109 protein-coding genes, 1 tRNA gene and 4 pseudogenes (2 of these 114 only partly in view) are annotated in these 110933 nt (G+C 65.2%); 70 read left to right on the plus strand and 44 right to left on the minus strand.

Annotated features, from left to right (window positions below; all coding sequences use genetic code 11):
- On the minus strand, window positions 1-282 hold the beginning of the coding sequence (locus pbN1_RS15950) for an IS4 family transposase (RefSeq protein WP_169203534.1). Its footprint begins 1044 nt before the window's first position; the window shows 282 of its 1326 coding nt (coding positions 1-282); the start codon lies at window positions 280-282; the stop codon falls past the left edge of the window.
- Window positions 283-365: 83 nt separating this feature from the next.
- Between pbN1_RS15950 and pbN1_RS15955 the strand changes: the two genes are divergently transcribed.
- Complete coding sequence (locus pbN1_RS15955) at window positions 366-1211, plus strand: hypothetical protein (protein WP_169203533.1); 846 nt, start codon at window positions 366-368, stop codon at window positions 1209-1211.
- A 135-nt stretch (window positions 1212-1346) separates the two neighbouring features.
- On the opposite strand, the gene pbN1_RS15960 is transcribed toward pbN1_RS15955, so the two are convergent.
- From pbN1_RS15960 to pbN1_RS16015, 12 genes are all read right to left on the minus strand, one after another.
- Window positions 1347-1775 carry a hypothetical protein gene (locus pbN1_RS15960; protein ID WP_169203532.1) on the minus strand — a complete coding sequence of 143 codons (429 nt, stop codon included), beginning with the start codon at window positions 1773-1775 and terminating at the stop codon, window positions 1347-1349.
- The gene (locus tag pbN1_RS15965) at window positions 1772-3121 is read right to left on the minus strand and encodes a recombinase family protein (RefSeq protein ID WP_169203531.1); all 1350 of its coding nucleotides are present in this window, start codon (window positions 3119-3121) and stop codon (window positions 1772-1774) included. The genes pbN1_RS15960 and pbN1_RS15965 overlap by 4 nt, the downstream gene beginning before the upstream one ends.
- Window positions 3118-3573: a DUF2924 domain-containing protein gene (locus pbN1_RS15970; RefSeq protein WP_169203530.1), complete on the minus strand. Its 456-nt coding sequence runs from the start codon at window positions 3571-3573 to the stop codon at window positions 3118-3120. The genes pbN1_RS15965 and pbN1_RS15970 overlap by 4 nt, the downstream gene beginning before the upstream one ends.
- Window positions 3574-3665: 92 nt before the next feature.
- Window positions 3666-4040, minus strand: coding sequence for a hypothetical protein (locus pbN1_RS15975; RefSeq protein WP_169203529.1), 375 nt, complete (start codon window positions 4038-4040; stop codon window positions 3666-3668).
- Between the two features lie 18 nt (window positions 4041-4058).
- Window positions 4059-4442: a hypothetical protein gene (locus pbN1_RS15980; protein ID WP_169203528.1), complete on the minus strand. Its 384-nt coding sequence runs from the start codon at window positions 4440-4442 to the stop codon at window positions 4059-4061.
- 164 nt (window positions 4443-4606) lie between these two features.
- A complete protein-coding gene (locus tag pbN1_RS15985; RefSeq protein ID WP_169203527.1) occupies window positions 4607-5449 on the minus strand; it encodes a coiled-coil domain-containing protein in 843 nt (280 codons plus the stop codon).
- Between the two features lie 16 nt (window positions 5450-5465).
- Window positions 5466-5636, minus strand: a complete 171-nt coding sequence (locus pbN1_RS15990) for a hypothetical protein (protein ID WP_169203526.1) — start codon at window positions 5634-5636, stop codon at window positions 5466-5468.
- Window positions 5629-8628: a hypothetical protein gene (locus pbN1_RS15995; RefSeq protein ID WP_169203525.1), complete on the minus strand. Its 3000-nt coding sequence runs from the start codon at window positions 8626-8628 to the stop codon at window positions 5629-5631. The genes pbN1_RS15990 and pbN1_RS15995 overlap by 8 nt, the downstream gene beginning before the upstream one ends.
- On the minus strand, window positions 8625-8879 hold the full coding sequence (locus pbN1_RS16000; RefSeq protein WP_210147540.1) for a hypothetical protein: 255 nt from the start codon (window positions 8877-8879) through the stop codon (window positions 8625-8627). The genes pbN1_RS15995 and pbN1_RS16000 overlap by 4 nt, the downstream gene beginning before the upstream one ends.
- Entirely contained in the window at window positions 8876-9067 is a 192-nt protein-coding gene (locus tag pbN1_RS16005; protein WP_169203524.1) for a helix-turn-helix transcriptional regulator, read from the minus strand. The genes pbN1_RS16000 and pbN1_RS16005 overlap by 4 nt, the downstream gene beginning before the upstream one ends.
- 694 nt (window positions 9068-9761) lie before the next feature.
- Window positions 9762-10217: a DUF3489 domain-containing protein gene (locus pbN1_RS16010; RefSeq protein WP_169203523.1), complete on the minus strand. Its 456-nt coding sequence runs from the start codon at window positions 10215-10217 to the stop codon at window positions 9762-9764.
- Between the two features lie 167 nt (window positions 10218-10384).
- Window positions 10385-10738, minus strand: a complete 354-nt coding sequence (locus tag pbN1_RS16015) for a hypothetical protein (protein WP_169203522.1) — start codon at window positions 10736-10738, stop codon at window positions 10385-10387.
- 331 nt (window positions 10739-11069) lie between these two features.
- On the opposite strand from pbN1_RS16015, the gene pbN1_RS16020 reads away from it, so the two are divergent.
- The 9 genes from pbN1_RS16020 to def all read left to right on the plus strand — a co-directional run bounded on the left by pbN1_RS16020 (window position 11070) and on the right by def (window position 21032).
- The gene (locus tag pbN1_RS16020; RefSeq protein ID WP_169203539.1) at window positions 11070-12563 is read left to right on the plus strand and encodes a type I restriction-modification system subunit M; all 1494 of its coding nucleotides are present in this window, start codon (window positions 11070-11072) and stop codon (window positions 12561-12563) included.
- Window positions 12551-14086 (plus strand): type I restriction-modification system subunit M, encoded by a 1536-nt coding sequence (locus pbN1_RS16025; protein WP_244856983.1) that lies wholly within the window; start codon window positions 12551-12553, stop codon window positions 14084-14086. The genes pbN1_RS16020 and pbN1_RS16025 overlap by 13 nt, the downstream gene beginning before the upstream one ends.
- Window positions 14079-15218 carry a restriction endonuclease subunit S gene (locus pbN1_RS16030; RefSeq protein WP_169203521.1) on the plus strand — a complete coding sequence of 380 codons (1140 nt, stop codon included), beginning with the start codon at window positions 14079-14081 and terminating at the stop codon, window positions 15216-15218. The genes pbN1_RS16025 and pbN1_RS16030 overlap by 8 nt, the downstream gene beginning before the upstream one ends.
- Window positions 15208-18192 (plus strand): type I restriction endonuclease subunit R, encoded by a 2985-nt coding sequence (locus pbN1_RS16035; RefSeq protein ID WP_169203520.1) that lies wholly within the window; start codon window positions 15208-15210, stop codon window positions 18190-18192. The genes pbN1_RS16030 and pbN1_RS16035 overlap by 11 nt, the downstream gene beginning before the upstream one ends.
- Before the next feature lie 88 nt (window positions 18193-18280).
- Window positions 18281-18673: a hypothetical protein gene (locus tag pbN1_RS16040; RefSeq protein ID WP_169203519.1), complete on the plus strand. Its 393-nt coding sequence runs from the start codon at window positions 18281-18283 to the stop codon at window positions 18671-18673.
- Window positions 18618-19115, plus strand: coding sequence for a helix-turn-helix domain-containing protein (locus tag pbN1_RS16045; RefSeq protein WP_169203518.1), 498 nt, complete (start codon window positions 18618-18620; stop codon window positions 19113-19115). Before pbN1_RS16040 ends, pbN1_RS16045 begins: the two co-directional genes overlap by 56 nt.
- Window positions 19115-19555 carry a DUF6941 family protein gene (locus pbN1_RS16050; RefSeq protein WP_169203517.1) on the plus strand — a complete coding sequence of 147 codons (441 nt, stop codon included), beginning with the start codon at window positions 19115-19117 and terminating at the stop codon, window positions 19553-19555. The genes pbN1_RS16045 and pbN1_RS16050 overlap by 1 nt, the downstream gene beginning before the upstream one ends.
- Before the next feature lie 452 nt (window positions 19556-20007).
- Window positions 20008-20466 (plus strand): D-aminoacyl-tRNA deacylase, encoded by a 459-nt coding sequence (gene dtd, locus pbN1_RS16055; RefSeq protein WP_169203516.1) that lies wholly within the window; start codon window positions 20008-20010, stop codon window positions 20464-20466.
- A gap of 38 nt (window positions 20467-20504) precedes the next feature.
- Entirely contained in the window at window positions 20505-21032 is a 528-nt protein-coding gene (def, locus tag pbN1_RS16060; RefSeq protein ID WP_169203515.1) for a peptide deformylase, read from the plus strand.
- Between the two features lie 219 nt (window positions 21033-21251).
- Here def and pbN1_RS16070 read toward each other — a convergent pair whose 3' ends face one another.
- Window positions 21252-21617, minus strand: a complete 366-nt coding sequence (locus tag pbN1_RS16070; RefSeq protein WP_169203514.1) for a hypothetical protein — start codon at window positions 21615-21617, stop codon at window positions 21252-21254.
- A 196-nt stretch (window positions 21618-21813) separates the two neighbouring features.
- Window positions 21814-22980 (minus strand): mandelate racemase/muconate lactonizing enzyme family protein, encoded by a 1167-nt coding sequence (locus tag pbN1_RS16075; protein ID WP_169203513.1) that lies wholly within the window; start codon window positions 22978-22980, stop codon window positions 21814-21816.
- Window positions 22981-23087: 107 nt separating this feature from the next.
- On the opposite strand from pbN1_RS16075, the gene pbN1_RS16080 reads away from it, so the two are divergent.
- The 5 genes from pbN1_RS16080 (at window position 23088) to istB (ending at window position 27897) form a co-directional block, all read left to right on the plus strand.
- Window positions 23088-23993 carry a LysR family transcriptional regulator gene (locus tag pbN1_RS16080; RefSeq protein ID WP_169203512.1) on the plus strand — a complete coding sequence of 302 codons (906 nt, stop codon included), beginning with the start codon at window positions 23088-23090 and terminating at the stop codon, window positions 23991-23993.
- Window positions 23994-24332: 339 nt separating this feature from the next.
- Window positions 24333-24773: a hypothetical protein gene (locus pbN1_RS16085; RefSeq protein WP_169204273.1), complete on the plus strand. Its 441-nt coding sequence runs from the start codon at window positions 24333-24335 to the stop codon at window positions 24771-24773.
- A 56-nt stretch (window positions 24774-24829) separates the two neighbouring features.
- Window positions 24830-25822 (plus strand): ParB/RepB/Spo0J family partition protein, encoded by a 993-nt coding sequence (locus pbN1_RS16090; RefSeq protein ID WP_169204272.1) that lies wholly within the window; start codon window positions 24830-24832, stop codon window positions 25820-25822.
- Window positions 25728-27116 carry a Mu transposase domain-containing protein gene (locus pbN1_RS16095; protein ID WP_169204271.1) on the plus strand — a complete coding sequence of 463 codons (1389 nt, stop codon included), beginning with the start codon at window positions 25728-25730 and terminating at the stop codon, window positions 27114-27116. The genes pbN1_RS16090 and pbN1_RS16095 overlap by 95 nt, the downstream gene beginning before the upstream one ends.
- Window positions 27103-27897: an IS21-like element helper ATPase IstB gene (gene istB / locus pbN1_RS16100; protein ID WP_169204270.1), complete on the plus strand. Its 795-nt coding sequence runs from the start codon at window positions 27103-27105 to the stop codon at window positions 27895-27897. Before pbN1_RS16095 ends, istB begins: the two co-directional genes overlap by 14 nt.
- Window positions 27898-28600: 703 nt before the next feature.
- Here the strand turns inward: istB and pbN1_RS16105 are convergent.
- Complete coding sequence (locus pbN1_RS16105) at window positions 28601-28720, minus strand: YnfA family protein (protein WP_425305742.1); 120 nt, start codon at window positions 28718-28720, stop codon at window positions 28601-28603.
- A 19-nt stretch (window positions 28721-28739) separates the two neighbouring features.
- Entirely contained in the window at window positions 28740-28871 is a 132-nt protein-coding gene (locus pbN1_RS20975) for a hypothetical protein (protein ID WP_280516157.1), read from the minus strand.
- 191 nt (window positions 28872-29062) lie between these two features.
- On the opposite strand from pbN1_RS20975, the gene pbN1_RS16110 reads away from it, so the two are divergent.
- A complete protein-coding gene (locus pbN1_RS16110) occupies window positions 29063-30211 on the plus strand; it encodes a Fic family protein (RefSeq protein WP_169203414.1) in 1149 nt (382 codons plus the stop codon).
- Window positions 30212-30555: 344 nt separating this feature from the next.
- Here pbN1_RS16110 and pbN1_RS16115 read toward each other — a convergent pair whose 3' ends face one another.
- Window positions 30556-31686 carry a Fic family protein gene (locus pbN1_RS16115; RefSeq protein WP_169203415.1) on the minus strand — a complete coding sequence of 377 codons (1131 nt, stop codon included), beginning with the start codon at window positions 31684-31686 and terminating at the stop codon, window positions 30556-30558.
- Window positions 31687-32022: 336 nt separating this feature from the next.
- Here pbN1_RS16115 and pbN1_RS16120 point away from each other — a divergent pair, with 336 nt between their 5' ends.
- The 13 genes from pbN1_RS16120 to pbN1_RS16180 all read left to right on the plus strand — a co-directional run bounded on the left by pbN1_RS16120 (window position 32023) and on the right by pbN1_RS16180 (window position 41626).
- Window positions 32023-32457: an ArsR/SmtB family transcription factor gene (locus pbN1_RS16120; RefSeq protein ID WP_280516158.1), complete on the plus strand. Its 435-nt coding sequence runs from the start codon at window positions 32023-32025 to the stop codon at window positions 32455-32457.
- On the plus strand, window positions 32454-32945 hold the full coding sequence (locus tag pbN1_RS16125; RefSeq protein WP_169203417.1) for an arsenate reductase ArsC: 492 nt from the start codon (window positions 32454-32456) through the stop codon (window positions 32943-32945). Before pbN1_RS16120 ends, pbN1_RS16125 begins: the two co-directional genes overlap by 4 nt.
- A gap of 14 nt (window positions 32946-32959) precedes the next feature.
- Complete coding sequence (gene arsD / locus pbN1_RS16130; protein WP_169203418.1) at window positions 32960-33313, plus strand: arsenite efflux transporter metallochaperone ArsD; 354 nt, start codon at window positions 32960-32962, stop codon at window positions 33311-33313.
- Between the two features lie 130 nt (window positions 33314-33443).
- Complete coding sequence (gene arsA, locus pbN1_RS16135) at window positions 33444-35213, plus strand: arsenical pump-driving ATPase (RefSeq protein WP_169203442.1); 1770 nt, start codon at window positions 33444-33446, stop codon at window positions 35211-35213.
- Between the two features lie 44 nt (window positions 35214-35257).
- Window positions 35258-36370 carry an ACR3 family arsenite efflux transporter gene (gene arsB, locus pbN1_RS16140; protein ID WP_169203419.1) on the plus strand — a complete coding sequence of 371 codons (1113 nt, stop codon included), beginning with the start codon at window positions 35258-35260 and terminating at the stop codon, window positions 36368-36370.
- Window positions 36371-36388: 18 nt separating this feature from the next.
- Window positions 36389-36928, plus strand: coding sequence for an RNA polymerase sigma factor SigZ (sigZ, locus tag pbN1_RS16145; RefSeq protein WP_169203420.1), 540 nt, complete (start codon window positions 36389-36391; stop codon window positions 36926-36928).
- A gap of 196 nt (window positions 36929-37124) precedes the next feature.
- Window positions 37125-38303: a thiolase family protein gene (locus pbN1_RS16150; RefSeq protein WP_169203421.1), complete on the plus strand. Its 1179-nt coding sequence runs from the start codon at window positions 37125-37127 to the stop codon at window positions 38301-38303.
- Between the two features lie 28 nt (window positions 38304-38331).
- Complete coding sequence (locus pbN1_RS16155) at window positions 38332-38637, plus strand: hypothetical protein (protein ID WP_169203422.1); 306 nt, start codon at window positions 38332-38334, stop codon at window positions 38635-38637.
- A complete protein-coding gene (locus tag pbN1_RS16160) occupies window positions 38634-39908 on the plus strand; it encodes a ferric reductase-like transmembrane domain-containing protein (RefSeq protein ID WP_169203423.1) in 1275 nt (424 codons plus the stop codon). Before pbN1_RS16155 ends, pbN1_RS16160 begins: the two co-directional genes overlap by 4 nt.
- A complete protein-coding gene (locus pbN1_RS16165; protein ID WP_169203424.1) occupies window positions 39905-40273 on the plus strand; it encodes a cytochrome b5 domain-containing protein in 369 nt (122 codons plus the stop codon). The genes pbN1_RS16160 and pbN1_RS16165 overlap by 4 nt, the downstream gene beginning before the upstream one ends.
- 57 nt (window positions 40274-40330) lie before the next feature.
- Complete coding sequence (locus pbN1_RS16170; protein ID WP_169203425.1) at window positions 40331-40750, plus strand: OsmC family protein; 420 nt, start codon at window positions 40331-40333, stop codon at window positions 40748-40750.
- Between the two features lie 168 nt (window positions 40751-40918).
- Window positions 40919-41314 (plus strand): hypothetical protein, encoded by a 396-nt coding sequence (locus pbN1_RS16175; protein WP_169203426.1) that lies wholly within the window; start codon window positions 40919-40921, stop codon window positions 41312-41314.
- A gap of 111 nt (window positions 41315-41425) precedes the next feature.
- Entirely contained in the window at window positions 41426-41626 is a 201-nt protein-coding gene (locus pbN1_RS16180) for a hypothetical protein (protein WP_210147541.1), read from the plus strand.
- A 151-nt stretch (window positions 41627-41777) separates the two neighbouring features.
- Here the strand turns inward: pbN1_RS16180 and pbN1_RS16185 are convergent, their stop codons facing one another.
- On the minus strand, window positions 41778-42824 hold the full coding sequence (locus pbN1_RS16185; RefSeq protein ID WP_169203427.1) for an ATP-binding protein: 1047 nt from the start codon (window positions 42822-42824) through the stop codon (window positions 41778-41780).
- Window positions 42821-43546, minus strand: a complete 726-nt coding sequence (locus pbN1_RS16190; RefSeq protein ID WP_169203428.1) for a response regulator — start codon at window positions 43544-43546, stop codon at window positions 42821-42823. Before pbN1_RS16190 ends, pbN1_RS16185 begins: the two co-directional genes overlap by 4 nt.
- A gap of 166 nt (window positions 43547-43712) precedes the next feature.
- Here pbN1_RS16190 and pbN1_RS16195 point away from each other — a divergent pair, with 166 nt between their 5' ends.
- The 10 genes and pseudogenes from pbN1_RS16195 to pbN1_RS21045 all read left to right on the plus strand — a co-directional run.
- Entirely contained in the window at window positions 43713-44231 is a 519-nt protein-coding gene (locus tag pbN1_RS16195; protein WP_210147542.1) for a hypothetical protein, read from the plus strand.
- 11 nt (window positions 44232-44242) lie between these two features.
- Window positions 44243-44995, plus strand: a complete 753-nt coding sequence (locus tag pbN1_RS16200) for a DUF4395 domain-containing protein (protein WP_169203429.1) — start codon at window positions 44243-44245, stop codon at window positions 44993-44995.
- Between the two features lie 230 nt (window positions 44996-45225).
- A complete protein-coding gene (locus pbN1_RS16205; RefSeq protein ID WP_169203430.1) occupies window positions 45226-45555 on the plus strand; it encodes a hypothetical protein in 330 nt (109 codons plus the stop codon).
- Between the two features lie 50 nt (window positions 45556-45605).
- Window positions 45606-46310 (plus strand): ABC transporter ATP-binding protein, encoded by a 705-nt coding sequence (locus tag pbN1_RS16210; RefSeq protein WP_169203431.1) that lies wholly within the window; start codon window positions 45606-45608, stop codon window positions 46308-46310.
- Window positions 46303-47556: an ABC transporter permease gene (locus pbN1_RS16215; RefSeq protein ID WP_169203432.1), complete on the plus strand. Its 1254-nt coding sequence runs from the start codon at window positions 46303-46305 to the stop codon at window positions 47554-47556. The genes pbN1_RS16210 and pbN1_RS16215 overlap by 8 nt, the downstream gene beginning before the upstream one ends.
- Before the next feature lie 18 nt (window positions 47557-47574).
- Complete coding sequence (locus pbN1_RS16220; protein ID WP_169203433.1) at window positions 47575-48300, plus strand: outer membrane lipoprotein-sorting protein; 726 nt, start codon at window positions 47575-47577, stop codon at window positions 48298-48300.
- Complete coding sequence (locus tag pbN1_RS16225; RefSeq protein ID WP_169203434.1) at window positions 48297-49571, plus strand: hypothetical protein; 1275 nt, start codon at window positions 48297-48299, stop codon at window positions 49569-49571. Before pbN1_RS16220 ends, pbN1_RS16225 begins: the two co-directional genes overlap by 4 nt.
- Window positions 49572-49736: 165 nt before the next feature.
- The gene (locus pbN1_RS16230) at window positions 49737-50795 is read left to right on the plus strand and encodes a permease (protein ID WP_169203435.1); all 1059 of its coding nucleotides are present in this window, start codon (window positions 49737-49739) and stop codon (window positions 50793-50795) included.
- Window positions 50796-50816: 21 nt separating this feature from the next.
- Window positions 50817-51047: a thioredoxin family protein gene (locus pbN1_RS16235; RefSeq protein WP_169203436.1), complete on the plus strand. Its 231-nt coding sequence runs from the start codon at window positions 50817-50819 to the stop codon at window positions 51045-51047.
- Between the two features lie 45 nt (window positions 51048-51092).
- Window positions 51093-51287: pseudogene (locus pbN1_RS21045) on the plus strand (class II glutamine amidotransferase); the annotation flags it as partial.
- Here pbN1_RS21045 and pbN1_RS21050 read toward each other — a convergent pair.
- A complete protein-coding gene (locus pbN1_RS21050) occupies window positions 51288-51644 on the minus strand; it encodes a rhodanese-like domain-containing protein (protein WP_342343983.1) in 357 nt (118 codons plus the stop codon). It abuts the pseudogene before it with no gap.
- On the opposite strand from pbN1_RS21050, the pseudogene pbN1_RS16245 reads away from it, so the two are divergent.
- Window positions 51608-51802: pseudogene (locus pbN1_RS16245) on the plus strand (IS21 family transposase); the annotation flags it as partial. The gene pbN1_RS21050 and the pseudogene pbN1_RS16245 overlap by 37 nt on opposite strands.
- A gap of 19 nt (window positions 51803-51821) precedes the next feature.
- Here the strand turns inward: pbN1_RS16245 and pbN1_RS16250 are convergent.
- On the minus strand, window positions 51822-52394 hold the full coding sequence (locus pbN1_RS16250) for a DUF6398 domain-containing protein (protein ID WP_210147543.1): 573 nt from the start codon (window positions 52392-52394) through the stop codon (window positions 51822-51824).
- A gap of 230 nt (window positions 52395-52624) precedes the next feature.
- On the opposite strand from pbN1_RS16250, the gene pbN1_RS16255 reads away from it, so the two are divergent.
- Together pbN1_RS16255 and pbN1_RS16260 are read left to right on the plus strand one after the other, a co-directional pair.
- Window positions 52625-53251 carry an SAM-dependent methyltransferase gene (locus pbN1_RS16255; RefSeq protein ID WP_169203438.1) on the plus strand — a complete coding sequence of 209 codons (627 nt, stop codon included), beginning with the start codon at window positions 52625-52627 and terminating at the stop codon, window positions 53249-53251.
- Window positions 53252-53822: 571 nt separating this feature from the next.
- Window positions 53823-54683 carry a PA4780 family RIO1-like protein kinase gene (locus pbN1_RS16260; protein WP_169203439.1) on the plus strand — a complete coding sequence of 287 codons (861 nt, stop codon included), beginning with the start codon at window positions 53823-53825 and terminating at the stop codon, window positions 54681-54683.
- A 27-nt stretch (window positions 54684-54710) separates the two neighbouring features.
- On the opposite strand, the gene pbN1_RS16265 is transcribed toward pbN1_RS16260, so the two are convergent.
- Together pbN1_RS16265 and pbN1_RS16270 are read right to left on the minus strand one after the other, a co-directional pair.
- Complete coding sequence (locus pbN1_RS16265; RefSeq protein WP_169203440.1) at window positions 54711-55175, minus strand: ferritin-like domain-containing protein; 465 nt, start codon at window positions 55173-55175, stop codon at window positions 54711-54713.
- Between the two features lie 124 nt (window positions 55176-55299).
- The gene (locus pbN1_RS16270) at window positions 55300-55578 is read right to left on the minus strand and encodes a type II toxin-antitoxin system HicA family toxin (RefSeq protein ID WP_011235893.1); all 279 of its coding nucleotides are present in this window, start codon (window positions 55576-55578) and stop codon (window positions 55300-55302) included.
- A gap of 636 nt (window positions 55579-56214) precedes the next feature.
- On the opposite strand from pbN1_RS16270, the gene pbN1_RS16275 reads away from it, so the two are divergent.
- The 12 genes and pseudogenes from pbN1_RS16275 to pbN1_RS16325 all read left to right on the plus strand — a co-directional run bounded on the left by pbN1_RS16275 (window position 56215) and on the right by pbN1_RS16325 (window position 71767).
- The gene (locus pbN1_RS16275) at window positions 56215-58644 is read left to right on the plus strand and encodes a DUF3141 domain-containing protein (RefSeq protein WP_169203441.1); all 2430 of its coding nucleotides are present in this window, start codon (window positions 56215-56217) and stop codon (window positions 58642-58644) included.
- A 212-nt stretch (window positions 58645-58856) separates the two neighbouring features.
- Window positions 58857-59117 carry a hypothetical protein gene (locus tag pbN1_RS16280; protein ID WP_210147544.1) on the plus strand — a complete coding sequence of 87 codons (261 nt, stop codon included), beginning with the start codon at window positions 58857-58859 and terminating at the stop codon, window positions 59115-59117.
- A 72-nt stretch (window positions 59118-59189) separates the two neighbouring features.
- Window positions 59190-59537, plus strand: coding sequence for a hypothetical protein (locus pbN1_RS16285; RefSeq protein ID WP_244856985.1), 348 nt, complete (start codon window positions 59190-59192; stop codon window positions 59535-59537).
- A 104-nt stretch (window positions 59538-59641) separates the two neighbouring features.
- On the plus strand, window positions 59642-60586 hold the full coding sequence (locus pbN1_RS16290) for an alpha/beta hydrolase (protein WP_210147545.1): 945 nt from the start codon (window positions 59642-59644) through the stop codon (window positions 60584-60586).
- Between the two features lie 315 nt (window positions 60587-60901).
- Complete coding sequence (locus tag pbN1_RS16295; RefSeq protein WP_169201989.1) at window positions 60902-62287, plus strand: TIGR03013 family XrtA/PEP-CTERM system glycosyltransferase; 1386 nt, start codon at window positions 60902-60904, stop codon at window positions 62285-62287.
- Window positions 62288-62378: 91 nt separating this feature from the next.
- Entirely contained in the window at window positions 62379-64484 is a 2106-nt protein-coding gene (gene prsK / locus pbN1_RS16300; protein ID WP_244856986.1) for an XrtA/PEP-CTERM system histidine kinase PrsK, read from the plus strand.
- Window positions 64477-65835, plus strand: a complete 1359-nt coding sequence (prsR, locus tag pbN1_RS16305; RefSeq protein WP_169201988.1) for a PEP-CTERM-box response regulator transcription factor — start codon at window positions 64477-64479, stop codon at window positions 65833-65835. The genes prsK and prsR overlap by 8 nt, the downstream gene beginning before the upstream one ends.
- A gap of 2 nt (window positions 65836-65837) precedes the next feature.
- The gene (gene prsT, locus pbN1_RS16310; RefSeq protein ID WP_169201987.1) at window positions 65838-68624 is read left to right on the plus strand and encodes an XrtA/PEP-CTERM system TPR-repeat protein PrsT; all 2787 of its coding nucleotides are present in this window, start codon (window positions 65838-65840) and stop codon (window positions 68622-68624) included.
- Between the two features lie 53 nt (window positions 68625-68677).
- Window positions 68678-69958 (plus strand): nucleotide sugar dehydrogenase, encoded by a 1281-nt coding sequence (locus tag pbN1_RS16315; RefSeq protein WP_169201986.1) that lies wholly within the window; start codon window positions 68678-68680, stop codon window positions 69956-69958.
- A gap of 55 nt (window positions 69959-70013) precedes the next feature.
- Window positions 70014-70319 (plus strand): annotated as a pseudogene (locus pbN1_RS21055) (lytic transglycosylase); the annotation flags it as partial.
- Window positions 70320-70385: 66 nt separating this feature from the next.
- Complete coding sequence (locus pbN1_RS21060) at window positions 70386-70973, plus strand: lytic transglycosylase domain-containing protein (protein WP_342343984.1); 588 nt, start codon at window positions 70386-70388, stop codon at window positions 70971-70973.
- Window positions 70970-71767, plus strand: coding sequence for a S1 family peptidase (locus pbN1_RS16325; RefSeq protein ID WP_169201984.1), 798 nt, complete (start codon window positions 70970-70972; stop codon window positions 71765-71767). Before pbN1_RS21060 ends, pbN1_RS16325 begins: the two co-directional genes overlap by 4 nt.
- 42 nt (window positions 71768-71809) lie before the next feature.
- Here the strand turns inward: pbN1_RS16325 and pbN1_RS16330 are convergent.
- Both pbN1_RS16330 and pbN1_RS16335 read right to left on the minus strand, forming a co-directional pair.
- Window positions 71810-71884, minus strand: a tRNA-Arg gene (locus tag pbN1_RS16330).
- Window positions 71885-71895: 11 nt separating this feature from the next.
- Window positions 71896-74019, minus strand: coding sequence for a site-specific recombinase (locus pbN1_RS16335; protein WP_169201983.1), 2124 nt, complete (start codon window positions 74017-74019; stop codon window positions 71896-71898).
- A 112-nt stretch (window positions 74020-74131) separates the two neighbouring features.
- Between pbN1_RS16335 and pbN1_RS16340 the strand changes: the two genes are divergently transcribed.
- Entirely contained in the window at window positions 74132-76054 is a 1923-nt protein-coding gene (locus tag pbN1_RS16340) for an ATP-binding cassette domain-containing protein (RefSeq protein ID WP_169201982.1), read from the plus strand.
- Between the two features lie 41 nt (window positions 76055-76095).
- On the opposite strand, the gene pbN1_RS16345 is transcribed toward pbN1_RS16340, so the two are convergent.
- Complete coding sequence (locus tag pbN1_RS16345; RefSeq protein WP_169201981.1) at window positions 76096-76953, minus strand: HDOD domain-containing protein; 858 nt, start codon at window positions 76951-76953, stop codon at window positions 76096-76098.
- 177 nt (window positions 76954-77130) lie between these two features.
- On the opposite strand from pbN1_RS16345, the gene pbN1_RS16350 reads away from it, so the two are divergent.
- From pbN1_RS16350 to pbN1_RS16370, 5 genes are all read left to right on the plus strand, one after another.
- A complete protein-coding gene (locus pbN1_RS16350) occupies window positions 77131-78129 on the plus strand; it encodes an oxidoreductase (RefSeq protein ID WP_169201980.1) in 999 nt (332 codons plus the stop codon).
- Window positions 78130-78181: 52 nt separating this feature from the next.
- Entirely contained in the window at window positions 78182-79387 is a 1206-nt protein-coding gene (locus pbN1_RS16355; protein WP_169201979.1) for a GGDEF domain-containing response regulator, read from the plus strand.
- Window positions 79388-79515: 128 nt separating this feature from the next.
- On the plus strand, window positions 79516-81408 hold the full coding sequence (locus tag pbN1_RS16360; RefSeq protein WP_169201978.1) for a propionate--CoA ligase: 1893 nt from the start codon (window positions 79516-79518) through the stop codon (window positions 81406-81408).
- 248 nt (window positions 81409-81656) lie between these two features.
- Window positions 81657-82544, plus strand: coding sequence for a ThiF family adenylyltransferase (locus pbN1_RS16365; protein ID WP_169201977.1), 888 nt, complete (start codon window positions 81657-81659; stop codon window positions 82542-82544).
- Window positions 82537-83610, plus strand: a complete 1074-nt coding sequence (locus pbN1_RS16370; protein WP_169201976.1) for a nitroreductase family protein — start codon at window positions 82537-82539, stop codon at window positions 83608-83610. Before pbN1_RS16365 ends, pbN1_RS16370 begins: the two co-directional genes overlap by 8 nt.
- Before the next feature lie 172 nt (window positions 83611-83782).
- On the opposite strand, the gene pbN1_RS16375 is transcribed toward pbN1_RS16370, so the two are convergent.
- Window positions 83783-85309: a hypothetical protein gene (locus pbN1_RS16375; RefSeq protein ID WP_169201975.1), complete on the minus strand. Its 1527-nt coding sequence runs from the start codon at window positions 85307-85309 to the stop codon at window positions 83783-83785.
- 81 nt (window positions 85310-85390) lie between these two features.
- Window positions 85391-86356, minus strand: a complete 966-nt coding sequence (pepA, locus tag pbN1_RS16380) for a flocculation-associated PEP-CTERM protein PepA (RefSeq protein ID WP_169201974.1) — start codon at window positions 86354-86356, stop codon at window positions 85391-85393.
- A 464-nt stretch (window positions 86357-86820) separates the two neighbouring features.
- On the opposite strand from pepA, the gene pbN1_RS16385 reads away from it, so the two are divergent.
- Window positions 86821-87951 carry a sulfotransferase family protein gene (locus pbN1_RS16385; RefSeq protein ID WP_169201973.1) on the plus strand — a complete coding sequence of 377 codons (1131 nt, stop codon included), beginning with the start codon at window positions 86821-86823 and terminating at the stop codon, window positions 87949-87951.
- A 44-nt stretch (window positions 87952-87995) separates the two neighbouring features.
- Here pbN1_RS16385 and pbN1_RS16390 read toward each other — a convergent pair whose 3' ends face one another.
- From pbN1_RS16390 to pbN1_RS16400, 3 genes are read right to left on the minus strand one after another with little or no spacing between them, the layout of a single operon-like run.
- Entirely contained in the window at window positions 87996-88658 is a 663-nt protein-coding gene (locus tag pbN1_RS16390) for an acyltransferase (RefSeq protein WP_244856987.1), read from the minus strand.
- A gap of 11 nt (window positions 88659-88669) precedes the next feature.
- Window positions 88670-89884 (minus strand): glycosyltransferase, encoded by a 1215-nt coding sequence (locus tag pbN1_RS16395; RefSeq protein ID WP_169201971.1) that lies wholly within the window; start codon window positions 89882-89884, stop codon window positions 88670-88672.
- A gap of 37 nt (window positions 89885-89921) precedes the next feature.
- The gene (locus tag pbN1_RS16400) at window positions 89922-90164 is read right to left on the minus strand and encodes a hypothetical protein (RefSeq protein ID WP_210147546.1); all 243 of its coding nucleotides are present in this window, start codon (window positions 90162-90164) and stop codon (window positions 89922-89924) included.
- Here pbN1_RS16400 and ada point away from each other — a divergent pair.
- Entirely contained in the window at window positions 90163-91236 is a 1074-nt protein-coding gene (gene ada / locus pbN1_RS16405; RefSeq protein ID WP_169201969.1) for a bifunctional DNA-binding transcriptional regulator/O6-methylguanine-DNA methyltransferase Ada, read from the plus strand. The genes pbN1_RS16400 and ada overlap by 2 nt on opposite strands.
- Window positions 91233-92135, plus strand: a complete 903-nt coding sequence (locus pbN1_RS16410) for a DNA-3-methyladenine glycosylase family protein (protein ID WP_169201968.1) — start codon at window positions 91233-91235, stop codon at window positions 92133-92135. Before ada ends, pbN1_RS16410 begins: the two co-directional genes overlap by 4 nt.
- 298 nt (window positions 92136-92433) lie before the next feature.
- On the opposite strand, the gene moaC is transcribed toward pbN1_RS16410, so the two are convergent.
- A complete protein-coding gene (moaC, locus tag pbN1_RS16415) occupies window positions 92434-92949 on the minus strand; it encodes a cyclic pyranopterin monophosphate synthase MoaC (protein ID WP_169201994.1) in 516 nt (171 codons plus the stop codon).
- Between the two features lie 79 nt (window positions 92950-93028).
- Between moaC and pbN1_RS16420 the strand changes: the two genes are divergently transcribed.
- Together pbN1_RS16420 and pbN1_RS16425 are read left to right on the plus strand one after the other, a co-directional pair.
- On the plus strand, window positions 93029-94468 hold the full coding sequence (locus pbN1_RS16420) for a beta-barrel assembly-enhancing protease (protein WP_169201967.1): 1440 nt from the start codon (window positions 93029-93031) through the stop codon (window positions 94466-94468).
- An 86-nt stretch (window positions 94469-94554) separates the two neighbouring features.
- Complete coding sequence (locus pbN1_RS16425) at window positions 94555-94785, plus strand: sulfurtransferase TusA family protein (protein ID WP_169201966.1); 231 nt, start codon at window positions 94555-94557, stop codon at window positions 94783-94785.
- Between the two features lie 97 nt (window positions 94786-94882).
- On the opposite strand, the gene pbN1_RS16430 is transcribed toward pbN1_RS16425, so the two are convergent.
- The 4 genes from pbN1_RS16430 to pbN1_RS16445 form a co-directional block, all read right to left on the minus strand.
- Window positions 94883-97729, minus strand: coding sequence for a valine--tRNA ligase (locus pbN1_RS16430; protein ID WP_169201965.1), 2847 nt, complete (start codon window positions 97727-97729; stop codon window positions 94883-94885).
- A gap of 90 nt (window positions 97730-97819) precedes the next feature.
- Window positions 97820-98299 carry a hypothetical protein gene (locus pbN1_RS16435; protein ID WP_169201962.1) on the minus strand — a complete coding sequence of 160 codons (480 nt, stop codon included), beginning with the start codon at window positions 98297-98299 and terminating at the stop codon, window positions 97820-97822.
- Window positions 98296-98733, minus strand: a complete 438-nt coding sequence (locus pbN1_RS16440; protein WP_169201961.1) for a DNA polymerase III subunit chi — start codon at window positions 98731-98733, stop codon at window positions 98296-98298. Before pbN1_RS16440 ends, pbN1_RS16435 begins: the two co-directional genes overlap by 4 nt.
- A gap of 17 nt (window positions 98734-98750) precedes the next feature.
- The gene (locus tag pbN1_RS16445; RefSeq protein ID WP_169201960.1) at window positions 98751-100250 is read right to left on the minus strand and encodes a leucyl aminopeptidase; all 1500 of its coding nucleotides are present in this window, start codon (window positions 100248-100250) and stop codon (window positions 98751-98753) included.
- 109 nt (window positions 100251-100359) lie between these two features.
- Between pbN1_RS16445 and lptF the strand changes: the two genes are divergently transcribed.
- On the plus strand, window positions 100360-101439 hold the full coding sequence (gene lptF, locus pbN1_RS16450; RefSeq protein ID WP_169201959.1) for an LPS export ABC transporter permease LptF: 1080 nt from the start codon (window positions 100360-100362) through the stop codon (window positions 101437-101439).
- Window positions 101436-102515, plus strand: coding sequence for an LPS export ABC transporter permease LptG (lptG, locus tag pbN1_RS16455; RefSeq protein ID WP_169201958.1), 1080 nt, complete (start codon window positions 101436-101438; stop codon window positions 102513-102515). Before lptF ends, lptG begins: the two co-directional genes overlap by 4 nt.
- Before the next feature lie 124 nt (window positions 102516-102639).
- On the opposite strand, the gene rplS is transcribed toward lptG, so the two are convergent.
- The 4 genes from rplS to rpsP form a co-directional block, all read right to left on the minus strand.
- Window positions 102640-103026, minus strand: coding sequence for a 50S ribosomal protein L19 (gene rplS, locus pbN1_RS16460; RefSeq protein ID WP_169201957.1), 387 nt, complete (start codon window positions 103024-103026; stop codon window positions 102640-102642).
- An 85-nt stretch (window positions 103027-103111) separates the two neighbouring features.
- A complete protein-coding gene (gene trmD, locus pbN1_RS16465; RefSeq protein ID WP_169201956.1) occupies window positions 103112-103903 on the minus strand; it encodes a tRNA (guanosine(37)-N1)-methyltransferase TrmD in 792 nt (263 codons plus the stop codon).
- A 7-nt stretch (window positions 103904-103910) separates the two neighbouring features.
- Window positions 103911-104417: a ribosome maturation factor RimM gene (gene rimM, locus pbN1_RS16470; protein ID WP_169201955.1), complete on the minus strand. Its 507-nt coding sequence runs from the start codon at window positions 104415-104417 to the stop codon at window positions 103911-103913.
- Window positions 104418-104438: 21 nt separating this feature from the next.
- A complete protein-coding gene (gene rpsP / locus pbN1_RS16475; RefSeq protein ID WP_011239832.1) occupies window positions 104439-104690 on the minus strand; it encodes a 30S ribosomal protein S16 in 252 nt (83 codons plus the stop codon).
- A gap of 190 nt (window positions 104691-104880) precedes the next feature.
- On the opposite strand from rpsP, the gene pbN1_RS16480 reads away from it, so the two are divergent.
- The gene (locus tag pbN1_RS16480; protein WP_169201954.1) at window positions 104881-106404 is read left to right on the plus strand and encodes a hypothetical protein; all 1524 of its coding nucleotides are present in this window, start codon (window positions 104881-104883) and stop codon (window positions 106402-106404) included.
- Here pbN1_RS16480 and pbN1_RS16485 read toward each other — a convergent pair.
- On the minus strand, window positions 106392-107615 hold the full coding sequence (locus pbN1_RS16485; protein ID WP_169201953.1) for a YihY family inner membrane protein: 1224 nt from the start codon (window positions 107613-107615) through the stop codon (window positions 106392-106394). The two genes, pbN1_RS16480 and pbN1_RS16485, sit on opposite strands and share 13 nt — an antisense overlap.
- An 85-nt stretch (window positions 107616-107700) precedes the next feature.
- Between pbN1_RS16485 and pbN1_RS16490 the strand changes: the two are divergent.
- Together pbN1_RS16490 and pbN1_RS16495 are read left to right on the plus strand one after the other, a co-directional pair.
- A pseudogene (locus pbN1_RS16490) lies at window positions 107701-107847 on the plus strand (NAD(P)H:quinone oxidoreductase); the annotation flags it as partial.
- The gene (locus pbN1_RS16495; protein WP_169201952.1) at window positions 107847-108206 is read left to right on the plus strand and encodes a DUF2069 domain-containing protein; all 360 of its coding nucleotides are present in this window, start codon (window positions 107847-107849) and stop codon (window positions 108204-108206) included. The pseudogene pbN1_RS16490 and the gene pbN1_RS16495, both read left to right, overlap by 1 nt.
- A 38-nt stretch (window positions 108207-108244) precedes the next feature.
- Here pbN1_RS16495 and pbN1_RS16500 read toward each other — a convergent pair whose 3' ends face one another.
- The gene (locus pbN1_RS16500; protein ID WP_169201951.1) at window positions 108245-109780 is read right to left on the minus strand and encodes a 2-isopropylmalate synthase; all 1536 of its coding nucleotides are present in this window, start codon (window positions 109778-109780) and stop codon (window positions 108245-108247) included.
- Window positions 109781-110054: 274 nt separating this feature from the next.
- A protein-coding gene (locus tag pbN1_RS16505; RefSeq protein ID WP_169201950.1) for a ferredoxin reductase family protein crosses the window boundary here: on the minus strand, window positions 110055-110933 show its 3' portion. It continues 441 nt past the right edge of the window; only the last 879 of its 1320 coding nucleotides appear in the window; its start codon lies off the right edge, out of view; it ends in the stop codon at window positions 110055-110057.

Raw genomic sequence — 110933 nt, forward strand, 5'->3', positions numbered from 1 at the left:
GTTGAAGTCGAGTTCGGTCGTGTCCTGGATGCACAGCACCACCGCATGGGCCGCCATGCGTTCATCGGTGCGCGCCAAGTGCGGTGCCAGGATGTCGGCCCAGCCGATGTCGTCGTCCGACAGCAGCCGGTACGCGGCCTGCGTCTCCGCCCAGCCGCCACAGGCGGCCGGGATGCTCGCCGTCGGCTGCGCCGCCAGCCGCTCGGCCACCAGCACCGTGCGCCGGTTCAGGCGCTGGTCGCCCAGGTCGATGGTTTCAAATTCGTCGGCAGCCCAGCTCATGGATGGTGTCGTCAGATCGGAAAGGTCAGGAGCTTACGCAATGACGTTCGCGTTGTGTGTAATGGAATGCGTTTAACCGAGCCATGCAGGAAGCGAACATTCACGACTTCCTGTCCAAGCGGGGCCGACCAGACCCGACCGATCCCAACTTGGTACACGTCGACATTACTCAGCAGGACGGCACCATCAAGACAGTGACCGTCAACCGGCAGGACATTGAGGATGCCTACGACCGCGCAGATGCGAAACGCAGCGAACACCGTCTTGCCGCGGCCAAGGAAGTCGGGATGACAGTCGTGAAGACTGGAGCGACGATGGCAGCTCAGCAGGTAGTCGGCCTGATAGTGCTGGAGACCATTGACATTTTTGTTGACGAGATACGCAGCTTTGCCGTCAACGGCAGAATTATCAACGAAGACGGATGGTTACAAAACACAAAGGATGCCACGGCACGTGTGCAACAGCGCCTGTCGGATCGCTTTGAAGAACGGCAGATATGGGTCCGCGCGAAGTCGCTTGGGATCGAAGCTGGAGTGGCCGGCGCCTTGAGCGTAATTCCGCAGATACTTATCTCGCTAATTCTGAAGATGCCATCCTTTGTATTGGCCCTCATCCGCGAATGCACGCTGAGTATCGTTCGCTGTGTGCGCATCTTAGCCAGTGATGATGTCGACAAGATCGAAAGTATCAAGATCATCCTGGCAGGAACAGCGGCAGCCATCGTGGGCGTGTACGTTAGTCGCGTCATTAGCAACGGTATTGCCGGCGTGCCGTTACTAAACCGCTTCAACGCTCCGATCACAGACGTGCTCACCGGCCTATTGGTAACGGCAGTACCGCTGACAGCCATCTACACCTTCGAGCAGAACAAGCACAAACTTAGTTTTATTACGTCCCGGTTCGGCGGCACGTCGGAGCAGACTGCGTAACTAAGGCAAAGCCCACACGTAGAAAAGGCCCAACCCGGCAGTCCACACGGACGCTGCGCGATAAAGCCGCGCAGCGCCGGTGACTTCTACGTTGAGCGACTGCTTTCCTCAAAACTCTACGGCAACTCCGGGCCGTCACACGTCATACCCCTCGAACAACGCCTCCTGCGCCGCCCAGTCCTGCGGCACCGCATGATTCTTCAGCCACAGCAGACTCAGCGTCTTCGGCTGCCGGCCGTCGAGAATCGCCCGCACCATCCGCGGCGAGAGCAGCGTGAGCCGCAGCAGCTCGTTGACGGTGGTGTGGTGCAGCCCCTCGCGCCGCGCGATGTCGGTGCCGCTCTCGACCACCCCTTCGTCGATCAGCCGCTGCCAGTGAAACGCCCGCGACAGCGCGGTGAGGATCGGCGCGTCGTGCTGGGCCTCGGCGGCGGGCGAGTGCGCGGCCGGAATCACATGCTTGCGCCCGCCGCGCCGCTTGATGCGGATCGGCAGTACCGTGCGGATGCGAACCCCCTCGGCACTTTCCTGCAGCGCCTGGCCCGTCTGCTGGATCTTGGTCATGCCGTTGCCTCCTGTTGTTCTTCGACCTGCAGCAGTTCGCAGCCGATCGTGTTTGCGTGCAGCTCACCGACCAGTTCCCGCCAGCCCGGTTCGCGCCAGACGATCTCCAGCGTGTCCTCGGTGACGACCACCCGTTCGATGAGCAACTGCACGATGCGCTGCTGCTCGGCGGCGAAGAGTTGCCGCCAGACACCCGCGAGGTTGCGCAGCGGCAGCACGATGTCCGGTTCCGTGAGCTGCGGGTGGTCGTGGCGCGCCGCATCGCACACCGCCTGCGTCACTTCCGGCGCGAGCAGGGCGGCGTGGACTTGCGCCAAGACCATGTCCTCGATGGGAGCGGCTGGCAGCATCCCAATCGGGTGCTTGCCGGCACCATAGCGCAGGGTTCGGCGCGGCACGTAGTAACGGTAGCGACGCCCGTTGGCCTTGGTCGTGAAGGAGGGCTGCAGGCGCTCGCCGTCGGCGGTGAAGAGTAGCCCCCGCAGCAGCGCCTCATCGACCCGGCGCGCCCAAGTGTCGGTGCGGCGCACATTGATGTTCTCGGCGAAGATCGTCTGCACCGTGTTCCACAGCGCCTCGTCGACGAGCGCGGCGTGCTGACCCGGGTAGCTCTCGCCCTTGTGACTGATTTCGCCGAGGTACAGGCGGTTGCTGAGGATCTTGTGCAGCCCCTGCTTCGAGAAGGGCGTGCCACGGCGCGAGGTGATCTTCTCGGCGGCCAGTGCGCGCACGAGATCGGTGGTCGAGCGGCAGGCGACGAACTGCGCAAAGACGCGCCGCACGAGCTTCGCCTCGCCGGGCTCGATCACGAGTTGCCGTGCCTCGACGCGGTAGCCCAGCGGCACGACGCCCCCCATCCACATGCCCTTGCGCTTGCTGGCGGCGATCTTGTCGCGGATGCGCTCGCCGGTCACCTCCCGCTCGAACTGTGCAAACGAGAGCAGGACGTTCAACATCAAGCGGCCCATCGACGTTGTCGTGTTGAACTGCTGCGTCACCGACACGAAGGACACCTTGTGGCGCTCGAAGACTTCGATCATCCGGGAGAAGTCGGTGAGGCTGCGCGTGAGGCGGTCGATTTTGTAGACGATCACGATGTCGATGCCACCGGCCTCGATGTCGGCCATCAGCCGCCGCAGGCCCGGCCGCTCCATGTTGCCCCCCGAAAAGCCGGGGTCGAGATAGTCATCGGCCACCAGCGACCAGCCTTCCGAGCGCTGGCTTGCGACATACGCCTTGCCGGCCTCGCGCTGGGCGTCGATCGAGTTGAACGACTGATCGAGCCGCTCATCGGTGGATACCCGGCAGTACACCGCACAGCGCTTCTTTGTGACGACCGCACTCATCGCCCACCTCCGGTCTTCTTGAGCCCAAAGAACGCCGGCCCGGACCAATGCGTGCCGGTGATCGCACGGGCCACCGCCGAGAGGCTGCGGTAGGATTTGCCGTCGAGCGCGTACTGGCCATCCGCGGTGACGACCACCCGGTACTCGCGCTGCTCCCACTCGCGCACCAGCACCGCACCGGGCATCAAGCGCACCTGCGGGCCGCGTCCGGTCTTGATCTTCGAGTGCCGCTCGCCGCAGTCGGCCAGATGCGCCTTGACCTCGGCGGGCAGCCCGCCGTAGGCGAGCTCCTGCAGGCGGTACGCCAGGCGCGCTTCGAGGTAGCCGCGATTGACCCGATTGGGCCGGCGGGGGAAGTGCTGATCCCACAAGGTCCACAGCGCGGGCATCGGCAGCTCGGGCAGCGCCGCCACTTGCGCAGCGACGCTCAGACTAGAGGAAGATGCTTTCATCATCGTTCTCGGTGGTGGAGACGTGTCCATGAACGCGCTGTGGCCGGCACAAGGCAAGTCACAACGCGCTCTCGTGGCGGCTCGCGGCGCGATCAGCCTCGATCCGTCCGGTAGGTCACACGCGCGCCGGTCGTGCGCTCATTGACCGCCATGAACGTGATCGCGTCGTCCCACCGACCGCAGGCGATATCGGTGTCGTCGGCATCGACGGGCATGATCCAGCCGGTGATTCCAGGCGGAATCGTCAGCAGGTCCCCGGGACGCGTGATCAACCAGCACGGACCGCTCGCGGCCTGCGCCTCGGTGAGCAGGGCGGGATCGACAGCCGGAAAGTTCTCGTGCGAGAAAATCGGCCGCCACACCAAGGTTGTGCCGCGCTCGAACCAGTGCCGCACGCACTGCTCCATGTCGTTGCCGGTCGGCGCGATCGTCTTCCATTCGCAATCATGCGTGGCTGCGTCTTGCATCCTCGTTTCCTCCTCGGTTCAGCGGCGCCGGCCGAGCCAGCGGGCGATGCGGCTACGTTGCAGTTGCACCGCGTAGCGCAGGTACTCGCGCGTCTCGGCGATCGCCCAGCCGAGTCGCACGAAGCGGTCGTCCTCGCGCTTTTGCCGGCGTCGACGCGGCAGTACCGTCGGCAGCGTCTGCGGCGGGCGCTCGGAGCCGAGCGGGATCGGCGGCACCTCGGTGAAGTGAATGCCGCCGCCGTCCGCCTCAGGCGTGCTCACGACGACGTCAAGCTCGGGGGGCGGCACCGCCTCCAGCACGCGGCGCAGATCGGCGGCGGTGGCGCGGCGCGCGAGCTGCACGAGCGCCGCCTGGCGCGCGAACGGGTTGGTCTGGTCGAACTGTTCTCGCTTCAATTCCATCTGGTCTCTCCAAAGGTCGAGGGGTGCCAGCTTTCCGCGCTGCGCTTCGCGGTTCGCGCCGGCGGGCGTTACGTGGCATGGCGCATGGAGACGCGTGCCGGGAAGAACGGCACGCACAGGGCCGACGGCGATATGCCACGACTGCCGCCGTTGGCCCTGTCCTGTCAGATCGCCGGCACCTCCGCTTCCAGCCGCGCCTGGGTCGCCTCGACGACGTCGCGGGCGATCTCGATCTCGTAGCGATCGGCCGGGTGCGACAGGTGGCACTCGTGCCGGCTTACCGCGGCGCGGGCGACGAGCTCGATGAGGGTGGGCAGCTGCTCGTGGAGCTCGAGTTCGGCGACCGTCGCGCGGGCGTGAAGGAAGCGGGTGCGCGCTTCGCGCAGCGCCTCGGGAATCGCCTGCAGCTCGGTGCCGAGCGACTCGACGCGCGCCTGCAGATCGGTGCGGGTGGTCTGCGCGACCCGCAGCTCCGTGTCCAGCCGCAGTAGCGCCTCGGGCATCACAAACGCGCCGTCGCCTTCGATCATCGACGCGCTCGCCGCCTCGGTCTCGGCGCTGATCTGTGCCGTGAGCTCGGTCACGCGCGCATCGATCTTGCCGATGAGCGCCTGCGCCTTGTCGCGCTCGGCCTGGAGCGAGTGGCGTTGCCGGCCGAGCTCGGTCATCGTCGCTTGGGCGCTCGCGAGCTGCTGCGGTGCCTCGATGCGCTGGCGCAGCCCGCTGTGACGCTGCTGCAAGTTCCACAGCGCGCGCTCCAGTTCATGAACGCGTTGCTCGGCGGTGTTCGCAGCCAGCCGAGCGGCTTTCTCGGCCGGGCTCATCTGCAGGCGCTGTGGGTGGCGCGCTTCGAGCTCACGGCTCGCGTCGCGCTTCACCGCGTGGTCCTCGCGCGCCGCAGCGAGCTCGGCTGCGGTTGCTTCGAGCTGCGCAGTGGCCTCGGCGAGCTCGGCCTGCAGCCCGGCGAAATAGCCGGACGACTTCTTGCGAAACGGATTGAGTTTCATCGGGTGACTCCTTCTCTCAGCGGGTGGGGTACTTGCGCGCGAGCAAGGCCTGCATCGCGCGCATCAGCACGTTGGCGGGGTGGGCGTGAGCGGCGGGCGTGCGCGGGGCAGGCGGCGCCGATGGCTCACGAAGCGTGCGAACCCAGGTGGGCTCGACGTAGGTGCGGACGGTGGTGCGACTACTCACGATGTTCTCCATAGCGAATGCCGTGCTCTACGCCGCGCGGCGTGGCGTTGGGGATGGGTTCGGAAAGCGGGCGAGCGGCGCCGGCGAGCGGATCGCGCGCGAGCGATGCGCTCAGATGTGCCGAGCAGTGAGCGGCGGGCGCCGCGGGCTGGGAAGGGGGGTTTGGTGGAGTTGGGGGGTTTATTCCCCCTTGCTCTATATACTTGGCAACTGCCAAATCGCTCGCGTAAGGAGTGGCAAACCCACCTTCTGCACCAAACCCCCCTTCGGCCTGCTTCACCTGCCACTTCGAGACGCCGTGCGCGCGTCCACCGCGCTCGATGCGAAGCCCCTCGCAGATCCGCCCGGCCATGCGTTCGATCCAGCGTCCCAGGCGTCGCGAGTTGATGCGCCCGTGCTCGCCGGCGATCTCCATCAGCACGTCCTGCAGCCGCCCCCGGTCGCTATCCGCGGGGATGCGGCCGCTGACCACCGGGTCGGTGGCGAGCGTGATCGCCTCAGCCACCGACTTCGGCTTGTCGCCGAAGAGCGCGTGCCAGCACGTCAGCAGGCTGCCGAGCTTGCGCGTCTCCGGGTCTTCCTCGTAGGAGGAGTCGATCGCGTCGCACGGATCGGCGACATCGAGCAGTCCCTGCCGCCCGACCCACAGCACCGTCTGGCGAACGAGATCGGACCAGTCCTCGAAGCTCGCGGTGCGATCGCGTGTGACCGGCGTGCCGGTGCTGAGATAGCCGCATACCAGCACCAGCGCATGACGCACCAGCGCCTGGCGGTGCTCGCGCACGTAGCGTTCCGGATCGAGGGCGAAGGCGCGCCGGTAGGGCTTGTCGCTGTGCGGATCGATGCGACAGGTGAGCAGGCGCCGGTTCAGATCCCCGACCAGCGCGACGTTGTTGCCGGTGGCCAGAAAGAGCCCCGTTGCCGGCACCGAGATTGTCACGGAGGCGCCCAGCACGCGGTCGCCGTACTCGCGTGCGGTCAGGTAGGCGCACAGCGCTGCGCTATCGAGTTGGCCGGCGATGTTGTCGAAGATGAGCGCGGGTTTGCCTTCGCGCAGCGCGGCCAGCAGCCGCTTGCGCAGTTCTTCTTCCTCCAAGGTGGGGGGCATCAGGGAAGCCGGATCGGCGCCGGCCAGAATCGACAGGCAGACCGCCAGCAGCGACTTGCCACTGCCAGCGCTCGGTGCGGTAAAGAGGAACCCGGGCGCGGTCGGCAGCACCGCGCGCAGTGTCGCGGTGAGCAGGGCCGCCAGCATCACGCCGCGGTCGATCGGGCCGACGAACGGAAAGTCCTTGAACGGATACCAGAGCCCGTCGATGGCCGCCCTCAGTTGCTCGACGCTCGGGTGCAACGGGATCGCGGCCTGCTCGGGCTCGTTCAGAATCAGCAGCAGCCCGGTTTGCGGGTCGTGACCGTCGCGATCGAGCACGCGGGCGTCGAGGGTCAGTACCGGCGCGGTCAGCACCGCCCGCAGCTTGGGCAGCCCGTAGCTGCCGCGCATCGCCAGCACGCGCTTGGCCAGATCGAGCGGGCAGTCGACCGCGTACCAACTGTGGGATCGCTGGCTCAGCCGCTCGAAGTTGATCAGCGCGCTCAGGTGCACCGTCAGCCATTCGGCGCTGACCGGATAGACCATGCCGCGCGGGCTCACATGCACGAGCTCGCCGCCGCGGTCGAACACGGTGCCGTCGAGCCGCATCAGATCGAGGACGCTGCGCACCAGCCGGTGCAACTCGCCGCCGATCAGACGCAGCGTGCGCGCCGGCCGGTGCAGCGTGTAGCGCGTGCCGCCGTGCGCGTGGCTATAGATATAGGGGCGGCCGGCATTGCGCAGGTTGATCCACGCGATGCGTGCATCGCGCTGATAGTCGGGCTCCAGCGGATCGGCACAGCGGCGGTTGTGGTAGCGCTCCGGCGCATCGAGCATCGCACCGACGCTGACCCGCTCGCCGTCATCGAGCACCAGCTCGAAGTCGCCCATCAGGCGCTTGTCGCGCACCGCGCGCAGCAGGAGCTTGCGACCGATCTCGGCATCGGCTTCCGGGTGGCGGCTCTGCCAGTTCGTCAGACGCTCCTCGACCCAGCCGGCGTGGGCCAGGTTTACTTCATTCTGAAGGTCGGGCTCCTGTTGAAGGGCGCTCTTCAGCGCCGCGAGTTGGGCACGCTCAGCCGCGCTGAGATCGGCAAGGGTGGCGGCCGTATCGATCGGCTGTGCGTCGCAGTTAAAGATCACCGGAGCGGGCTGGCGCTGCGCCAGGGGCGGTTCGCACTGCGCACCGCCGCAGAAATCCAGCCGCTCGGGCTGCCACACGGCGGCATCGACGACGGTGCGTTCGAGCAAGGCGCCCGAGCGCGAGACGTCGAAGCGGCCGTGACCGGCCAGCCACAGTCGATCGACCAGCGTTTGGCCGGCGCGCGCGATGTCGTGCGCGTCGGCCACGACGATATAGAGGCGCTGGCCGGTGATCGCGCGCAGGACGTCGCCGGTCTCGGTGTTCTCGATGCAGGACGAGGCCGACGGGCGCCACAGGTGCGGGGCGTCGCGCAGCTGCGGCCACGCGGCGTACAGGATGTCGCGCCACGCTTGCGGACACAGAGCCTCGCAACCGGCGGCCGGATCGTAATCGAGCATCATCAGGCCCGGACCGGTAGGCCAGCCAAAGTGCTCACGGGTGCGGGAGACGATCGGCAGCTCGGCCGGGTTCTCGGGGATCGTCGGGTGGGGGAGCTCGCGCTTGGGAACGATGCGAACGGCCGCGAACCGGGCGACGCCGAAGGCCGCGGCGTGGGCGGGCGTGAGTGCGGTCAGGACCGTGGCGAACTCCGCGAGATTCGTCACCGCCACCTGCTGCGCTTGCCCGCTCACCAGCACGCCGCCCGATTCACGCGCGAGCGTGCCGTCCGCGTCGAGGCGAAAGGCCTTCGACAGCCGGCGCGGTCGCTGCGCGTGAAAGACGGTAAAGCGGATCGGCTGTGCGCTCCGGGCGGTCATGCGCACTCCTCATCGGAGAGCCGCGCCTTGAACCAGTCGCCGGTGATGCCGATGCAGTAGTACTCGCGTCCGGGGCCCGGATGGTTGCGGTCGGGCACGATCCACAGGTTCTCGATGGGGTCGAAGGACCAGGTGCCGGCGCCAAAGAGCGCATCCAGGAACTGCGGCATCCCGCCGGTGGCGAGGGCGCGTTGCACTTCGCGCTTGAAATGCCGCGTCCGATGGCGTGCAAGGGAGGCGGCGCGGCTCACGGGCGGGCCTCCCGGCGCGTCGGGGCGGCGAGGCCCTGGGCTTCGCACGCTTCGACTTGGTCGAGCGGATACAGCACACGGCCGACCACGCGCAGGAAGCCCGGTCCGGTACCCCGGCGGCGCCAGCGCTCGAGGGTCTTCTCGCTGATCTGCCAGCGCGCCGCGAGCTGTTGCGGGGTGAGATGCATCGATGTCCTCCGTGGTCTGTTCCATCACCGCTGGCCCTGTCCAGTTGAGGATCAAAGGTCATTCGGTGATGCTCATGGAGTGACATTGTGCCTGATGCGAATTGGTAAAAAGGTACGCTGAATCAGCATGATATCTATCTAGTACGAACTGTTACCCTCCTTGGCTCTTTAACCCTATCTATGCCTCATGAGTACGAAAACATGCCCTTGAGTACTCGCTGTTACTCTCCAGTTCGGACGTTGGGCGCATTCGGCTCGCCGCGACGCGTGATCGGGGTCGCCTTGGTGGCACTGTCGGCGAGAAACGACCGCCACTACCGTCGCCGAGGGCCGGCGTACGGTGTGACGATGGTGATGGTCGTGATGGTTGATCTCCACTGTCTGGGCGGCAAAGAGAGATACACGCCGGTCGCGACGGGTCCTTCCTGGCGAGAAAGCGATACGGGGGGCGCGCGCGCAGCATCTCGCTACCGACCGGGTGCAAATTGAGGTTTGCAGGGGTTTGCGGTTGGCGGCCCCGAGCGCGGAAAACCCGCCGATGACGGGTGCGGTCAGGGAGGTCGTGGCATCACGAGGCGTGACGCCACATTGCGCGGCGTACCTGCGGACGATCGGGGACGGGGAGAAAGGGGCGGAATTGAATTCACACCCCTTGGGACGCAGTCTGCGCTGGAGCGCAGACCCCTGGCATCCGTCAGACGATTCGGTACGCGCGCTCGCCGTCGGCGCCCTTCTCGGAGATGATCGCGAGCCTGAGCTTCTTGCGCAGGGTGCCGGAGAGCGCGCCGCGCACTGTGTGAGCGAGCCAGCCCGTCGATGCGCAGATCTGCGCAGTGGTCGCGCCCTCGGGCCGGCGCAGCATCTCGATGACGACGGCTTGCTTGGTGTGCTGGCGGGTGCGGCGCGCGGCGGTGGGCGCCGGTGCTTGCGCTGCGGGGGCTTCCCGGTCGATCGCCGCGTACCCTGCGGTGGTCATCAGCCAGTCCTCGCCGTCGGCGCGTACCAGTTCGCGGGCGAGCAGCGCTTGCAGCATCTTGTTGCGCGCGCCGCCGCGCACGCCGGTGGGAAACTCGGCCACCTTGCCTCCGTGGAGGTCGGCGGCGCGGGTGAGGAGGAACTGCTGGGCGGCGGTGAGTTTGATCGTGTCCATGTCGTTGCTCCGGGTGATGGATGTTGCAGGCACCATGAACGCGCTACCCGATGGATAAGCCAAGCGCGACGGCATCGCCGGCGTTCAGCGAGAGCAACCTTCGGCAAATTTGCCGAAGGTTCACGGCAGGCACGTGCGGTGCGCGCAGGTCGTCATCGGGGTGCGCGTCAGCCCGCGTCCTGCATGTTGATCTCGCAGTGGATGACGAAGCCGACCAGATACGGCAGGCCCTCGGGGATCTCGTAGTCGCGGGCGGTGGCGCGGTCGATGTGCCAGTCCATCCACTGTCTCGTTGCAGCGTCGATGGCGTCCTTGAGACCTCTTCCCTGGTGCAGATCGTTCAGCACCGTATCGGCAAAGTGCCTGCCGTGCCGACTGTCAAGGAAGGAGCGGGCGCCGTCGGGACTGGTGCTGGTTGCCGCGACGATGGCCTCAATCGCAAGTGGCCAGGCTGCGGCAGCGTGCTCGCCGATAGTGCCGAAAAAGCCCCAGGACTCGTTGCGGGTGGTGGGGATGTTCATGGTGTGCTCCGGGGTGATCGATGACGACACCATGAACGCGCTGTTCGAGCGATTAGGCAAACTGTCAGCGCATACTTCAAGTTCTTTCGCGAGTCAACGCACACGTCTCGGCGCCGCGCTTCCGCCGTGCTTATGATGCATTGGTACAATAGGCACGGCGAATCTGAAGGAGCTTCTCGTCTTTGGAGTCGCTCAGGATGTTGTCCTTTCGGGCTACTGGCCAAAGCAGTTTGCTTGGAACCGGATAGCTCTCCATTGGCCGCATACCGAACGATCCATGCATGTCGACGGGGCTCTGTGGTCGCATGCGAAGAACAACTGGGGTAGGGATTTGAACCAGGCAATTTGTCTCATCGACCTTGAAAGCCACCTCTGGGAGTCGGCGAACATCCTCCGCGGCCCCGTAGACGCCGCGGACTTCAAGACCTACATCTTCCCGCTGCTGTTCTTCAAGCGCATCTGCGACGTATGGGACGAGGAATACCAGGAGATCGTCGATGACATTGGTGACGAGCAACTCGCCTGGTTTCCCGAATCGCACCGTTTCCAGATCCCGGAGGACTGCCACTGGAACGATGTACGGTCCAAGGCGGCGAACGTCGGTGCCGCACTCCAGCACGCCATGCGCGAGATCGAGAAAGCCAACCCGGACACCCTGTACGGCGTGTTCGGCGATGCCCAGTGGTCGAACAAGGAGCGGCTGTCGGATGCCTTGCTCAAGGACCTGATCGAGCACTTCTCCAAGTTGCCGTTCGGCAACAAGAACATCACGTCGGACCTGCTCGGGGATGCCTACGAGTACCTGATCAAGAAGTTCGCCGACGCCACCAACAAGAAAGCCGGCGAGTTCTATACCCCGCGCAGTGTGGTGCGGCTGATGATCGACATGCTCGACCCCAAGGAAGCCGAGACCATCTACGACCCAGCTTGCGGTACCGGCGGCATGCTGCTCGCCGCCGTCCAGCACGTGAAGGAACAGCACGGCGACGTGAAGCGGCTGTGGGGCAAACTGTACGGGCAGGAAAAGAACCTCACCACATCGTCCATCGCCCGCATGAACCTGTTCCTCCACGGCATCGAGGATTTTCAGGTGGTTCGCGGCGACACCCTGCGCAATCCAGCCTTCTTCGAGGGCGACCAGCTGGCCTCCTTCGACTGCGTGATCGCCAATCCGCCGTTCTCGTTAGAAAAATGGGGCGAGGACCTGTGGTTGAACGATCCATTCGGCCGCAACTTTGCCGGGCTGCCGCCCTCGTCGAGCGGGGACTTCGCTTGGGTGCAGCACATGGTCAAGTCGATGGCAGACGTGAGTGGACGGATGGCCGTGGTGCTGCCCCAGGGCGCCCTGTTCCGCAAGGGTGTCGAGGGCAGCATCCGCCAGAAACTGTTGGAGATGGATCTCATCGAGGCAGTGATCGGACTCGCACCCAACCTGTTTTACGGAACCGGACTCGCCGCGTGCATCCTGGTCCTGCGCAAGCGCAAACCGGCCAAGTACACGAAGAAGGTCCTGATCGCCGATGCATCACGCCTGTTCCGCCGCGGCCGCGCACAGAACTATCTGGAGCCGGAGCACGCCGCTGAGATTCTCGGCTGGTATCGGGACTTTGCCGATGTGCAGGACGCGGCCCGGGTGGTCAGCCTCGACGAGATCAAGGCCGAGGACTGGACGCTCAACATTTCGCGCTACGTCCTGCCACCGCTGCAAGAAGACATTCCACCGCTACCTGACGCCATCGCGGCATTCAAGGATGCACTGACGCGTTGCCGTGAGGCCGAAGAGCGGCTCGCGAAGGTCATGACGGAAGGGGGATGGCTGCAATGAGTCATCCAAGCAAACGCATCAGCCAGCAAGAACTGGAAAGCTACCTGTGGGGTGCCGCCGTGCTTCTGCGCGGCCTCATCGACGCGGGCGACTACAAACAGTTCATCTTCCCGCTGCTGTTCTACAAGCGCGTGTCCGATGTCTGGGACGAGGAATATCAGGCGGCGCTGGCCAACTCGGACGGTGACCTCTCCTACGCGCAGTTCGCCGAAAACCACCGCTTCCAGATCCCCGAAGGTGCGCACTGGAATGACGTGCGGCAGACCCCGAAGAATGTCGGCGCTGCCATTCAGAAGGCCATGCGCGCCATCGAGACCGCCAATCCCGATCTGCTAGACGGCATCTTCGGTGATGCTCCCTGGACCAACCGCGAGCGCTTGCCCGACGAAACGCTGAAGAACCTGATCGAGCACTTCTCGACCCAGACGCTGTCGGTGGCCAACGTGCCCGAGGACGAACTCGGCAACGCCTACGAGTACCTGATCAAGAAGTTCGCCGACGACTCCGGCCACACGGCGGCCGAGTTCTACACGAACCGCACCGTCGTCCACCTGATGACGCAGCTTCTGGCGCCGCAGGCCGGCGAGTCGATCTACGACCCCACGTGCGGTACCGGCGGCATGCTGATCTCGGCGTTGGACGAAGTGAAGCGCTCGGGCGGCGAGTACCGCACGCTCAAGCTCTACGGGCAGGAGCGCAACCTCATCACCTCGTCCATCGCCCGCATGAACCTGTTCCTGCACGGCGTGGAGGACTTCGAGATCATCCGCGGCGATACCCTGGCCGACCCCAAGCACATCGAGGGCGACCGCCTGCGCCAGTTCGATGTGATCCTGGCCAACCCGCCGTACTCCATCAAGCAGTGGAACCGCGAGGCTTGGAGCAGCGACAAGTGGGGCCGCAATTCCCTGGGAACGCCGCCGCAGGGCCGCGCCGACTATGCGTTCCAGCAGCACATCCTGACCAGCCTCACAGCCAAAGGGCGCTGCGCCGTTCTTTGGCCGCATGGCGTGTTGTTCCGCAACGAGGAACAAGCGATGCGGGCCAAGATGATTGAGCAGGATTGGGTCGAGGCCGTCATCGGCTTGGGCCCCAACCTGTTCTACAACTCTCCGATGGAGTCGTGCATCGTCATCTGTAACCGCAAGAAGACCGCTGCACGCAAGGGCAAGGTGATCTTCATCGACGCGGTGAACGAGGTCACCCGCGAGCGTGCCCAGAGCTTCCTCACGCCCGCCCACCAGCAGCGCATCCTGGCCGCCTACAAGACCTTTGCGGATGTGCCCGGTTTCGCCAAGGTCGCCACCCGGGCCGAGATCGGCGCAAACGCGGGCAACCTTTCGATCCCGCTGTACGTGAAGCGCATTTCCTCAGCCATCGCTACCGACAGCAATGGCGATGCGGTATCGCTGCGCTCCTCTTGGGGGCAGTGGCAGAACGACCGCCGCGCCTTTTGGCAACAGATGGATGCGCTCGTGGAAACGCTGGACGGTCTAAAGACGGAGGACATCGAGCGTGTCTGACAAGAAGAACAAGAGCCTGAAACCCGGCTGGCGCCTTGTGAAATTCGGCGAGGTGGTGCGGCAATGCAAAGAGAAGGCCGATCCCGAGACCTCCGGGCTGGAGCGCTACATCGCTGGTGACCATATGGACACTGATGATCTTCGACTCCGCCGCTGGGGCGAGATTGGCTCGGGCTACCTGGGGCCAGCCTTCCACATCCGGTTCAAGCCAGGACAAGTCCTCTATGGCTCGCGCCGAACTTATCTGCGTAAGGTGGCGGTGGCTGACTTTGAAGGCATCTGCGCCAATACGACTTTCGTGCTGGAGCCGAAGAACCCCGGTGAACTTCTGCCCGAACTTCTGCCGTTCTTGATGCAGACCGACGAATTCAATGCATTCTCGGTCAAGAACTCGAAGGGTTCGGTCAACCCCTACATCAACTTCTCTGATTTAGCGCGGTTCGAATTTGTGCTGCCGCCAGTGCAGGAGCAGCGTCGGGCCTTGGCTCTTCTCACCACAGGCCTGAGCACTGTCGACGAACTCCGAGCAGCCACAGACGCGCTCTTGGCCCTGCGGCGTTCTATGGAAACGCGACTGCTCGTAATGGACGGCGTCCCAAGACAAAAGGTTGGACATCTCGCCAAATTCACGAGCGGCAAAGCTATCCGTGTCTCCGACCTGCCCAAGCATCCGTCAAAGTCGAGTCCCATTCCGGTTTATGGCGGCAACGGGATTTCTGGATACACCGACGCCTATCTGGATGGCACGTCGAAGCCAACTGTCGTCATTGGTCGCGTTGGGCAATTTTGCGGCGTCACGTCGATGACGACAGGCCCATGCTGGATAACTGACAACGCCCTCTATCCGTCGAGGATAAGCACTGACATCCATCCAACATTCCTGGCACTCTGTTTGCGCGCCGCAAATCTCAACCGGAGCAAACTGGGCGAATACTTGCCGCTCATCACCCAAGAAGTAGTGCACAAGATCGAGATCCCGGTGCCGCCCCTGTCAGAACAGACCGCCGCAGTAGAGGAGTTTCAGGACATAGAAACTGGCGAAAGCATGTTGGAGACACGACTAATTCACACGCGCTCCCTTGTGATGCAGGTGGTCGGCCACATGGTTGCAGGGGGCGCAAATGACGTTTAACGAATCCAACACTGTCGAAGCCTTCGTCCGCGACCTACTTGCAGGCCCGATCAAGGCGACCCCACCAAACGCGGTACAGGAGCCCCTGCCCAGCTACGGTCCGAGCCCCAAGGGCGTCGGCTGGCGCTACGCGGCCCCCGCTGAAGTCCCGCGCCAGATTCAGGAGGTCCTGGTCGAGTCGTGGTTGCGCGATACACTTGTCCGCCTGAACCCGGAGATCGCCGCCCAGCCCGACCGCGCCGATGAAGTGCTCTACAAGCTGCGCGCCATTGTGCTGTCAGTGCGCTCGGATGGCCTGATCCGCGCCAACGAGGAGATGACCGCCTGGATGCGCGGCGAGCGCTCCATGCCCTTTGGCCAGAACAACGAGCATGTGCCGGTACGGCTGATCGACCTGGACGACCTGAAACAGAACCAGTACGTCGTTACCCAGCAGTTCATCTACCGCGCGGGCCCCACCGAGCGTCGTGCCGATCTGGTGTTGCTGGTCAACGGACTGCCGCTGGTGTTGATCGAGGCCAAGACGCCGGTCAAGAAGTGCATCAGCTGGGTCGATGGCGCGGTGCAGGTGCACGATGACTACGAGAAGTTCGTACCGGAGCTCTTCGTCTGCAACGTGTTCTCGGTGGCCACCGAGGGCAAGACCTACCACTACGGGTCGATCGGCCTGCCGGTCAAGGACTGGGGCCCGTGGCATCTGGACGGTGCCGATGCGCAGCACCACCCACTGAAATCCCTCAAGCTGTCGGCCGAGAGCATGTTGCGCCCGCATGTGGTGCTCGACATCCTCGGCAGCTTCACGCTTTTTGCCACGGACAAGAAGAAGCGCCGCATCAAGATCATCTGCCGCTATCAGCAATACGAGGCGGCCAACAAGATCGTGGAGCGGGTACTCGCGGGCTACCCCAGGAAGGGACTGATCTGGCACTTCCAGGGCTCGGGCAAATCACTGCTGATGGTCTTTGCCGCGCAGAAGCTGCGCATGCATGCCGGCCTGAAGAACCCCACCGTGCTGATCGTGGTGGACCGGATTGATTTGGATACCCAGATCACGGGCACCTTCACTGGGGCCGACATCCCCAACCTGGAGAAGGCTGACACTCGCGAGAAACTGCAGCAGTTGCTGGCGCAGGATGTGCGCAAGATCATCATCACCACGATCTTCAAATTCGGCGAGGCCACCGGCAGTCTGAACGACCGCAGCAACATCATCGCCCTGGTGGACGAAGCCCACCGCACGCAGGAAGGTGATCTGGGCCGCAAGATGCGCGAGGCCCTGCCCAATGCGTTTCTGTTCGGCCTGACCGGCACGCCGATCAACCGCGCCGACCGCAACACCTTCTATGCCTTTGGTGCCGACGAGGACGAGAAGGGCTACATGAGCCGCTACGGCTTCGAGGAGTCCATCCGCGACGGCGCGACACTGAAGCTGCATTTCGAGCCCCGCCTGATCGACCTGCACATCGACAAGGCCGCACTGGATGCTGCCTACAAGGATCTGACCGGCGGCCTGTCGGATCTGGACAAGGACAACCTCGCCAAGACCGCCGCGAAGATGGCAGTGCTGGTCAAAACACCCGAGCGCATCCGCAAGATCTGCGAGGACATTGTCGAGCACTTCCAGACCAAGGTGGAACCCAACGGCTTCAAGGGGCAGATCGTCACCTTCGACCGGGAGTCATGCCTGCTCTTCAAGGCCGAGCTGGACAAGCTGCTGCCACCCGAGGCCACCGACATCGTGATGTCGGTGCAAGCTGCCGACAAGAAAGAACACCCGGAGTACGCGCCCTACGACCGCAGCCGCGATGAAGAGGAGCGCCTGCTGGATCGCTTCCGCGACCCGGCCGACCCGCTGAAGCTGATCATCGTAACGGCCAAGCTGCTGACCGGCTTCGACGCACCCATCCTGCAGGCGATGTATCTGGACAAGCCGCTGCGCGACCACACGCTGCTGCAGGCCATCTGCCGGGTGAACCGCACATACTCCGAGCAGAAGACCCACGGCTTGATCGTCGATTACCTCGGCATCTTTGATGACGTGGCGGCGGCGCTGGAATTCGACGACCAGAGCGTCAAGCAGGTGGTCAGCAACATCCAGGAGCTGAAGGACAAACTGCCCGAAGCGATGCAGAAATGCCTCGCATTCTTCCCCGGCATCGACCGCGACCAGCAAGGTTACGAAGGGCTGATGGCTGCGCAGGAGTGCCTTCCGAACAACGACGTGCGCGACAACTTCGCCGCCGAGTTCAGCGTACTCAACAAGATCTGGGAAGCGCTGTCACCCGATACGGTGCTGGGGCCCTTCGAGAAGGATTACAAGTGGCTGTCGCAGGTGTACCAGTCGGTGCAGCCTTCCAGCGGGCACGGCAAGCTGATCTGGCATTCGCTGGGCGCCAAGACCATCGAGCTAATTCATCAGAACGTGCATGTGGATGCGGTGCGAGATGACCTCGACACCCTGGTGCTGGATGCCGACTTGCTTGAGGCTGTGCTCTCGAACCCTGATCCGAAGAAGGCCAAGGAGATCGAAATCAAGCTCAAGCGCCGGCTACGCGGGCACGGTGGCAATCCCAAGTTCAAGAAGCTGTCGGAACGGCTCGATGCGCTGAAAGACCGCTTCGAATCCGGACAGATCAACAGCGTCGAGTTTCTGAAGCAGCTGCTGGAGATCGCCAAAGAGACCCTTCAAGCCGAGAAGGAGGTCCCGCCCGAAGAAGACGAGGATCGCGGCAAGGCGGCGCTGACCGAGCTGTTCAACGAGGTCAAGACGGCCGAGACGCCGATCATGGTCGAACGCGTGGTGGCGGACATTGATGAGATCGTGAGGTTGGTCCGATTCCCCGGGTGGCAGGGGACCCTGGCGGGTGAGCGTGAGGTGAAGAAGGCACTGCGGAAAGCGCTGTTCAAGTACAAGCTTCACGCGGATGAGGAGTTGTTCGAGAAGGCGTACAGCTACATCCGACAGTACTACTGACCGATTTCGCCATGCACGCCGGTCCACAACCGAATCTCATCTTGCAGCGGTACCGATGAACTTGCTACGATATACCTAGGTCGATATAATGCTACGCCTGTTTGTCCATGATGATGCTGAAGACGATCTGGAAGACCTCTGGGATCAGGAGCCGGAGGCCGCGGCTCGGCTCACAGTGTTCCTTGAAGAACTTGAGGGGAACGAAGACCTTCTGGATAGGTTGTCGCAGCATGATTATGGTGCACATCGAGGGGCCGATTTCCACGTCAGCAAGTGGCTCGAGCAGTGGAAGAAAGGCAAAGATGTTTGGCGCTTGAAAGTATGGGATCTTGAAGACAAGGGGATGAGGTATCGCATCGTCTATGCCTTCCTCCCTCGAAAGGGTCAATATCATGTGCTTGGCATTGTGCCAAGGGAGTTCGACTATGATCCAGGCCACAAAATCTCTCGACGTATCCTCGCTGCCTACGAAAACCTTTGAGGGGTTTGTCCGTCCTGTGGGCGTTGTTGAAGCGACCACAGTCGCGCAGCCCTGCGTGGTTTTTCGGCTTGAGGATTACACCTCGACCAGGATTGATGCTCCCCCACGCCATAAGTCAGTTGGGGACCTCGTTAACAAGTGGAGCAAGGACGAGAAGCGCCGCGCCGCTCTTGAGCAGGCACGTGCGTGGTTCGCGGATTCGTTTCATGGGGAGGAGAGCATTACCGTTCGGGCGTTACGTTTGCGTAAAGGATGGTCGCAGTCTCAGTTGGCGGACGAACTTGGGACGAGCCAGCCGCACGTTGCACGCATCGAGCGCGGGACTGAGAACGTAACCATTGACACGTGTCGGCGTCTGTCGAAGGCTCTCGGGGTAGATATGAACACGCTAGATACAGCTCTTCGTAGGCAGGAAGAGTTAGCAGCCAAGAAGGCCGAGTGATGCAGCGTCACATCCAGACCATTTTTTGTGATGACATCCGGCACGAGTTGGGGGGCAAAGTATCATTCATAGGTGTTTACTCTGCGCGCTTAATCGTTCCGGCATTCCCAGTTACGCTGCCCAAGTTATGCGTGGCGGTAAATGCCGTGACGCCTGCTGCGCAGCCGTTTGAGAGGCTCACACTGCGGGTGCTAAAGGACGATGAGCTTCTGTTTGAAGCAGTTTTTGACGAGAAGCAGCTAGCCGAAACGGTGGAGTCGGCGGTAGACGAAAATCAGAACCACCATGATTCTGTGCTCGCACTTGGGGCGCATGTGGTGATGTCGCCGTTCCAGATTGGCGGCCCTTGCAGACTTCGAGTCAGAGCGGAGACTGAGGAAGGAGAGTTGAGGGGGCTCAGTCTCATTGTCGAGCAGGCGCAGGCCGGAGGGGCACAGTAGGGCTTTCCCCTGCCGTAGATTCAATGAGACCGGTGGCTTCACGGTTGAGTGCGCAGCATTACCCTTGAGCCCCAAGAGCGGGTAGTTCGGTAGTCAACTCAGCACCACCAATACCCTCAAAGCCCGGACTCGCTCCGGGCTTTGTCTTATCTGCCCGTAACGCCAGCACTGGCGCGGGTTCCAGCGATGCGTGCGAAAGGTGCGGTCGCGTCTGAAACCCTGCATTTGTCATAAATTGCACAAAAATGAGGCAGAGAGGGCTCTCTACTCTCTGTTTGTGCGAAAGGCGGTTTCGCACGCGCCCTATACGAATCAATGGGTTGCGAAGGCATGTTTGAAACGTGCTTTGGCGGGCGAGGGCGACCGAGTGCGAGATTATGATGCGAGCAAAACCGTGAACGTCGATTGGGGGCGCGGCGACTCGGGCGGTCGCCCTCGGGAAGGCTGATACGATGCTGGCACTGGTACAACGGGTCTGCGAGGCGCGCGTCGTCATCGAGGGCGAAGTCGCAGGTCGAATCGGCCACGGGCTGCTGGTGTTCTTGTGTGCCGAGCGCGGCGACACCGAAGCCGAAGGCGAGCGTCTGCTCGCCAAAATACTCAAGCTGCGCATCTTCTCAGATGCTCAGGGACGCATGAACCGGTCGGTGCAGGATGTGGACGGGGGGCTGTTGATCGTGAGTCAATTCACGCTGGCCGCTGACACCTCGGGCGGCAATCGGCCCAGTTTCAGCGGAGCCGCCGCGCCCGCCGACGGACTGCGCCTGTACGAGGCGTTCGTGCGGCGTGCCCGCGACATGCACCCCGAGGTCGAGAGCGGTCAGTTCGGTGCCGACATGCAAGTTCATCTGGTCAACGACGGGCCGGTCACCGTGCCGCTGAGGATCGTGCCGACGGCGCTGCCGGCCTGATCCGATCGTTGTCGTCATTATTTCCAAAGACCGAATCCATGACGATCCGCACACTTCTTCGCATGGGCGACCCGCGCCTGCTCCAGCCCGCTGAGCCGGTCGACGCCTTCGGCACGACAGCGCTCGCCGCGCTCGTCGTCGACATGTTCGACACGATGGCCGCACATGGTGGCGTGGGGCTTGCCGCGCCACAGATCGGCGTCGGGCTGCAGGTGGTGATATTCGGTTTCGAGCGCAGCGAACGCTACCCGGACGCTCCACCGGTACCGCAGACGGTCTTGCTGAATCCGGTGATTACCCCGCTCGGCGAACTTGTCGAGGAGGGCTGGGAAGGGTGCCTGTCGGTTCCCGGACTGCGCGGCATCGTTCCGCGCCACAGCCGCATCCGCTATCAGGGCGTCGGTCCGCAGGGGCAGACGATCAATCGCATTGTCGAAGGTTTTCACGCCCGGGTGGTGCAGCACGAGTGCGACCACCTGGCGGGAGTGCTTTACCCGATGCAGGTGCGTGACTTCAGTCGCTTCGGCTACACCGAGGTGTTGTTCCCCGATCTGGACAAGGCATAGCCCGAGGCGATCCGCATTCGTGATCCCGCCCGACGAAGTCGGGATCACCGCGATATGGGCGCAGGGTGCGGGCGGACAGAACGTGAACAAACTGTTGAATGCGATGCCTCTGCGCTTCGACATTGCCGCCTCGTCCTTGCCAGAGGCGATCCGGGGGGGCGAGTAGGGCGTGGGGCCGGCCGATGCGGATCTCGGCGCGCTGCGGTAAGCGACAAGGAATCAGGTCCCGTCGAGCAGCTTCGTGCATTCGGCCATCAGTGCGCGGGCGAGGTCTGAATCGTAGTTGGGGTCGAGGGCTTCCATCATCTCGTGCGCCGTCTGTAGCCCCGCCTCGCGCGACAGCGACCCAGCAAGCTGGCGGGCCAGCTCATCACTGAGCTCGGACAGGAAGCGGCGATCGGCCAGCGGCAGACTGCGCCCGCTTCGCCCGAGCCACTCCGCGATGAGACTCGCGCCCTGCGCCGCGGTGGGCCACTGCCCGTGCTCATAGAAGACCGACAGACGCTCGGCCGTCAAGGCGAAGAGCAGCGCGGCGCGAGTGCCGCGGCTGTCGGCGGGGGGAAGGGAAGGGGCCTGCGGGCGCATTGATTTGCTTCGTGCGGAAAGTCGCACCGTAGCACGGACGGTGCATGCCAGTGGATCAGGTTTTTTGTGGCGGAATGCCGCAATAGCGTTGGTGTGTCCAACTTCGGCAGACAACCCAGACCCGCCGCTCGAGCTTTTTCAGACCGGCCATTCGCTCCCACACCGTCGCCCTTGGACGACGGTGTGGATTCAGCCCCTACTCCGCGAGCTTGCGCATCTCGCAGATCAGGTCGGACTTGCCCTCGAAGCCGATGCCGGGCAGCTCGGGCAGGGTGACGTAGCCGTTCTCCACCTTGACCCCATCGGGGAAGCCGCCGTAGGGCTGGAACAGGTCGGGGTAGGACTCGTTGCCGCCCAGGCCGAGGCCGGCCGCGATGTTGAGCGACATCTGGTGGCCACCGTGCGGAATGCAGCGACTGGCCGACCAACCATGTTGCTTGAGCATGTCCAGGGTGCGCAGGTACTCGACCAGTCCATAACTCAATGCGCAGTCGAACTGCAGCCAGTCGCGATCGGGGCGCATGCCGCCGTAGCGGATCAGGTTGCGCGCATCCTGCATCGAGAACAGGTCTTCGCCGGTTGCCATCGGCTTGTCGTAGTAGTTACGCAGCGTGGCCTGCAGTTCGAAGTCCAGCGGGTCGCCCGGCTCTTCGTACCAGAACAGGTCGTATTGCGAGAGCGCCTTGGCGTACTGGATCGCGGTATCCAGATCGAAGCGCCCGTTGGCATCCACCGCCAGCTTCTGGCCGTCCTGCAGCACGCTCAGGATCGCGTCGATCCGGCGCAGGTCGTCATTCAGCGATGCGCCGCCGATCTTCTTCTTGACGACCGTGTAGCCGCGGTCGATGTAGCTGCGCATCTCGTCCTTCAGCTTCCCGTGATCCTGACCGGGGTAGTAATAGCCGCCGGCGGCATACACGAAGATCTTGCGATTCGCCTTGCCGTCGCCATATCGATCGGCCAGCAACTGGAAGAGCGATTTGCCTTCGATCTTGGCCACCGCGTCCCAGACCGCCATGTCGATGGTGCCGATTGCCACCGAGCGCTCACCATGGCCACCCGGCTTTTCGTTGGTGAACATGCAGTTCCAGATCTTGTGCGGGTCCAGATTGTTGCCGGTGGCATCGACCAGGCTTTCCGGGTCGGCCTCCAGGATGCGTGGAATGAAACGCTCGCGCATCAGGGTGCCCTGGCCATAACGGCCGTTGGAGTTGAAGCCATAGCCGATGACCGGTTTGCCGTCGCGGATCACGTCGGTGACGACGGCCACCAGGCTGAGCGTCATCTTGCTGAAATCGATGTAGGCGTTGCGGATCGGGGAGCTGATCGGAACGGTCTTCTCGCGAATTTCCACTATTTTCATCTGCGTCTCCTTGAGGGCTCGAAGCTGGTAAGTCAGCTCCAGTGACGCTAGGATAGTTATAAGCGCTTCCCTCATGTTTCAGCGTGAAGTGACATCACTATTAAACAATGCTTAAGACTGCAAGCTTCTCCGAGCTCGAGTTCTTCGTGCTGCTGAACCGGCTGGGCAGCCTTTCGGCGGCCGCGCGGGCGCTCGACATCACGCCCCCGGCCGCCACGATGCGCTTGGCGGCGATGGAAAAGCGCATCGGTGCGCGACTGCTCAATCGCAGCACGCGCAAGATCAGCCTGACGCCCGAGGGGGAGATCTACCTCCAGCATGCGAGCCGCCTGATCGACGAACTGCGGGAGCTGGATGAAATCGTCTCGGGGAACGGCCACGCGCCGCGCGGACGCCTGCGCGTCAATGCGCCGCTCGGATTTGGCCGGACCGTGATCGCGCCGCTCGTCTCGACCTTCACCGCCCGGCATCCCGAGGTCGAGGTGCAACTGGAGGTCACGGATCGTCCGATCGATCTGATCGAGAAGGGCTTCGACCTCGCGGTGCGGTTTGGCGAGTTGCCGGACAACCGGATCAATGCGCGCCGGATCATGTCGAATCGGCGCTTTCTCTGCGCCTCGTCCGCCTACCTGGAAAAACACGGCACGCCGAGGAAGCTGGACGATCTGACCCGGCACCGCTGCATCGTCCATCGGCAGAACGACGATGCGTACGGCGTGTGGCGCTTCCTCGTCGACGGGCGCACCGAGATCGTCAAGGTCCATGGCACCCTGTCCAGTAACGATGGCGACATCGTCCAGGGCTGGGCGCTGGACGGTCAGGGCATCGTCATTCGTTCAGAGTGGGATGTGATCAAGCACCTGGAAAGCGGCCGGCTGCGGCGACTTCTTCCCGAGTTCACGCTGCCGAGCGCGGATCTCTACGCCTACTACCCGAGCAAGAAGAATCTGCCTACCCGGGTCAGGACGTTCATCAACTTCCTGGTCGAGCGACTGGCCAGCGAAGCGGCATAGCCGGTCGGTTTATGGCGTTGCAATCGCAGACAGTTTTCGTGCGGAGATAGCGCCTGCTCTCCGAATCACGCAAGTAATTTCGCTTGCGGGGTGCCGAGGATGTGCACGAGAAGCTCTATCGGTATCCTGCGCGCCGGGACTTGACGCGAAGATGGCCGGGCTGCCGCCCGTGAGCGACCGCGTCGAGTGCCTCAGCGCTCACCAGAATTGACCCGGCTTCCGCTCAAGTAATTGACCCAGCAATCTGAGGTAGGGTCGCCGCCGTGACGGCGGCCGATTGATCTATTTGGCCCGCCTGTCGGACGCTCTCTGGAGGGTTCCCTCGGCAGAGGTCCGTCCATGCAGAGCAAACAGTGCGCTGGCTGCGGCAAGTTATTCCATCCCCGGCCGCAAACCCCCCGGCAAAGTTACTGCGCGTCGGCGGCGTGCCAGCGGGAACGGCGACGTCGCTGGCAACTGGCGCGGCGGCAGAGCGATCCCGAGTACCGAGAGAATCAGGCGCGGGCGCAGGCGGCGTGGGCCGCACAGCATCCCGATTACTGGCGCGAGTACCGGCGTTCGCATCCGGCGTACAGCGACCGTAACCGCCGCCAGCAGCAGGCGCGCGACGCGAGGCGGGCGGCACGCGTTCTTGCAAAGATGAACGTGTGGACGCGTGAAACGCCCGTGCCCTCAGGGATTTACCGGCTGAGCCCGGCCACGCGTGACGATCTTGCAAAGATGGACGCGTGGATGGTTCGAATCACTGCGGTTTCAAGCCCTTACGCACCCTCCGGCTGATCTTGCAAAGAGAGGACGTCATCGCCATTCGCAGCGCGGCTGGGTAGGGTTCGGTCATGGACACCCCGGCCCCCCAGATGCCTGAAGTCGATCTGCACCGCCTCGATCTGCGCTTCGCCGACGCGCGGCTGCTCGAGCCGCGCGCGATCGAGGCCCTCGCCCGCTCGATCGAGCAAAGCGGCCAACTCATTGCGTGCATCGCCGTCCCCGACGCCGACAGCCAGCGCCTGATCCTGGTCGACGGCTACCGGCGTGTGCTCGCCCTGCGTCGGCTCGGACGGGACACCGCGCGGGTGGAAGCCTGGGCGTGCGATCTCGCGCAGGCCCTGTTGACGATTCTCGCGCAAGCCGGCCGCCGACCTTTCGCGGCGCTGGAAGAGGCTCTGCTGCTGCAGGAACTCGTGCGCGGCCAGGGGCTCTCGGAGCGCGAGGTGGCGCGCCGCTGCGGCCGCGACGTGAGCTGGGTCAGCCGGCGTCTGGAGCTCGTCTGCGGCGTGCCCGAAGCCGTGCTCGCGGCCGTGCGCCAGGGCACGGTTTCGACCTGGGCGGCGACACGGGTTCTGGCCCCGTTGGCGCGCGCCAACACCGCGCAGGCGACGCAGCTGCTCGCTGCGCTGGCGGCGACGCCGCTGTCCACCCGAGAGCTGCAGGTCTGGTTCCGGCATTACCTGACGAGCCCGAGTGCCGCCCGCGAGCGCATGGTGGCCCAGCCGCGCCTGTTCATTCAGAGCCTGCGCGCGCAGGAAGAAGAGCTCGCCGATACGCGCCTTCGCGCCGGGCCGCACGGCCAGTGCGCGGCCGATGTCCGGCAACTCTTGGCGCTGATCAGGCGGCTGCGTAGCCGGCTGCCGAGCCTGTCCCGCGAAGTGCTTCCCGAATCCCTTCTCGGCGCGCTCGCTCACCTGCGCGCCGCCCTCGATGCGCTGCACTCCGAGCTTGCGAGGAGCCTTGACCATGACGCCGAGCCAGATTCGCGATGCCGTCCGAACCCTGCAAGCCCAAGGCAAGAGCCTGCGCGAGATCAGCCGTGTGCTCGAGCTATCGCGTAATACCGTGCGCCGGATCGTGCGCCCCGACGATCCGGCGCGATCGGAAGACGCATGCCCGGGTGTGCCGCGGGCCTATTTGAAGTCGGCCTTCGAGCGCGCCCAGGGCAACGTCGTGCGCGTGGCCGAACTGCTCGCCGCCGAGTACGAGCTCACCGTCTCGTACAGCACGCTGACCCGCTGGGTTCGCGAGGCCGGACTGCGCGCACCGCCCCCGCGTGCCGGGCAATACTTCTTCGCGCCGGGCGAGGAAATGCAGCACGATACCTCGCCGCATCGCGTCACCCTGGGCGACAAGACCGTGACCGCGCAGTGTGCCGGTCTCGTGCTCGCCTACTCGCGCCGGCTGTTCATCCGGTATAGCCCGCGTTTCACGCGCTTCGAAGCCAAGGAGTTTCTGCTCGAGGCGGTGCGCTTCATGGATGGCGCTTGTCCGCAGTGCATCATCGACAACACCAGCGTGATGCTCGCCGCCGGCGCCGGAGCGGATGCTGTCATCGCGCCCGAGATGGCGGCCTTCGCCCGCACGCTGGGGTTCGAATTCCGTGCGCACCGGGTCAATCATCCCGATCGCAAGGGGCGGATCGAGCGCAACTTCTTCTTCGTCGAAACCAATTTCCTGCCCGGACGCCGCTTCACCGACTTCGACGACCTGAACCGCCAGGCGCTCGCCTGGTGCCAGGAGGTGGCCAATGCCCGACCGAAGCGGTCTCTGGGGATGTCGCCGGAAACCGCCTATGTGCTCGAGAAGCCGTATTTGCGGGCGCTGCCCGCGGTGCTGCCGCCGGTCTATGAGGTCTTCGAGCGGGTAGTGGACCTGAACGGCTATGTCTCGCTCGAGGTCAATCGCTACTCCGTGCCGGAGCGTCTGGTCGGGCAGGCGGTGACGGTCTACAAATATCCGGCCCGCGTCGACATTCATCATCGCCATCGCGTGGTGGCGACCCATCTGCGGCTGATCGGCCAGCGCGATGCGCGCAGTACCGACGCCGCGCACCATCCCACCCCCGTCAGGGCCAGCCGCACGCCGGCCCTCGAAGCGCAACTGCGCGACGACAGCCCCGAGCTCGAGGCCTATGTGCGGGCCCTCAAGCAACGCGGTCAGGGCCGTGGGGCCCGGGCCTTGCGACGCCTGCTCGAGCTCCAGCGCACCTATCCCGGGGAAGCCTTTCTGGCGGCCGTGCGCCAGGCGGCGCACTACGGGCTGTACGATCTGGGGCGGCTTGAGAAACTCATCCTGCGCGAGGTCGCCGGCAACTTCTTTGCGTTGAACGACGCGCTCGATGACGACGCGTGAGCAGATCCACGCCCAGCTCGCCCAGCTGCGGCTGCGCGGCATGGCCGCCGCCCTCGATGCCGAATTCGAGCGCGCCGAGCGCGAAGGCGCGCCGCCGGCCGAAGTCGTCGGGCGCTTGCTGGCGGCCGAAGCGGCCGAGCGGCGCGAGAAGAGCCTCGCGTACCGACTGACGCAAGCGAAGCTGCCCTGGCGCTGGACGCTCGATTCCTTTCCCTTCGACCGCCAGCCCGGGGTCGATCGGGGCCAGATCCGCGCCCTGGCCGGACTCGACTTCCTGCGCCGCAACGAGAACATCCTGCTGATCGGCCCGCCGGGGACCGGCAAGACCGGCATCGCGCTGGCGCTTCTGCGCGAGGCGTGCCTCAATGGCCACGCCGCGCGCTTCTACAAGGCCCAGGTCCTGCTCGACGAGCTCTATGCCTCGCTCGCCGATCGCTCGACACCGAAGCTCCTCGCGCAACTCGCCCGCTTCCAGCCACTGCTGATCGATGAACTGGGCTATCTCACCCTCAAGCCCGAGCAGTCCAATGCCTTCTTCCGGCTGATGGATCAGCGCTACGGGCGCGTCTCGACGCTGATCACCACGAACTTGGAACCGAGCGCCTGGTACGAGTTGTTCGCCAACAAGGCCCTTGTCGACGCCTTGCTCGACCGGCTCCAGCACCGCTGCATCACCATTCGCATCGACGGACCCTCCCTGCGAACCCCAGTGCCGCACTCGCCGCCGACGAACAAGGGCGCGTCGAAATCGGCGCCCCTCCCGTGCGCACCCGCGGCATAACCCGCCCCATCATTCCCTGCGCAAACCCTGGGGCGCTGCCCCAGACCCCGCACTCGCCGTGAGGCAGACGCCGGGGATGGAAAAATCCCATCCCCGGCGCTGCCACGAGCGTATCTCCCCTCCAAGGCGTCAAGGGCTTTCGCGGCATAAACGCGGCGATAAACCCGCCGCATTTATTCCACGGTCCCTTGACCCCTTTCCGGGTTGTTCACTGCGCACTGGCCGGGTCCGTTCTGATAAGCAGAAATGGGTCAGTTTCCGTGAGCGTCGAGGTCGAGTGGCGGCTCCGCCCAGCGAGCCGACCGAAAGAGGGCGCGCGGACGACCGTCATCTGTGGGTCGACTGCCGTCCGCCGCCGGTGACAACTCAATGGCCCCTTGCAAACTGGAGTGGCCAGCCAGGCCCTCAAGCGCTGAAATTCCACCACCAATTCAAAAAGGCCAGACGTTGCTCTGGCCTTTTTCACGCCTGCCGGTGCGCCAACGTTGGTGCGCCTTCGGCAGGTAGTGCGAAGAGCGCTGCCGGACGGTTTGCCCGGTTTTCCGCCGTTTTCGCCCTCTCTGTTCTCTATTTCTGCGAAGAGCGCTCTTCGCATGAGGGGCAGCAACGGCGCGGGTTTCGTACGTCGAGTTTGAATCGGGAACCGCTCGGGCGGCGGCGACAACCACGCTGTGATATCGATCCGCACGTCGCCGAACTCCGTTCAGACGCTCCTTGGCTGCAGCGCGATGATCGCCATGCCGACCAGCGCCACGCCCGCCCCGATCGCGTCCCAGCGTGTCGGCGTGACGCCATCCACCACCCAAAGCCAGCCCAGCGCCACAGGCGAGGCCGCTTCGCTGTCACTGTTCCGGCCGGCACGTCGGGATGCCGTCCCGCAGCAGGTCCAGTAGCGTCCCCGGAGGGGCAGCATTCACGAAGTCGGGTGCGAGGATCGTGAGGCGCAGATAGTCGCTGACGAAGGTGTTGTGCAACCCCTCTCGCTCCGCAAACTCCCCTTCATCCGCGACTACGCCGGTATCGAGCAAGTGTGCCAAGGGGTGAGGGCGGCGCTTGCATTGCGTCGGGTGCGGCGTTGAGGCGGAACGAAAGTGTTCTTGCATGACAACCCTTCTTGTTAAAGAGTGCTTTAATATGCCTGCCGGCAATTCAAGAGTTCTTTAGAATGAAGCGCGTCACCGGAACCTACGTCACTTCCACCACGCTGGGCGAGGCGGTTAAGGCCTTCAAGCCGAGTCCGCTGCCGCCCAGCGATCCTGCGCTGGCGCCGGAGTCGTTCGTCGATGCCAACCGAGCTGCAGAACTGGCGCTGGCCCGCCTGTCCGGGGTGTCTGCGCTGGTGCCGTCGGTGGACTGGCTGCTCTACAGCGCCATCCGCAGGGAGGCATTGCTCACCTCGCAGATCGAAGGCACCCAGGCCACGCTGACCGACCTCTTTGACGAAGAGGCGGGCTTTGCCGTCAGTAACATGGAAGACGTCGAGGAAGTCACCAACTATCTGCGCGCCTTCCGGCTGGTTCAGAACAATCTGCGCGATCCCAATGGCCTGCCCATCAGCGTTCGTCTGCTGTGCGAGGCCCACCGGCTGCTGCTCGACGGCGCGCGTGGTTCCGGCAAGCAGCCGGGCGAGTTGCGTCGTTCACAGAACTGGATCGGCGGCACCCGGCCAGGCAATGCGGTATTCGTGCCGCCGCCGGCCGAGCGCGTCGCCGATCTGCTGGGGGAACTGGAGCGATTCATACACGAGGCTTCGCCTACGCTCCCGCCGCTGGTGAAGATCGCCCTGATCCACGCCCAGTTCGAAACCATCCACCCCTTCCTGGACGGCAACGGCCGCATCGGTCGCCTGCTGATTGCCGCACTGCTCGAACATCGGGGTCTGCTGCCCGAGCCCTTGATGTACCTCAGCGGCTACCTGAAGCAACACCAGACCGAGTATTACCGCCGCTTGTCCGACATCCGCACCGAAGGGGATTGGGAGGGCTGGGTGGCTTTCTTCCTCGAAGGCGTGGCTACCGCGGCGACCGACGCCGAGCGCAGCATCGTCGCCATTGCCAGCCTGGTGGCAGCGGACCGTCGCCACTTGCTCGAATCGCCCAAGGCGGGGCCTGCGACCTACCGCCTGTTCGAGATGCTGCCGATGATGCCGCGCTTCACCATCGAGCGGGTGCGGCAGAAGCTGAGCACGAGCTTTCCGACCGCCAGCGCCGCCGTGAAGGTGCTGGCGGATCTGGGCATCGTGACCGAAATGACGGGGCAGAAGAAAAACCGCAGTTATAGCTATCAAGCGTACGTCGAGTTGCTGACCCGGTGAGCCCGGTGCCCGAGCCCACGCGTATGCACCGGCGGAAACTCAGCCGAAGAACTGCGTCTGCTGCGCCTGCCAGCAAGCCGGGATGCCATTTCTCAGCAGATCCATGAGCGTCAGCGTTCCCTCTGAAGGGCTGCATCGACCACGTCAGGCGCCAGGATGGCTGCAGCCGTTGGATAGGTATGCCTCTCTTCGGGTCTTGCTGAATCGCCTCTTGATGATGCCGATCCCAAGCGGGGCAAGCTGTCCTCGCGGAAATGCGCTGTCAAGCAGTGGTAATTGATGCTCAAAATCTTCGACGGTGTACTCAATCGGCAAGCCGGCGACATCAAGCCGTATCGTGCCAATCAATCATCTACCAACGGTTCGTTCAACTCGTAGCTGGTGCTGCGCCCCCCCGCCGAGGACTTGCGCAGCGCCCCGTGCGCGAGCAACTCGCTGATGTCGCGCAGCGCCGTGTCCGGCGAGCATTTGGCCATCGTCGCCCACTTGCTGGTCGTGAGCTTGCCTTCGAAGCCGTCGAGTAGCCGGTTGAGCAGCTTCACCTGTCGCGCGTTCATCGGCGTTCCAGCGAAGCGCTGCCAGAAACGCGCCTTTGCCAGCACGGCGTCGAGGGTGTGCTGCGCCTGATCGACGGCGCGATGCAACACGTCGAGGAACCACGCGAGCCATGCCGTGACGTCGAGCGTCCCTTTTTGCGTGCGCTCCAGGATGTCGTAGTAGGCTTTGCGTTCGCGCTGGATTTGCGCCGACAGGCTATAGAAGCGCTGCGGGCTGCCATCCGCGCGCGCCAGCAGCAGGTCGCCGACGGCCCGTGCGATACGGCCGTTGCCGTCATCGAAGGGATGCAAGGTCACCAACCACAGATGGGCAAGGCCAGCCTTGATGACCGGCGGCTCGCCCGACTCCGCGTTGAGCCAGTCGAGAAAACGACTCATCTCGGCCTCGATGCGTTCAACCGGCGGCGCTTCGAAATGCACCCGCTGGCGGCCGACCGGGCCGGATACCACCTGCATCGGGCCCGCGGCGTCGTCACGCCAGCCTCCGACCTGGATTTTGGTGAGACCGGAGTAGCCGGTGGGGAAGAGGGCCGCGTGCCAGCCGAACAGGCGCTCGCGCGAGACCGGCGTATTGCAGTTGGCGGTGGCGTCGAGCACCATCTCGACCACACCTTCGACATGCCGATCCACCGGCGCCAGAGCACCGATATCCACGCCCAAGCGGCGCGCGATGGACGAACGCACGGACTCGACGTTGAGCTGTTCGCCCTCGATTTCGCAGGTCTTGACCACGTCCTCGGTCAGTGCCGACAGGCTGGCCTGGTCGCGCAAGGCCATGCCGACGTCGGCGAGGCGCCCAAGCAAGAGGCCTTGGGCACGGCTGACCTCGGCCAGCGGGCCGGCAAGCGCTGCCAGATCATAGCGCCAGTTCGGCCACTCGGGAGCCTGCCAGATGTAGATGTAATCTCCGCTAGTCATGCGGAGATTGTGCTGTGCATTCTCCGCAGGCGCAAGAAATTCACCGCGCTTTGTGCGGAGATTACCCGGATGATTCTCCGCATTTGCGACCACCGCCGAAGACGTCGTCGTGGGGTCGCCTTCCCCACCACCAACACTTGAGGCCAGCCTTCGCGCTTAAGTGCCAAACAGAAAGCAGCGCTACACGAGTTGCCCTGAACAACGGTTCAGCATGCAATGTGGCGGCTTGGAGGATCGCGCTTGACCTGTTGGTGATGAGTCAATACAATTGTTCTAAGATTGTTGAATAGATGAAGTGTCATGCCTCATACCGTACATTCTTCGGTAGCATCGAAATTGGACGATGGCATCGAATCGGCAGATGTTGCTGGTTTCACCACGGTTCAAAGCGCCAGCAAGAGTCAAGCGCTTCAGGTCTTTGAGGCCCTTTCCTCGAGTGTCCGTTTGGATGTATTCCGGCTCCTTGTGCAGGCCGGCTCCAACGGGCGCGTAGCAGGTGAAATTTCAACCGCGCTTTCCGTGCCGCCCACCAATCTCTCCTTCCACCTCAAGGCCCTGGTGCAGTCGGGGCTGCTCTCGGTAGAGCAGGAGGGGCGTTACCAGCGCTACCGCGCGAACATCGCGCTGATGCTCGAGACCATCGCGTTCCTCACCGCCAACTGTTGCGGTGACAGCCCAGAGGAGTGCGACGAGCTGCGGCGCAGTCTGCCCGCGCTCGAACCGTTTCTTCCACCGCTCGTCTGCTCGCCCGAAGGAGGTTGCAACAAGTGAACGTCCTTTTCCTGTGCACCGGGAACTCGTGCCGGTCCATCCTCGCCGAGGCCACTTTCAACGCGCTCGCGCCGGCCGGCATGCGCGCCATGAGCGCCGGCAGCCAGCCCGCCGGCTACGTGCATCCGCGCTCGCTCGCGCTGCTCGCCCGTGAGGGCATTCCGACCGAGGGCTACTACAGCAAGTCGTGGAACGAGCTGCCGGAGACCCCCGACGTCGTCATCACCGTCTGTGCGAGCGCCGCGGGCGAGACCTGCCCGGTCTATCTCGCGCCGGTGCCGCGCGCCCACTGGGGCGTGGACGACCCGGCCAAGGCCATCGGCACGGACGCGGAGACCGACGTCGCCTTCGAGACGGCCTATCGCATCCTGCGCGCGCGCATCGAGGCCTTCCTGGCCTTGCCGGCGGATCTCTCCGAGCGCGATCCCGAAGCTTTCCGCGCGGAGCTCGCGCGAATCGGCACGCTGATGCCGGAAACCATCAAGTGAAAAGGAACGAAGCGATGAAGACGATCCAGATTTTCGATCCCGCCCTGTGCTGCCCGACCGGCGTATGCGGCACCGAGGTGGACCAGGCACTGGTCACCGCCGCGGCCGATCTCGACTGGGCGAAGGGGCAGGGCGCGCGCATCGAGCGCTACAGCCTCGCCCAGCAGCCGCTCGCCTTCGCCAAGAACGCGGTGGTGAAGGGCTTCCTCGAGCGCTCCGGCCAGGAGGCGCTGCCGCTGGTGCTGGTCGACGGCGAGGTCGCGCTCGCCGGACGCTATCCGAACCGCGCCGAGCTCGCGCGCTGGGCGGGGCTCGCCGTCGTGCCGGCAGTCGAGAACTCGTGCTGCAGCGGTGGTCGCTGCTGCTGACAGCGCGCTGCTGTTCTCTGTAGGAGCGGCGGAAGCCGCGAACTGGCGATTCGACGGGCTCGCCGTCGTTTGCGGCTGCCGCCGCTCCTACAAGTCGCGCCCGACCCTCTCCCGATTGGTGAATCACGGCATGAAATTCCTCGATACCCCCCCGCGCTTCCTCTTCTTCACCGGCAAGGGCGGCGTCGGCAAGACTTCGCTCGCCTGCGCCACCGCGGTGCGGTTCGCGCAAGCCGGCCGCACGGTGCTGCTGGTGAGCACCGATCCGGCCTCCAATGTGGCGCAGGTCTTCGGCCAGGCGATCGGCAACGCCCTCACCGCCATCGCCGAGGTGCCGAATCTGACGGCGCTGGAGATCGACCCCGAGGCCGCCGCCCAGGCCTATCGCGACCGCATCGTCGGCCCGGTCCGCGGCGTGCTGCCGGACGACGTGGTGCGCGGCATCGAGGAGCAGCTCTCCGGCGCGTGCACCACAGAGATCGCCGCCTTCGACGAATTCACCGGGCTCTTGACCGACGGCGAGCTCATGCGCGCCTTCGACCACATCGTGTTCGACACCGCGCCGACCGGCCACACCATTCGGCTCCTTCAGCTGCCGAGCGCGTGGACCGGCTTTCTCGATAACAGCGACACCGGCGCCTCCTGCCTCGGGCCGCTCGCCGGCTTGGACAAGCAGCGCGAGCAGTATCGCGCCGCGGTGGCGGCACTGGCCGACGCCGAGCGCACCCGCCTGGTGCTGGTCGCACGCGCCCAGGCCTCGACGCTGCGCGAGGTCGCGCGCACCCATGACGAGCTCGCCGCGCTGGGTCTCACGCGCCAGCATCTCGTCATCAACGGCGTGCTGCCCGGGGACGAAGCGGGGAACGACGCGCTCGCCGCCGCCATCGTGCGCCGCGAATCGGCGGCGCTAGCGGGCCTGCCCGCCGAGCTCGCCGGGCTGCCAGTGGACCGCGTGCCGCTCATGCCCTTCAACCTGGTGGGCCTGCCGGCGCTGAAGGCACTTCTCGATCCGGGCGCGTCCGGCCCGCAGGACGCTTCGGATGTGGCCGGCGCGCATCCGGCCCTGCCGGGGCTTGCCGCGCTCGTGGACCAGATCGCCGCCGACGGCCACGGGCTCGTCATGCTGATGGGCAAGGGCGGGGTGGGCAAGACTACGCTCGCCGCCGCCGTCGCGGTCGACCTCGCGCGGCGCGGCCTGCCGGTGCACCTCACCACTTCCGACCCCGCCGCGCATCTCGCCGAGACCCTCGAAGGCGGCGGCCTGGCCGCGCTCACCGTGAGCCGCATCGACCCGCATGCCGAGACCGAGCGCTATCGCGCACACGTGCTCGAAACGAAGGGGCGCGACCTCGACGCCCAGGGGCGCGCGCTGCTGGAAGAAGACCTGCGCTCGCCCTGCACCGAGGAGATCGCGGTGTTCCAGGCCTTCTCGCGCATCATCCGCGAGGCCGGGAAGAAGTTCGTGGTGATGGACACTGCCCCCACCGGCCACACTCTGTTGCTGCTCGACGCGACCGGCGCCTACCACCGCGAGATGGCGCGCCACATGCAAAAGAGCGGCATCCACCACTACACCACGCCGATGATGCAGTTGCAGGACCCGGCGCAGACCAAGGTGCTCATCGTCACCCTGGCCGAGACCACCCCGGTGCTGGAAGCGGCGCGCCTGCAGGACGACCTGCGCCGCGCCGGCATCGCGCCGTGGGGCTGGATCATCAATAACAGCGTGGCCGCCGCGCACACGGCCTCGCCGCTCCTCGCCCGGCGCGCGGCGCGCGAGTGGCCGCAGATCGAGGCGGTGCGCGAGCAGCACGCGCGCCGCGTGGCGCTCCTCCCGCTGCAGGCGGAAGAGCCGGTCGGTGTCGCGCGCCTGCAGGCACTCGCCGCCGGGCAGAGCTGAGCCTCATCCGGGGACTCATTCGAACAACATCACGGAGCCGTTTCATGTCCGCCCAATGCGAAATCACCGCCAAGCGCGCGGCCGCCGCGCCGATGAGCTTCTTCGAGCGCTATCTGACCCTGTGGGTCTTCCTCTGCATCGTCGCCGGCATCGGGCTCGGCCAGCTCATGCCCGGCTTCTTTCAGGCCGTCGGGCGCATGGAAGTGGCGCAGGTGAACCTGCCGGTGGGCCTGCTCATCTGGATCATGATCATCCCGATGCTGATGAAGGTCGACTTCGGCGCGCTGCACGAGATCCGCGGCCACATGCGCGGCATCGGCGTCACGCTTTTCGTGAACTGGCTGGTGAAGCCGTTCTCGATGGCGCTGCTCGCCTGGATCTTCATCCGTGAGCTGTTCGCCCCCTGGCTGCCCGCGGACCAGATCGACAGCTACATCGCCGGCCTCATCCTGCTCGCCGCCGCACCGTGCACCGCGATGGTGTTCGTGTGGAGCCGGCTCACCAACGGCGACCCGATCTTCACCCTGTCGCAGGTCGCGCTCAACGACACCATCATGGTGTTCGCCTTCGCCCCGGTCGTCGGCCTCTTGCTCGGCATTTCCGCCATCACCGTGCCCTGGGACACGCTCATCACCTCGGTGGTGCTCTATATCGTGATCCCGGTGGCGATCGCGCAGGTGTGGCGCACGCAGCTCCTGAAGCGCGGCCAGGCCGCTTTCGACGCCATTATGGAGAAGATCGGCCCGTGGTCGATTACTGCGCTGCTGGTGACCCTGGTGCTGCTCTTTGCCTTCCAGGGCGAGGCCATCCTCGCCCAGCCGCTCATCATCGCCCTGCTCGCGGTGCCCATCCTCATCCAGGTGTTCTTCAACTCCTCGCTCGCCTATCTGCTCAACCGCGCGGTGGGGGAGAAGCACAGCGTCGCCGGCCCGTCGGCGCTGATCGGGGCGTCGAACTTCTTCGAGCTCGCGGTGGCGGCGGCGATCAGCCTGTTCGGCTTCGACTCCGGGGCGGCGCTCGCCACGGTGGTCGGGGTGTTGATCGAGGTGCCGGTGATGTTGCTGGTGGTGCGCGTGGTCAATGCGAGCAAGGGCTGGTACGAGGCCGGCGGTGCCGGGCGCGATCTGGCGGCCGCCCGTTCGGGCAAGGCCGACTGACGGCGGGCGAGCGCAATCATGCGCTGCGTTGCAACGGCCTGGCGCGCGCACGAAGCTGAGCTGCGCCGCTTCCTGCGTAGCCGTCACGGCGACGCCGCCGGCGCGGACGACCTCCTGCAGGAGGTTTTCGTGCGCGCGCTCGGCCAGGGCGAGGGGTTCTGCGCGGTGGCCAATCCGCGCGCCTGGCTCTTCCAGGTCGCGCGCAACCTCCTGGTCGATCGCCTGCGCCTCGCCAAATCCCAAGTGCCCCTGCCCGACGATCTGGCGGACCTGCCGGACCTTGTCCCTGCCGTCGACGGGCTGAGCGCCTGCATCCCCCGGGCTCTCGCCGAGCTCTCCGCCGAGGACCGCGAGGCCATCTCCCTGTGCGACCTCGAGGGCCTCACCCAGCAGGCCTACGCCGAGCGCCTCGGGCTCACCCTGCCGGCGGCCAAGTCGCGCGTCCAGCGCGCCCGGACGCGGCTGCGGGCGCGCCTGGTGGAAGCCTGCCAGGTGCGCTTCGACGATGCCGGCCAGGTATGCTGCTTCACGCCACGACCGCCCGTGCAGGGCAGGTGAGGCGGCGCGCAGCGGCATGCCGGCGTCGTCGCCGCAGCGCAGCACTTGCGCTGACCAAGGTCAACGAACGCACCCGATCGATGGACTAAAGTAACTGCAGTCCCCGGCTGCCGGCGCGCGCATCGAGCGCCGGCATGACGCCGTATCGTACCTGGCAGCCGAGCCGAGCCGAGCGACCCTCACCAGGAGCCCCATCATGAAACAGGTCGTCCTCTGCCATCCCGTGCGCACCGCTATCGGGACCTACAACGGTGCATTGAAGGGGGTGCCCGCAGCCGAGCTCGGCGCCGCGGTCCTGCGCGAGGTCGTCAGGCGCGCGGGGCTCGCCCCCGAGCGCATCGACGCCGTAGTCATGGGCAACGTCATCCAGGCCGGCAACAAGATGAACCCGGCGCGCCAGGCGGCGATCCACGCCGGGCTGCCGGTGTCGGTGCCGGCGATGACGGTCAACCGCGTGTGCGGCTCCGGCGCGCAGGGCATCGCCAGCGCCGCGGTGGAGATCATGGCCGGCCTCATCGACTGCGCCGTTGGCGGCGGCATGGAGAACATGGACCGCGCACCCTACCTCGTGACGGAAGGGCGCTGGGGCTACCGCATGGGCGACGCGGCGATGTTCGACAGCATGCTCATGGACGGCCTCAACGACGCCTTTTCGGGGAAGCACTCCGGCTGGCATACCGAGGATCTCGTCAAGGCACGCGAGATCTCGCGCGAGGACCAGGACCGCTGGGCGCTACGCTCGCAGCAGCGCTTCTCCGGCGCCCAGGCCGAGGGCCGCTTCGAGGCCGAGATCGTCGGCGTGGAGGTGAAGGGCCGCAAGGGCGTGGAAGTGTTCGCCCGCGACGAGCACAACCGGCCCGAGACCACCACCGAGTCGCTGGCGCGGCTCAAGCCCGCCTTCCGCCCGGACGGCACCGTCACCGCCGGCAATGCGCCGGGCTTGAATACCGGCGCCGCGGCCATGATCGTGGCCGAGCGCGAGTGGGCCGAGAAGAACGGCCTCGAGCCGATGGCGCGCCTCGCGGCCTACGGCGTCGGCGCGGTCGAGCCCGGCATGTTCGGCCTCGGCCCGGTCCCGGCGGTGCGCCAGGCGCTCGCGCGCGCGGGCTGGCAGGTGGGCGACGTCGATCGGGTCGAGATCAACGAAGCCTTCGCCGCCATTGCGCTCGCCTGCCTGCGCGAGCTGGGTTTCGCCGAGGACATCGTCAACGTGGAGGGCGGCGCGATCGCCCACGGCCACCCGATCGGCGCCTCCGGCGCGGTGCTCGCCACGCGCCTGCTGCACTCGATGCGCCGCGACGGCCTGAAGCGCGGTATCGTCACCCTGTGCATCGGCGGCGGCCAGGGCATCGCGCTGGCGCTGGAGATGTTGTAGGGGAAGCCGTCTCCCTGGAGCAGGGCGGATGAAGACGCGACTTGCCCGCATCCTGCTGTGCGCGGCGCTGATCGGCGCGGCGGCAGCCGCCTCGGCCGGCGGGCCGTGGCGCGCCGCCGAGCAGAACACCGTCGGCTGGCAGTTCATGAGCCCTGAGGAGCGGGTCGAGCACCAGCGCCGCATGCGCAGCTTCACCTCCTACGAGGCGTGCGTGGCCTATCAGGCCGAGCATCACGCGCGCATGGCCGAGCGGGCGCAGCAGGCCGGGGTGACCCTGGCGCCGAAGGCAGAGTCGGGCTGCGAGCGGTTTCGCGCACGCGGGGTGCTGAAATGAGCGGGCCGTACGTGACACCTTGGCGCGATCCACCCGTCGCTGCGGCGCTGGTGGTCGGCTTGCCGCTCGCGCTGGTGTGGTGGGCGGTTCCCGAGGGCCTTCCGTGGTGGCGCAGCATCGCCATCGTCAGCGCCTGGGGCGGCATGGGGCTGCTCCTCGCGAGCCTCGTTCTGATGGTGCGCGAGCCGCGCGTCGCCCGTTTCCTGGGCGGGCTGGAGACGGCCTACCGCTGGCATCACCGCAGTGGGGTGGCGGCCTACCTGCTGCTCCTCGTGCATCCGCTCGCGCTCGCCGCCGACGCCTGGGCGGAATCGCCGGCGCGAGCCTGGCAGGCGCTCGCCCCCTGGGCGCAGTCCTGGCCGGTGTGGCTCGGCTGGGCCGCGCTGGTCCTGCTGATGATCGGCCTCGCCGCCACCTTCGCACTGAATCTGTCCTACCGCCGCTGGCGCGGCCTGCATCTCGTTCTCGCGGCCGGCGTGCCGATCGGACTCGCCCACGTCGTCGTGCTGCTCGGCAGCACCGGTTCGGGCCTCGCACTCGTCGCGCTCGCCCTGCTGGCGCTGGGCGCGCGGTTCGTCGTCAGCGACCTGGGTGTGGCGGCGCGTCCCTACCGCGTGACCGCCGTCGCGCGGCGCGCCGCGGGCGTGATCGAAGCCTCCCTCGCGCCCTGCGCCGCTGCGCTCGCCGTCGCGCCCGGCCAGTTCGTGCTGGCCGCCTTCGGCGAAGGACCGCACTACCGCGGTTGCGGCGAGTATCACCCGTTCACGGTGAGCGGCGTCGATCGCGACGCGCAGCTGCGTGTCGCGGTCAAGGCGCTCGGACCCTGCTCGCAGCGCCTGCAAGACCTCGAATCCGGCGTGCTGGTGCGCCTGCAGGGACCCTTCGGGCGCTTCCTGGGCGCGCGCCGTGCGGAGCCTGCGCTCTGGATCGCCGGCGGAATCGGCATCACGCCGTTCATGGCGGCACTGCGGGCGGGGCCGCTGGACGCGGACACCACGCTGATCTACCTCCATCGGGAGGCGGCCGGCGCCCCCTTCGCCGACGAGCTCGCCGCCCTGGCCGCCGGCGACCCGCGCTTCGAGCTGATCTCCTGCGCGACGGGGGACCGCGCACCCGATTTCGACGCGCTCCTGGCGCAGGCCGATCGCCTCGCCGAGCGCATGATCCACGTCTGCGGGCCGCCCGCGATGGTTGATGCCCTCGCGCCGCGCCTGCGCGCTCGCGGCGTCGCCCCCGGCGCCGTCCACTTCGAGCGTTTCGATTTCCGATGATGCGCAGACTCTACATCGCCTCCACCGTCGCGTTCTGGCTTGCCGTCTTCGGGTTCTGGGCGGCGGACCCGCGGCTGGCCGCCGAGGCGCAGCCGCCCGCTCCGGCGGGGGCGGAGCGATCCTGGTCGCTTGCCGACGTGGCGCGGCACGCCACTCCCGAGGACTGCTGGATGGTGATCGACGGCGTCGTCTACGACTTCACCGCCTACCTGCCGCAGCATCCGTCGGCCCCGGCTGTGATCGTCGCCTGGTGCGGCAGGGAGGCCACCGAAGCCTACCGCACCAAGACCCGCGGCCGGCCCCATTCGGCCTATGCCGACCAGCTCCTGCCCGAGTACCGCGTCGGCCGCCTGGAGGCGCCATGAGACGCCGCGTCTGCGGCAATGCGGTCTCGGTGCTCCGTCATACAGTGAGGAATCATGATGAACGCCAGTCCCGGCAGGATGGAATTTCACGTCGTCGCGCGCCGCGTCGACGCCCACGGCAGCCGTGCCGAGTGCAAGGAGGCCTCGATCACGCTCGACACCGACATGCAGGGACGCGCCGACGCCTTCAATCCCGCCGAACTGCTTCTGGCCGCGCTCTCGGCCTGCATGCTGAAGAGCATCGAGCGGGTCACGCCCATCCTCGGCTTCAAGCTGAGGGGTGTGGAGGTGCAGGTGCACGCGGTGCGCCAGGACGTGCCGCCGAAGCTCGAGTCGATCGACTACGTCCTCGTGGTCGACACCGACGAAGACGACCGGCGCCTCACGCTGCTTCACGAGAACGTCCGGAAATACGGCACCGTGTTCAACACCGTGGCGCCCGGTACGGTGCTCACTGGCAGCATCCGGCGGGCTTGACCGCAGCCGGATCGGGCGGTGCGCCATGGGCAATCGCTCCGTGGAGTTCGCTCTTTCGGGGGATGTTATCGGCATCGTTGCCGACTAATATTGATTTAAGGGGCGACGAAGCCGAGGTCGTCTTGAGCGTTACCGAGTTTTCGTTTGAACCGGCAAGAGGAGATCAACATGGACACCATCAAGCAAATCGTCGCCGGCTTTCGCGCCCAGCTTCCCTCCGATAGCAAGACGGCGGCCGCCATCGACCGCGGTGCACCGGCCGAGGAGATCTCGGCTTGTGCCGTGGCCGAGGGGCTGCATGCCTTCGCGGGCGCGCTGTTCGAGGCCTGCGAGGTGGAGGCGACCGACGGCCTGCCCGACTCGGACACGCGGCCCCTGGACACCATCCGCGCCCGGCTCGCGGACTTCCGCCGTGATCTGCCCACCGACAGCGCGACCGCGCGCGCGATCGACACCGGGGCGAGCCTGGAGGAGATCTCCGAGGCCGCGGCGCAGGAGGGGCTCGATTCGCTGACCGCGCTGCTGGTGGAGTGCGAGCAGGAACAACTCGGCGGCGGGCGCTGAGCGACTGCGCAGGACGAGGCGGGGTGAGGCGGGGTGAGGCGGGGTGAGGCCCCGCCTTTTTTCCGCCGAAGTGAATCGGCGTTTTCGCATCTCCCTGTTCTGGAGCCGCTCGTGATCCTGCGTCACGTGCTTGCCATCCTGCTGTTGTGCCTGCTCGTCCTTTCCGCCCTGGCGGGCGAGTTGCTCGTGACCGAGCCCCTGGGCGACGGCGCCTTCGCCCTCATCGGCGAAACGGGTGCGCGCACCTACGAGAACCACGGGCTCAATGCCAATTTCGGGGCGTTATCGATACGCCCGAAGGCGCCATCCTGATCGACAGCGGCGCGTCGCCGGGTGGCTGACGCGGCCGGCGCCCGGCGACGCGCCGCAGTTTGCCCGCCTCGCCACCTATGAGGCCCTGCACCGGGGCAACGTCAGTCGCGTCTACCTGCGGCTCGAAGCGGCGCAGTAGCGCGCAGGCGGTTCAGCCCTGCGCGGGACGCGTCCGCGGCAGCACCAGGCTCGCGCGCAAGCCGCCTCGTGCGCGGTTCTCGAGGATCAACTGGCCGCCGTGGCAGGCGGCCGCGTCGCGCGCGATGGCCAGGCCGAGCCCCACCCCGCCGGTGTCGAGCCGGCGCGCCGCGTCGGTGCGCACGAACGGCTCGGTCACGCGCTCGAGCAACGCCGCGGGAATGCCGGGGCCGTCGTCCTCGATCACCACCCGTAGCGCCTCGGGCGCGTCTTCGATGCGCACCGTCACGTGTTGTCCGTGGGCCACCGCGTTGTCGAGGAGGTTGGCGATCGCCCGCTTGAGGATCGACAGCTTGCCCTCGTAGGGTGCGGGGCTGCCCGGCGCACTTTCGCTCAGCGTCGCGCGCCCCATGGCGCGCTCGTCCTCGATGACGCTCGCGAGCAGCGCCACCATGTTGATGCGCTGGGCCGGCTCCGCGTCCTCCAGGCCGCGCAGGTAGGCGAGCAGACCGCCCACCATCGCCTGCATCGCGTCGATGTCGGCGTTGAGCTTGTCGCGCACCGCCGAATCGTCGATCAGCTCGGCGCGCAGGCGCATCCGCATCAGGGGCGTGCGCAGGTCATGGGACACCGCGGCGAGGGCCCGCCCGCGCTCGACGACCAGGCGTCGCAGGCGCTGCTGCATGAAGTTGAACGCTTGTGCGGCGCGGCGTACCTCGATTGGGCCGCTCTCGTCGAGCGGGGCTGCGTCGAGGTCGTGTGCAAATGCCGTTGCTGCATCGGTCATCTGCTGCAGCGGCTTGGTCGCCCAACGTATCGCCACCAAGGACACGACGATCACGGTGGTCAGCGTGAGCGACACGTGCCAGATGAAGCGCAGCGGCAGCGCCTCGAACGCCGGCATGCCGGGGGGCACGTGACCGGCCGCCATCAGGCCAGCCCGCTCGTTCAGGTGCAGGACGAGGCTGGCCGCCTGCGCGGCGAGCAGGCCCAGCACCAGGATCAGCATCATGCGGCCGGACAGCGTCTTCGGCCGGAACCACGACAGGAACCGCCTCATGACGTCAATCCTTCCACCGCAGCAGCGAGCACGTAGCCTTCGCCGCGCACCGTCTTTATCAGACGCGGCTCCCTGCCGTCATCCTGCAGACGCTGGCGCAGGCGGCTGATCTGGACGTCGATCGCCCGATCGTAGGCTTCGGCCTCGCGGCCGTGGATGAGCTCGACCAGCTGGTCGCGGTGCAACACCCGGTTCGGATGGTCGAGCAGGATGCGCAGCAGGCGGTACTCGGCGCCCGATAGCGGCGTCGCCACGCCGTCGGGGCCTTTCAGCACGCGCGTGGCAGTGTCGAGCGTCCAGCCGGCGAAGGCGAGGCAGCGCCGGGGGTCGGGCTTCAGGTTGGGCGGCAGCGAGCGCGTGCGGCGGAGGATGCCCTTGATGCGCGCCACCAGCTCGCGCGGGCTGAACGGCTTGACCAGGTAGTCGTCGGCACCCATCTCGATGCCGAGGATGCGGTCGGTCTCGTCACCCAGTGCGGTGAGCATCAGCACCGGCAGCTCCGAGCGGGTGCGCAGGTCGCGGCACAGCGCCAGGCCGTCGCCATCCGGCAGCATCAGGTCGAGCACCACCAGGTCGATGGCGTGCCGCTCCAGCATCACCCCCATTTCGCGTGCGCTTGCCGCCGGCACGGCGTCGAAACCGTGGCGTGCCAGGTAGTCCACCAGCAGTTGGCGGATCTCGGGGTCGTCGTCGACGATGAGGATGTGGTCCTTGCTATCCATGGCGGCAAGCGTGCCCGCAGGTCCGCGGTGTGTTCGGGAAGTTTTGTATCGCACTGTTGCACGAGGCCAAATTGCAAGCTGGCGATGCAAATCCTACCCGCATTGCAATGCTGCGCGATGGCGAAGCGGGTTCAATGGGGGCATCGAATCCGAATGGAGCGCCACGATGAATCTCAAGCCGCCCGCAATGCTCACGATCGTGATCGCCGCCCTGTCGTGGTCCATCCACGGCGCCCTCGCACAGCACGTACCCGTCCCCGCATCGGCCGCGAATGCCTCGCCGGTGTCTTCGAACGATCATACCGGTCATGCGGCGGACAACGATCCGCGCCAACTCGTCGGCTTTCCCGATGCGATGCGGCAGCACACGCTGACGAGCATGCGCGACCACCTGCGCGCCCTCGCCGAGATCCAGCAGGCCCTGTCGGCCCGGGCCTATGACAAGGCCGCGGAAGTTGCGGAGCAGCGGCTCGGCATGAGCTCGCTGCAGGCGCACGGCGCCCATGAGTCGTCCAAGTACATGCCGCAGGGCATGCAGGACATCGGCTCGTCCATGCATCGTAGCCAGTTTGCGATCGAAGCCCAGAACGCCGCAGTCACGGGAGAAGTCGAGTCCGCCCTGGCCGCGCTTGCCCGCACCACCGAAGCCTGCGTGGCCTGCCACGCAGGCTATCGGCTGCAGTGAGGGAGCCCGCCATGTCCCCGATCTTCGCCTTCGGTGAGCGCCTCGAAGGCTACGAGGTGCTGGTCCTCAACGAACGTGCCGTGCGCGCGGCCGCAGGCATCCTGTTCCTCTTCGCCATCGTGTCCTTCATGAATGCCTGGCTGGTGGGCAACTTCCAGCCCACGCGGGTGCTCGTCGTCGCCTTCCTGGCCGACTTCACGATCCGTATCTTCGTCAACCCGCGCTTCGCCCCCAGCCTGATCGTGGGCCAGTGGGTCGTGCGCCGGCAGCAACCCGAGTACGTCGGGGCGCCACAGAAGCGCTTCGCCTGGGCGATCGGCTTCGTGCTCGCGCTGACGATGCTGTATCTGGTGGTGATCAGGCACGTCGTCGGACCGGTCAACCTGATCGTCTGTGCCGCCTGCATGCTGCTGCTGTTTTTCGAGGCGGCATTCGGCATCTGTATCGGCTGCAAGGTGTACAACTGGTTCGCCAAGGACAAGGCCCGGCTTTGTCCGGGCGGTGCGTGCGAGATCGCGCCTCCCGCCGGATCCGGCAGCGGACTGGCAAGCGGCGCCATCGTGGCTGCATTTGCGGGCTTGGTGACGGTGGTCGCGATATGGGTGAGCGGCAACGGCCCTTATGCCCGTGCCGCCTCGCCCGTTGCTGCGGACGCCCGGCCGGCCTCGCTCGACCCGGCGGAAGCGGGGCGCTGCGAAGTTCCGGCGTTCGCCAAGGCCATGGGCCATGAAGCGATGTGGAAGCTGCACAACAACTGCCAATGACAAACGTGGGCTCCCGACAAGGTGCGGTCCGCCGCGTCCCGCGGTTGACATCGGTCAACGGTACCGCTGCCTTCGTGGCCTACGCTGAAACTCCCCATCCAGAACGGCCGTCCCGATGACGCCCTCTTGGAATCCTGTCCCTGCCGAGACGCGCGCCCTGCGCGCCGAAGGTCTGACGCGGCACTTCGGCGAGCGGGTCACCGTAGACGGCGTCGATTTCGCGGTGGGGCATGCCGAGATATTCGGCTTCCGATGTGGCCAGCGCGCGGATGAATGCGCGCATCTATTACCTGAAGGGACCGGTGCTCACCTTCGGCATCGTCTTTCCGCTGCTCTTCTACCGGGCCTTCGCCGCCGGGCACGACGCGCCGGTGTCGGTGATGGTGCCGGGCATCGCGGCGATGGCGCTGTTCTTCACCGCGTCGGCGGTCGGCCCGCTGATCACCGCGCACATCGACGCCGTGTGGCCGCTGCTGGCGGGTTGGCTGCTGGGCGCCACGGCTTTTTCCTCGCTGGGCGTGCTGATGGCCGCCCCTGCGACCGACACCCCTCACAAGTGATGATGCTGTCGAACCATCGCCGGACGCCGGCCTGAATACCAGGAGAAACCATGAGTCTCGTCATCGCCAAGGATCTGACCAAGATCTACCGCGCCGGCGACGTCGAGGTGCCTGCCATCAGGGGCGCCGATTTCGTCATCGAGCCGGCCTCCTTCGTCGCCTTCGTCGGCCCCTCGGGCAGCGGCAAGAGCACGCTGCTCAACATGATCGGCTGCCTCGATCATCCGACCGCCGGCACGCTCACCGTGCTCGACACCGACATCGCCACGCTCGGCCGCCGCGCCGCGGCCGAATTCCGCGGCAAGTACATCGGCTTCATTTTCCAGGACTTCAACCTGGTGCCGGTGCTCACCGCCTACGAGAACATCGAGTACCCGCTGATCATGGTGCAAAAGTGGCCTGAGGCCAGGCGCCGCGAGCAGGTCAGGCGGCTCCTCGACGCGGTGGGCATGAGCGCCCAGGCGGACAAGCGTCCCGACCAGCTCTCCGGCGGTCAGAAGCAGCGCGTCGCGGTGGCGCGCGCGCTGGTGAGCAACGCCCGCCTGGTGCTCGCCGACGAGCCCACGGCCAATCTCGACCACGACACCGCCTACCGCATCATCGAGTTGATGAAGAAGATGCGCGACGAGTTCGGCACCACCTTCGTCTTCTCCACCCACGACCCGAAGATCATGGCCGAGGCCGAGGTGACCTTCACCCTCGAGGACGGCATCGTTCTCTCGCGACGCAATCACGAGGAGGCGGCGCATGCTTGACGTGCTCAGGATCGCCGGCCGCAACCTGTCCCGCTACCGCCGCCGCACGCTGCTCACCCTGCTCCTGATTGTCATCGGCATGGTCGCGGTGCTGCTCTTCATCGCCGTGACGGGCTCGTTCAAGACCATGATGATCGGCCAATTCACCGACTCGGTGCTCGGCCACCTGGAGGTGCACCGCAAGGGCTACGTCGCCTCCATCGACACCCTGCCGCTCAACCTCAACCTCAACCTCAGGCCGGCCGCTGTGGCCAAGGTGGACGCGGCGCTGGGGCAGCTCGACGTGGTCGAGAGCTGGTCGCCGCGGGTCAAGTTCGGCGCCATGTTCAGCAACTTCACCGAGACCACCAGCATCCGGGTGAACGGCGTCGATCCCGCGCGCGAGGCGGCCACCGTGCCGCTGCTGCCCCGGCGCATGATCGAAGGGCCAGAGGATGGCGTGCTGGTCGGCAAGGGCGAGATCGTGATCCCGGTGCTGCTCGCCCTTGGCATGAAGGTGGGGGTCGGCGACACCGTGGTGCTGGTCGCCACCAACCGCGACGGCTCGGTCAACGGCAAGACCTTCGTCATCCGCAGCATCACCGAAGGCATCTCCGGCCCGGGCGGGCGCGACGGCTACATCCACATCGACGACGCGCGCGAGCTGCTGCGCATGAAGGAGGCTGAGGTCAGCGAGATCGCGATCCGGCTGAAGGATCCGGCGCAGCTCGACCGCGTGACGGCCACGCTGAGAGAGGCGCTGGAAGGCGTAACCAGCGCGGAGGGCAAGCCGGTGCTGGAGGTGCATACCTGGGCGGATCTGTCGCCATTCGCGAGCCTGGCGCGGATGATCGACGTGATGACGGTGTTCATCAAGATCGTGCTGGTCTCCATCGTGCTGGTAAGCGTGATGAACGTGATGGTGATGGCGGTCTACGAGCGTATCCGCGAGATCGGCACCATCGCCGCCATCGGCACGCCACCTGCACGCATCCTCTCGCTCTTCCTCGGCGAAGGGCTGCTGCTGGGCGCGATCGGCACGGCGCTGGGCACCTTGGTGAGCCTCGCGCTGATCTACGCCCTCAACGTGTGGCAGATCCACTTCAGCTTCGGCCAGCAGCAGGATCTCGTCATGGCCCCCGCCATCGCCGCCGGGCAGGTCGCCACCGTCGCGGCGATGGTCGTCGGCGTGGCGCTGCTCGCCAGCCTGCAGCCGGCGTGGAAGGCGTCGCGCCTCGATCCGATCAACGCCCTGCGCCACGTCTGACCGCCGTCGGAGCCCGCCATGAAGATCCTGACCGTCCTCCTGGGCCTGCTCGTCGCGGCGCCCGCCTTCGCCGTCGACGGCACTGCGCTGCTGCAGAAGGTGGACCGCAACCTCGAGCCCGAGTCCTACGAGATGTACCGCAAGCTCATCAACATCGAGCCCGACGGCAGCCGCAAGGAATTCGTGCTGTATTCGGTGAAGAAGGGACGCGACCAGCTCGTCGCCCTGTTCCTCGACCCGCCGAGCGAACGCGACCGCGCCACCCTGCGCCTGGGCGAGAACATGTGGCTGTACATCCCCAGCGTCGGCAAGCCGATCCGCATCACCAGCCTGCAGTCGGTGATCGGCGGCGTGTTCAACAACGCCGACATCCTGCGCCTGGACTACTCCACCGAATACGCGGTGGAAGAGGTCAGCGAGACGGCGGACAGCTATCTGCTCTCACTCAAGGCCAAGACCGATGACGTGGCCTACGACCGGCTGAAGATGACCGTCGACAAGCAGACCGAGCTGCCCACCGTGATCGGGTGCTACGCGGCCAGCGGCCTGCTGATCAAGACGCTGACCTACAAGGACATCAAGGACTTCGGTGACGGCATCACGCGGCCGGCGACGCTGGAGACGGACAGCCCGCTGTACAAGGGTTACAAGTCGGTCATGCTCTACGGCCAGATCCGTGCCCGCGCGGTGCCCGACGAGGTGTTCACGCTCGAGTACCTGCCGCGGGTCAAGGAGTTGCGGTGAAGCGGAAAGCGGTACTCCTCGCGGCGCTGCTCGCCCTCTCGCCGGCCTGGGCCGAGGAGGCGGACTGGGGCTTCGACGTCTCCGCCTACGAGAAGAAGCCCTTCGAGTGGACCGGCTTCGTCGAGCTGCGCCCCGAGCACCAGTGGCTCGATCGCGACACGGCAGGATACCGCCTGCAGTACCCGGGCGAGTCGCGCACCAGCGCCGAGCGCATGAGCGCCGCCGCCGAGCTGTCGGGCGTGCTGCGCCATCGCAGCCTCAGCTTCAACTTCACCGGCCATGCGAGCTGGATCGACGAGCCGCGCGGATCCGACCACGACCGCCGCATGTACGAGGCCTATGGCGGGTGGCAGATCGACGACCGCAGCAACCTCGAACTCGGCAAGCGCGCCCTGCGCTGGGGCAAGGGCTACGCGTGGAGCCCGGTGGCCTTTCTCGAACGGCCGAAGGATCCGACCGATCCGGAACTGGCGCGCGAGGGTTTCGTCATGGCGACCGGCGCCTTCGTGCGCAGCTTCGACGGTCCCCTGCAGACGGTGGCGCTGACGGCCGCCGTGGTGCCCACCACGTCCGGCCTCAATCCCGAGTTCGGCCCCGAGGGCCACGCCAATCCGGCCGTGAAGCTCTACGGCCTGATCCTCGACACCGACGTCGACCTGATCTGGGCCGGCCAGGGCAGCCGCGGGCCGCGCGTCGGCATCGACTTCTCGCGCAACCTGGGCAGCAACGTCGAGATCCACGGCGAATGGGCGCGCATCACCGATGCGCGCCGCGCGGTGCTGACCGCCGACAACAGGCTGGCGATGGAGGCGCGCAGCTACACCAGCGCGCTCCTCGGCCTGCGCTACCTCACCGAACGCGACACCACGCTCATTTTCGAGCTCTACCGCAACGGCGGCGGCTATTCGAAGGACGAACTGGCGGCGTTTTACGACCTCGTCGGCGCCTCGGCCGCCAATCCCGTGCTCACGTCATTGACGGCCCACGCCGCAGCGCAGGGCTACAACCGGCCCAATGCGGCGCGGCGCTATGCCTACCTGCGCATCAGCCAGAAGGAGCCGTTCGACCTCCTCGACTTCACGCCAGCGCTCACGCTCATCACCAACACCGACGACCACAGCTGGTCGCTGATTCCCGAGGCCCTGTATACCGGAATCACCAATCTCGAGCTGCGGCTGCGGCTGGCGCTGAATCGGGGCGACCGGAGCACCGAATATGGCGAGAAACTGGTCCGCTCGCGGCTCGAATTGCGCGGGCGCTACTTCTTCTGACGCCGCGGGGATGCCCGCCGAGTCACGCATTCGCGGCCGGGCGGCACCCGCCGTTCACCGCGCGACGCACGAGCTGCATCCTTTTGCACCCTGCTTCGTCTTCTGAGTGAGAGACAACGAAACGCCAGCGAGCGGCCGGCGCTCACCCCATCCGGAGACGAAACCGTGACCACCACACAACCGATCGAATACCCCCCGGCGCCGCGCACGACGGCGCGCTGGATCACGACCATCGCCGTGGCGGCCCTCGCCTGGGTGGCGCTCTACAGCCACCTCACCGAGATCGCCGATGCGCTGGTCGCTGCGCTGGGCCTGTCGCGTGCCACGCATTTCGGCGAGGCGGTGCATTTCTTCCTCTACGACACGCCCAAGGTGCTGCTGCTGCTCACCGGCATCGTCTTCCTGATGGGTGTCGTCCAGACCTTCTTCGCCCCCGAGCGCACCCGCGCGCTGCTCTCCGGCAGGCGGCTCGGGGTCGGCAACGCGATGGCGGCGAGCCTCGGCATCGTCACGCCCTTCTGCTCCTGCTCGGCGGTGCCGCTCTTCATCGGCTTCCTCTCCGCCGGGGTGCCGCTGGGGGTGACCTTCTCCTTCCTGATTGCCGCACCGATGGTGAACGAAGTGGCGCTGGCGCTGCTGTTCGGCCTCTTCGGCTGGAAAGTGGCGGCGCTCTACCTCGGCCTGGGCCTGCTGGTGGCCATCGTCGCCGGGCTGGTGATCGGCAAGCTCAAGATGGAGCGTCACCTCGAGGACTGGGTGCGCGCCATCCACGCCGGCGAAGCCGCGGCGCACACCGGCGAGCGCCTGTCCTGGGTGCAGCGTTTCGAAGCCGGGCGCGACCACGTGCGCGAGATCGTCGCCAAGGTCTGGCCCTACGTGCTCGCCGGCATCGCGCTCGGCGCCGGCATCCATGGCTACGTGCCGGAGGACTTCATGGCCTCGATCATGGGCCGCGACGCCTGGTGGGCGGTGCCCGCCGCGGTGGTGCTCGGCGTGCCGATGTACACCAACGCCGCCGGCATCATCCCCATCGTCGAGGCGCTGATCGGCAAGGGTGCGGCGCTCGGCACCGTGCTCGCCTTCATGATGGCGGTGATCGCGCTGTCGGCCCCCGAGATGATCATCCTGCGCAAGGTGCTCAAGCCCCGCCTCATCGCCACCTTCGCCGGCGTCGTCGCTAGCGGCATCCTGCTGGTCGGCTACGTCTTCAACCTGGTTCTTTAACCCCATCCAAGGAGCATCGTCATGAAGAACGTCAAGGTTCTCGGCACCGGCTGTGCCAACTGCAAGAACACGGTCAAGCTGATCGAGGAGGTCGCCCGCGCCAAGGGCGTGGAGATCGCGCTGGAGAAGGTCGAGGACATCCAGGCGATCATGTCTTACAAGATCATGGCCACCCCCGGTGTCGTCATCGACGGCCAAGTCGTCCATACAGGCGGCGTGCCGGCGCGGTCCAAGGTGGAAGGATGGCTGTGAGCGGGCGCGGGCAGCGCCCTTGAGCGCAGCACCAGGGCAACGGGAATGTGCGAACTACTGGGGATGTCGAGCTGCCGCCCCGCGACGGTCAGCCTCTCCCTGATGCGCCTGGCCGAACATGGCGGCTTTTCCGGCCCGCATCGGGACGGCTGGGGAATCGGCTACTACGAGGATGGCGACGTCCGGCTGATCAAGGAGGCCGAGGCCGCCGCCGACAGTGCTTGGGTGCGCTTCCTCGAATCACACGAAGTGGCAGGTGCCCGCCGGAAAGGTTCTCGAGGCGGCCCAGGCGTTGCTCCGGACCCCTTGAGCGGCGTCATTCGCCCGAATACGGCTCGGTCGGGGCCCCTCGCCGATCCCCTGCGCGATGCCCTTGGTGACGGTGTAGACGCGCCGGTAGCCGGCCTGGTCGACCAGGCCGGCTACCGACTCGGTGCGGTTGCCGGTGCGGCAGATCAGGACGACCGGCTCGTTCTTGCGGGCGATCCCCGCGAAGGCGGCGAGCCACGCGTCGATGTCGAAGACCTTGTACTCGCGGTCGCGGGGCTTTTGGAGCCCTGGTGATCGCGAATGAAGTGTATGTGGAAATCGAGCTATTGAGACGACACGGGATGAGTCTTCGACGGATCGCCGCCGAAGTGGGGTGCGCGGTGAACACGGTGCGTGCGCACTTGGCGGCGCCGGGGTTGCCGCGTTACGAATGCAAGGTGAAGCGGGCAACCAAGCTCGCCGCGTACGAGGCGTACCTGCGCGAAGGGGGACGAGAGATTCGCCTCATTCGGGCGTTTCCGCTTGCTCGGCGGGGATGAAGGGAATCAGGCCTTTCTCATAGGCAAGGCGCTGCAGTTCGAGCGGAGCGGTGCGAATGTCCATCATCAGGCCATTGACCTGCAGTATCCACACCATCGGGTTGTCCGCGAGACGGCTGGGCAAGGTCCATTCATGCGAGAAGGGGCCCATCTTGAGCGTGTCCCGGATCGCCTTCGACTTGTTCTGCCCGGTGCTCTCGGCGATCCCGAAAAACGCGTAGATGACCTTCGGCTTGCAGTGTGGATCCTGCGCGGGGTCGTCGAGGAAGTTGACCCGGCCGACCGCATGCACGGCCGCCGCCGCCCAGACATTGTCCTTGCCGCTCGACAACGGTGAAGGGCGTTTGCGGGCGAGCGCGCCGACAACGCGGTGGATCAGCCGGCGATATTCTTCGTTGAGATGCTGCGCGCAGAACGCGTCGGTCAGTGCGGTGATGGCAGCGAATTTCTCTGCCATGGCCTTGGGGATTCGTTCGGGGGCGGTCATGGTGGCGGCAAAAAAAAAGGAGTGCAACATTGTCACCGATTGGCTGGCCAACACCAATCCGTGAGCATGTGCCGCTCGCGCGCGCTACATAATCGACGTCCTCCGCGCACAGTTGTAGTGCGGCCATGAAGGCGCTGTCTTGAAGGCCGGTGAGAAATGAAGCTCCTGTCTCGGACGGTGGTGCCCGACTGCGAACTGTCCGCAAAGACGCCGGTCGACTGCGGCACGGATCCTGCGAATGCGGACGGGATGTTCTATCCACCACAATGGGAAGGAATCGAATGGAGCAGGAATTCATCTGGAGCAAGCGCTACCGCGACGCCGGCGACGAGTATCTGTTTGGCACCGGGCCGAACCGCTTTCTCGCGCACCGTGCGGCGCTTGTCGCGAGCGGCCGCAGCGCGGTGTCGGTCGCCGATGGCGAGGGCCGCAACTCGGTGTGGCTGGCCGAGCAGGGGCTCGACGTGACCGCAGTCGAAATCTCCGGCGTCGCAATCGAAAAGGCACGTCGCCTCGCGGCCGGCCGCGGTGTCGATGTCGATTTCGTCCGGGAGGACATGATGGCGCCCCATTGGCCGCCGGCCGAGTTCGCCGGGGCTTTCGACTGGGTCGTCGGCATCTTCATCCAGTTCGTCGACGCTGCCGCGCGCGAACGGCAGTTCGCCGCGATGAAGCAGCTTGCGCGCCCGGGCGGACGGATCCTGTTGCAGGGCTACACGCCGAAGCAGCTCGAGTACCGTACCGGCGGGCCCTCGGCGGTCGAGAACCTGTACACGAGCGAGCTGCTGCGCGATGCGTTCTCCGACTGGGAGATCGAGGAACTCGTCGAATACGAGGATGACCTCTCGGAAGGCGCGGGGCACCGCGGCTGTTCGGCGCTGATCGGGCTCGTTGCGCGCAAGCCTTGAAAAAGCCTCAGCAAGCGCAACTGGGGGCTTCTGGTGCTTTATCGCAAGCAACGTGTTGTGGATCGCGTGGGGCTGGCACGACGACGCATACGCACTGATCGGATTGCAGATCGGGCTTTTCGCCACGAACCTGCACGGCGTCAGGAAGAACGAGCCGGACGCCTGACACACAGCGAGAAGCACGCAGAATTGACAAGAAAAAGCCCGAGCACTTTCGGGCCCGGGCTGAAATCCACACCAAAGGAGGAGGGTGGAGGAGACAACTGAAGGTTAGAGGAAGAGCTTGTGCGGCGCAATAAAATAAGCAATGAATTTTTTTTATCCTTCGATTAATCATCCGCGTTTGCCTATGACATCCTGCCATTCCCGCAATAAGAATAGGGAAATGACATGGTGCGGTGCGCAATCTGTGGAAAGCCCGGTGGAAAGCCTTTTGCCAGCTTCCTGACCGGGTGACGTACTATGCCGGAGCGGGATAGGGTGGCTACAGATCGACCTTCGCTGCTTTCCCTACGATGCGCACCAATCGCGCATGGACAAATGCAACCCGCAAAGGAGCGGATCCCTACGCATGAAAACTCCGAGCAGAATCGAACCGCTGGTGGCCGATGGTCTCGTCGACCACGTCATTCGTCAGCTCATGAGCGGCAAGGAAGCCATGGTCTATGTCGTCCAGTGTGGCGACGAAGTGCGCTGTGCCAAGGTCTATAAGGAGGCCAACAAGCGCGGCTTCCATAAGGCGGTCGACTACACCGAAGGGCGCAAGATCAAGAACAGCCGCCAGGCGCGTGCAATGGCCAAGGGCTCGCGCTACGGGCGGCAGGAACAGGAGGCCGCGTGGCAGCACGCCGAGGTCGATGCGCTGCGCGTCCTCGCGGCAGCAGGCGTGCGCGTTCCGATCCCTTACGACTTCCACGAAGGCGTGTTGCTGATGGAACTGGTGACCGATGAAGACGGCGAACCGGCTCCGCGGCTCAACGATGTGGTGCTGAGCGAGGACGATGCGCGGCAGTATCACGCCGATCTCGTGCGACAGGTCGTGCGCATGCTCTGCGCCGGGATCGTCCACGGCGATCTCTCCGAGTACAACGTGCTGGTCGACTGCGCTGGCCCGGTGATCATCGATCTGCCGCAGGCCGTCGATGCCGCGGCCAACAACAACGCCCGCTCCATGCTCGAGCGCGATGTCGACAACCTCGCCGCCTACTTCGGCCAGTTCGCTCCGGATCTGCGCGACACCGACTACGGCAAGGAGATTTGGTCGCTGTACGAATCCGGCAAGCTGCAGCCCGAGAGCGCGCTCACCGGCGTCTTCCAGTCCGAAGACGGGCTCGCCGACCTCGACGAAGTCATGCAAATCATTGAGGCAGCGCGCAAGGAGGAGGCGGTGCGGCAAGCGGGCAGAGCGGCCGCCGAGATTCCCTCCACCTGAACCGCACGGCGCGACCAGCACCCATTTTTACGGTGACTGTGGTGCGAACGCCGACACGTCGCCGGGTTTGCGCAACATCTTGTCGACTTCCGCAAGGTGCAATTCCTCGACCTCGATCATCCGCCGCGCAAACTCCTCGAGCGCGACCGAGTGGTCCGTGACGAGCGTGAGCAGATCCCGGTAGAGCTGCAGCGCGGCGCGCTCGGCTTCGAGTGATTCGCGCAGGATCGCTCCGATGTCGTGCTTGTGCGAGTCGAGCAGCGGGCCGATCGCGAGCGACGGGTAGGCGCCAAGCGTCGTGACCCATTCGCCGACCTCGCGCGCATGCATCAGCGACTCGTCGGCCTGCTCGCGCAGCCACGAGACAATCGGGATGCGGCCGAAGCCGAACACGAGGAACGAGTAATGCGTATAGCGCACGACGCCGGCCAGCTCGAATTCGAGGATGCGGTTCAGGACCGCGACGACCGGTTCCTTGTCGAGTTCCCCCATGACACCCTCCTTTGCAACACTCCGCGAAGCCCGTCCGCGCGTCGATTCACTCTAGACCACGGCCCGCTGCGCTGCCGGCGCAGGGAGTGCAACTCCGGAGGCTCGTCGCTCGGGACGGCATCCCTTATTCGTGATTCGCGTCGTAGAGCGAGGGAGTGACTCCGGCGTCGGCCAAAAACTCGCGCAACTGTTTGATGGATTGTTTGCTGAACTCGTTGCTGTGATGCGGGTGGTGGAGGAAGAACTCGTGGCGGTTCAACTCGACGCGGAAGCGTCCGCCGTGGCCTGCCTCGATGACGGCGCCGAGATGGTTGAGTAACGACTCCACCTCGCGCCACTGAATGTTGCTTTTGGGCGGTTCGTGAAAAATCGATTCCAAGACGGCCCGGTGTTTGTGACTCATGATCCGGCCTCCTATCGACGGGGCGTCACGCTCGGTCGGCTGCCCATGCCCGCACGCACGGGGCAGGAATGGCGAAAACGCGCATCGTCGAACGCATTGCAGTCTCCCCCGGCCATGCGACTTGAATGAATAAATCCTAGCCCTTGCCGGTCTGCCGGGCAATTGGCCAGCTGGCGACATCGTCCAGGATGCTCGGAATGATCGTCGATCAGCGCGAGCAGGGTGGTTGCGGCCATGGCAAAGGTTCCGTGACGGACAGGAAAGAGGGGATGGAGGGTTGTAGCAGATTTGGACGAGGGAACGCACGGATTTTGGCATACGCAGGGCTGGCGCGAGCACTTTCGACAAATCTCGCCCAGGGAATGCGACGTCCTGGTAGACGGCTGGAGCTGGTAGGCGGAACATTGCTGCCCGTGGGCGTCGGGCAATAAAGCAAGCTAGGGAAACGCCAGCCGCGACCGCGTCCTTCGGTCGTTGTCGGTGCGACGCCAGGAGTGACCGCGGGCGCCTGGAATACTTCCCACTTCCGGGTGTCACGTAGCGCTGGCATGGCCCGGCTTACGAGGCCGGGCAGCAGATTAGACTTTCGTGGAGCATGGCGCTTGCCATCCGCCACGGCAACACATGGAGTTCAGAATGAATTTCCCGATACCGGTACCTTCGGCAGCGACACTGCCCCTGATGGATCCGTTCGGTTTCGCACGGTCCGCGTTTGACTACTGGCGGGATGCAGTCGAGCGCAGCGTGCTGTTCATGGACGTGATGCGCCATCGTGGCAACCAGTACCTCGAGCATATTGAGAAGACCAAGCCCAGCGTGCTGGGCTTCGAGACCGAGGTGCTGATGGACGGCCGCGAATTGCCGCGGCCGGTGAACTATGAACTGATGCGGGTCCTGCCTCCGGCGGGCATCGAGATCGACCCGCTGAGGCGGCCTTTCGTCGTCGTCGACCCGCGCGCCGGGCACGGCCCGGGCATCGGCGGCTTCAAGCCCGACAGCGAGATCGGCGTCGCGCTGCGCGCCGGGCACCCGTGCTACTTCGTCGGTTTTCTGCCCTATCCCGAACCGGGTCAGTCCGTGGAAGACGTGGTCGAGGCAGAGATCGCGTTCCTGCGCCGCGTCATCGAACGTCATCCGGAAACCGCGGAAAAGCCGATGGTCGTGGGCAATTGCCAGGCCGGCTGGCAGATCATGATGGCCGCGGCGCTGGAGCCGGACCTGTTCGGCCCGATCCTTATCGCCGGTTCGCCGCTTTCGTACTGGGCGGGCGAACGTGGCAAGGCGCCGATGCGCTACACCGGCGGCCTGTCCGGCGGCAGCTGGATGACGGCGCTGTTGAGCGATCTGGGCAACGGGCTGTTCGACGGCGCCTGGCTGGTGCAGAACTTCGAAAACCTCAACCCGGCCAACACGTGGTGGACCAAGCAGTACCGGGTGTTCGCGAACGTGGATACCGAGGCTGTGCGTTACCTGGAGTTCGAGCGCTGGTGGGGGGGGCACGTGGTGCTCGGCGGCCAGGAGATCCAGTACATCGTCGATAACCTGTTCATCGGCAACCGTCTTTCGACCGCCCAGCTCATGACCTCCGACGGGCGGCGCATCGACTTGCGCAACGTGCGTTCGCCGGTCGTGGTGTTCTGCTCGCGGGGTGACGACATCACTCCGCCGCCCCAGGCCCTGGGCTGGGTGCGCGACCTCTATGAAGGGGTTGACGGCATCATCGCCAACGAGCAGACGATTGTTTACTGCGTGCACGACAGCACCGGTCACTTGGGCATCTTCGTCTCGGGCAGCGTCTCGCGTAAGGAGCACACCGAGTTCACCGCCAACATGGACTACATCGACGTGCTGCCGCCGGGACTCTACGAGACGTCGATTTCGCGCGCCGATGAGCGCGCCGATGCCGGGCTGATCGAGCGCGAGTACCTGCTGGAGTTCACGCCGCGCACGGTCGCGGAACTCGACCGGGAGATCGGGCATCGGCCCGACGATGAAGCGCGTTTCGCCACGGTCGCCCGCATCTCCGAGATCAACCTGGGCCTCTATCGCCTGTTCTTGCAGCCTTGGGCGCGCGCGCTGTCGACCCCCTCGTCGGCCAAATGGATGCGGCGCATGCATCCGAACCGTCTCGGCTACCGCCTGCTTTCCGACCGCAACCCGCTCACCCTGTCGCTGCCGTCGCTCGCCGAGAAAGTGCGGGCCGACCGCCATCCGGTCGGCGAGGACAACGTCTTCCGCAGGGCCGAGACTCTCATTTCCGAGCAGATCGCCCGCGGTCTCGACACTTGGCGCGACCTGCGCGACAAGGCCAGCGAGCAGCTTTTCCTGGATATCTATGGCCAGCCGCTGCTGCAGGTTCTCGTCGGCCTGCGCGCCGACGGGCAGGCCCACCGCCGGCGTCCCGGCACCGAACTGGAGCATCGTCGTTTCATCGAGCGCCGTCAGGCCGAGCTTCACGCCCGTGTTGCAGAGGGTGGCAGTCACGAGGCCATGATGCGCTCGACCATCTACGTTCTGGGCGGAGCCCCCGCAACCGACGAGCGCAATTTCAAGCGGATGCGTGCGTCGCGTGCGGAACTCGAGCCGGGCCTCAAGCTGGCCGACTTCAAGCACCTGTTGCGCGAGCAGTTCTTCATCCTCAAGCACGACCGCGAGGCGGCGCTGGAGGCGATTCCGGCCTTGCTCAAAGGACAGAGCGCCGCCGAGATCGATGCCCACCTGAAGCAGATCGAACACGTGCTGGCCGCCAGCGGCGACCTCAGCGCGCACGCTGCGGATCGATTCGAGCGCATCAAGTCGCTGTTCCGGCGTGCGCGCCCGAACGCCACCGAGGTGGCACCGACGTCCGCGGGCGCGGCAGCGGAGTCCCCGCCGGCCGGTATGAACGAGCCTGCATCGCCCGCGCCGGTCGCCATGACGGCGGAGCCGCAACAAGCGGTCACGAGCGGTCTTCCGGCGGCCGAATCGCAGGCCGCGCAGGATAGCGACAGCGGCCGCACGCCAGACGGCGACAAGGCCGCCGCTGCCCCGCGACGACGCGCGCCGCGCAAACCGCGCAACGCCTGATCGCCTTTCGCGGTCGCACCACGCCCCCTCCGTCTGCCGAACGCCACTGATCGGGTTCCGGACGGGCGGGGGGAGGGAACGCAGCCGCACGATCTCGTGCGGCTGCGTCGCTTCAATGCGCACGCCACTCACCGCAGCACGTCGCCTTGCGGCTGGCGACGGACGACAGCGGATGCTAAGAATAAACGAGACATTCTCGAAGGATGCGGAACATGAGGTACTTCATACCGCTCGTCATCGCTGCGGCACTGTTCGTCGCCGGATGCGAGAAGAAAGAGGATGCGCCCCCCGACGTCCCCGCCCAGCCGCCCGCCCAGCAGGAAAACGCGCCGCTGCCGGTGACCCCGACTCCCCCGCTCCCGGAACCGGATCCGGCGAAAGAGACCGCGCCCCCCACGCCGCTCCCGGGGCAGGCGAACGACCATTCGAATCCGGCTTTCAAGGAGGGCGGCAAGGAGGATCCGGCGAACTGATCGCATTGCCCCCGATGCCCGGGATGCCGGGCGCCCCGAACTCGCTCATGCGAAAGCGTTTCTGGCCTCGCGATGAACAAGGAGTCGAAGATGACACGCAATACCGTAATGACGGGGGTGTTCGCCAGCCCGGGCGAGGCGGAAGAGGCGAAGTCGCGCCTTCTGCAAGCCGGCATAGCGGAAAACTGCATTGCCATCAGCACGGATCTCACCGCTGACAGCGTCGCCGCCGAATTTCCCGGTCAAACGTATTCGAATCAGCCGGGGCAGGGTCCAGGCGAGGAATTGCCGGACGTTGCCGACATGGCGCATATCGGGGCGTGCGTGCTGAGGGTGGAACTCGCATCGAACACCGACCGTAGGGCGATGGAACTCATCCTGCGGCAGTCCGGTGCTCGCATCGTCCCGATCGAACATTAACCGTCGGTTTCCATTCTCCGTTCGTGTCACTGCTCTCCGGTTAGAATCGGGGCCTCCTGATTTTCATATCGGGGTTCAGCCCTGCCTGGCCCCGGATTCTGCACATGCCCCTCTCATCCCAGGCCAAGGCACTGCTGGACATGGTCTACCGTGTCGGCGCCCCGCGTTTTCACGAGCTGTCCGTCGATCAGGCGCGACATTCATTCCGGAAGTTGCAATGGGCATTCGGTCTGCCTTCTCCGGCCGTTGCGGCAACGGTCGAAGTGGCGATGACGCGTGCAGACGGGAGCACGTTGAACGCGCGCCTGTACCGGCCGCTGGATAGCCCCGGGGACGACGAGCTTCCGCTGCTGATCTACTTTCACGGCGGCGGGTGGTGCGTTGGTGACCTCGAAAGTTATGACGTTCTTTGTCGTGAGCTGGCGAACGGCTCGGGTTGCGCGGTGTTGTCGATTGACTATCGACTCGCGCCCGAGAACCCCTTTCCGGCCGCCGTCGAGGATGCTATTTTTTCTATTGAGTGGGCGGCAGAACAGGCGTCGCTGCTGGGCATAGACCGCGGGCGTATTGCCTTGGGAGGGGATAGTGCGGGCGGAAACCTTTCGATTGTCGGAGCGCTCCTGGCCCGTGAACGGGCGAGTGTCACCATTCGGTTCATGTTTCTGGTCTATCCGAGCACCGAGATCGCCAGCGATCGGCCGTCGCGGCAACTTTTCGACCAGGGGTATCTCCTCGACCGGGAGAGCCTCGAATGGTTTTACGGCCATTACCTTCCCGCAGGCGATGAAGAGGACTGGCGTGCATCGCCGATGCGTGCGCCGTCATTGGCTGGATTGCCCCCGATCCTTCTCGTCACGGCGGAGTGCGATCCCCTTGCAGACGATTGCATGGCATTTGCAGAGCGGGTACGAGCGGAGGGCGGGGAGGTCGAACACGTCGCGGTCGACGGCGTGGTCCATGGTTTCATCACGCTGGGACAGTTTTTTCCGGAAGCCACGTACGCGGTGGATCGGATCGCCGCAGAGCTGCGCCGGGCAGTTCAGCGCTGACAGTCGATTCGGCGAGTGCGGTGCATGAGCCCCGTAGACCGAATGACGTGGCTGCAGGCAGCGCATGGCGTCGGGCCACTGCGTTGCCGCAGTCCGCGTTGCGCGCCGGGCGACGCCACTGCGACATCGAAAAGGGGTGAAATGTCGCAGCTATGCAAAGCTGATGTACATGCCGCTCCGTAGGGATTATCGTATGGACGAGCGTAGCGTGGATGAAGTCGCGGAGTCGCGGTAGATACGTGTCTCGGGTCCCGAAGAGAGGAATCTTTTCGGGATCAGAAGATTGCAATTGCTCGGGTAATCTGGGGTGTGCCGATGCTAAAAGTCTTCAGTCACTATTTTCCGTCCCACGTCCTGCAACAGGTCATCTTCGATGCCCTCGTGCTTTTCATAGCGGTGATATTTGCAGTCGCGGTGCAGGTGCAGGGGGGCGTAGTCGACTGGCGCGTCATCGTGCCTTCAGCGCTGCTTTTCGCGATTGCGATGATCCTGCTGAACAGCGCGATGGGGCTGTACCGGCCGTCCGAAGAGGAGCGATCGACGCGCACCATGGTAGGCCGCGTTCTGATCTCGATCGTCGTGAGTATCCCGATAGCATTCGGGGTGTTCCTCGTGCTTCCGTGGAACTATTTTGCATCCGAAGCGATGCAGATCTCGGTAATGCTGTTGCTCGGCCTGGTCCTTCTGATGCGGGCAGTGATCAACCGTCACTGGGCGACTTCGATGTTCGCCCCGCGCGTGCTGATCATCGGTACCGGCGCAGATGCGGTGACCGTGGAGCGATCGCTCGGTACTCCCCTGCGCAGCGGCATGCAGGTAGTCGGCTTTTACGCTGTCGAAGGGGAAGATTCGATCGACGTCGACCGGGGCCGCGTCCTCGATTGCAAGGATCTTCTTCAGACCGTCCGGCAGCTTCGGGTGAACGAGGTGATCGTCGCAGTGCGGGAACGCCGGGGGGGCGTCCTTCCGATTCGTGAACTGCTCGACTGCAAGGTGTGGGGCGTCCGGGTGCTGGATCTGTCATCCTTCTTCGAGCGCGTGCAGGGGCAGGTCCGCATCGATTCGCTGAAGGCCAGCTGGCTGATATATGGCGATGGCTTCAGGCAGGGCTTTGCCCGCGCGTTCGTGAAACGCTGCTTCGACCTCGCCGCATCCTCGATCCTGTTGCTGGCCGCCCTCCCGGTGATGACGGTCACCGCGCTGCTGATCGCGCTGGAGGACGGCGCGCCGATCTTCTATCGGCAGGAGCGGGTCGGACTGGGCGGACGGGTGTTTCGCGTTATCAAGTTTCGCAGCATGCGGCGCGACGCCGAAAAGGACGGCAAGCCGCGCTGGGCGGTATCCGGGGACGACAGGGTGACTCGGGTGGGGAGGGTGATCCGCAAGCTGCGCATCGACGAGCTTCCGCAGATTTTCAACGTACTGAAAGGCGAAATGAGCCTCGTCGGGCCGCGCCCGGAGCGCCCGTTCTTCGTCGATCAACTGGCTCAGGAGATCCCGTTCTATGCCGTTCGCCACTGCGTGAAGCCGGGCGTCACCGGCTGGGCGCAGGTTCGATACCAGTATGGCGCTTCGGTGGACGATGCCGTTCAGAAGCTGCAATACGATTTGTATTACGTGAAGAACCACACCATCGTGCTCGATACCCTCGTACTGTTCGAAACGGTCAGGGTCGTCCTGACCGGAGAGGGTGCACACTGACCGGATATCGGCTGGCGACTTTCGCAGACACGGCGGAGGGCGAGAATCCGTGTCCTGTTGTTGACGAGACGACTTGCTCTTGGGGGGGCTGATGGGTGTCGAGTTGTCCGACGTCGCGGTGTGGGGCTACGGTGGGGCCGCTGGGGCTTACCTTCTTTTCGGTCTATACCTTCTGCTCGCGTGGCTCGGCGGCATTCCCGGCGGCTTTCTGCTTCTTGCCGTGGGCAGCAGCGCATCGTGGGCGCTCGCGAGCACCTTTCTCGTCCTCTATCCGAGCGCGTGGCTGGCCCTGCTGACCGCGGTGCTGGACGTCTTCCGCAGCGCCTGCTGGTTTGCGTTCCTGCTTGTGTTGCTGCGTCCCCTGGGGGGAAAACGGCTGCGGTGGCCGATAGGGTTCGCGGCGCTCGTGGTCGCCGCCGAGTTGATCGCGGTAGTGCTTTCCGGCCTCGATCTGCCCGTCGATCTCAAGCCGGCAAACCTGATGCTCGCCGCCTTTCTGGTGGCTGCGGTGTTCGGCCTGGTGCTCGTCGAGCAGCTTTTTCGTGCGATACCGGCGGAATCGCGCTGGGGACTGAAACCGTTGTGCCTCGGCCTCGCCGCAGGCTATGTGTTCGAACTGTACCTGTTCGCCGACGGATTCCTGTTCGGCCGCCTCGATCCCGATGTGTGGGGGGTGCGTGGCATCGCCCATGCTCTGGTGATTCCCCTGGTCGCGGTTTCAGCGGCGCGTACGCCGTCGTGGACGCTGCGGATCTCGGTATCACGGGAAATGGCGTTCCATTCCACCGCGCTCGCGGTGTCGGGCCTGTACCTACTGGTAATCGCCGCAGCCGGATACTACGTCCGCTATTTTGGCGGGAACTGGGGCAGAGCCCTGCAGCTGGCCCTGCTGTTCGCCGGGTTCCTGCTGCTGCTCGTTTTCCTCTTCTCGGGGTCGCAGCGTGCCCGCCTGAGAGTGTTCATCAACAAGCACCTGTTCCCCTACCGCTACGATTATCGCAACGAATGGTTGCGCTTCACGCAGGCGCTCTCGTCCGCCGGCGGCGCGCTGGATCTCGGGCAATCGGTCATAAAGGCCCTTTCGGATCTGGTCGAGAGTTCTGGCGGAACGCTCTGGCTGAAGGACGCGAGCGGCCGCTTCTCGGTCAACGCGCGCCTCAATCAAGGGGCTTCGAACGCTTCCGAGGATGATGGCAGCGCTCTATGCCGTTTTCTCGACGAGCGCGAATGGATCATCAATCTCGAGGAGTTCCGTTCCCGTCCCGCCCATTACGACGGCCTGGTGTTGCCGACGTGGCTGTCCGCGATACCCGATGCGTGGCTCGTCGTGCCGCTCAAGTCGTCGGGCGCACTGGTCGGCTTCGTGGTGCTCAATTCACCTCGCACCGCGTTCGAGGTCGACTGGGAAGTGCTCGACCTGCTCAAGACGGCACAGCGCCAGGCCGCCAGCTATCTCGCCCGGATGCAGGTGACTGAAGCCTTGCTGGAATCGCGCAAGTTCGACTCCTTCAACCGCATGTCGGCGTTCGTTGTTCATGACCTGAAGAATCTCGTCGCCCAGTTGTCGCTGATGCTTCGCAACGCCGAGCGCCACAAACACAATCCGGCGTTCCAGGAAGACATGCTCGACACGGTCGCGCATGTCGAATCGCGCATGCGCGCGCTGATGGCGCAATTGCAGGAAAAGCGTTCGATCGATCCGCACAAGCGGGTCGATCTTTGTGCGCTGGCCGATCGTATCCAGGCGACGAAGCGCCATCAGCAGCCGACGGTGGAGGTGTTCGCGGACCGCGATCACCGGCTCGAAGTCCAGGCGCATCCCGAACGGCTCGAGCGCGTGATCGGGCATCTCGTGCAGAACGCGCTCGATGCGACGCAGGACGATGGCAAGGTGACAATAAGGGTCGATATGCCGGACCCGTCCTCGGCCCGTGTAGCGGTCGAGGATACCGGCTGCGGGATGACGCCCGAGTTCATGAAAGAGCGTCTGTTCAAGCCATTTCACACAAGTAAATCCACGGGAATGGGTATTGGGGTCTACGAGACCCAGCAGTACATTCATGAACTGGGAGGCCGCATTCATTTTGACAGTGAAGCGGGGCGCGGTACCTGCGTGACCGTGGTATTGCCCGTTTCTGCCCGGGCCGATCCGGATTTGCCAGTTACACGGGAAAGGGTACGCGAAAATCATGAATGACAAGCGGCGTACGCTGCTGATCGTCGAGGACGATCCGGCACTTCAGAAACAGATGCGCTGGGCTTTCGACGCTTTCGAGACAGTTGTCGCGAGTGATCGGGAAAGCGCGATCACGCAATTGAGACGTCATGAACCGGCGGTGGTGACGATGGATCTCGGGCTGCCCCCCGCGCCCGATGACGGCGTTGAGGGGTTTCGCCTGCTGGGCGAGATGCTCGCGCTGGCCCCCGATACCAAAATCATCGTCCTGACCGGGCAGCATGAGCGCGAAAACGCGGTGAAGGCCGTCGCCATGGGCGCCTATGATTTCTTCGGCAAGCCTTTTGAACCCGAGTTGCTCGGCCTGACGATCGATCGCGCTTTTCGCCTGCACGACCTGCAAATGGAAAACCTGCGTTTGGCGACGCTCCAGGGAACCAGCCTGTCCGCTGTCCTCACGCGGGATTCGGCAATGCTCAAGGTCTGCCGCACCGTCGAGAAAGTGGCGCCGGCGAACGTGACGATCGCGCTGCTCGGAGAGAGCGGTACCGGCAAGGAAATCCTGGCGCGCGGCCTGCATGCGATGTCGACGCGCGCAAAGGAGCGCTTTGTCGCGATCAACTGTGCCGCCATCCCGGAAACGCTGCTCGAAAGCGAACTGTTCGGCTACGAGAAAGGGGCCTTTACCGGGGCCGTGAAACAGACGCAGGGCAAGATCGAAGCTGCGCACAAGGGGACTTTTTTCCTTGACGAGATTGGTGACCTGCCGATGGCGCTGCAGGCAAAGCTGCTGCGTTTCCTGCAGGAGCGGGTCATCGAGAGGATCGGCGGCAGGGAAGAGATTCCGGTCGACGTGCGGATCGTGTGCGCGACGCACCGCGACTTGAAGGCGCAGATCAGCGCGGGCCTGTTCCGCGAGGACCTTTATTACCGGCTCGCCGAAATCGTCATCGAAATCCCGCCGTTGCGCGACCGGGACGGCGACGCGGTGCTTCTCGCGCATGCCTTCGTGCAGCGCTTCGCGCAAGCCAACGGACGGGGAACGATGCACTTGGGCGACGACGCGGTGGCGGCAATCGAATCGCATCGCTGGCCGGGCAACGTGCGGGAGCTGGAAAACTGTCTCAAGCGTGCCGTCATCATGGCCGAGGGAAGCCGCATCACGTCCGACGATCTGGGTCTGGACAGCGTCGATCCCGATCTGCAGCACCTCAACCTGCGACAGGTGCGCGACGAGGCGGAACGGCGCGCCGTGGTGCGGGTGCTGGCGCGCACCAACGGCAATATTGCCCGCGCGGCGGACATTCTCGGCGTGAGCCGCCCATCGCTTTACGACCTCATGAACCGTTTCGGTTTGAAGAAGGAGAACTGACCGTGCCCAATCGGAAGACCTCAGGTGCAACCGTTCGCCGAATTGTTGTCGTCGCCCTAAGCGCTGCGCTGTTGACGGCCTGCAGTGATGACCCGGAAACCATGCTCCGCTCCGCGAAGGATTATCTCGCCAAGAACGACCCTGATGCGGCGGCGATTCAATTGAAGAATGCGCTCCAGAAAGACGGGAACCTGGCAGAGGCGCGCTTTCTTCTGGGGCGCGTAAACCTCCAACAGGGCGACCTTGCGGGCGCGGTGAAGGATTTGCGCCGGGCTGCCGAACGCGGCTATCCGGACGCGCAGGTCAGTCCGCTGCTCGCGCGAGCCCTCGTGCTGTCCGGCGAATTCGATCAGGTGCTGAAGGAGTTCGAGGGTAAGACGCTCGACGATCGTGCCGGACAAGCCGCGCTGCTCGGTGCGGTGGGTGGTGCACATTTCGCCAAGGGGGACGTCGAAAAGGCGCGGGCGGCGTATGAGGCCGCGGCGGCGACCGATCCGTCCAATGTGCCCGCACGGGTGGGCATGGCGCAGGTAAAGCTGTTCGCTGGAGAGCTTGACGCAGCGCTCGCCGACGCCGATGCCGCCATTGTGGCAGAGCCGGACGCTGCCGATGCTCATGCCGTTCGAGCTGATGTGTTGCTGGCGAGGAATGATATTCCAGGCGCAGTGGCCGCCCTCGAGAAGGCGGTCAAGGCTCGGCCGAATGCGGTGAACTACCGCTTCGCGCTCGTATCGATGTTGCTGCGGGAAAACCGGGAAGACGAAGCGGTGCCGCATCTCGACGCGATGAAGAAAATTGCGCCCCGCCATTCTTCGACACGCTACCTCCAGGCGCTGGTGGATCTGCGGAACAACAAACTTGACGAGGCACGCGACAACGTTACCGAGGCGGTGCGTCTGGCTCCGGATTATCTGCCCGCGCGCCTGCTCGCCGGCGTCATCCACATCCGCCTGAATCAACACGTTCTGGCCCAGGAGCAACTGAGGGTGATTCTGGCGCGGGCTCCGGAACAGCCGCTGGCGCGTCGCATGCTTGCGATGTCGCTGCTGGCATCCAAAGAGCCGGGTCGTGCGCTGACGACCCTGCAACCGCTGCTGGACGCACCGTCCGTAGATAGCGCGACGATGGGCCTGGCCGGGCGGATCCTCGTGGCCAATGGCGATCTTGACCGTGCAGCGGAGCATTTTGCCAAGGTAGTGGCCACCGAACCGGAGAACGCGATGGCGCGGACTCGGCTCGGGGTGTCGAAGTTGCTGGGTGGGGACACCAGCGAGGCTTTCGCCGATCTCGAAGCGGCATCGAACCTCGAGTCCGATACGGGCCATGCCGATGTCATCATGATTCTTGCGCACCTTCGCCGCGGCGAACTCGACAAGGCGGCGGCTGCGCAGCAGCAACTCGAAGCCAAGCAGCCGAATAACCCGCAGACTCATGTGCTCAAGGGGGGGATTCTGCTTGCCCGGAAGGACGCTGCAGGGGCTCGCGCGGCCTTCGAAAAAGCCCTCGAACTGAATCCTGATTCCGTGGCCGCGGCGGCAAATCTCGCGCGGATGGATATTGGGGAGGGGCGCCCCGACGACGCCCGAAAACGCTTCGAAAAGATCGTCGCGGCCAATCCGAAAAATGTCGAAGCACACTTGTTGCTTGCCGATCTGCTACCCCGCATCGGGGCGAAACCAGCCGAAGTGTTGCCGGTGCTCGACCGTGCAGCCGGTGCGAATCCGGCTGCGCTTGCACCGAAGCTTGCACTGGTGCGCTATTACCTTGGAAGCAATGACGCGAAAAAGGCGCTCTTGATCGCGCAGGAAACCGCAGCCGGCCACGCCAGTGATCCACAGGCGATCAGTATGTTGGCACGGGCCCAACTGGCAGCGGACGATCATCAGCAGGCGGTCTCCTCACTGAACAAGTTATCTGATCTGGTCTCGCAATCTCCCGCATCGCTGGTCGAAGTATCGGATATGCAACGGTTTGCGAAGGACCGTCCGGGGGCCGAGCGGTCGCTGCGCCGGGCGCTCGAGCATAAGCCGGACATGTTCGAAGCCCAGCAGCGCCTTGCTTCGCTGCTGGCCGAAGACAAGCGGACGGATGAGGCGCTGAAAATTTCGGCAACCGTTCAGAAGCAGCGTCCGAAGGCGGCGGCCGGTCCGCTTCTTGAAGGTCAGATCCACGCCGCCAGTGCCAACTGGGAGCCGGCCGTGCAGGCATATCGCAAGGCGCTCGAGCTTGAGGCCTCGGCTCAAACTGCTGCCAAGTTGCATGCCGCACAAGTGTTGGCCGGCAAGGCACCGGATGCGGCGAAGACGGCTGCCGACTGGCTCCGCACCCACCCGAAGGACGTGGTATTGCGCAGCTATCTTGCCGGGCGGGCCCTTGCAGAGCGGCGGCTTGACGAGGCCGAAAAGCTATTTCACAAGGTGGATGAGTTAAGCCCGGACAATGCTCAGGTGCTGAACAACCTGGCATGGATCGCGGGGCAGCGCAAGGATCCGGAGGCGCTCGCGCTGGCCGAGCGGGCGCTGAAACTGGCGCCCGATAACCCGGCGATTCTTGACACGCTGGGTATGCTTCAGGTGGAGCGCGGCCAACGCGACGAGGGCCTCGAAAATCTTCGCAAGGCTGTCGGACTGTCTCCGGGGACCGGGGTGCTCCGGCTGAATCTGGCGAAGGCCTACCTCAAAGCCGATCGCAAGGACGACGCGCGCAAGGAACTCGACAATCTGCTCGGGCAGGCGCCTGCGGGGAGTTCGTTGCATGCGGAAGCGACCAAACTGAAGCAAGGGTTGTAAGGTCGCGAGCATTCAGGCGCCGGTATATCGGAAACCTTTAAGGACTCGCATTCATGACCATTATCGCCGTGATCGGCCTTGGCTACGTCGGGCTGCCCCTTGCGGTCGAGTTCGGTAAGAAATTCAAGACGATTGGCTTCGACCTCTCGGCCGACAAGGTCGCGGCCTACCGCGACTTCGTCGATCCGACCGGGGAAGTGTCGTCGGAGGATCTTCGCGCTGCGATTCATCTCGGTTGTCATTCCGATCCGGCTTCCATCCGCGAGGCGGACTTCATCGTCGTGGCCGTGCCAACGCCGGTCGACACTGCTCACAAGCCGGATTTCACGCCATTGATCCGGTCGTCGGAAACGGTGGGCCGCAATCTCAAGCGCGGCGCGGTCGTCGTGTTTGAATCCACCGTTTATCCGGGTGCGACGGAAGAGGTCTGCATTCCGATCATCGAGCGGGAATCGGGTCTGAAGTGGAAGAAGGATTTCTTTGTCGGTTATTCACCCGAGCGCATCAATCCGGGCGACAAGGAGCGCACGGTGACGAAAATCGTCAAGGTCGTTTCGGGCGATACGCCGCAGACGCTGGAGAAGGTCAAGGAAGTCTATGGCGCAATCATAAGCGCCGGGGTTTATCCGGCGAGTTCCATCAAGGTCGCCGAGGCCGCGAAGGTCATCGAAAATACGCAACGTGATCTCAATATCGCGCTGATGAACGAACTTGCGGTGATTTTCCACAAGATCGGCATCGATACCACCGAAGTGCTGCAAGCTGCCGGGACGAAGTGGAACTTTCTGCCGTTCCGGCCCGGCCTCGTCGGCGGCCACTGCATCGGAGTCGACCCCTATTACCTGACGCACAAGGCCGAAATGCTCGGCCATCATCCGCAGGTCATTCTCGCCGGCCGCCGCATCAACGACAGCATGGGGAAATATGTCGCCGAACAAACCGTGAAACAGATGATCCAGGCGGGGCACTCGATCAGGGGCTGCGATGTCATCGTGCTGGGGCTCACGTTCAAGGAAAATTGCCCGGATCTGCGCAACAGCAAGGTCATCGACGTGATCCGCGAACTTGAGAGCTTCGGTTGCAGCGTGCATGTCCATGATCCTGTCGCTGCGCCCGCGGAGGCCGGCCACGAATATGGCATTCGTCTCGTGCCGTGGGAGGCGCTGCCGAAGGCGGCGGCAATGGTGGCCGCCGTTTCCCATGCGGCCTATCTCGATATGCGCCTGGATGAGTTCGCAGGCAAGCTCCTCCCGGGCGGCGTTTTCTCCGACGTGAAATCATCCTATGACGCGGACGCACTGGCTAGAGCGGGTGTAACGGTTTGGCGACTCTAGGAGCATCTGCTAGAACACCTGTATCGGCAGCCGGGCCAATGCCATTGGGGGGATGATGAAACGCCACAAACTCCGCAATGATCGCTGTCGTGCAGCGCTGCTTTTCGTCCTCGCGGCCGGCACTGTGGCGCCGGCATATGCCGTCGAGCGCAAGGAGCAGGGCCCCACTGGCGCAAAGCTCGCGATCGCGGCGCATGCACGCTATCTTGTCGAGCAGGGTGTCGCCCACGAACATGGCGAAGGCGTGCCACGCAATCCCGCCCGTGCAGTCGCGCATTATTGCGAGGCGGCGCGGCTCGGCAATGCCGAGGCGATGTACGCCCTCGGCTGGATGTATGCCAACGGACGAGGGATGCGCCGCGATGATGCATATGCCGGAACCCTGTTTGCGATGGCGGCCGCCCGCGGTGATGTGCAGGCACAGCGGATGCTGCGCTTCACCGATGGTCACAGCGGGCAGATCCCTTCATGCCTGAACGCCGCGCCGGTTGTCGCACTCGATGATCACGGATGGAGTCCGGAGGCTCACATCCAGTCGCTTTCAGCCGAACGGCAGCGCGTTGCCCGCATGATCATCGAGCTCGCGCCCACCTATCAGATCAGCCCCCGCTTTGCGCTGGCGATCGCGGTCGCCGAGTCGCGCCTCGATGCGGGAGCCGTCTCGCCGAAGAATGCAATGGGCGTCATGCAGCTGATTCCGGATACGGCAGCACGCTTCAACGTCCGCGATCCGTTCGATCCGCGCGAAAACATCAAGGGAGGCCTCGCCTATTTGCGCTGGTTGCTCGCGTATTTTCGCGGTGACATCGCGCTCGCGGCTGCCGGCTACAATGCAGGCGAAGGCGCGGTCGACCGGTACCGCGGCGTGCCGCCTTACCCTGAAACGCGGGCCTATGTGGCCCGTATATTGAACTTCGTGGCGCGACGGGAGCATCCGTTCGACAGCCGGATCGCACGGCCCAGTGCAATGATGCCGGCAGGGCAGTCGGCAAGTGAGGGAGCAAGCGATACATGAATTTCAGCGCGGCGAACCGTGCGCTTCGGCGCAGCCTCATTGTCGCCGCAACCACGGCCATTGCAATGCTGATTTCGCTCCCGGCGGTGGCAGACCTGGTCGATACCGTGTCGCGCATCAAGCCCTCGGTGGTTGCGGTGGGCACCTTCCAGCGCACCCGCGCTCCTGCCTTCAAGTTCCTCGGCACCGGTTTTGCTGTCGGTGACGGGATGATGATCGCGACCAATGCGCACGTCGTGCCCGATGCGTTGGCCGATGATCAGATGGAAGCGCTCGCGGTGGCAGTTCCCGGCGAGCGGCAGACCACCGTCCGCAGGGTCAGCAAGCTTGCGGTCGACAAAAACCACGATCTGGCGGTGTTGCGGCTCGAGGGCGGGCCGCCGCTGCCTTCCCTGTCCATCGACGAGTCTTCCGACAGCGTCCGCGAAGGTCAGAGCATCGCCCTGACCGGTTTTCCGATCGGCAGCGTCCTGGGACTGTCGCCCGTGACGCACCGCGGCATCGTCGCCGCGATCACGCCGATCGGGATTCCGCAGCTACGCGCGCAGCATCTCAATCAGGCGCTGATCCGCCGCCTGTCGAACGACCCGTTCCGCATTTATCAGCTCGACGCGACGACCTACCCCGGAAACAGCGGAAGCCCGGTATTCGATTCCGAGACGGGGCGACTCATCGGGGTGATCAACATGGTGTTCGTCAAGTCCACGAAGGAAAACATTCTGAGCGACCCGTCGGGCATCAGCTACGCGATTCCCGTGGAGTACCTGAAGGCGCTGCTGAAAGGGCTGGAGTGACGTGGCAACCCGCCCCCCCGGGCGTTGCAGGAGGTTGCGAAGTGGTCTCCTCGGCGAGAATCGAACTCACATCTAGCGCTTAGGAGGCGCTCGTTCTATCCATTGAACTACGAGGAGAGCGCGCAATTCTAGCCGTTCGAGCGCCGGCGACCAAGCACGCCTTTGCCGTTTCCGTGGATTTTGTGGGTGGCGTGGTCATTGTGCGGTTCATACTGGGGAAGCGGCGCTTCTCCATGCTGCTCTTCGGCCTGCACCGTCGAGGGAGGCGGTAGCAGGAAATCGCGGGGACGCGAGACGAAGCGCCGGACGATCATTTTCCCCAGCTCGCGTCCCTGCGCGAAGGTGATGCGGCGCGCGCGCAGCGCGACATAGAGGGTCAGCGCGAAGCTGACCCCGAGGTTCGTCAGTCCGATGAGCGCGATACCCGCTGCCGACAGCGCGGCAAGTTGCCAGCTCAACGTGAAGTCCATGCCGACGGCAGCGTAGCCGACGTACGCAGACGAGAATGCGATGTGGCGGATGTCCAGCGGCAGGCCGAACAGGACCCCGAGCGCCGTCACCCCGCCGAGCAGGAAGCCGAAGAAGAAATTTGCGGCCAGCGCGCCGAGGTTGTTCTCGACATAGGTGGCGACGCGCTGCATGCGCGCGATGCCGAACACCCGGCGAGGCCAGCGCAGCTGCAACAGCCGCTGCGGAATGCGTTCGTATGCCGACAGATTGTCGTAGTAGCCCGCGATCAGCCCGGACAGGAACAGGCAGAAACCGGCGATTGCCGCGAACAGGACCGCTCCGCTGACGGGATCGACCTGGTTGAGCAGTTCGCGCGCCTTGCCCGCGTCGGTGAACGGATCGCCGGTAAGCGAGTGGATCCCGATCGCCACCAGCATCGCCATCGGAATCGCGACGCCGATGTTGCCGAGGATTGCGGCAAGCTGGCTGCGCACAGTGCGCGCGATGAGCTCCACGAGGTTCTCGAGGTTGCTGTTCTTGCCCTGCGTTTCGCCGATGGAAGCGGCGATCGCGTTGGCCGTCATCGCAGGCTGCTTGGTCGCGACCGTGCCGCCGAGAATGTGGATGAGGACGAAGCCGATGCCGTAGTTGAGGCAAAACGCCAGGGCCTCGGTCATGGGCGCGAAACCCTGGCGACCCAGCACGATCTTCAGGCCCGTCATCACTGCGATGATCAGCCCGCCGAGCGCTGCCGAGCCGAGAATGCCGAAGTATTCGCGGCGGGTCGAGGTAATGTAGTGCTCGCCAGTCTTGCTTGCGCTTTCGGTCATGCGCATCGACAGCAACTCGACGTTCTGCCCCCAGTAGTCGGAGAGCTTGTTCTTGCGGCACTCGGCGTGCACCAGCTGCTTGAAGACACCGACGATCTGCGTCGCGACCGCGTCGATGCGTCGTTCGGCGTGCAGCCGATGGAGCAGGAACAGCAGGTCGGCCATCCGGTCGAGGTGCTGGCGGAGGCGTTCGAGCTTGAACGTGAGCGCCAGGCTGGTGCCGATCTTCGCCGCGCGCTTGCGGATCCGCAGCACGACGTCGTCGCACTGGTCGAGCATGACCTGCAGATGCTTTTCGTCTTCGATCAACTCGGTGCCGTCCTTCCATGCGCGCCGATAGTGGTCGAGATAGGCCACCAGTTCTTCGTTCTGCGCCAGAAAGGGCGATTCGTGTTCCTCGAGTGTGGGGTCGACGCGGATCAGCTCGGGCTCCAGCCCGATCGCCGACACGTGGTACGACAATACCCGCAGCGCCTCGAGGATTTCGGCGGCGGCGTGCGGAAGCCAGTGACCCTCTTCGGTGCTGTCGGGCTGGATCGGAGTCGACCCGAAAACGGTGCGCAGGAACTCGACCCAGTCCGCGTCGGGGATCGCGGTGACCCATGCCTCGTCATCCGTGCGGTGGAAGACCACGCTCAGCACGTCCTTCATGTAGTCGGTATCGACCACTTCGGGCAGCAGCCGGCCGGAAATACGGCGCGCCGTCTCGGAAAAGAAGCCGGTCGACGGCAGCAGGCCGGACGAGACGTACAGCGACACCTGCCTGCGCTCGCGAAAGAGCCGGATCAACGCGTCGCACAGGCCTTCTGCAAGGTCGTGACGGACGGCGAGGGTGTGCGTCAGGCCGCGCAATGCCGCGATCGCCGCTTCGGTGTCGGACGCGCGGGCCGGGCGCAGCTCATCGACCAGTGCGACCCACAGCGCGAGGTCGTCGTTGTGTTCTTCGCGGAACCGTCCCAACAATGCTTCCATGCCGCCTCGCCGATGGTGTTGTCTGCAAAATGTTGCGCTGCATTATGTTCGAATGCGCCGCTATAGTAGCAGGCCGGTAAAATGGCTTTTCATTCCAACGAGTCCCCTTACCATGCCGCTGCTTTCTGTCGACAACGCCTGTCTTGCGTACGGGCACGTGGATCTCCTCGCCCATGCGGAGTTCCAGCTCGACGCGGGCGAACGCGTGGCCCTGATCGGGCGAAATGGCTCAGGCAAATCCAGCCTGTTGCGTGTGTTGGCGGGACAGTCGGCTCTCGACGACGGGTCGGTATGGCGGCAGTCCGGGCTGAAGGTGGCGTACGTGCCCCAGGAGGCGGATTTCCCCGTCGAACGCGACGTGTTCGCAACAATCGCCGACGGCCTGGGCGATGCCGCGCGCCTTTTGGTCGAGTATCACGCGGCGATGCATGCAGTTGCCGAATCGGCGAGCGAAGAGGCGCTGGCGCGGCTCGAGGCGCTGCAGCACGCGGTCGAGGCGGCCGACGCGTGGCGGCTCAACCAGCGCGTCGACGAGATCCTGCTGCGCCTCGGCCTGCCCGGCGATGCGCTGGTTTCGAGCCTGTCCGGAGGGGGCGTCAAGCGCGTGTCGCTGGCGCGGGCGCTGGTCGCAGAGCCCGATCTGCTGTTGCTCGACGAGCCGACGAACCACCTCGATCTGGACGGTATCCTGTGGCTCGAATCGCTGATCCGGGATTTCCGCGGCACGGTCGTCGTGATTACCCACGACCGCGTGTTTCTCGACAACGTGGCAACCCGCATCATCGAGCTCGATCGCGGCAAACTCGCGAGCTATCCCGGGCGTTTCAGCGACTATCAGCGGCGCAAGGCGGAGGAACTCGACGCCGAGGCGAAAGCGAGCGCGCGATTCGACAAGGTGCTCGCGCAGGAAGAAGTGTGGATACGCAAGGGGGTCGAGGCGCGGCGTACGCGTAACGAGGGCCGGGTGCGGCGGCTCGAGGCGCTGCGCCGCGACCGCGCCGCGCGGCGCGACCGGCTCGGCAACGTGAAGCTCGCTGTCGACAAGGGCGAGCAGAGCGGCCAGATGGTCGCCGAACTCATGGACGTGACAAAACGCTTCGGCGATCGCGTCGTCGTGCGCGACTTCTCGACGCGGATCCTGCGCGGCGACCGCATCGGGCTGATCGGGCCGAACGGCGCCGGCAAGACGACGCTGCTGAAGCTGATCCTCGGCGAGATCGCCCCGGACGCCGGGACGGTGCGCCGCGGCACGCGCCAGACCGTCGCCTACTTCGACCAACTGCGCGAGCAACTCGACCCGGAGCTGCCGCTGACCGAGGTCATCAGCCCGGGTTCGGACTTCGTCGAGATCGGCGGCGAGCGCAAGCACGTCATCGGTTACCTCGGTGATTTTTTGTTCGCGCCGCAGCGTGCGCGTTCGCCGGTGAAATCGCTCTCCGGCGGCGAGCGCAACCGGCTGCTGCTCGCACGGCTGTTCGCGCGACCGGCCAATGTGCTGGTGCTCGACGAACCGACGAACGATCTCGACATCGAGACCCTCGATCTGCTCGAGGAGTTGCTGTCCGCCTACGAAGGCACGCTGTTCCTCGTCAGCCACGACCGCGCGTTTCTCGACAATGTCGTGACCCAGGTGATCGCGGCCGAAGGTGACGGGCGCTGGGGCGAGTATGCCGGTGGCTATGCCGACTGGCAGCGAGTCAAGCAGGCCGAAGCGGAGCGCGGCGCGGAACAGGCGCGGCTTGCCGCGACGCAGGCGAAAAGCGCTCCGCCCGCGCCCAAAATGCCTGCGACGACAGCGTCGCGGGCCGGCAAACTGTCGTTCAACGAGAAAAGGGAACTCGACGCCTTGCCCGACCGCATTGCGGCGCTGGAGGCGGAGCAGGGGGCGCTGCAAGCGCGCCTGGCGGATCCTGCGCTGTACCAGGAAGCGCCGCAGGAAGCCGTGCAGATCAAGGAGCGGCTCGATACCGTGGAGCGGGAAATCGAAGATGCGCTGGCGAGCTGGGAGGCGCTGGAGACGCGCGCGGGCGGGTGATGGGCGCCAAGGGACTATCCACCGGTCCGGTCCGCTCTGGCTCAGGTCGCCGGCGAAAAGAAGCGGTATGAATCTTCCGGCGGCACGCCGAGGCGTGCAATCAGCTGTTCGCGATTGAGGTGCACCAGCTTTTCGATCGCGGCAATGTCGTCCGGCAGCGCTTCGTTGTCCCAGCCCGAAGCGAGGTGGCGCGCGAACCCGGCGGCGAGTTGCACGTTGCGTACCCGCGGACTGCCGGCCTGGGCCTCGTCCATCAGCATGATCAGCAACTCGGGAAGCTTCCACGCCCGGATCAGCCCGATCTGGATGTCTTGCGCGGTGCAGCCGAAAACTTCGCGTTGTGCGTCCGCGCTGCGCCGCCAGCGGTTTGCCCGCTGGATCTCGTAGACGCGCAGCGTCAGCGCCGGCGCGAAAGTCCAGCACATGATCTCGACCGCGTCGAGGAGCAGCGCGGCAATAGTCACTTCATCGACGTCCAGATCGTGCCGCAGGATCGCCCAGTCGCGCGCATAGTGCGCCGCACGGCGCGCGCGACCGATGATCCGGAGCGCGCCGACCAGCGCTTTGGGGTGGGCGTGCAGCGTGTCCTCGAGCGTCGGCATCGCGGCAAACGTGGCGAAGAAGGGCGTTATCCCCATCATCATGATCGCGCGGTCGATTGTCGTGATGTCGTGGTTCTGCACCGAAGTCCGCCTGGCCTGAAGGGTCGTCAGCAGCTTCATCGTCATCAGCGGATCGCTGATGACGACCGCGGCGATGCGCTTGCCGCTGACCGAGTTCTCCTGTCCTTCGAGGGTGGCGAATTCGCGGACGGTGTGGCGCAGCACGGGCACGTTCTGCGCAGACAGAAATTCGACATAGGCGTCGACCGAATCAAGGGGCGCGTCAAGGAGGGGCATGGGCTTGGGCTGCCGGTGATTCTTCGATTCATCGGTTCCGGTTCGCTCGAACCGGCGTGGCAATCGCATACGCCAGCCGGATCGTGAAAAGATCGATCACGGGATTTGGCTATAATCGGTCCAAAAAACCGTGGCGTCCATATCCCCGTGCATCCCAACCGAGAGGAGTTGCCCCAAGTGACTGCGCCGTTCAAAGCGTTCCTGATCGATCAGGATGAAAACAAGAAAGTCTTCAGCCGCATGACAACGCTGACCCGCGAGCAACTCGACGCTGGCGAAGTGCTGATCCGGGTCCATTATTCCAGCATCAACTACAAGGACGCGCTCGCTGCGACCGGTGCCGGCAAGATCATCCGGCGTTTTCCATGCGTGGGCGGCATCGACCTGTCCGGCGAGGTTGTGGAAAGCGCGGACGCCCGTTTCCGGGCCGGCGACAAGGTGATTGCGACCAGCTTCGACATCGGCGTGTCGCACCATGGCGGTTATGCCGAATACGCGCGCGTGCCGGCCGGGTGGGTGGTGCCGCTACCCGACGGACTGGATCTGTTCGAAGCGATGGCGCTCGGCACGGCCGGTTTCACGGCCGCGTTGGGGATCGTGCGGATGGAAGACAACGGTCTCGCGCCCGAGCGCGGCCCGGTGGTCGTGACCGGTGCGACGGGCGGTGTCGGCGGACTTTCGATCGACATGCTGTCGCGCCTCGGCTATCACGTCGTCGCGCTGACCGGCAAGGAGGCCGAAGCCGATTACCTCCAGATGCTCGGTGCCGCCGAGGTGCGGCTGCGCAGCACGATCGACTTCGACAACGTGCGCCCGCTCGAAGCGGCGCAATGGGCCGGCGCGATCGATAACGTCGGCGGAAAGATCCTGCACTGGATCCTCGCGACGATGAAGCAGGCCGGCACTGTCGCGAGCATCGGCAACGCCGCGAGCTTTCATCTGGACACGACGGTGTTCCCGTTCATCCTGCGCGGCGTCAGCCTGCTCGGCGTCGATTCTGGCTACATGAGCTTTCCGACGCGGCAGCGCGTCTGGCAGCGCCTCGGGAGCGACCTCAAGCCGCGCCACCTCGCGGCCATTACACGAACCATCGCGTTCGACGAATTGCCGGGCGCGTTCGACGCCTTCATCAAGGGCGAAGTTAAAGGCCGTACCGTCGTGCGGATAGGCGCCTGAGAGCACCCGACGGCGCCCGACGGCGCCCGGGCGCGTTACCGGAGATCCCACCATGAGCGAGGAAGAACATCAGCCGTTGCCGAAGGTGCTGATCGTCGATGACTCGCGCATGGTGCGGGCATCGGTCATCAAGCTGATCCGCGGGCGTTTCGAGTTCCGCGAGGAGGCCGACGGCGAGGCCGGCTGGCAGGCCTTGCTGGTGGATCCGACGATTCACCTGGTGCTGACCGACATCGGCATGCCGCAGCTCGACGGGTATGGCCTGCTCGAGCGCGTCCGGGCGTCGAAGCTGTCGCGCATCCATGACCTGCCGGTGATCGTGATTTCCGGCGACGAGGACGATTCGGCGCGTGAGCGCGCGCGCCGCCTCGGCGCCAACGACTTCATCACGAAAGGCATCCGGGCCACCGAACTGCTTGCCCGCCTCGATTCGCTCACCCGGCTCGCGCAGACGCGGCGCGAGCTCGAGGAAAGCCGGGCCGCGCTGGCAAAGCACAGTCCGATCGATCCCGCCTCTGGACTCGTCACGGAGTCCTGCCTGAACTGGCGCGCCGAGCAGGAACTCGCGCTGGTGCGGCGTCGCCGCGGCAACATCAGCGCGATGGTCGTCGAGATCGACCGCTACGAGCAGCTCGCGGTGCTGCACGGCGCTCACGTCGCGCAGCTCGTCACCCGCAAGCTGTCGAAAATACTTTCCACGAAGGTGCGCAAGGAAGATACCGTCACGGAGCTTGCCCCGGCACGGTTCGCCGTGCTCTCGCCGGCAGGCGGCTGGGCCGGATGCTGCGCGTTCGCGCTGCGCCTGCAGAAGGCGATGGAAAAGCTCGTGATGACCTATCGCGAGGAGCGCATTCGCATCAGTGTGACGATCGGCGTGTCGAATTCGACGAACGACGACATCGGCACGGTGAGCGAACTGATCGGGCTCGCGACGCAGCGCGCGCAGACCGGCCGACAAGCGGGCGGAAACCGCGTCATCGGCGATCAGGGAGAAGTCACCCAGGCGTTCGTCGATCGGCTGATCACGCAGGCGGTCAGCATCGACCAGGCCCTCGAGCGCATCCGGGCCGGAGAAGGCGCCGAGATCACGTCGCAGCTGCCGCAACTCATTGCAACGCTGCTTCCGCTGCTGCAGTGGGTAGAATTACAGTTTCGTTGCGGAATCCCGATAGAGCGCCTGAAAGGATACGAAATCGGTGCCGATGCCGATGCCGATGCCGATGCCGATACCGGGAGCGATCCTGCCGCGAAAAGTTGAACAGCATCATACAAATATAAATACAACAGCAGTAAAGGGGGCGCCCCGGATGTCCAGGGAGTGGGAAGTCCGTCGGCGTCTGAAAGTCGTTTGCAGATGAAGGGAATCTTGAAGGGAGAGGAATGCTCATGACGACGTACAAGGAATTTCATCGCCGTTCCATCGACAGCCGTGACGAGTTCTGGGCGGAAGAGGCCCGGCTCATCGACTGGAACAAGCCTGCCGGGCAGGTCTGCGATTTTTCACAGCCACCATTCGTCAAATGGTTCAAGGGAGGCGAGACGAACCTCTGCTACAACGCCGTGGATCGCCACGCCGCCGTGCGCCCTGACGACCGGGCGCTGGTCTATATCTCGACCGAGACCGACGAGGAGAAGGTGTACTCCTTTGCGCAGTTGCAGCGCGAGGTCGAGCGCATGGCGGCGATCTACCAGGAGCTTGGCGTCGGGAAGGGCGACCGCGTGCTGATCTACATGCCGATGATCGCCGAGGCCGCGTTCGCGATGCTCGCCTGCGCGCGCATCGGCGCGATCCACTCGGTGGTGTTCGGCGGCTTTGCGGCGGGTTCGCTCGCGACCCGCATCGACGACGCGAAGCCGGTGCTGATGGTGAGTTCGGACGCCGGCATGCGCAACGGCAAGCCGGTGCCGTACAAGCATCTCGTGGACGAAGCGTGCAAGATCGCCGAATTTCCGCCGCAAAAAGTCCTGATCGTCGACCGTGGGCTCGACAAGGGCTTCGCGAAAGTTGAAGGCCGCGACGTCGATTACGCCGAGCTGCGTGCAAGGCACCTCGACGCCAAGGTGCCTGTGACCTGGCTCGAATCGTCCGAGCCGAGCTACATCCTGTACACGTCCGGCACCACCGGCAAGCCGAAAGGCGTGCAGCGCGACACTGGTGGCTACGCGGTCGCGCTCGCGTCGTCGATGAAGCATATCTTCACCGGCTTTGCTGGCGAGACGATGTTCGCAACCTCCGACATCGGCTGGGTCGTCGGCCACAGCTACATTATCTACGGGCCGCTGCTCGCCGGCATGACGACGATCATGTATGAAGGCACGCCGCTGCGCCCGGACGCCGGGATTTGGTGGCAGATCGTCGAAAAATACAAGGTCAACGTGATGTTCTCGGCGCCCACCGCGGTGCGCGTGCTGAAGAAGCAGGATCCGGCCTTCCTCAAGAAATACGACCTCTCGTCGCTGAAGCACCTGTTCCTCGCCGGCGAGCCGCTCGACGAGACGACGCACAAGTGGATCATGGACGAGCTCGGCATCCCGGTCATCGACAATTACTGGCAGACCGAAACGGGCTGGCCGATGCTCTCCGCGGTGCGCGGCATCGAGGAGACGCCGATCAAGTACGGCTCGCCGAGCTTCCCGGTGTATGGCTACGACCTGCGCATCTTCCGCGAGGACGGCAGCGAGTGCGGCCCGGACGAGAAGGGCATCGTCGGCGTCGTGCCGCCGCTGCCGCCGGGCTGCCTGTCGACCGTGTGGGGCCAGGACGACCGCTTCGTCAGCACTTACTTCACGCTGTTCAAGGATCCGGTGATCTTCTCGTCGTCCGACTGGGGCATCAAGGACGCCGACGGCTACCACACGATCCTCGGTCGCATGGATGACGTCATCAACGTCGCCGGCCACCGTCTCGGCACGCGCGAAATCGAGGAGGCGATCCAGGCGAACGCGGCGATCGCCGAAGTCGCGGTCGTCGGCGTCGCCGATGCGCTGAAGGGGCAGATGCCGATGGCGTTCGCGGTGGTCAAGGACGCCTCACGCGTCGATACCGCCGAGAAACGCGCTGAACTCGAGAAGGATGTCATGAAGACCGTCGACACCCTGCTCGGTGCGATCGCGCGCCCCGGCCGCGTGCATTTCATCTCCGGACTGCCGAAGACGCGCTCGGGCAAGATGCTGCGCCGCTCGATCCAGGCCCTCGCGGAGGGACGCGATCCCGGTGACCTGACGACGATCGACGATCCGGGCACGCTGGAACAGATCCGCAACGCGCTCGCGGGCTGATCACCGCCGATGCCGCCGCCGCGAAGAAGCCGATCAGCCGGGTGAATGCTACCGTGGAAGGCGGTGGCCTGATGATCGCGGTGCATCCCACGTTGGCACTGGGCGGCGGCATCTGTATCTCGAATGTATAAATCGAACGCATCGACATTCGTGAGTCGCCAATACGTTTGCGGGCATACGGGTTTCAAATCCACCAAGACATTCCTATCATAATTTTTCGATGCAGCGAGAATCAGGGAGAGATGCGGATGGGGAAGGAGTTCGATTACGAATCCGCCTTTTCTCGCAACATCGGCTGGGTGACCGAGGCTGAGCAGGCGACCCTACGCCGAAAGCGTGTCGCGATCGCTGGGATGGGCGGCGTTGGCGGAGTCCATCTGCTTACGCTCGCGCGGCTGGGCATCGGCGCCTTCAACATCGCGGATTTCGACACCTTCGACATTGTCAACTTCAACCGCCAGGCCGGCGCGCTGATCTCTTCGCTCGGGCGGCCGAAGGTCGAGGTGCTCGCCGAGATGGCGCTCGACATCAATCCGGAACTGGACATCCGCCGCTTTGCGCAAGGCGTGTCGGCCGACAATCTCGATGAATTCCTCGACGGCATCGATCTGTACGTCGATGGCCTCGATTTTTTCTCGTTCGCGGCGCGGCGCGCGACGTTCGCGGCTTGCCGCCGGCGCGGCATTCCGGCCGTCACCGCGGCGCCGCTCGGGATGGGGACGGCGATGCTGATCTTTATCCCGGAGGGCATGAGCTTCGAGGAATATTTCTGCCTCGAAGGCTGCGACGAGGAGGAAATGGCGATCCGCTTCCTGCTCGGCCTGTCGCCGGGAATGCTGCAGCGCGGATACCTCGCCGACCCCTCGCGCGTCAATCTTTCCGAGCGACGCGGTCCTTCCACGATCGCGGCCTGCCAGCTATGCGCCGGGGTGACCGCGACGGAGGCCTTGAAGATCCTGCTCGGGCGGGGAAAGGTGCTGGTTGCGCCGCGTGGCTATCAGTTCGACGCCTACCGCAACAGCTTCATCAAGACCTGGCGCCCGGGAGGGAACCGCAACCCGCTGCAGCGGCTCGGGCTGTGGCTGGCACGGAAGCAACTGCGGCGCATGAAGGGATCGGGGGTGGGCCGTGGCTGAGCGCGAAACGCTGCTGAAGATTCTCGATCTCGCGCGCTGGGCGCCGAGCGGCGACAATACCCAACCGTGGCGCTTCCAGATTGTCGGCCCTGACCATGTCGTGGTGAGGGGCTTCGACACCCGCGAGCGCGTCCTCTACGATTTCGACGGCCATGCGAGCCACATGGGGCACGGCGCGCTGCTCGAGACGCTCAGAATCGCGGCGTCGGGCTTCGGGCTCGACGCCACCTGGACCCTGCGCGTCGGCTCCCGGGACAACAATCCCATCTACGACGTGCTGCTGCGCGAGTCGCCCGGCTCCGCTCCCGATCCACTGTTCCGCCATATCGAACAGCGCGTCGTGCAGCGCCGGCCGATGTCGATGACGCCGCTTACCGTCGAGCAACGCCAGGCGCTGGCGGCCGCGCCCGGCCCGGCCTATCAGGTGCAGTTCCTCGAATCACTGGGCGACCGGCTCAAGGTTGCCCGGCTGCTGTGGGACAACGCCTACATCCGCCTGACGTGCCCGGAAGCCTATGAGGTGCATCGGGAGATCATCGAGTGGGGCGCGCGCTACAGCAAGGATCGCATCCCCGAGCAGGCCGTGGGGGTCGATCCGGTGACTGCCCGCCTGATGCGGTGGGTGATGCAGCGCTGGGGGCGGGTGGAGTTTTTCAACCGTTACCTGCTGGGCACCATTGCGCCACGCATCCAGCTGGATTTCCTGCCGGCGCTGGGTTGTGCGGCCCATCTCTTGTTGCGGCCCCGCGAGGCCCCCGCCGCGCTTGTCGACTACGTACGCGCCGGTGTCGGGATGCAGCGTCTCTGGCTGACCGCGAGCGCCATGGGGCTGCACTTGCAGCCGGAGATGACGCCGGTGATATTCCGATGGTACGCGCGGGCCGGCAGGACGTTTTCGGCCTTGCCGGCAATCGGCCGGCGCACGCTCTTGCTGGCCGGTGATTTCGAGGCTCTGGTCGGCGCAAGCGAAGGCAGTGCCTTCGTGTTCTTCTGCCGGGTGGGGCGCTCGGTGGTGCCGGGGTCGCGATCGCTGCGCAAGGACTTGAGCGAACTGCTCGTTGAGTGAGCCACTGGCTTGAAGGGATGAGTGATGGCGCGACTTGAACTTCACTTCATCGGGATCAAGACCGGGCTTTCCCGGGAATCCGTGACGAAGCAGCAACGAAGCAGCAACGAAGCAGCAGCACCAAGAAAAAGGGGGCAAGAATTTGCCCCCTTCGCGTCCAGGCGACTCGATTTCACTGAATCGGTGGATGGAGCTGAATATTGCCACCGTCAATGAAGCCGCCGACCGAGTAGATCACGTCGCTGGCCGGATCGCTGGTTTTGTGAATCTCGATCGTATACACGTCCGCGCAATTCGTGCAGATGAGCGCAGCGTTTGGATCGGTGGCCGGATCGCCGACCAGCGCGCCGATCGGATGCAGGGCCTTGCACGTCTCCTCATTGCCGACCTGCTTGCCGCCGGCGCCGGGTTCGCCAAGGTCCTCGAAATGGACTCTGACGAAATGCAATGTTCCTCCATTCCCGGGAACCACGGAAGGATCATTCTTCAGCGGTCCGTTGCGCACGTTCTTGAATGCCCCGATGCCGGTGAAATCAAGCTGCTTGAACGGGGCAGGCCGTGCGGGGTTGCAGTTGAACGGGTCGCGGCAGGTGACCGTCACTACCTTGGTTTCTGCCGGTGCGCTCGCCGTGCCCAGGTGCAACACGAAGTCGCCAGCGGGACCGTTCTGCTGATGATGAGTCCATTCGCCGAACGGCTGCGGTTGGGATGCCGTCGGTGCGCCGATCTGGCCGCCGAAGGTATAGCGATTGCCGCCGGTGGTTATCGCAGTGGCCAGTTTGCCGGGCACGATCTCGCCCTTGCCGTCCACGCCGCCGCCGGTCATCCGGCAACCTTCCTCGCCCACTTCAACCGCGGAAAACTCCGAATTGGCATCCGCCTTGAGCACCAGGTCGGCGGCCAGCACCGTGTAGGGTGCCAGGCCGATCGGGTCGCCATCGGGCACGAATGCGTCAAACGGGCTGATGAGGGTAATCAAGGTGTCGAAGGTGGTGTCGGCGAGCGCTACCGTCGATGAAGCGGGGTCCGTCTGAATGTAGCTCGTGTTGTAGCTGTCTACTGTGCTACGGATCACATTGCTGCCGCCGACCCCCTGCTGGAACGTCCCGGAAACACCCACCATGGTGCCCTCGAGGAAGGCGACGCCGTCGATGAAATTGCCCGGCAAGACGGAATCCGTGTTGCCGACATTCGAATCGGGGGTGTCGTCGAAATAGAACTTGTAGTCTCCGGTGAGGGCGGTGAACTGGATGATGCCGGGGGCTATCAGCGTGGCCGACTCTTCGGCGGAAAACGCGACGGTGATTTCGAAACACCCGCTGCCAGCATCACAGGTCGCCCCGTTTTTCGACAGGGTGGGAGGCGAGATGTTACCGCCCTGACTGTCGAGCATCGCGTTCAAACGGGCATGGCCGTGGATGTTGATGATCACCGTATCCCCAACCACCGCGCCGGCGACCCAGGTGGAGAACGTGGTGACGGTTTGCCCGTTCGCGATTGCGTTGACGGGCAAGGCGTCGACGACGGCCAAGTCGCCGGATGACTGCCAGTCGAATTCGTTGATCCCCGTGACGTTGTAGGTGCCGTTGCCGCCGGTGCTGAACTGGACGTTGGTCGGGAATTCTGCGTACGTCGCGGGCGATACGGCGCAGAGCAGGAAGCCCAGCGCCACCGTTAATGCTTTGATCTGCGTATTCATACGAGACCTCGCGCGAAAAATTGACGCAAGCTCATCCGGGGGATGTCTGCACCGCAGGCGCAGACATCCCCCGGCGGGCATTCAGACGACATCCGCCTTGTTGGAGCGCCGGCGCAGTCCCGCCAAGCCAAGCAGGCTGCTACCCAGCAACATCAAGGTGCCGGGCTCGGGAACGGAGAACTCCGAATTGGCGTCCGCTTTAAGACCCAGGTCGCCCGCTACAACGATATATTGCGGAAAGCCGATCGTATCCCCGGCATCGTGGGCCGCGGCCTCGCCTGTCGAGCGCAGCGACACCAGCGTATCGAAAGTGGTATCGACGAGCGGCTGGTTCGACGCCGGATCGGCCTGGATGAAACTGTCGTCATAGCTGGTGACGGTGTTGGTCAGGAGATTGGAGCCGCCAACGCCTGCAATGAATGTTCCCGATACACCGACGATATCGCCCGACAGGAAGGGGGTACCGTTGGTGAAGCCGGTGCCGCTGTCCACATCGGAGTCCGGGGTGTCGTCATAGAAATACGAATACGTGCCGTTGATGGTGTTGAACTGAAGAATCCCTGCGGCGATGAGCGTCGCCGTCTCGGTGGCCTCAAACGCCACGGTGATCTCGAAGCCCTCGTCGCCGTCGGCGTCGGCGTCGGGGCCGTCGGCGGCGCCGTTAGTATCCAGCGTGGTGGGCGCGACGCTGCCGCCGCCATTATCCGTCATGTCATTCAGGCGGGCCTGGCCTTGGAGGTCGAAGGTCACCGTGTCGCCGATGACGGCGGTGGCCGCCCAGGTGGCGAACGAGTCGGTGAGCGCGCCGTTCGCGGTGGAGCCGGTCCCGGTCAGGTCATCCAGAATCACCAGATCGCCGGACGACTGCCAGTCGAACTCGTTGATGCCGACGACGTCATAGCCGCCGGCCCCCCCGTCGGTGACGCCGTCCCCGGTGCCGGTCGTGGAGAACTGGACCTCGGTATCGATGGCCTGGGCCTGCGGCGACATGGCCATGGCCGCGAGGACCGCGCCGACCGCCGATGCTGACTTGAGTTGGGCTTTCATTGTTGCCTCCTTCGTGAAGCTGATGAAGAATGTGCTCGGCTGTCAGCGAAGAGATGCTGACGCCAACGAGGTAACGCAAACTCCGGGCCAGATTTGCAGTCGATTGTATTCAAACAGAAAATTATTTCTTCCGTGGATATCCCCAGGTGACGTGGCCCGCGAATGTAAAGTTTTTCGACAGCAGGCGACGCAAACGCGGGATCGCGCGCGTGCCACGTGCGGTCGGACTGATCCTTGGTGAGCAAGCGGCCGACCACCGGCCAGGATGTGACGTCGCGAATACGCCACTTGCGAAGGCATGCGATCATGCGGCGTCGAACCGCGGCACGCTCGTGTGATACCGCAGGCGAGAACGCAGGCGAGAACGCAGGAAATCGGGCTGCGTCCCGTTCAGCGCGTCATGCCGCCGGATGGCACGTTTGGCCAAGTAACGCACTTCTTGGTAATCGTTCGAGGAAGCTGGTATGGAGCAGGCGGCTGAAGCGCTCAGGGTCTTTCTGGTCAGGAACGTGTTTACCCCCGTCAGCGGGTTCACGTTTCCGGCCTGGATGTCTTTGCTGCGGCGGCACCGGTTCAGAATTGCGCCGCGCTATTGGCCGCGGGCGGCTTTCGTCACGCTCAACAGCATTGCGACATCGGTGCAAGGCGCGCGCGAAGCCCGGGAATTCCAAGCGAGAATTCGCGACGTCCGGATCAAGCCCCCGATATTCGTTCTCGGGCATTGGCGCAGCGGGACGACGCATCTTCACAACCTGCTTTCGCTGGATCCGCAATTTGCGTATCCGAACTTCTATCAGGTCACGAATCCCCACATTTTTCTGACCACGGAGGCGCGCGCCAAGAGCGCCAAGGCCTTCAAGCTGCTGTCGCCGAAGACGCGCCTGATCGACAATATGGAAGCAAACCTCGACTCTCCGATGGAAGACGAGGTGGCGCTGGCGGTGCTCACCGGCCTGTCTCCGATACTGGATGTGGTCTTTCCGCGAGCCGGGTTTCCCTGCGACAAGTACTTGACGCTCAGGAATGTGCCGGAAGGGGAACTCGCGCGGTGGCGGGAAGGCTTGCTGCTGTTCATGAAGAAATTGACGCTGGCAAACGACCGCCGGATCGTCCTGAAATCGCCGCCCCATACCTGCCGGGTAAAACTGTTACTCGAGCTGTTTCCCGAGGCATCCTTCATCCATATCCACCGCAATCCCTATGTCGTTTTCAAGTCGTACATGCGCTCGATCAGGATCATGCAGGAGATGATGCAACTGCAGTGGCCGGATAACTCCGGGCTTGAGCGCAGAGTCATCGAACAATACCGCGTGATGCATGACGCTTTCCTTGAGGAGCGGTCGCTGGTGCCGAGGGAGCGGTTTTTTGAGCTGCCCTATGAGGCGCTGGAGAAGGATCCGGTCTTGCAGATCCGTTCGATCTACCGTCACTTCAACCTGCCCGGATTTGACGCGCTGGAGCCGTCGTTGAATTCCTATCTGGGAACAATCAGGCATTACCAGAAGAGCGAACTCTCCGATCTCTCGCCGGAGTTGAAGAACAGGATATCGGTGGCATGGGGCAGGTACTTCGAGGAATGGGGCTATCCGGCATAGGGGCAGCCAAGGCAATGATGATCCCGACGCGGCGGGAGCCGGGTTCATTCATCCGGCCCGGCGCCCGCCTTCAGGCGCCGGGCCGGCACGCCGCCCCACACCTCCCCCGGGCCGATCCGGGTGCCTTTGGATACCACCGCACCGGTGGCGACGATCGCGCGGTCGCCGATCGTGACGCCTGCGAGGACGCAGGAATGGGCGCCGATGGTCACATCATTGCCGATCCGGATTGGATAGTGCGCAAGCTTGTCGCCCTCGATGACGTGGGGAACGAGCAGGGCGAACTGGCCGACGATGCTGTTGCTGCCGATCTCGACGAAGATCGGGTCGAGGATGATTCCTGAACTGTAAGTGTTGTCCCCCAGGCGTGCCCCGAGCGCAAGGTAGATAAGGCGGAGGATGGGCACCGGCACGGCGCCGCTGCGCATGAGCGGATAGAAGAGAACGAGGAAAAACAGCAGATAGACATGGTAGATGAACTCGCTCCGCGAACCACGAGGGATCTCTCCTTCGGGCAGCGGCAACAGCCACAGGAACAGTCGGTAGGCGGTGATGCCATAGGCGACCAGGAAGACGGCAGCGGCTGCGACGACGGCGATGCCGCGGAAATCCCCGAGCCGCAGCGCCCCCAGGGTTGCCCAGGCGGTGCCCGCAGCCAGCACCAGGACAATCGACAGGATCGCAACGAAGGTCGCGATCTGCGGCAACGATATTTTTCTCATGAATTCGTCTCGGTGATTTCGGTGATGGTGCGGGCCAGTGCCTCGGCAGGGTGATGGCGCCGAATGATCCGGGCCAACTCCTCGGCCCGGTGACGGACCGTGGCATCTTGCAGCAATGTCTTGGCGGCCGCCCGCAACACCGACACCGTGATTGTCTCCGGCCGCAGCGCAATCCCGGCGCCGTACGCGGTCACATAGTGCATGTTCAGATGCTGGTCGAGATTGAAGGGGATGCCGAGGACGGGTACTCCTCGTGCGAGCGCCTGGTGGCTCGTTGGGCTGCCGCCGTTGCAGATGACGAGGCTGGCGCGCTCGGCCATGCGGTCGCCTGGCAGATAGTCGGCCACCACGGCGTTGGCAGGGATATGGTGCAACGGCACACCGGCTGTTGCAGCCGCGACCGTGCAGTCGATGCCGGACAGCGCTTCCAAAATGGTCGGTAGTAGCTCGGCCGACCCGGAACTGCCGAGCGTCACGTACACCAGGGGTCGGTTCCCGAGATCGTTCAGACCGAATTCTGGCATTTCGGTGGAAGGGGACCACTCCACCGGGCCGATGTAACGATGCCGGGGAGGGAGCCCGGTGGTGGGTACAAGCTCCGGTACGTCGGCATAGAGCGTGATATCCGCATCGGTATAGACCCGCCGCAGATCAAGTCCGAGCTGCGGGAGGCCATAGTCGCGGCGTAAACGATTAAGCGGCAGCGTGTGCCAGGCGAAGGCGAAGGGTGCGGCCAGAGTGAATAGCGCCGCGCCGAGCGGCACGCCCAATAGCCGAGTCATCGGCAGGCAGGGCACCGGAATGCGGCCGCGCTGGGCATAGGGGCTCCAGTAGGCGTTGGCCAGCGCAATGTAGGGTACATGCGCCAGCCGGGCAGTTGCCGACAGCGAAAGCCGGAAATCGCCGACGATCGCGTCCGGTTGCAGGGTGTTGATCAGGCGCAGGTCCTCCCGGGCATACTGCTTCAGGGTTTCCAGCGGATAAAGGCGGCGGCCCTGCGCCAGGCGCCTCATGAATACCTGCGGGGAGATCGACCAAATGCTTTCCCGCTGCCACGGCCAAGTATCGAATAGTGCCCCGTAATTGTCGGCGCAGGCAAATACGACTTCATAGGCCTGCGGGTCGAGACCGCGGGCGAGTGCGTACGGACGCGCGACATGGGCGAGGGTGACGGCCTCCGCGATGAACAGGATGCGCTTTCGCTGTGTCACGCGACGTCCTCCCGCCCGTTCGAGCCGACCCATTCGATCAACAATCGCAGATCCTATCATGCTGTTTCATGGCGGGAAGTGAATGGACCGGAACTTCCTTGGCCGCTGACAACCGGTTTCCATTAGAAGAAAGTTTTCCGGCTTCTTGCGCCTTGTCTTTCGTTGCGGACTTGCCTGCGTTTTCGCGGTCCACCGAATTCAAGAGCAAGCGCCGGAGTGCGCCGTTACCCGGCAACCAGTAAATTTTAGCCATGGAATCGTGGAAAGGATGCAGGACCATGACGGCAAAACGTGAAACGCTCGCGGCAGCGACCTCGGCTGATCCCCGCTGGGCGGCTGTGGTGAAGCGTGATCGGGAGGCGGACGGACAGTTCTTCTATTCGGTCAGGACGACCGGGGTGTACTGCCGTCCGTCCTGCGGGGCAAGGCTGCCGAAGGCGGAGAATGTCACTTTCCACGCCACACCGGCAGAGGCCGAGGAGTCGGGTTTCCGTCCGTGCAAGCGCTGCCGGCCGGATCAGCCGCCGCTCGCCGAGCAGCACGCTGCACGCGTCGCGGAACTTTGCCGCTTGATCGAAAACGCCGAGCAGGTGCCAAGCCTCGGTGAGATGGCCACGCATGCGGGCCTCAGCGTCTCCTATCTGCATCGTGTCTTCAAGGCGGTGACGGGTTTGACACCGAAGGCCTACGCGGCGGCGCACCGCGCACGGCGCGTGCGGGCCGTGCTCGCTCGCAGTGGTACGGTGACCGAGGCGATCTACGACGCGGGATACAACTCCAGCGGCAGGTTCTATGAAGATTCCGCGCGGGTTCTCGGCATGACGCCGACGCGGTACCGCGCCGGCGGCGCGGACACGCAGATCCGGTTTGCAATCGGCGAATGTTCGCTGGGGGCGATTCTCGTCGCAGCGAGTGTGCAGGGCGTCTGCGCGGTCCTGATCGGCGACGATCCGGACCGGCTCGCGCGCGACCTGCAGGACCGTTTTCCGCGCGCCGTGCTGATCGGCGCCGACGCCGATTTCGAGCGTACTGTCGCAACCGTGGTCGGCTACGTCGAGGCTCCCGGGCTCGGGCTGGATCTGCCGCTCGACATCCGCGGCACGGCGTTTCAGCAACGGGTGTGGCAGGCGCTGCGGGAGATTCCGGCCGGGCAGACAGCGAGCTACGCCGAGATCGCGCGGCGCATCGGCGCGCCGAAGGCGGTGCGTGCGGTGGCCGGGGCGTGCGCGGCGAACCCGCTGGCGGTCGCGATCCCGTGCCACCGCGTGGTGCGCAACGACGGCCGGCTGTCCGGTTATCGCTGGGGCGTCGAACGCAAGCGGGCGCTGCTCGATCGCGAGGCGGAGCGATGACTGCGGTACTGTCCTGGGGCGTCGGCTTGCCGGCGGATTTCCGCAGCGATGATGTGCTCGCTTTCCACCGGCGTGACCCGCTCGCGCTCGCCGAACGTATCGAGGGGCGAACGCTGTACAAAGGTCTCGCGTGGGAAGGCCGCGCGGCGTGCCTGACGATCCAGTTCGACGGCGCGCATGCGAGCGCCGAACTCGCAGTCGACGGGGCGGCGAGCGCCGCTGCGCCCGCTGCGCTCGCACAGTTGCTGCCGCGCATGCTGGGCCTGACCCAGCAGGTGGAGGCGTTCGAACGTGCCTATCGCGACCATCCGCAACTGGGCCCGCTCATCGCCCGCCATCCCGGGCTGCGGGTGCCGCTGTCCGCGAGTCCGTTCGAAGCGCTCAGTTGGGCGATCACCGGGCAGCAGATCAGCGTGCGGGCCGCGATCTCGCTACGGCGCCGGCTGATCGAAGTCGCCGGGCTGCGCCATTCGGACGGGCTCGCCTGCTATCCCGATGCGGAACGGGTCGCCGTGCTGAGCGAGGCGGATCTGCGTTCGGCCGGATTCTCGCAGGCGAAAGCGCAGACACTGATCAGGCTCGGCCGTCTCGTCGCCGATGACGAGCTGCCGCTTGATGCGTGGATCGCGACGCTGCCGGTCGACGAGATCCGCGAGCGCCTGATGCAGGTGCGCGGCATCGGGCCGTGGACGATCGATTACGCGCTGCTGCGGGGTTTCGGCTGGCTGGACGGGTCGCTGCACGGCGACGTCGCGGTGCGCCGCAGCTTGCAGGCGGTGCTCGATTGTCAGGAGAGCGTCACCGAAGGGCAGGCGAAGCGCTGGCTCGCGGAATTCTCGCCCTGGCGCGCGTTGATTGCAGCCCACCTTTGGGCCGTCGGGTTGAGCAAGCTTCCTTAGCATTCGAGCATTCGGTCGTCGTGCTCGCTGAAAGCGGAAGGTGCGGCAGTACGCCGGTAAAGAAATAGCCCCGCGTTATGGCCAGCCTGCAATTACGCTTGTCTCTCCGAAATACTACCTCCGAAAGACGTTGACTGACCACGCGGGGCACATCCTCATTCTAGTTCGGGGTCGTCAACTTGCAAGGTTCGGGTATCGGCTGCCGGGATTGCGATCGAGGCGAAATCTGCAGTTCCGGGGAACGCGCGCTCCTTCGGGAATGCCGCATCGCCCCTGCAGGAGACTGTACAGGGATGCGCTACCCGGGGTTTCCGGCGACCCAGTGCCCCGACTTGCCGCCGAGCTTCTCGACGAGCTGGATGCCGTCCATGCGCATGCCACGATCCACGGCCTTGCACATGTCGTAAATCGTCAGCAGGGCGACGTTGACCGCAGTCAGTGCTTCCATCTCGACACCGGTGCGGCCGACGGTCTCCGCCGTCACCGTGCAGGCGATCGTGCTCGCCGCGTCGTCGAGCGCGAACTCGACGGCGACGCGCGTCAGCGCGATCGGGTGGCACAGCGGGATCAGTTCGCTTGCGCGCTTCGACGCCTGGATCGCGGCGATGCGGGCGATGCCGAGTACGTCGCCCTTCTTCGCGGTGCCGGACTGGATCATCGCGAAGGTGGCCGGCTGCATCGTGATCCGGCCTTGGGCGACCGCGACGCGACGGGTTTCGCGCTTGTCGCCGACATCCACCATGTGGGCCTGGCCGTCGGCGTCGAAATGGGTGAGGATCGGGGTGAGGATCGGGGGCGTGCCGGGTTGTGTCATGAGGTCGGTGCGCGGGGCGACCATAGTGCGATACATTCCGCGCGGAACGGTTGGAAGTGGATGGGTATCATAGCATCCGATGATCAAACGACTTTTTATCCTGCTGCTGTGCGTCGCGATGGTGCCGCGCCTGAACGCGGCCGATCTGCCGGATCTCGGCGACGTCGCGGCGTCCGAACTTTCCCCGCTCGCCGAGCGCAGGATCGGCGAATCCATCATTCGCGAGATCCGTTTCCGCGATGCCGCCTATCTCGACGACGCCGAAATCGAGGACTACGTCGATCGCCTCGGCCAGCGCCTCGTGACGGCGAGCGCGGCGCCCTACCAGGAGTTCGACTTCTTCGTCATCCGCGATGCAACGCTCAATGCCTTCGCGCTGCCGGGCGGCTTCATCGGCGTGCATAGCGGGCTGATCCTGGCGGCTGAATCGGAATCCGAGCTGGCTTCGGTGCTGGGGCATGAAATCGCCCACGTGACGCAGCGCCACATTGCCCAGCTGGTCGGCAAGCAGAGCCAGTCGAGCATGGTGATGCTCGCGTCGCTGCTCGTCGCGGTGCTCGCGGCGCGCAGCAATTCGCAGATCAGCGAGGCGGCGATCGCCGCCGGGCAGGCGGGGGCGATCCAGTCGCAGCTCGGCTACACGCGCGACTTCGAACGCGAGGCCGACCGCCTGGGCCTGCAGACGCTCGAAGGGGCGGGCTACGACGTGCGCGGCATGCCGAGTTTCTTCGAGCGTCTGCAACGCGCGAGCCGTTTCTATGAGAACAATGCGCCGAGCTACCTGCGCACCCACCCGCTGACCGGCGAGCGGATTTCGGACATGGGCAACCGCGTCGCGCAGATGCGCTATCGGCAGGTGCCGGATTCGCAGGATTTCGGGTTCGTGCGGGCGAAGCTGCGCGTCACCGCGGCCGCGCCGCTCGACGCAGTGCGGGAATTCCAGTCGCTGGCGGCGAAACACGGGGCCGACGCCGCGGCGCGCTACGGTCTGGCGCGCGCGCTGCTCGCGGCCGGGCGGATCGATGAGGCGACCAAGGCGCTCGACGTGGTGCGGCGCGACGCTCCCGCATCGCCGTTCATCGAATCTCTCGCGGCCGAGTTGCGGCTTGCGGCGCGTGACCCCGCCGCCGCGGTGAAGATCCTCGAGGCGGCGCAGGCGCGATTCCCCGACAGCCGCGCGCTGCGCTACGCGCTGGTCGATGCATTGCTGCAGGCCGGCCGCGCATCCGATGCGGCCGTGATGGCGCGCGCGGAAGCGCTGCGCCGCACTGACGATGACCGCATGTGGACGCTCGTCGCACGCTCGGAGGCGGCGCTTGGCCGCCGCACCGCGCAGCATCGCGCCCAGGCGGAAGTGTACGTGTTGCAGGGAAGTTTGCCGGCGGCGATCGAGCAACTCGACCTCGCGCGCCGCGCGGGGGATGGCGACTTCTACGAGCTTTCGGCCGTCGATGCGCGGGTGCGCGAGCTGAAAGCCGAGGAGCGCCAACGCCGGCTCGACAAGCGCGAGGGGAACTGAGGAGCGCAGATCGCCTTTTGCGAATGGGGGGCGAGCCTTTAGAATCCGCCGCTTGATCGATCGAGAATGCGACGAGGAATGGACTGATGGATTTCGACAAGGAAGTCGATGCACGCGGGCTGACCTGCCCGCTGCCGATCCTGCGCGCGAAGAAGATGCTCGCGGAAATGACCCCCGGCCAGGTGGTGCGCGTGCTCGCCACGGACCCCGGATCGGTGAAGGATTTCCAGGCCTTCGCGAAGCAGACCGGCAACGAGTTGCTGCAGCAAGGCGAAACTGCCGGCCAGGCTTTCGAATTTTTCCTGCGGCGCAAGTAGGATTCCGCGGCCCTTTTTTATTGCCGCGCCTCGGCGCCGATAAAAAAGGGGCCGCCCATTGACTGCGGGCGGCCCCTTGCGTTGTGCCGTCCCTGGCTCAGCGCGCGCTGAGTTTGTCCAGTTGCGGACGTAGTTTTTCGAGCGTGGCTTTGAACCCGGCGAGCCGCTCGCGTTCCTGCCGTACGACTGCGGCGGGGGCGCGTGCGACGAAGCTCTCGTTGCCGAGCTTGCTCTCGGCCTTCGTCATTTCGCCTTCGAGGCGGGCGATCTCTTTCGCGATGCGCTCGCGCTCGGCAGCGAGGTCGATTTCGACGCGCAACATCAGCTTGAAGCTGCCGGCGACGGCGACCGGGGCGAGTTCGTCGGTGCCGATTTCGTCGACGACCGCGACCTCCGACAGCCGCGCGAGTCCGGCGAGATACGGCACATAGCCCTTGAGCGTCGTCGCGTCGCCGGCGGCGACGAGTGGCATGCGCTGGGCCGGCGAAATGTTCATCTCGCTGCGCAGGTTGCGGCAGGTGCCGATGATCGCCTTCAGCTCGGCGATCTTCGCTTCGCTTGCTTCGTCGAGCCGCGACAGATCGGCCTCGGGGTAGCGCGCCAGCATGATGCTGTCGGTGTCCTTGCGCCCGGCGAGCGGCGCGACCGTCTGCCACAGCTCCTCGGTGATGAACGGGATCAGCGGGTGCGCGAGGCGCAGCACCGTCTCGAGGACGCGCAGCAAGGTGCGGCGCGTCGCGCGCTGCTGGGCTTCGGTGCCGCCCTGGATCTGCACTTTCGCGAGTTCGAGGTACCAGTCGCAATACTCGTCCCAGACGAATTCATACACCGCCTTCGAGACGAGGTCGAAGCGGTAGTCCTTGAAGTGCTGCGCGACGTCGGCTTCGGTGCGCTGAAGCTTCGACACGATCCAGCGGTCGGCGAACGAGAAGTCGAGGTTCGCGGCGTTGCACGCGGCGCTGCCGGCCGCAGCACTGATGCCGCAATCCTGGCCTTCGCAGTTCATCAGCACGAAGCGCGTCGCGTTCCACAGCTTGTTGCAGAAATTGCGGTAGCCCTCGCAGCGCGACAGGTCGAACTTGATGTCGCGCCCGGGGGTCGCGAGCGACGCGAAGGTGAAGCGCAGCGCGTCGGTGCCGAACGCGGGGATGCCTTCGGGGAATTCCTTGCGCGTCTTCTTCTCGATGCTCTGCGCCTGCTTCGGGTTCATCAGCCCGAAGGTGCGTTTCTTCGCGAGTTCGTCAGCCGAGATGCCGTCGATGAGGTCGATCGGGTCGAGCACGTTGCCTTTCGACTTCGACATCTTCTGCCCTTCGCCGTCGCGGATCAGGCCGTGCACATAGACGTCTCGGAACGGGATCTTGCCGGTGATGTGCTTCGTCATCATCACCATGCGCGCGACCCAGAAGAAGATGATGTCGAAGCCGGTGACGAGCACGCTGGAGGGCAGGTAGAGGTCGAGCGCGTCGTTCGACTTTTCCGGCCACTCGGGCGTCCAGTCGAGCGTCGAGAACGGCCACAGCGCTGACGAATACCAGGTGTCGAGGACGTCCTCGTCACGGCGCAGGCGGCCGGTGTAGCCGTCCTGCGCGGCGAGCCCCTTCGCTTCCGCCTCGTCGTGCGCGACCCACACGCGCGCGTCGCCTTCGACGTCCGCGTACCACGCAGGGATTTGGTGGCCCCACCACAGCTGGCGCGAGATGCACCAGTCCTGGATGTTGTTGAGCCACTGGTTGTAGGTGTTGACCCAGTTCTCGGGGTAGAAGCGGATTTCGCCCGAAGCGACGCATTCGAGCGCCTTCGCGGTGATGCTCCTGCCATCTGTGCCTGGCTTGGTCATCGCGACGAACCACTGATCGGTCAGCATCGGCTCGATGACCGCGCTGGTGCGGTCGCCGCGCGGCACCATCAGCTTGTGCGGCTTGATGCCGGCGAGCAGCCCCTGCGCCTCGAGGTCCTGCACGATGACTTCGCGCGCGACGAAACGGTCCATGCCGCGGTATTTCTCCGGCGCGTCGTCGCTGACATGCGCGTCCAAACGCAGGATGCTGATCATCGGAAGATTGTGACGCAGGCCCACGGCATAGTCGTTGAAGTCGTGCGCGGGCGTGACCTTGACGCAGCCGGTGCCGAACTCGCGGTCGACGTAGTCGTCGCCGATGATCGGGATGTCACGCTCGCACAGCGGCAGGCGCACCGTCTTGCCGATCAGGTGGGCGTAGCGTTCGTCTTCCGGATGCACCATCACCGCGACGTCGCCGAGCATCGTCTCGGGCCGGGTCGTCGCGACGGTCAGGCCCTTCAACTCGCCGACCGGCCCGTCGCTGAACGGGTAGGTGATGTGCCACAGGAAGCCGTCTTCCTCTTCCGATACCACTTCGAGGTCCGACACCGCGGTGCCGAGCTTCGGATCCCAGTTGACCAGCCGCTTGCCGCGGTAGATCAGCCCTTCGTTGTAAAGGCGCACGAAGGTCTCGGTGACGGTGTCCGACAGGCCTTCGTCCATCGTGAAGCGCTCGCGCTTCCAGTCGGGCGAGGTGCCGAGGCGGCGCATCTGGCGCGTGATCGTGCCGCCGGAATATTCCTTCCACTCCCACACTTTCGCGATGAACTTCTCGCGGCCGAGGTCGTGGCGCGAGATGCCTTTCGCGTCGAGCTGGCGTTCGACGACGATCTGCGTCGCGATGCCGGCGTGGTCGGTGCCCGGCTGCCACAGCGTGTTGAAGCCGCGCATGCGGTGGTAGCGGGTCAGCGCATCCATGATCGTCTGGTTGAAGCCGTGGCCCATGTGCAGCGTGCCGGTGACGTTCGGCGGCGGCAGCAGGATGCAGAATGCGTTCGGGTTCGACTTGTCGAGGCCGGCGTCGAAATGACCGCGCGCTTCCCATTCGGGATACCAGCGGGCTTCGATCGCCGCGGGCTCAAAACTTTTGGCCAGTTCCATGGTGTACTCGGGGGCTTGAAGGCAAAGGGCGGATTATAGCGGATCGACGACGCCCGCTCCGGGCGCAGCCCGGGGGCTTCGGGCGGCGGCTCAACGCCGCTTCGCGGGCGGCGTTTCGAGGCTGCGCGAGATGTGTTCGGACAAGGTCGGGAGCAGGGTCGCGCGCAGGTGCGCGAGCGCTTCCACCTGCAGGCGATCGGCGAGTTTGTCGAGTTCGCGCGACAGCAGTTGCGGCAGTTCGGTGGCGAACCAGTTTTCGACTTCGCGCGAAATTGCAGTGTCGAGGCTGACGAGCTGTTCGGCGAGCTCGCTGGCGGCGATCGGGACGGACTCGGCCGTCGCGGCCGCAGGCACCGGTTCGGCAAGCTCCAGCCCTTCCAGTTCGGACGGGTCGACGATATCGGTCAAGACCGGCAGTTCGTCGTCGTCGAGCGCGACGAATTCATCGGGTTCCGGAAGATCCGCGCCCTTGTGGCGGCGCAGCAGCGCATTGGCCTTGTCGAGGAGCTCGTCGGCAGCTTTCAGGTCGTCGTCCGGATCGATGCGCGGCGGCGCGCCCCATCTGCTCATAACGCCTCCCGCCGTACCGCGTCGAACGCCTGCAGCGGCAGTTCGCGTTGCTTGTAGTGCGTCCAGCGCGCACGCGCCGGGAGCTTCTGTGCCTCGCCCTGGCCGACGATCTCGACGAGCATGCGAAAGCGCTCGAAATCCGGCGGGATATCGTCGGCGAGATTGAACAGCAGCTCGGCGTGCGGCCACGCGGTCGCCCGGGTGGCGTCGCCGATGACCACCGGAGTCCGCGCCGCCAGGGGTGCGTCAGCCATCACGTGGGGGACGAACAGCAGCGGGTCGAAGCTCCACAGCAGCTGATCGAGCTCGCGCGCCGCGGCCGCGCCCGGCACCCGCACCGCAACGCGGCGCCCGCCCGAGTAGGCGCGGGCAGCCAGTTCGCACGCCAGCGCGAGAGGGTTCTCGGCGTTGTGGTAGAACTGCACCCGCGTCATGAACGTCGACGCCGCGTTCAGCCCGGCGCCCCCTGGCTACGGGCGATCAGGAACTCGGCGAGCAGCGGCACCGGTCGCCCCGTCGCGCCCTTGGCGTCGCCCGACACCCACGCGGTGCCGGCGATATCGAGATGCGCCCACTTGTATGCCTTCGTGAAGCGCGCGAGGAAGCACGCCGCGGTGATCGTGCCGGCGAAGCGCCCGCCGATGTTGCCCATGTCGGCGAAATTGCTCTTCAGCAACTCCTGGTATTCGTCCCACAGCGGCAGCTGCCACGCGCGGTCGCCGGACACGGTGCCGCAGTCGAGCAGTTCGCGCGCGAGCGCGTCGTCGTTCGCCAGCAGTCCGCTCGGGATCTTGCCGAGCGCGACGACGCAGGCGCCGGTGAGCGTTGCGATGTCGACGACGCAGGCGGGCTTGAAGCGTTCGGCGTAAGTCAGCGCGTCGCACAGGATCAGTCGGCCTTCGGCGTCGGTGTTGAGGACCTCGATCGTCTGCCCGCTCATCGATGTGACGACGTCGCCCGGTTTCGTCGCGCTGCCGCCCGGCATGTTCTCGGTTGCCGGGATGAGGCCGACGACGTTGATCGGCAGGGCCATCCGCGCGATCGCCTTGAACGTACCCAGCACGCTCGCCGCGCCGCACATATCGAACTTCATCTCGTCCATTTCGGCGCCGGGCTTCAGCGAAATGCCGCCGGTATCGAAAGTGATGCCTTTGCCGACCAGCACGACCGGCTTGTCCTTCGATTTGCCGCCCTTGTAGTGCATGACGATGAACTTGGGCGGCTGGTGCGAGCCGCGCGCGACGGACAGCAGCGAGCCCATGCCGAGCTTTTGCATGTCGTCGCGGTCGAGCACTTCGACCTTGAGCTTGTACTGCTTGCCGAGCGCGACCGCGGTGTCGGCCAGATAGCTCGGCGTGCAGAAATTGCCGGGCAGGTTGCCCAGATCCTTCGCCAGCGCCATGCCTTCGGCGATCGCCTGGCCGCGTTGGACCGCCGCCTCCATGCTCGCCGTGATCTTCTCGCCCGTCAGCAGCACGACTTTGCCCGCGCCGCGACGCTTCGAGTCCTTGTCCTTGCCCTTCGTCGCGTCGAAGCGATACGCGCCATCGGCGATCGCGCGAACGAGCTGCTGCAGCGCCCAGTCGATGTCGCGCCCGGGCACCGGGATGTCGGCAAGGCATACCGCGACGTCGCTCGCCGGACCCGACGCGAGAGCCTTGCCGACGGCGGCGAGCGCGTCGCGCCACGCCTTGTCGCCGAACTCGTCCCGCTTGCCGAGGCCCACGGCCAGTACGCGTTCGCAGGCGCTGCCCGGCAGGTCGTGGATCGCGAGCAGCGAGCCCGCCTTGTCCTCGAGATCGCCACGGCCGAGGATCGCCGCGAATTTTCCCTTCGAGGCCTTGTCGAGGGCGGCTGCCGCGCCGCCGAGCTGTCCGTCGGCAAAGACGCCGACCACCACGCTGCCGGTTTTCAGTTTTTCCGGCGTCCCGGTCTTTATGGTAAATTCCACGCACAGCTCCTTTGATAGACGCGACGTTCCGATTGCCGCCGATTATGGCCCGTCCCCGGCGAATGCGTCAAAAGTCACTTTCCCCAACGCATATCGAATCCTTCGCGCGATGATTTTCAGCCGCGCTCTTCAGCGTGAGTTCTTCCAGTCGGCCGCCGGGGTGTTCGTGGCGCTGTTCGCCATTCTGATCACCGTGGTGCTGATTCGCCTGCTCGGCCAGGCTGCCGGCGGGCGCCTGCCGTCCGATGCGGTGCTCGCGCTGATCGGCTTCGGTTCGCTGACCCGGCTGCCGATCGTGCTGTCGCTGACGGTTTTCATCGCGGTGCTACTGTCGCTGTCGCGCTCGTACCGCGATTCCGAGATGGTCGTCTGGTTCGCCTCCGGGCTGCCGCTGACCGCGTTCATTCGTCCCGTGCTGCGCTTTGCGTTGCCGATCGTGTTCACGATCGCGGCGATGACGTTGTTCGTCGCGCCGTGGGCGCAGCTGAAGAGCGCGCAATACCAGGCGCGAATCGATTCGCGCAACGACGCATCGCGCGTTGCGCCCGGGGTGTTCCGGGAATCGGTCGGCGCGCAGCGGGTGTTCTTCGTCGAGATGGGGGCGGGCGAGGATGGCAAGGTTCGCAACGTCTTCGTCAGCACCGAGAAGGACGGACGGCTCGACGTCATCGTGTCGGCCGAAGGGTCGTTGCGCACGGACCCGAACGGCGATCGCTTCGTCGTCCTCGAGAAGGGCCGGCGCTACGAGGGCGAGCCCGGTTCGCCTGAATACCGCGTGCTCGAATTCGACCGCTACAGCGTCCTCGTCGAGGAACGCGAGGCGGCGGGCCCGGCGTCGCGCGCCAGCACGACCCCGACGCTGGAACTGCTGGCCGACCCCACGCCCCGCAAGCTCGGCGAACTGCTCGGCCGTATCGGCATGCCGGTCGCCGCGCTGCTGCTGGCCTTGATGGCAATCCCGTTGTCGTTTGTCAATCCTCGTGCGGGGCGCGCGAACAACCTGCTGTTCGCGATCCTGACGTATCTGGTCTACAGCAATGCGATCAGCGTGTTCCAGGCCTGGGTGTCGCAGGGCCGGCTGCGGTTCGAACTGGCGGTATGGCTGCCGCACGTCGTCGTCCTCGCGGTTCTCGCGCTGATGTTCTATCGGCGGCTGGCGATTTCCCCGTTCTGGCGAGCCCGCGCATGAACCGCGTGCTGACCCGGTATCTCGCGCGGGAAATCCTCGGCGCGACGGCGATGGTGCTGCTGGCCTTCCTCGGCCTGTTCGTATTCTTCGACTTCATCAACGAGCTCGATGTGGTCGGCAAGGACGGCTACGAACTGCACCACGCGCTGATTTTCGTCGTGATGCTCATACCGGGCCGGGTGTACGAGCTGCTGCCGGTGGCGGTGCTGATCGGCACGCTGTACGCGCTGACGACGCTCGCGCGCCACTCCGAAATCACCGTCATGCGAGTCTCCGGGCTGTCGACGCCGGCGATGCTGCGCGCCCTTGGGGGGATCGGCGTGATCTTCGTCGTGCTGACGTTCGTCATCGGCGAATACGTCGCACCGCCTGCCGAGCAGGCGGCGCAGCAGTGGCGGCTGACGGCGACCCATTCGGCAGTGTCGAACCAGTTGCGCTCGGGCCTGTGGGTCAAGGACGGTCCGCGCGTCGTCAATGTGCGCACAGTGCTGCCCGATCGCAGCATGGAAAAGGTGCGGATCTACGATTTCGATGCGCAACACGCGCTGCTGTCGATCAGCGAGGCGGCGACCGGGCGTTACGACGCCGCCCAGCAGGGGTGGCGGCTCGAAGGGGTGCGGCAGACGAGATTCCTCGGTGACCACACCGACGTCGTCGATCTGACGGAGCTCACGTGGCGGTCGGACCTGACGCCACAAGTCCTGAGCGTCCTGATGGTCGTTCCGGAACGCATGTCGGTGACGACGCTCTTCGCGTACATCAGCCACCTGCGCGAGAATCGCCAGAACGCCGACCGTTATGAGATCGCGCTGTGGAAGAAGCTCGTCTATCCGTTCGCGGCGCTCGTCATGATGGCGCTGGCGCTGCCGTTTTCCTTCACCCACGACCGCATGGGGGGAGTCAGCATGAAAGTGTTTCTCGGCGTCATGCTCGGTATCGGCTTCCACCTGCTGAATGGCCTCTTTTCGAGCCTCGGCGTGATCAACAGCTGGCAACCCGCGCTGGCGGCACTGACGCCGAGCGCGCTGTTCCTTGCTGCCGCAGCAGGGATGCTGTTCTGGGTCGAACGGCGCTGACGCAACGCGGGGCTGTGGCGGAAGCCCTTGCTGTAAGCGAAATCGAGCGGTGAGGTGGACTGTGTGAGGTGGACAAAAAAACGGGCCTCGCAAGGCCCGTTTCCAGCTGCCGATCGACGTCCGCTCAAGCTTTCTTCGCGGCCGGCGCCTTGTAGTTCAGCTTTTCCTTGATCCGCGCCGACTTGCCCGAGCGCTCGCGCAGGTAGTATAGCTTCGCACGGCGCACGTCGCCGCGGCGCTTCACCTCGATGCGCTCGACCAGCGGCGAGTACGTCTGGAACGTGCGTTCCACGCCTTCGCCCGAGGAAATCTTGCGGACGATGAAATTGGAGTTCAGGCCGCGATTGCGCTTCGCGATCACGACGCCTTCATAAGCCTGCAGACGTTCGCGCGTGCCTTCCTTGACTTTCACCTGAACGATCACGGTGTCCCCGGGAGCGAACGCGGGGATGGTCTTGTTCTGTGTGAGGCGGGCGATTTCTTCCTGTTCGAGCTGCTGAATCAGGTTCATTTGCGACTCCTGTCGTTCCAATGGCACTTGGCCTTGCGTGCAGAGCAGGCCGGACGCCTGATGCATGCGGTTTGTATTCGGGTCTTCAGGCGCTGCCGCCTTCGACCCCTTCTTGTTCGTGCCTGAATTCTTCAAGCAGCGACAATTCTTCCTTGCTCAGCGTGCGCCCCTGCAGCAGGTCGTGCCGCCGTCGCCAGGTCGTGCCCAGCGCCTGCTTGAGCCGCCAGCGACGGATCGCGGCATGATTGCCGGAGAGCAGTACCTGCGGAACGCGCTCCCCTTCGTAAATCTCGGGTCTCGTATAGTGGGGGCAGTCGAGCAAGCCGTCCACAAACGAGTCCTCCTGCGCCGATTCCGCATCGTTCAGCGCCCCGGGCAGCTGGCGTACGATCGCGTCGAGCAGCACCATCGCCGGCAGTTCGCCGCCCGAAAGGACGAAATCCCCGAGCGACAGTTCTTCGTCGACGCAGCGATCGATCAGCCGTTGATCGACCCCTTCGTACCGTCCGCACAGCAGCGTCAGCGCCGGCAGGGCCGTCAGTTCCACGACCTTGGCGTGATCCAGCGGCCGGCCTTGCGGCGACAGGTAGATCACGCGTCCCGCGGCGCCGAGCGCCTGCTCCTGCGCCGCTTTTGCCCTGCCGATCGCTTTCTCGAGCGGTTCGGCCAGCATCACCATCCCCGGTCCGCCGCCATACGGGCGGTCATCCACGGTCCGGTGCGGGTCGGCGACGAAATCCCGCGGGCTGTGGAAGGCGATCTCGTAGAGGCCGCGTTCCAGCGCCCGCCGCGTGATGCCGCTCGCCGTCAGCGCCGCGAACATCTCCGGAAACAACGTGATCACATCGAAGCGCCTTGCGGCGGCCGGGGTGTTCACGCTGCCGTCACCAGTCCTTTTGCCAATCGACACGGATCGTCCGGGCTGCGAGATCCACGTCGAGCACGTAGGCGGCGACGAACGGAATCAGCCGTTCCTCGTCGCCGTCGCGCACCTGCAGTACGTCGTGGGCGCCTGTCGACATCAAGGCTTCGACCGTGCCGAGTGCTTCGCCGGCCTGGTTGACCACCGCCAGTCCGATGAGGTCGCCCCAGTAGTATTCGTCCGCGTCGGGTTTGGGGAGCGCTTCGCGCGGCGCCCCGATGAAGCGGCCCTGAAGCGCTTCGGCCGTATTGCGATCGTCGTGGCCGACGAAAGCCGCGACCAGGCTGGCGCCGTGCTCCTTGAAGCCCGCGAGCTTGACCGGTTGCCACGCCGATTCCGGGGCGTCGGCGTCATCCGCGAGCCACCACTGCGACATCTCGCTCCAGGACAGCGGATCATCCCCGAAAGGATGAACCCTGACCCAACCCTTGACGCCAAAAGGGGCGACAATGCGCCCCAGTACGATCATGTCGGCAAACCGCCGGAACGATCAGGCAGCGGCTTTCGCTGCTTGCTTGGCCAGACGGAGCACCGTCGGCGACAGCTGGGCGCCGTGCTGCTTCCAGTATTCCAGGCGCTCGGCGTTGACGACCAAGCCCTTTTCGGACTCGGCGGCCATCGGATTGTAGAAACCAACGCGCTCGATGAAGCGCCCGTCGCGACGGTTGCGCGAATCGGCGGCGACGATGTTGTAGAAGGGGCGCTTTTTGGCGCCACCACGGGCAAGGCGAATGACGACCATTTGGGTGTCCTGATCAGTAGGTGCGAAAAGCCGATGATTGTAGGGCATATGCCCGACGGGGACAAGCGCTGCCTTCATCGTGACGCAATTCACGCGCGGTCGATGTTCCGGGCGGGGGAGGCGGTGCACGGCGCGCAGCACCGTGATTCTTGAATAGAATGCTGGACCTTTTCGACGGAACCTGATCCGCATGACTTTCCCCGAGCCTGTTCCGGCTTGCATCGCCGCGGCCCTTGCGTGGCTCGACGCGGAGCCTGCCGACGACCCGGTCGTGGACCTGGAAAGACTGCGCGGGCATTTCACCGCGCTTTCGGCGCTGTCGGTCGGCAACGCGCAATTCCTCCAGTGCGTCGAACAGTTCGAAGCGCGGGTGCTCGATGTCTGCGAACGTTTCAAGTCCCGGCTTCTCGCTGCGGCGCTGCCGGTGCCGCGCAGGCAGTACGTCGCGGCAACCGACCTGGCCGGATCGCTGCTTGAGATCGCCGCGAGTCTGCAGCGGGTGATGGCGGCGGTGCGCGAGGGCGGGCTACGGACATGCAGCGATCCGGAGGTCTACTGCGCACGGGCGTTGCGACTCGTGGAGGAAGCCTCCCTGGTCGCGATGATGTGCGGCAGACCGGCTCCCGGGGAGTTGTGGCGCCTCGCTTGCGAACTCGTTGTCGCCGGCGGCCATGCTGACGGCGACGGGGATGCGCTTCCCGGTACGGCTGCGGCGGACGTGGCGCTGCAATTCAAGCGCCTGCTGGCGCTGGCCGCGCTGCAGCCGGAAACCCTGACCGCTCGGGAACTCGTGTGGGCGCACGATTTCCTCGGGCAGGCAGCGGTCGCGGCGGAGTTTTCACGCGCGCCACTCCTGCCGGCCTCGGCCGCATTCTGGCTCGACCAGGCGGCGGGCGCCCCGCCGGTGGCGATGGTGCGCGGCGAGCCGCCCCTGTCGGACAAATTGCTGTATTTCTCCGCTTACGGCGTCGCCCGCGCGCTCTTGCCAAAGCTCGAATGGCTCAAGGCGGGCATCTCTCCCGAGGAGTCGGTGGGGTTTGCGCCGGACAGCGAGGCGTTCGGAGTTGAGGGGCCGGGACTGCCGGTCGGACTGACCCCGGACGAGGCGTTGTCGCTGCTCGGGAGGATGCGCGAGCGCTGGACGTCTCCCCCGAGCCGCACCCAGGCGCGGCGCTCCGGTCGGTATCCCGTGCAGGTATGTGTCGGGTTGCAGGCGATCTGGGACGTGAGTCGCGGTGCTGCAGATCCGGAGAGTATTGCCGAATGGATCGTGGTCAACGAGAGTTCGGGCGGGTATGCGATCATCGCGGTGTCGGGAGTGACGGGCGGCGTGGCGGCGGGGATGCTGCTGGCACTGCGCCGGGATGTCGCCGAGTCCTGGACGCTGTGCCTGGTGCGCTGGATTCGCAGCGACAGCCCGGATCGGGTCGAGCTCGGATTGCAGGTCATCGCGTCCGGGTGGAGCGCCGTCTCGGTGGGTTTTGGCGGCGGCGACACGCATGCGATGGCTCCAGCGCTGCGGTTGGCGCCGGTGCCCGCCTTGCGCCGCCATCCGGCGCTCGTCGCCCCGGCCGGCACCTGCACGTCGCGCGAGTTCAGCCTCGTGCACGAGAGTGATCACCTCTATGTCGCGCAGGCGCGGGTCCTCGGTCTGGACATGCAGACGACGAGTGTGGAAATCTTCCAGTACGAAATCGATCTCTACCCCGTCTGAACCCGGCTCCCGGCGGAAGTCAGGGCGGACAGCGGCAGATCGGCCGAATGCAGGGCCGTGGCGAGCCGCTCGGCGATGCGTCGCGATGCCTCATCGCCGTCCGAAGCGTCGCGCCAGGCGGCGGGCGACAGCGCGAAGCGGTTCACGACGGCCGCCAGGCCGATCTCCGCGGCTTGCCGGCTCAGCAGCCAGTTCCCCTCTTCGGTGTGCGCGACCCAGCCGGCGTCGCGCATCTCGCCCAGCAGGGCCTCGCCTTCGTTGCTGCTGATGCGCGCCCCGGCTTGCAGCGTCGCGAATGGAAGGGTGGTGCCGGCGTGCTGGGCTTCGGCCAGCGCGATGAGCATCGTCACGGCGGCCCAGGCGCGATCGCCGGGAAAAGCGCGCAGGATACGCGCGCGTTCGAAAAAGCCCGGCAGGGTCGCCGACAGTGCGGCGCCGAGCAGGATCACGACCCACGACAGATAGAGCCAGACGAGAAAGATCGGCAGCGCCGCGAAAGTGCCGTAGATCAGCGTATAAGTCGGCATGCGGACGATGAAGAGCCCGAACAGCCGCTGCATCAGCACAAACACGACCGCTGCCGCGACGCCGCCGGCCAGCGCGTGCAGCATCCGCACCGGATGGTTCGGGACGGCGTAGTAGAGAAAGCTGAACAGCGAACCGAGCAGGACGGTCGACACGAGGCGGGCAAACGTTTCGCCGACCCACGACCCTTCGCCGGCCAGCGCGATCGATGTCGCGACCAGATGGCCGGTCGCGAGCACGCTGCCGCCGAGCGCAAGCGGACCGAGAGTCAGTGCAAACCAGTGGACCATGAGGCGCGTGAGGAGCGGGCGCGGACGACGCACCCCCCAGATGTGATTGAACACGTGGTCGATCGTCATGAGCAACATCAGCGCGGTCAGCACCAGCAGCACGGTGCCGATCAGCGTGAGCCCGGCCGCTTGCTGCGAGAACTGGAACGCGTAGGTCGCGATGATCTGTCCGGCACGGTCCGGCAGGAGGTTTTCGAGCAGGAAAGTGCGCAGTGACGCGCCGAGCCGCGAGAACGCGGGAAAGTTGCTGAACAGCGCGAGGATCACCGTGAGCAGCGGAACGATCGCCAGCAGCGTCGTGAATGCGAGGCTGCCTGCGACTTGCGGGCAGCGGGTGGCGACGAAACGTCCTGCCAAGAGGCGCATGAACTCCCGGGCGGCGGTCAGCGGCATCATCGAGTGGGTTCCGGGGCGGCGGGAGGCTGGCGCGTATAATTCCATTATTCTAGCTGCGGCTGTCCACATGAAAGAAATCCTCGTCCTGTATCGAAGCGGCGGCACGCCCTATGGCGCGAGCCATGTGTCGGGCGCGGATGGCAATCCCGAACTGAGCGCCGACGAGATCCACCTGGCCACGGCGCTCGGGCGGCGCCTCGCGTCGAGCGCGCTGAAACTCGCGGAGGAGTGATGACGCCGCGCGCATTGAACCTCGCATCGAGCATCCTGCTCGTCGCATTGATCGCGCTGTGCCTGCTGTGGGAAATCTGGCTCGCGCCGTTGCGGCCGGGCGGTTCGTGGATGATGCTGAAGGTGTTGCCGTTGATGCCGGCGCTGTTCGGCGTGTTGAAAGGGCGGCGCTACACTTACCAGTGGCTGTCGATGCTGGTGCTGCTGTACCTCGTCGAAGGGGTCGTGCGCGCGACCGATCCCGGCCTCGCGGGAATGCTCGCGATCGCCGAGGCGGTCCTCGCGATGCTGCTGTTCGCCAGCGCCGTGCTGTATGCACGGCTCTCGGCGCCGTCGCGCCAGCGGCGGCCGAACGGCTGACTGCGGCCGCCGGCGTCATCGCTGGCGGCCACGGTGGTTCACAGCTGCGGGTTCAGCCGCTCGAGCTTGCTGTGCAGCTTGTTCAGTGCGTTGAGATAGGCCTTCGCCGACGCGACGATGATGTCCGTATCGGCCCCCTGGCCGTTGACGACCTTGCCTTCCCTGGCCAGGCGAACGGTGACTTCGCCCTGCGCGTCGGTGCCGGTGGTAATCGCATTGACCGAATACAGCAGCAACTCGGTGCCGCTGCCGGCGATCGCCTCGATCGCCTTGAACGCGGCATCGACAGGGCCGGATCCTTCGGCTGAAGTTCGCGTCTCCTGCCCGTCCACGGACAGCGTGAGGTCGGCCCGCGGCGTCTCGCCGGTCTCGGAATGGAAGCGCGAGGCAACGAGGCGGTAGTGCTCCTGGTCGGGGGTGACGACCTCGTCGCTCATCAGCGCCTGGATATCCTCGTCGAAGATCTCGTGCTTCTTGTCGGCGAGTTCCTTGAAGCGCGCGAACGCATGGTTCAGGTGTTCCTCGGACGCCACGACGATGCCGATTTCCTGCAAGCGACTGCGGAACGCGTTGCGGCCGGAATGCTTGCCGAGCACGAGCTTGTTCGCGCCCCAGCCGACGTCCTCGGCGCGCATGATCTCGTAGGTTTCGCGGTGCTTGAGCACGCCATCCTGGTGAATGCCGGATTCATGGGCGAAGGCGTTCGCGCCGACGATCGCCTTGTTCGGCTGGACCGGAAAGCCGGTGACGCCGGACACCAGCTTCGACGCTGGCACGATCTGCGTGGCGTCGATGCGCGTGTCGCACGGGAACACGTCCTGGCGCGTGCGCACCGCCATCACCAGTTCCTCGAGCGCGGCGTTGCCGGCCCGTTCGCCGAGGCCGTTGAGCGTGCATTCGACCTGCCGTGCACCGGCCATGACCGCAGCGAGCGAGTTCGCGACGGCAAGACCGAGGTCGTTGTGGCAATGCACCGACCACACGACCTTGTCGGAGTCCGGCACGCGCTCGATCAGCGTGCGGATGGTGTGCGCATATTGCTCGGGGACGTTGTAGCCGACGGTGTCGGGCACGTTGATCGTCTTCGCGCCGGCCTTGATGACGGCCTCGAAGATGCGACAGAGGAAGTCGATCTCCGAGCGGCCGGCATCCTCGGCCGAGAATTCGATGTCGTCGGTGTATTCCTTCGCCCAGCCAATCGCACGCACCGCCTGCTCGACGACCTGGTCGGGCGTCATGCGCAGCTTCATTTCCATGTGGATCGGGCTGGTCGCGATGAAGGTGTGGATGCGTCCGCGCGCGGCGGGAGCGATCGCCTCGCCGGCGCGGCGGATGTCGGCTTCGTTCGCGCGCGCGAGGCCGCAGACCGTTGATTCCCTGATCGCTTCCGCAATCGCGCGCACCGACTCGAAGTCGCCGTTCGAGGCTGCTGGAAAGCCGGCTTCGATGACGTCGACGCGCATCCGCTCCAGCTGCCGGGCGATGCGCAGCTTCTCGTCGCGGGTCATCGACGCGCCGGGGCTTTGTTCGCCGTCACGCAAGGTGGTATCGAATACGATCAAGTGGTCTTTCATCGTCGGCTCCTGGGAAAATTGGATAGCGAAAACGGATATGACAAGTGCCGGCGCTTTCACGCCGGCAGCAGGCAAACAACACGAAGGGAGGGGGAATGTATTTAGCGCGCGGGGCGCAGCAGCGGGCCGAGCAGCAGGCCCGCCGGCAGAAGGCGAAGCGACAGGAGGGAGGGGTCGCGTTCGAAAGTCATGCTCCGGACTATAAAACAGGCGCCGGAAATTGCGCAAGCGCGAGGCCGATTGTTTTTGTCGATCCTCGCGATTGCGCCCGGCTTCAGCGCATTTCGAACGCCTCCTGGTGAAACCGCACCCGCCCCATGCCCAGTTTGCGCAGTCCGCCGCGCAGCGCCTCGGCAAAAGCGCGCGGTCCGCAGAACCAGATTTCCGGCTGACGCTTGCCGGCGTGGCGGGCATGCAGTGCTTCGGCGGTCAGCGGCCGGTCGCGGTCGGTGCTGACGACATGCAGGCGGATCGTCGGCAGCGCAGCGCACAGCGATTCGAGGCGCGCAACGAACGGGTCGTCGTCGCGCTGGCGCGTGCAGTAGTAGAAGTCCGCGACTGGGGCTTCGGCCGGCGCTTCCTGCAGCGACTCGAGCCACGCGAGGAAAGGTGTGACGCCGATGCCGCCGGCGATCCAGATCTGCTCGGACTTCCGCGTGCCGCGACGATAGTCGAAGCGGCCGTACGGACCTTCGATCTTTACCGGCTGGCCGGCGCCGAGCCGCGCCGCGAGCCCGTGCGTATAGTCGCCGAGTCCCTTGATCTGGAACGTGATGCGCCGGTCACCGCGGTCGGCGCAGGCGATCGTGAAGGGGTGGGCGCCTTCGATGCGATCGAACGTGACGAACGCGAATTGCCCCGGCCGATGGCCGCGCCAGCCGTCCTCAAGACGACAGACGACCTCCGTCAGGCCGGACGCCTGTTCGCGCACGGCCTCGATGCGGCCGCCGACCTGTCGCGCGCGACCGATGCGTCCGGACAACGAGCGCAGGCCCGAAACGGTGCCGGCGACGATGAACAGGGTGAGCAGTGCGCCGATGGCGCTCGTCCAGTAGTCGAGGGGCGCGAGGAACGCGGCGTGGATCGCGAGCATGCCGTACAGCACCGGCATCGCGTGGTGGAGGTGGCGCCACGGCCGGTATGGCAGGCGCTT

The organism is Aromatoleum bremense (assembly GCF_017894365.1).
Taxonomy (GTDB): Bacteria; Pseudomonadota; Gammaproteobacteria; order Burkholderiales; family Rhodocyclaceae; genus Aromatoleum; species Aromatoleum bremense.

What these genes read in the sequence shown, in the direction of transcription:
- pbN1_RS16175 (WP_169203426.1), top strand. Translation starts at nt 40,919, where the DNA reads ATGGACACCATCAAGCAAATCGTCGCCGGCTTTCGCGCCCAGCTTCCC.
- pbN1_RS16410 (WP_169201968.1), top strand. Translation starts at nt 91,233, where the DNA reads ATGACTGCGGTACTGTCCTGGGGCGTCGGCTTGCCGGCGGATTTCCGC.
- pbN1_RS16235 (WP_169203436.1), top strand. Translation starts at nt 50,817, where the DNA reads ATGAAGAACGTCAAGGTTCTCGGCACCGGCTGTGCCAACTGCAAGAAC.
- pbN1_RS16275 (WP_169203441.1), top strand. Translation starts at nt 56,215, where the DNA reads ATGAATTTCCCGATACCGGTACCTTCGGCAGCGACACTGCCCCTGATG.
- pbN1_RS16070 (WP_169203514.1), bottom strand. Translation starts at nt 21,617, where the DNA reads ATGCGCCCGCAGGCCCCTTCCCTTCCCCCCGCCGACAGCCGCGGCACT.
- pbN1_RS15965 (WP_169203531.1), bottom strand. Translation starts at nt 3,121, where the DNA reads ATGAGTGCGGTCGTCACAAAGAAGCGCTGTGCGGTGTACTGCCGGGTA.
- pbN1_RS15995 (WP_169203525.1), bottom strand. Translation starts at nt 8,628, where the DNA reads ATGACCGCCCGGAGCGCACAGCCGATCCGCTTTACCGTCTTTCACGCG.
- prsK (WP_244856986.1), top strand. Translation starts at nt 62,379, where the DNA reads ATGGGTGTCGAGTTGTCCGACGTCGCGGTGTGGGGCTACGGTGGGGCC.
- sigZ (WP_169203420.1), top strand. Translation starts at nt 36,389, where the DNA reads ATGCGCTGCGTTGCAACGGCCTGGCGCGCGCACGAAGCTGAGCTGCGC.
- pbN1_RS16185 (WP_169203427.1), bottom strand. Translation starts at nt 42,824, where the DNA reads ATGAGGCGGTTCCTGTCGTGGTTCCGGCCGAAGACGCTGTCCGGCCGC.
- ada (WP_169201969.1), top strand. Translation starts at nt 90,163, where the DNA reads ATGACGGCAAAACGTGAAACGCTCGCGGCAGCGACCTCGGCTGATCCC.
- lptF (WP_169201959.1), top strand. Translation starts at nt 100,360, where the DNA reads ATGATTTTCAGCCGCGCTCTTCAGCGTGAGTTCTTCCAGTCGGCCGCC.
- pbN1_RS16375 (WP_169201975.1), bottom strand. Translation starts at nt 85,309, where the DNA reads ATGAATACGCAGATCAAAGCATTAACGGTGGCGCTGGGCTTCCTGCTC.
- dtd (WP_169203516.1), top strand. Translation starts at nt 20,008, where the DNA reads ATGCTGGCACTGGTACAACGGGTCTGCGAGGCGCGCGTCGTCATCGAG.
- pbN1_RS16290 (WP_210147545.1), top strand. Translation starts at nt 59,642, where the DNA reads ATGCCCCTCTCATCCCAGGCCAAGGCACTGCTGGACATGGTCTACCGT.
- pbN1_RS16165 (WP_169203424.1), top strand. Translation starts at nt 39,905, where the DNA reads ATGATGCGCAGACTCTACATCGCCTCCACCGTCGCGTTCTGGCTTGCC.
- pepA (WP_169201974.1), bottom strand. Translation starts at nt 86,356, where the DNA reads ATGAAAGCCCAACTCAAGTCAGCATCGGCGGTCGGCGCGGTCCTCGCG.
- pbN1_RS16195 (WP_210147542.1), top strand. Translation starts at nt 43,713, where the DNA reads ATGAATCTCAAGCCGCCCGCAATGCTCACGATCGTGATCGCCGCCCTG.
- pbN1_RS16385 (WP_169201973.1), top strand. Translation starts at nt 86,821, where the DNA reads ATGGAGCAGGCGGCTGAAGCGCTCAGGGTCTTTCTGGTCAGGAACGTG.
- pbN1_RS16295 (WP_169201989.1), top strand. Translation starts at nt 60,902, where the DNA reads ATGCTAAAAGTCTTCAGTCACTATTTTCCGTCCCACGTCCTGCAACAG.
- pbN1_RS16085 (WP_169204273.1), top strand. Translation starts at nt 24,333, where the DNA reads ATGCAGAGCAAACAGTGCGCTGGCTGCGGCAAGTTATTCCATCCCCGG.
- pbN1_RS16325 (WP_169201984.1), top strand. Translation starts at nt 70,970, where the DNA reads ATGAATTTCAGCGCGGCGAACCGTGCGCTTCGGCGCAGCCTCATTGTC.
- pbN1_RS16480 (WP_169201954.1), top strand. Translation starts at nt 104,881, where the DNA reads ATGACTTTCCCCGAGCCTGTTCCGGCTTGCATCGCCGCGGCCCTTGCG.
- pbN1_RS16340 (WP_169201982.1), top strand. Translation starts at nt 74,132, where the DNA reads ATGCCGCTGCTTTCTGTCGACAACGCCTGTCTTGCGTACGGGCACGTG.
- pbN1_RS16215 (WP_169203432.1), top strand. Translation starts at nt 46,303, where the DNA reads ATGCTTGACGTGCTCAGGATCGCCGGCCGCAACCTGTCCCGCTACCGC.
- pbN1_RS15980 (WP_169203528.1), bottom strand. Translation starts at nt 4,442, where the DNA reads ATGGAATTGAAGCGAGAACAGTTCGACCAGACCAACCCGTTCGCGCGC.
- def (WP_169203515.1), top strand. Translation starts at nt 20,505, where the DNA reads ATGACGATCCGCACACTTCTTCGCATGGGCGACCCGCGCCTGCTCCAG.
- pbN1_RS16430 (WP_169201965.1), bottom strand. Translation starts at nt 97,729, where the DNA reads ATGGAACTGGCCAAAAGTTTTGAGCCCGCGGCGATCGAAGCCCGCTGG.
- pbN1_RS16115 (WP_169203415.1), bottom strand. Translation starts at nt 31,686, where the DNA reads ATGACTAGCGGAGATTACATCTACATCTGGCAGGCTCCCGAGTGGCCG.
- pbN1_RS16365 (WP_169201977.1), top strand. Translation starts at nt 81,657, where the DNA reads ATGGGGAAGGAGTTCGATTACGAATCCGCCTTTTCTCGCAACATCGGC.
- rimM (WP_169201955.1), bottom strand. Translation starts at nt 104,417, where the DNA reads ATGATCGTACTGGGGCGCATTGTCGCCCCTTTTGGCGTCAAGGGTTGG.
- pbN1_RS15960 (WP_169203532.1), bottom strand. Translation starts at nt 1,775, where the DNA reads ATGACCAAGATCCAGCAGACGGGCCAGGCGCTGCAGGAAAGTGCCGAG.
- pbN1_RS16260 (WP_169203439.1), top strand. Translation starts at nt 53,823, where the DNA reads ATGAAAACTCCGAGCAGAATCGAACCGCTGGTGGCCGATGGTCTCGTC.
- pbN1_RS16050 (WP_169203517.1), top strand. Translation starts at nt 19,115, where the DNA reads ATGCAGCGTCACATCCAGACCATTTTTTGTGATGACATCCGGCACGAG.
- istB (WP_169204270.1), top strand. Translation starts at nt 27,103, where the DNA reads ATGACGACGCGTGAGCAGATCCACGCCCAGCTCGCCCAGCTGCGGCTG.
- pbN1_RS16285 (WP_244856985.1), top strand. Translation starts at nt 59,190, where the DNA reads ATGAACAAGGAGTCGAAGATGACACGCAATACCGTAATGACGGGGGTG.
- pbN1_RS16265 (WP_169203440.1), bottom strand. Translation starts at nt 55,175, where the DNA reads ATGGGGGAACTCGACAAGGAACCGGTCGTCGCGGTCCTGAACCGCATC.
- pbN1_RS16435 (WP_169201962.1), bottom strand. Translation starts at nt 98,299, where the DNA reads ATGAGCAGATGGGGCGCGCCGCCGCGCATCGATCCGGACGACGACCTG.
- pbN1_RS16010 (WP_169203523.1), bottom strand. Translation starts at nt 10,217, where the DNA reads ATGGACACGATCAAACTCACCGCCGCCCAGCAGTTCCTCCTCACCCGC.
- pbN1_RS16500 (WP_169201951.1), bottom strand. Translation starts at nt 109,780, where the DNA reads ATGAAAGACCACTTGATCGTATTCGATACCACCTTGCGTGACGGCGAA.
- pbN1_RS16095 (WP_169204271.1), top strand. Translation starts at nt 25,728, where the DNA reads ATGACGCCGAGCCAGATTCGCGATGCCGTCCGAACCCTGCAAGCCCAA.
- pbN1_RS16400 (WP_210147546.1), bottom strand. Translation starts at nt 90,164, where the DNA reads ATGGTCCTGCATCCTTTCCACGATTCCATGGCTAAAATTTACTGGTTG.
- pbN1_RS16110 (WP_169203414.1), top strand. Translation starts at nt 29,063, where the DNA reads ATGAAGCGCGTCACCGGAACCTACGTCACTTCCACCACGCTGGGCGAG.
- pbN1_RS15975 (WP_169203529.1), bottom strand. Translation starts at nt 4,040, where the DNA reads ATGCAAGACGCAGCCACGCATGATTGCGAATGGAAGACGATCGCGCCG.
- pbN1_RS15955 (WP_169203533.1), top strand. Translation starts at nt 366, where the DNA reads ATGCAGGAAGCGAACATTCACGACTTCCTGTCCAAGCGGGGCCGACCA.
- pbN1_RS16160 (WP_169203423.1), top strand. Translation starts at nt 38,634, where the DNA reads ATGAGCGGGCCGTACGTGACACCTTGGCGCGATCCACCCGTCGCTGCG.
- pbN1_RS16150 (WP_169203421.1), top strand. Translation starts at nt 37,125, where the DNA reads ATGAAACAGGTCGTCCTCTGCCATCCCGTGCGCACCGCTATCGGGACC.
- pbN1_RS16005 (WP_169203524.1), bottom strand. Translation starts at nt 9,067, where the DNA reads ATGCATCTCACCCCGCAACAGCTCGCGGCGCGCTGGCAGATCAGCGAG.
- pbN1_RS16200 (WP_169203429.1), top strand. Translation starts at nt 44,243, where the DNA reads ATGTCCCCGATCTTCGCCTTCGGTGAGCGCCTCGAAGGCTACGAGGTG.
- pbN1_RS16040 (WP_169203519.1), top strand. Translation starts at nt 18,281, where the DNA reads ATGCTACGCCTGTTTGTCCATGATGATGCTGAAGACGATCTGGAAGAC.
- pbN1_RS16440 (WP_169201961.1), bottom strand. Translation starts at nt 98,733, where the DNA reads ATGACGCGGGTGCAGTTCTACCACAACGCCGAGAACCCTCTCGCGCTG.
- pbN1_RS16420 (WP_169201967.1), top strand. Translation starts at nt 93,029, where the DNA reads ATGATCAAACGACTTTTTATCCTGCTGCTGTGCGTCGCGATGGTGCCG.
- pbN1_RS16080 (WP_169203512.1), top strand. Translation starts at nt 23,088, where the DNA reads ATGCTTAAGACTGCAAGCTTCTCCGAGCTCGAGTTCTTCGTGCTGCTG.
- pbN1_RS16270 (WP_011235893.1), bottom strand. Translation starts at nt 55,578, where the DNA reads ATGAGTCACAAACACCGGGCCGTCTTGGAATCGATTTTTCACGAACCG.
- pbN1_RS16315 (WP_169201986.1), top strand. Translation starts at nt 68,678, where the DNA reads ATGACCATTATCGCCGTGATCGGCCTTGGCTACGTCGGGCTGCCCCTT.
- pbN1_RS16495 (WP_169201952.1), top strand. Translation starts at nt 107,847, where the DNA reads ATGACGCCGCGCGCATTGAACCTCGCATCGAGCATCCTGCTCGTCGCA.
- pbN1_RS16425 (WP_169201966.1), top strand. Translation starts at nt 94,555, where the DNA reads ATGGATTTCGACAAGGAAGTCGATGCACGCGGGCTGACCTGCCCGCTG.
- pbN1_RS16035 (WP_169203520.1), top strand. Translation starts at nt 15,208, where the DNA reads ATGACGTTTAACGAATCCAACACTGTCGAAGCCTTCGTCCGCGACCTA.
- pbN1_RS16255 (WP_169203438.1), top strand. Translation starts at nt 52,625, where the DNA reads ATGGAGCAGGAATTCATCTGGAGCAAGCGCTACCGCGACGCCGGCGAC.
- pbN1_RS16210 (WP_169203431.1), top strand. Translation starts at nt 45,606, where the DNA reads ATGAGTCTCGTCATCGCCAAGGATCTGACCAAGATCTACCGCGCCGGC.
- rpsP (WP_011239832.1), bottom strand. Translation starts at nt 104,690, where the DNA reads ATGGTCGTCATTCGCCTTGCCCGTGGTGGCGCCAAAAAGCGCCCCTTC.
- pbN1_RS16205 (WP_169203430.1), top strand. Translation starts at nt 45,226, where the DNA reads ATGCCGAGATATTCGGCTTCCGATGTGGCCAGCGCGCGGATGAATGCG.
- arsB (WP_169203419.1), top strand. Translation starts at nt 35,258, where the DNA reads ATGTCCGCCCAATGCGAAATCACCGCCAAGCGCGCGGCCGCCGCGCCG.
- pbN1_RS16090 (WP_169204272.1), top strand. Translation starts at nt 24,830, where the DNA reads ATGGACACCCCGGCCCCCCAGATGCCTGAAGTCGATCTGCACCGCCTC.
- pbN1_RS15970 (WP_169203530.1), bottom strand. Translation starts at nt 3,573, where the DNA reads ATGAAAGCATCTTCCTCTAGTCTGAGCGTCGCTGCGCAAGTGGCGGCG.
- pbN1_RS16485 (WP_169201953.1), bottom strand. Translation starts at nt 107,615, where the DNA reads ATGATGCCGCTGACCGCCGCCCGGGAGTTCATGCGCCTCTTGGCAGGA.
- pbN1_RS16075 (WP_169203513.1), bottom strand. Translation starts at nt 22,980, where the DNA reads ATGAAAATAGTGGAAATTCGCGAGAAGACCGTTCCGATCAGCTCCCCG.
- pbN1_RS16355 (WP_169201979.1), top strand. Translation starts at nt 78,182, where the DNA reads ATGAGCGAGGAAGAACATCAGCCGTTGCCGAAGGTGCTGATCGTCGAT.
- lptG (WP_169201958.1), top strand. Translation starts at nt 101,436, where the DNA reads ATGAACCGCGTGCTGACCCGGTATCTCGCGCGGGAAATCCTCGGCGCG.
- pbN1_RS16045 (WP_169203518.1), top strand. Translation starts at nt 18,618, where the DNA reads ATGATCCAGGCCACAAAATCTCTCGACGTATCCTCGCTGCCTACGAAA.
- pbN1_RS16335 (WP_169201983.1), bottom strand. Translation starts at nt 74,019, where the DNA reads ATGGAAGCATTGTTGGGACGGTTCCGCGAAGAACACAACGACGACCTC.
- pbN1_RS15985 (WP_169203527.1), bottom strand. Translation starts at nt 5,449, where the DNA reads ATGAAACTCAATCCGTTTCGCAAGAAGTCGTCCGGCTATTTCGCCGGG.
- rplS (WP_169201957.1), bottom strand. Translation starts at nt 103,026, where the DNA reads ATGAACCTGATTCAGCAGCTCGAACAGGAAGAAATCGCCCGCCTCACA.
- arsD (WP_169203418.1), top strand. Translation starts at nt 32,960, where the DNA reads ATGAAGACGATCCAGATTTTCGATCCCGCCCTGTGCTGCCCGACCGGC.
- pbN1_RS16280 (WP_210147544.1), top strand. Translation starts at nt 58,857, where the DNA reads ATGAGGTACTTCATACCGCTCGTCATCGCTGCGGCACTGTTCGTCGCC.
- pbN1_RS16345 (WP_169201981.1), bottom strand. Translation starts at nt 76,953, where the DNA reads ATGCCCCTCCTTGACGCGCCCCTTGATTCGGTCGACGCCTATGTCGAA.
- pbN1_RS16190 (WP_169203428.1), bottom strand. Translation starts at nt 43,546, where the DNA reads ATGGATAGCAAGGACCACATCCTCATCGTCGACGACGACCCCGAGATC.
- moaC (WP_169201994.1), bottom strand. Translation starts at nt 92,949, where the DNA reads ATGACACAACCCGGCACGCCCCCGATCCTCACCCCGATCCTCACCCAT.
- arsA (WP_169203442.1), top strand. Translation starts at nt 33,444, where the DNA reads ATGAAATTCCTCGATACCCCCCCGCGCTTCCTCTTCTTCACCGGCAAG.
- prsR (WP_169201988.1), top strand. Translation starts at nt 64,477, where the DNA reads ATGAATGACAAGCGGCGTACGCTGCTGATCGTCGAGGACGATCCGGCA.
- pbN1_RS16360 (WP_169201978.1), top strand. Translation starts at nt 79,516, where the DNA reads ATGACGACGTACAAGGAATTTCATCGCCGTTCCATCGACAGCCGTGAC.
- pbN1_RS16025 (WP_244856983.1), top strand. Translation starts at nt 12,551, where the DNA reads ATGGCTGCAATGAGTCATCCAAGCAAACGCATCAGCCAGCAAGAACTG.
- pbN1_RS16170 (WP_169203425.1), top strand. Translation starts at nt 40,331, where the DNA reads ATGAACGCCAGTCCCGGCAGGATGGAATTTCACGTCGTCGCGCGCCGC.
- pbN1_RS16155 (WP_169203422.1), top strand. Translation starts at nt 38,332, where the DNA reads ATGAAGACGCGACTTGCCCGCATCCTGCTGTGCGCGGCGCTGATCGGC.
- pbN1_RS16015 (WP_169203522.1), bottom strand. Translation starts at nt 10,738, where the DNA reads ATGAACATCCCCACCACCCGCAACGAGTCCTGGGGCTTTTTCGGCACT.
- pbN1_RS16220 (WP_169203433.1), top strand. Translation starts at nt 47,575, where the DNA reads ATGAAGATCCTGACCGTCCTCCTGGGCCTGCTCGTCGCGGCGCCCGCC.
- pbN1_RS21060 (WP_342343984.1), top strand. Translation starts at nt 70,386, where the DNA reads ATGCTGCGCTTCACCGATGGTCACAGCGGGCAGATCCCTTCATGCCTG.